Annotated in this window: 97 protein-coding genes, 3 tRNA genes, 3 pseudogenes and 1 riboswitch; of the genes and pseudogenes, 48 read left to right on the top strand and 55 right to left on the bottom strand. The window is 71.5% G+C overall.

Going from position 1 to position 114,381, the window contains the following annotated elements; all coding sequences use genetic code 11:
• From HPY23_RS15685 to HPY23_RS15675, 3 genes and pseudogenes are all read right to left on the bottom strand, one after another.
• Positions 1-591 (bottom strand): annotated as a pseudogene (locus HPY23_RS15685) (hypothetical protein); the annotation flags it as partial.
• 8 nt (positions 592-599) lie between these two features.
• Positions 600-1,034: a PRC-barrel domain-containing protein gene (locus HPY23_RS15680; RefSeq protein ID WP_060848659.1), complete on the bottom strand. Its 435-nt coding sequence runs from the start codon at positions 1,032-1,034 to the stop codon at positions 600-602.
• A gap of 68 nt (positions 1,035-1,102) precedes the next feature.
• Complete coding sequence (locus tag HPY23_RS15675; protein ID WP_091884639.1) at positions 1,103-1,567, bottom strand: DUF2721 domain-containing protein; 465 nt, start codon at positions 1,565-1,567, stop codon at positions 1,103-1,105.
• Between the two features lie 323 nt (positions 1,568-1,890).
• On the opposite strand from HPY23_RS15675, the gene HPY23_RS15670 reads away from it, so the two are divergent.
• Positions 1,891-2,463 carry a PAS domain-containing protein gene (locus HPY23_RS15670; protein WP_139234918.1) on the top strand — a complete coding sequence of 191 codons (573 nt, stop codon included), beginning with the start codon at positions 1,891-1,893 and terminating at the stop codon, positions 2,461-2,463.
• A 68-nt stretch (positions 2,464-2,531) separates the two neighbouring features.
• On the opposite strand, the gene HPY23_RS15665 is transcribed toward HPY23_RS15670, so the two are convergent.
• The 5 genes from HPY23_RS15665 to HPY23_RS15645 are packed head-to-tail and all read right to left on the bottom strand — an operon-like array spanning position 2,532 to position 8,508.
• A complete protein-coding gene (locus tag HPY23_RS15665) occupies positions 2,532-3,320 on the bottom strand; it encodes a VOC family protein (RefSeq protein WP_060848662.1) in 789 nt (262 codons plus the stop codon).
• Between the two features lie 27 nt (positions 3,321-3,347).
• Positions 3,348-4,991: an ABC transporter ATP-binding protein gene (locus tag HPY23_RS15660; RefSeq protein ID WP_091884635.1), complete on the bottom strand. Its 1,644-nt coding sequence runs from the start codon at positions 4,989-4,991 to the stop codon at positions 3,348-3,350.
• Positions 4,988-5,851: an ABC transporter permease gene (locus HPY23_RS15655; protein WP_060848664.1), complete on the bottom strand. Its 864-nt coding sequence runs from the start codon at positions 5,849-5,851 to the stop codon at positions 4,988-4,990. The genes HPY23_RS15660 and HPY23_RS15655 overlap by 4 nt, the downstream gene beginning before the upstream one ends.
• 4 nt (positions 5,852-5,855) lie before the next feature.
• Complete coding sequence (locus HPY23_RS15650) at positions 5,856-6,833, bottom strand: ABC transporter permease (RefSeq protein WP_091884632.1); 978 nt, start codon at positions 6,831-6,833, stop codon at positions 5,856-5,858.
• 43 nt (positions 6,834-6,876) lie between these two features.
• Entirely contained in the window at positions 6,877-8,508 is a 1,632-nt protein-coding gene (locus tag HPY23_RS15645; protein WP_091884630.1) for an ABC transporter substrate-binding protein, read from the bottom strand.
• Positions 8,509-8,838: 330 nt separating this feature from the next.
• On the opposite strand from HPY23_RS15645, the gene HPY23_RS15640 reads away from it, so the two are divergent.
• From HPY23_RS15640 to HPY23_RS15630, 3 genes are all read left to right on the top strand, one after another.
• Positions 8,839-9,291: a cupredoxin domain-containing protein gene (locus tag HPY23_RS15640; RefSeq protein ID WP_060848667.1), complete on the top strand. Its 453-nt coding sequence runs from the start codon at positions 8,839-8,841 to the stop codon at positions 9,289-9,291.
• A 199-nt stretch (positions 9,292-9,490) separates the two neighbouring features.
• Positions 9,491-12,784, top strand: a complete 3,294-nt coding sequence (locus HPY23_RS15635; protein ID WP_091884627.1) for a helicase-related protein — start codon at positions 9,491-9,493, stop codon at positions 12,782-12,784.
• 98 nt (positions 12,785-12,882) lie between these two features.
• Positions 12,883-14,418, top strand: coding sequence for a DUF2252 domain-containing protein (locus HPY23_RS15630; RefSeq protein WP_091884623.1), 1,536 nt, complete (start codon positions 12,883-12,885; stop codon positions 14,416-14,418).
• A 229-nt stretch (positions 14,419-14,647) separates the two neighbouring features.
• Here the strand turns inward: HPY23_RS15630 and HPY23_RS15625 are convergent, their stop codons facing one another.
• On the bottom strand, positions 14,648-15,085 hold the full coding sequence (locus HPY23_RS15625) for a cupin domain-containing protein (protein WP_060848669.1): 438 nt from the start codon (positions 15,083-15,085) through the stop codon (positions 14,648-14,650).
• Positions 15,086-15,090: 5 nt separating this feature from the next.
• Complete coding sequence (gene gloB / locus HPY23_RS15620; protein ID WP_091884697.1) at positions 15,091-15,870, bottom strand: hydroxyacylglutathione hydrolase; 780 nt, start codon at positions 15,868-15,870, stop codon at positions 15,091-15,093.
• Positions 15,871-16,066: 196 nt separating this feature from the next.
• Between gloB and HPY23_RS15615 the strand changes: the two genes are divergently transcribed.
• The gene (locus HPY23_RS15615; RefSeq protein ID WP_091884620.1) at positions 16,067-16,807 is read left to right on the top strand and encodes a class I SAM-dependent methyltransferase; all 741 of its coding nucleotides are present in this window, start codon (positions 16,067-16,069) and stop codon (positions 16,805-16,807) included.
• Positions 16,808-16,810: 3 nt separating this feature from the next.
• A complete protein-coding gene (locus HPY23_RS15610) occupies positions 16,811-17,530 on the top strand; it encodes a MarC family protein (RefSeq protein WP_060848671.1) in 720 nt (239 codons plus the stop codon).
• On the opposite strand, the gene HPY23_RS15605 is transcribed toward HPY23_RS15610, so the two are convergent.
• Positions 17,496-18,527, bottom strand: coding sequence for an alpha/beta fold hydrolase (locus HPY23_RS15605; RefSeq protein WP_091884618.1), 1,032 nt, complete (start codon positions 18,525-18,527; stop codon positions 17,496-17,498). The genes HPY23_RS15610 and HPY23_RS15605 overlap by 35 nt on opposite strands.
• Before the next feature lie 169 nt (positions 18,528-18,696).
• Here HPY23_RS15605 and dapB point away from each other — a divergent pair, with 169 nt between their 5' ends.
• Positions 18,697-19,494 carry a 4-hydroxy-tetrahydrodipicolinate reductase gene (gene dapB / locus HPY23_RS15600; RefSeq protein ID WP_091884615.1) on the top strand — a complete coding sequence of 266 codons (798 nt, stop codon included), beginning with the start codon at positions 18,697-18,699 and terminating at the stop codon, positions 19,492-19,494.
• Between the two features lie 32 nt (positions 19,495-19,526).
• Complete coding sequence (locus HPY23_RS15595) at positions 19,527-20,150, top strand: 2,3-bisphosphoglycerate-dependent phosphoglycerate mutase (RefSeq protein WP_091884612.1); 624 nt, start codon at positions 19,527-19,529, stop codon at positions 20,148-20,150.
• Between the two features lie 74 nt (positions 20,151-20,224).
• Here the strand turns inward: HPY23_RS15595 and HPY23_RS15590 are convergent, their stop codons facing one another.
• The 4 genes from HPY23_RS15590 to HPY23_RS15575 all read right to left on the bottom strand — a co-directional run bounded on the left by HPY23_RS15590 (position 20,225) and on the right by HPY23_RS15575 (position 24,798).
• Positions 20,225-21,031 carry a YfdX family protein gene (locus tag HPY23_RS15590; RefSeq protein ID WP_091884610.1) on the bottom strand — a complete coding sequence of 269 codons (807 nt, stop codon included), beginning with the start codon at positions 21,029-21,031 and terminating at the stop codon, positions 20,225-20,227.
• Between the two features lie 939 nt (positions 21,032-21,970).
• Complete coding sequence (locus HPY23_RS15585; protein ID WP_091884607.1) at positions 21,971-22,756, bottom strand: 3-hydroxybutyrate dehydrogenase; 786 nt, start codon at positions 22,754-22,756, stop codon at positions 21,971-21,973.
• Positions 22,757-22,903: 147 nt separating this feature from the next.
• Complete coding sequence (locus HPY23_RS15580; protein WP_091745551.1) at positions 22,904-23,647, bottom strand: acetoacetate decarboxylase; 744 nt, start codon at positions 23,645-23,647, stop codon at positions 22,904-22,906.
• Positions 23,648-23,670: 23 nt separating this feature from the next.
• Positions 23,671-24,798: a patatin-like phospholipase family protein gene (locus tag HPY23_RS15575; protein ID WP_091884604.1), complete on the bottom strand. Its 1,128-nt coding sequence runs from the start codon at positions 24,796-24,798 to the stop codon at positions 23,671-23,673.
• A gap of 303 nt (positions 24,799-25,101) precedes the next feature.
• Between HPY23_RS15575 and HPY23_RS15570 the strand changes: the two genes are divergently transcribed.
• Entirely contained in the window at positions 25,102-26,055 is a 954-nt protein-coding gene (locus tag HPY23_RS15570; RefSeq protein ID WP_091884602.1) for an acetyl-CoA carboxylase carboxyltransferase subunit alpha, read from the top strand.
• A gap of 332 nt (positions 26,056-26,387) precedes the next feature.
• The gene (locus HPY23_RS15565) at positions 26,388-27,962 is read left to right on the top strand and encodes a L,D-transpeptidase family protein (RefSeq protein ID WP_418888672.1); all 1,575 of its coding nucleotides are present in this window, start codon (positions 26,388-26,390) and stop codon (positions 27,960-27,962) included.
• A 110-nt stretch (positions 27,963-28,072) separates the two neighbouring features.
• On the opposite strand, the pseudogene nhaA reads toward HPY23_RS15565, so the two are convergent.
• Positions 28,073-29,265, bottom strand: a pseudogene (gene nhaA / locus HPY23_RS15560) (Na+/H+ antiporter NhaA).
• A gap of 213 nt (positions 29,266-29,478) precedes the next feature.
• Here nhaA and HPY23_RS15555 point away from each other — a divergent pair.
• Both HPY23_RS15555 and HPY23_RS15550 read left to right on the top strand, forming a co-directional pair.
• Positions 29,479-30,561, top strand: a complete 1,083-nt coding sequence (locus HPY23_RS15555; RefSeq protein ID WP_236012643.1) for a metallopeptidase domain-containing protein — start codon at positions 29,479-29,481, stop codon at positions 30,559-30,561.
• Positions 30,562-30,571: 10 nt separating this feature from the next.
• Positions 30,572-30,883, top strand: coding sequence for a hypothetical protein (locus HPY23_RS15550; protein WP_091884599.1), 312 nt, complete (start codon positions 30,572-30,574; stop codon positions 30,881-30,883).
• A 129-nt stretch (positions 30,884-31,012) separates the two neighbouring features.
• On the opposite strand, the gene tlpA is transcribed toward HPY23_RS15550, so the two are convergent.
• Positions 31,013-31,660 (bottom strand): thiol:disulfide interchange protein TlpA, encoded by a 648-nt coding sequence (tlpA, locus tag HPY23_RS15545; RefSeq protein WP_091884597.1) that lies wholly within the window; start codon positions 31,658-31,660, stop codon positions 31,013-31,015.
• Here tlpA and argH point away from each other — a divergent pair.
• Both argH and HPY23_RS15535 read left to right on the top strand, forming a co-directional pair.
• Positions 31,659-33,050, top strand: coding sequence for an argininosuccinate lyase (gene argH / locus HPY23_RS15540; RefSeq protein WP_091884594.1), 1,392 nt, complete (start codon positions 31,659-31,661; stop codon positions 33,048-33,050). The two genes, tlpA and argH, sit on opposite strands and share 2 nt — an antisense overlap.
• Positions 33,051-33,275: 225 nt before the next feature.
• The gene (locus HPY23_RS15535; protein ID WP_091884591.1) at positions 33,276-34,058 is read left to right on the top strand and encodes an SDR family oxidoreductase; all 783 of its coding nucleotides are present in this window, start codon (positions 33,276-33,278) and stop codon (positions 34,056-34,058) included.
• Positions 34,059-34,221: 163 nt separating this feature from the next.
• On the opposite strand, the gene HPY23_RS15530 is transcribed toward HPY23_RS15535, so the two are convergent.
• The gene (locus HPY23_RS15530; RefSeq protein ID WP_091884588.1) at positions 34,222-35,388 is read right to left on the bottom strand and encodes a complex I NDUFA9 subunit family protein; all 1,167 of its coding nucleotides are present in this window, start codon (positions 35,386-35,388) and stop codon (positions 34,222-34,224) included.
• 164 nt (positions 35,389-35,552) lie between these two features.
• Positions 35,553-37,058, bottom strand: a complete 1,506-nt coding sequence (locus tag HPY23_RS15525) for an NAD(P)/FAD-dependent oxidoreductase (protein WP_060848684.1) — start codon at positions 37,056-37,058, stop codon at positions 35,553-35,555.
• A 177-nt stretch (positions 37,059-37,235) separates the two neighbouring features.
• Here HPY23_RS15525 and HPY23_RS15520 point away from each other — a divergent pair, with 177 nt between their 5' ends.
• The 5 genes from HPY23_RS15520 to HPY23_RS15500 all read left to right on the top strand — a co-directional run bounded on the left by HPY23_RS15520 (position 37,236) and on the right by HPY23_RS15500 (position 43,464).
• Positions 37,236-39,044, top strand: a complete 1,809-nt coding sequence (locus tag HPY23_RS15520; RefSeq protein WP_091884586.1) for a hypothetical protein — start codon at positions 37,236-37,238, stop codon at positions 39,042-39,044.
• A gap of 10 nt (positions 39,045-39,054) precedes the next feature.
• Positions 39,055-39,609 carry a hypothetical protein gene (locus tag HPY23_RS15515; protein ID WP_244537527.1) on the top strand — a complete coding sequence of 185 codons (555 nt, stop codon included), beginning with the start codon at positions 39,055-39,057 and terminating at the stop codon, positions 39,607-39,609.
• A gap of 8 nt (positions 39,610-39,617) precedes the next feature.
• The gene (locus HPY23_RS15510; protein WP_418888673.1) at positions 39,618-40,928 is read left to right on the top strand and encodes a flavin monoamine oxidase family protein; all 1,311 of its coding nucleotides are present in this window, start codon (positions 39,618-39,620) and stop codon (positions 40,926-40,928) included.
• A 40-nt stretch (positions 40,929-40,968) separates the two neighbouring features.
• The gene (locus HPY23_RS15505; protein ID WP_175539905.1) at positions 40,969-41,517 is read left to right on the top strand and encodes a hypothetical protein; all 549 of its coding nucleotides are present in this window, start codon (positions 40,969-40,971) and stop codon (positions 41,515-41,517) included.
• 915 nt (positions 41,518-42,432) lie between these two features.
• Entirely contained in the window at positions 42,433-43,464 is a 1,032-nt protein-coding gene (locus HPY23_RS15500) for an HAD family hydrolase (protein WP_244537526.1), read from the top strand.
• 54 nt (positions 43,465-43,518) lie between these two features.
• Here HPY23_RS15500 and HPY23_RS15495 read toward each other — a convergent pair whose 3' ends face one another.
• The 6 genes from HPY23_RS15495 to HPY23_RS15470 all read right to left on the bottom strand — a co-directional run bounded on the left by HPY23_RS15495 (position 43,519) and on the right by HPY23_RS15470 (position 50,989).
• Positions 43,519-45,873 carry a Tex family protein gene (locus HPY23_RS15495; protein ID WP_091884578.1) on the bottom strand — a complete coding sequence of 785 codons (2,355 nt, stop codon included), beginning with the start codon at positions 45,871-45,873 and terminating at the stop codon, positions 43,519-43,521.
• An 80-nt stretch (positions 45,874-45,953) separates the two neighbouring features.
• Positions 45,954-46,253 carry a hypothetical protein gene (locus tag HPY23_RS15490; protein WP_091884576.1) on the bottom strand — a complete coding sequence of 100 codons (300 nt, stop codon included), beginning with the start codon at positions 46,251-46,253 and terminating at the stop codon, positions 45,954-45,956.
• Between the two features lie 305 nt (positions 46,254-46,558).
• Positions 46,559-47,530, bottom strand: a complete 972-nt coding sequence (locus HPY23_RS15485) for a DMT family transporter (RefSeq protein WP_060848689.1) — start codon at positions 47,528-47,530, stop codon at positions 46,559-46,561.
• Between the two features lie 296 nt (positions 47,531-47,826).
• The gene (locus tag HPY23_RS15480) at positions 47,827-48,045 is read right to left on the bottom strand and encodes a YbdD/YjiX family protein (RefSeq protein WP_091884573.1); all 219 of its coding nucleotides are present in this window, start codon (positions 48,043-48,045) and stop codon (positions 47,827-47,829) included.
• A gap of 5 nt (positions 48,046-48,050) precedes the next feature.
• Positions 48,051-50,114: a carbon starvation CstA family protein gene (locus tag HPY23_RS15475; RefSeq protein WP_091884570.1), complete on the bottom strand. Its 2,064-nt coding sequence runs from the start codon at positions 50,112-50,114 to the stop codon at positions 48,051-48,053.
• A gap of 209 nt (positions 50,115-50,323) precedes the next feature.
• Positions 50,324-50,989, bottom strand: coding sequence for a response regulator (locus HPY23_RS15470; RefSeq protein WP_091745579.1), 666 nt, complete (start codon positions 50,987-50,989; stop codon positions 50,324-50,326).
• Between the two features lie 668 nt (positions 50,990-51,657).
• On the opposite strand from HPY23_RS15470, the gene HPY23_RS15465 reads away from it, so the two are divergent.
• From HPY23_RS15465 to HPY23_RS15450, 4 genes are all read left to right on the top strand, one after another.
• Positions 51,658-52,821 carry an FIST N-terminal domain-containing protein gene (locus HPY23_RS15465; RefSeq protein ID WP_060848693.1) on the top strand — a complete coding sequence of 388 codons (1,164 nt, stop codon included), beginning with the start codon at positions 51,658-51,660 and terminating at the stop codon, positions 52,819-52,821.
• The gene (locus HPY23_RS15460; RefSeq protein WP_407942786.1) at positions 52,818-54,188 is read left to right on the top strand and encodes an ATP-binding response regulator; all 1,371 of its coding nucleotides are present in this window, start codon (positions 52,818-52,820) and stop codon (positions 54,186-54,188) included. Before HPY23_RS15465 ends, HPY23_RS15460 begins: the two co-directional genes overlap by 4 nt.
• Positions 54,189-54,480: 292 nt before the next feature.
• Complete coding sequence (locus tag HPY23_RS15455; protein WP_244537525.1) at positions 54,481-55,641, top strand: SDR family oxidoreductase; 1,161 nt, start codon at positions 54,481-54,483, stop codon at positions 55,639-55,641.
• Complete coding sequence (locus tag HPY23_RS15450; RefSeq protein WP_091745585.1) at positions 55,638-55,964, top strand: DMT family transporter; 327 nt, start codon at positions 55,638-55,640, stop codon at positions 55,962-55,964. Before HPY23_RS15455 ends, HPY23_RS15450 begins: the two co-directional genes overlap by 4 nt.
• Here the strand turns inward: HPY23_RS15450 and HPY23_RS15445 are convergent.
• The 4 genes from HPY23_RS15445 to HPY23_RS15430 all read right to left on the bottom strand — a co-directional run bounded on the left by HPY23_RS15445 (position 55,955) and on the right by HPY23_RS15430 (position 62,686).
• Positions 55,955-56,539: a TetR/AcrR family transcriptional regulator gene (locus HPY23_RS15445; RefSeq protein WP_091884567.1), complete on the bottom strand. Its 585-nt coding sequence runs from the start codon at positions 56,537-56,539 to the stop codon at positions 55,955-55,957. The genes HPY23_RS15450 and HPY23_RS15445 overlap by 10 nt on opposite strands.
• A 114-nt stretch (positions 56,540-56,653) precedes the next feature.
• A complete protein-coding gene (locus HPY23_RS15440; RefSeq protein WP_091884563.1) occupies positions 56,654-57,061 on the bottom strand; it encodes a tautomerase family protein in 408 nt (135 codons plus the stop codon).
• 100 nt (positions 57,062-57,161) lie between these two features.
• Positions 57,162-57,827, bottom strand: coding sequence for a 5,6-dimethylbenzimidazole synthase (bluB, locus tag HPY23_RS15435; protein WP_091884561.1), 666 nt, complete (start codon positions 57,825-57,827; stop codon positions 57,162-57,164).
• Complete coding sequence (locus tag HPY23_RS15430) at positions 57,824-62,686, bottom strand: NAD-glutamate dehydrogenase (protein WP_244537524.1); 4,863 nt, start codon at positions 62,684-62,686, stop codon at positions 57,824-57,826. The genes bluB and HPY23_RS15430 overlap by 4 nt, the downstream gene beginning before the upstream one ends.
• Before the next feature lie 210 nt (positions 62,687-62,896).
• On the opposite strand from HPY23_RS15430, the gene HPY23_RS15425 reads away from it, so the two are divergent.
• Both HPY23_RS15425 and HPY23_RS15420 read left to right on the top strand, forming a co-directional pair.
• Entirely contained in the window at positions 62,897-63,466 is a 570-nt protein-coding gene (locus HPY23_RS15425) for a peroxidase-related enzyme (RefSeq protein ID WP_413231106.1), read from the top strand.
• 105 nt (positions 63,467-63,571) lie between these two features.
• Positions 63,572-64,351, top strand: coding sequence for an ABC transporter permease (locus HPY23_RS15420; RefSeq protein WP_091884556.1), 780 nt, complete (start codon positions 63,572-63,574; stop codon positions 64,349-64,351).
• A gap of 428 nt (positions 64,352-64,779) precedes the next feature.
• Here the strand turns inward: HPY23_RS15420 and HPY23_RS15415 are convergent.
• From HPY23_RS15415 to HPY23_RS15405, 3 genes are all read right to left on the bottom strand, one after another.
• Positions 64,780-64,864: transfer RNA gene (locus HPY23_RS15415), tRNA-Leu, on the bottom strand.
• Positions 64,865-65,052: 188 nt separating this feature from the next.
• Positions 65,053-65,137, bottom strand: a tRNA-Leu gene (locus tag HPY23_RS15410).
• Between the two features lie 122 nt (positions 65,138-65,259).
• The gene (locus HPY23_RS15405; protein WP_048428740.1) at positions 65,260-65,565 is read right to left on the bottom strand and encodes a FliM/FliN family flagellar motor switch protein; all 306 of its coding nucleotides are present in this window, start codon (positions 65,563-65,565) and stop codon (positions 65,260-65,262) included.
• Positions 65,566-65,670: 105 nt separating this feature from the next.
• Here HPY23_RS15405 and lipB point away from each other — a divergent pair, with 105 nt between their 5' ends.
• The 3 genes from lipB (at position 65,671) to HPY23_RS15390 (ending at position 68,816) form a co-directional block, all read left to right on the top strand.
• Positions 65,671-66,375, top strand: a complete 705-nt coding sequence (gene lipB / locus HPY23_RS15400; protein WP_413231105.1) for a lipoyl(octanoyl) transferase LipB — start codon at positions 65,671-65,673, stop codon at positions 66,373-66,375.
• A 126-nt stretch (positions 66,376-66,501) separates the two neighbouring features.
• A complete protein-coding gene (locus HPY23_RS15395) occupies positions 66,502-67,635 on the top strand; it encodes an ATP-binding protein (RefSeq protein WP_244537523.1) in 1,134 nt (377 codons plus the stop codon).
• Positions 67,636-67,838: 203 nt separating this feature from the next.
• Complete coding sequence (locus HPY23_RS15390) at positions 67,839-68,816, top strand: TIM44-like domain-containing protein (RefSeq protein WP_091884549.1); 978 nt, start codon at positions 67,839-67,841, stop codon at positions 68,814-68,816.
• Between the two features lie 158 nt (positions 68,817-68,974).
• Here the strand turns inward: HPY23_RS15390 and rsmA are convergent, their stop codons facing one another.
• The 5 genes from rsmA to lptF form a co-directional block, all read right to left on the bottom strand.
• The gene (gene rsmA / locus HPY23_RS15385) at positions 68,975-69,754 is read right to left on the bottom strand and encodes a 16S rRNA (adenine(1518)-N(6)/adenine(1519)-N(6))-dimethyltransferase RsmA (protein ID WP_236012646.1); all 780 of its coding nucleotides are present in this window, start codon (positions 69,752-69,754) and stop codon (positions 68,975-68,977) included.
• 53 nt (positions 69,755-69,807) lie between these two features.
• A complete protein-coding gene (gene pdxA / locus HPY23_RS15380; RefSeq protein WP_091884681.1) occupies positions 69,808-70,830 on the bottom strand; it encodes a 4-hydroxythreonine-4-phosphate dehydrogenase PdxA in 1,023 nt (340 codons plus the stop codon).
• 165 nt (positions 70,831-70,995) lie between these two features.
• A complete protein-coding gene (locus HPY23_RS15375) occupies positions 70,996-73,608 on the bottom strand; it encodes an LPS-assembly protein LptD (RefSeq protein WP_407942783.1) in 2,613 nt (870 codons plus the stop codon).
• A gap of 56 nt (positions 73,609-73,664) precedes the next feature.
• Positions 73,665-74,753: an LPS export ABC transporter permease LptG gene (lptG, locus tag HPY23_RS15370; RefSeq protein WP_060848706.1), complete on the bottom strand. Its 1,089-nt coding sequence runs from the start codon at positions 74,751-74,753 to the stop codon at positions 73,665-73,667.
• 6 nt (positions 74,754-74,759) lie between these two features.
• On the bottom strand, positions 74,760-75,932 hold the full coding sequence (gene lptF, locus HPY23_RS15365) for an LPS export ABC transporter permease LptF (RefSeq protein ID WP_091884543.1): 1,173 nt from the start codon (positions 75,930-75,932) through the stop codon (positions 74,760-74,762).
• Between the two features lie 231 nt (positions 75,933-76,163).
• On the opposite strand from lptF, the gene HPY23_RS15360 reads away from it, so the two are divergent.
• The 3 genes from HPY23_RS15360 to HPY23_RS15350 are packed head-to-tail and all read left to right on the top strand — an operon-like array spanning position 76,164 to position 80,180.
• Positions 76,164-77,672, top strand: a complete 1,509-nt coding sequence (locus HPY23_RS15360; RefSeq protein ID WP_091884540.1) for a leucyl aminopeptidase — start codon at positions 76,164-76,166, stop codon at positions 77,670-77,672.
• Positions 77,669-78,409 (top strand): hypothetical protein, encoded by a 741-nt coding sequence (locus HPY23_RS15355; protein ID WP_244537522.1) that lies wholly within the window; start codon positions 77,669-77,671, stop codon positions 78,407-78,409. Before HPY23_RS15360 ends, HPY23_RS15355 begins: the two co-directional genes overlap by 4 nt.
• A gap of 55 nt (positions 78,410-78,464) precedes the next feature.
• Positions 78,465-80,180 carry an AMP-binding protein gene (locus tag HPY23_RS15350; protein WP_167543945.1) on the top strand — a complete coding sequence of 572 codons (1,716 nt, stop codon included), beginning with the start codon at positions 78,465-78,467 and terminating at the stop codon, positions 80,178-80,180.
• 58 nt (positions 80,181-80,238) lie between these two features.
• Here HPY23_RS15350 and soxZ read toward each other — a convergent pair whose 3' ends face one another.
• From soxZ to HPY23_RS15315, 7 genes are read right to left on the bottom strand one after another with little or no spacing between them, the layout of a single operon-like run.
• Entirely contained in the window at positions 80,239-80,559 is a 321-nt protein-coding gene (gene soxZ, locus HPY23_RS15345; RefSeq protein ID WP_091884538.1) for a thiosulfate oxidation carrier complex protein SoxZ, read from the bottom strand.
• Positions 80,560-80,561: 2 nt separating this feature from the next.
• On the bottom strand, positions 80,562-81,032 hold the full coding sequence (locus tag HPY23_RS15340; protein ID WP_060848710.1) for a SoxY-related AACIE arm protein: 471 nt from the start codon (positions 81,030-81,032) through the stop codon (positions 80,562-80,564).
• Complete coding sequence (gene soxX, locus HPY23_RS15335; RefSeq protein ID WP_091884535.1) at positions 81,029-81,460, bottom strand: sulfur oxidation c-type cytochrome SoxX; 432 nt, start codon at positions 81,458-81,460, stop codon at positions 81,029-81,031. Before soxX ends, HPY23_RS15340 begins: the two co-directional genes overlap by 4 nt.
• A complete protein-coding gene (locus tag HPY23_RS15330; protein WP_091884533.1) occupies positions 81,457-82,713 on the bottom strand; it encodes an NAD(P)/FAD-dependent oxidoreductase in 1,257 nt (418 codons plus the stop codon). Before HPY23_RS15330 ends, soxX begins: the two co-directional genes overlap by 4 nt.
• Positions 82,710-82,976, bottom strand: a complete 267-nt coding sequence (locus HPY23_RS15325) for a c-type cytochrome (RefSeq protein WP_091884530.1) — start codon at positions 82,974-82,976, stop codon at positions 82,710-82,712. Before HPY23_RS15325 ends, HPY23_RS15330 begins: the two co-directional genes overlap by 4 nt.
• Positions 82,973-85,156, bottom strand: a complete 2,184-nt coding sequence (locus HPY23_RS15320) for a xanthine dehydrogenase family protein molybdopterin-binding subunit (RefSeq protein ID WP_091884526.1) — start codon at positions 85,154-85,156, stop codon at positions 82,973-82,975. Before HPY23_RS15320 ends, HPY23_RS15325 begins: the two co-directional genes overlap by 4 nt.
• 11 nt (positions 85,157-85,167) lie before the next feature.
• Positions 85,168-85,635, bottom strand: coding sequence for a (2Fe-2S)-binding protein (locus HPY23_RS15315; RefSeq protein WP_091884523.1), 468 nt, complete (start codon positions 85,633-85,635; stop codon positions 85,168-85,170).
• 233 nt (positions 85,636-85,868) lie between these two features.
• Here HPY23_RS15315 and HPY23_RS15310 point away from each other — a divergent pair, with 233 nt between their 5' ends.
• Positions 85,869-86,456, top strand: coding sequence for a Uma2 family endonuclease (locus HPY23_RS15310; protein ID WP_091884522.1), 588 nt, complete (start codon positions 85,869-85,871; stop codon positions 86,454-86,456).
• Positions 86,457-86,462: 6 nt separating this feature from the next.
• Here the strand turns inward: HPY23_RS15310 and HPY23_RS15305 are convergent, their stop codons facing one another.
• Both HPY23_RS15305 and scpA read right to left on the bottom strand, forming a co-directional pair.
• Positions 86,463-88,340: a M23 family metallopeptidase gene (locus tag HPY23_RS15305; protein WP_091884519.1), complete on the bottom strand. Its 1,878-nt coding sequence runs from the start codon at positions 88,338-88,340 to the stop codon at positions 86,463-86,465.
• A gap of 79 nt (positions 88,341-88,419) precedes the next feature.
• Complete coding sequence (gene scpA, locus HPY23_RS15300) at positions 88,420-90,582, bottom strand: methylmalonyl-CoA mutase (protein ID WP_060848718.1); 2,163 nt, start codon at positions 90,580-90,582, stop codon at positions 88,420-88,422.
• Positions 90,583-91,103: 521 nt separating this feature from the next.
• On the opposite strand from scpA, the gene HPY23_RS15295 reads away from it, so the two are divergent.
• A complete protein-coding gene (locus HPY23_RS15295) occupies positions 91,104-91,394 on the top strand; it encodes a GIY-YIG nuclease family protein (RefSeq protein ID WP_091884516.1) in 291 nt (96 codons plus the stop codon).
• 266 nt (positions 91,395-91,660) lie between these two features.
• On the opposite strand, the gene HPY23_RS15290 is transcribed toward HPY23_RS15295, so the two are convergent.
• Positions 91,661-92,002 (bottom strand): hypothetical protein, encoded by a 342-nt coding sequence (locus HPY23_RS15290; protein ID WP_060848720.1) that lies wholly within the window; start codon positions 92,000-92,002, stop codon positions 91,661-91,663.
• A 48-nt stretch (positions 92,003-92,050) separates the two neighbouring features.
• On the opposite strand from HPY23_RS15290, the gene HPY23_RS15285 reads away from it, so the two are divergent.
• The 4 genes from HPY23_RS15285 to HPY23_RS15270 all read left to right on the top strand — a co-directional run bounded on the left by HPY23_RS15285 (position 92,051) and on the right by HPY23_RS15270 (position 94,981).
• Complete coding sequence (locus tag HPY23_RS15285; RefSeq protein WP_091884513.1) at positions 92,051-93,052, top strand: DUF817 domain-containing protein; 1,002 nt, start codon at positions 92,051-92,053, stop codon at positions 93,050-93,052.
• An 8-nt stretch (positions 93,053-93,060) separates the two neighbouring features.
• Entirely contained in the window at positions 93,061-94,179 is a 1,119-nt protein-coding gene (locus HPY23_RS15280) for a S1C family serine protease (RefSeq protein WP_060848722.1), read from the top strand.
• 73 nt (positions 94,180-94,252) lie between these two features.
• Positions 94,253-94,534 carry a hypothetical protein gene (locus HPY23_RS15275; RefSeq protein ID WP_244537521.1) on the top strand — a complete coding sequence of 94 codons (282 nt, stop codon included), beginning with the start codon at positions 94,253-94,255 and terminating at the stop codon, positions 94,532-94,534.
• Positions 94,535-94,615: 81 nt separating this feature from the next.
• The gene (locus HPY23_RS15270; protein WP_060848723.1) at positions 94,616-94,981 is read left to right on the top strand and encodes a hypothetical protein; all 366 of its coding nucleotides are present in this window, start codon (positions 94,616-94,618) and stop codon (positions 94,979-94,981) included.
• A 25-nt stretch (positions 94,982-95,006) separates the two neighbouring features.
• Here the strand turns inward: HPY23_RS15270 and HPY23_RS15265 are convergent, their stop codons facing one another.
• A complete protein-coding gene (locus tag HPY23_RS15265; protein ID WP_091884508.1) occupies positions 95,007-96,314 on the bottom strand; it encodes a flavin monoamine oxidase family protein in 1,308 nt (435 codons plus the stop codon).
• Between the two features lie 136 nt (positions 96,315-96,450).
• Here HPY23_RS15265 and HPY23_RS15260 point away from each other — a divergent pair, with 136 nt between their 5' ends.
• Positions 96,451-96,933, top strand: a complete 483-nt coding sequence (locus HPY23_RS15260; protein ID WP_091884504.1) for a GNAT family N-acetyltransferase — start codon at positions 96,451-96,453, stop codon at positions 96,931-96,933.
• A 21-nt stretch (positions 96,934-96,954) separates the two neighbouring features.
• Here HPY23_RS15260 and HPY23_RS15255 read toward each other — a convergent pair whose 3' ends face one another.
• From HPY23_RS15255 to carA, 3 genes are all read right to left on the bottom strand, one after another.
• The gene (locus HPY23_RS15255; RefSeq protein ID WP_091884500.1) at positions 96,955-97,647 is read right to left on the bottom strand and encodes a class I SAM-dependent methyltransferase; all 693 of its coding nucleotides are present in this window, start codon (positions 97,645-97,647) and stop codon (positions 96,955-96,957) included.
• Between the two features lie 33 nt (positions 97,648-97,680).
• Positions 97,681-98,052, bottom strand: a complete 372-nt coding sequence (locus HPY23_RS15250; protein WP_060848727.1) for a hypothetical protein — start codon at positions 98,050-98,052, stop codon at positions 97,681-97,683.
• Positions 98,053-98,193: 141 nt separating this feature from the next.
• The gene (gene carA / locus HPY23_RS15245) at positions 98,194-99,408 is read right to left on the bottom strand and encodes a glutamine-hydrolyzing carbamoyl-phosphate synthase small subunit (RefSeq protein WP_060848728.1); all 1,215 of its coding nucleotides are present in this window, start codon (positions 99,406-99,408) and stop codon (positions 98,194-98,196) included.
• A 184-nt stretch (positions 99,409-99,592) separates the two neighbouring features.
• Here carA and HPY23_RS15240 point away from each other — a divergent pair, with 184 nt between their 5' ends.
• The 4 genes from HPY23_RS15240 to rpoD all read left to right on the top strand — a co-directional run bounded on the left by HPY23_RS15240 (position 99,593) and on the right by rpoD (position 106,575).
• Positions 99,593-100,045: a GatB/YqeY domain-containing protein gene (locus HPY23_RS15240; protein WP_091884497.1), complete on the top strand. Its 453-nt coding sequence runs from the start codon at positions 99,593-99,595 to the stop codon at positions 100,043-100,045.
• 253 nt (positions 100,046-100,298) lie between these two features.
• Positions 100,299-102,392, top strand: coding sequence for a methyl-accepting chemotaxis protein (locus HPY23_RS15235; RefSeq protein ID WP_200601846.1), 2,094 nt, complete (start codon positions 100,299-100,301; stop codon positions 102,390-102,392).
• 88 nt (positions 102,393-102,480) lie between these two features.
• Positions 102,481-104,397 carry a DNA primase gene (gene dnaG / locus HPY23_RS15230; RefSeq protein WP_200601845.1) on the top strand — a complete coding sequence of 639 codons (1,917 nt, stop codon included), beginning with the start codon at positions 102,481-102,483 and terminating at the stop codon, positions 104,395-104,397.
• A 180-nt stretch (positions 104,398-104,577) separates the two neighbouring features.
• Entirely contained in the window at positions 104,578-106,575 is a 1,998-nt protein-coding gene (gene rpoD / locus HPY23_RS15225; RefSeq protein WP_091884488.1) for an RNA polymerase sigma factor RpoD, read from the top strand.
• Between the two features lie 61 nt (positions 106,576-106,636).
• On the opposite strand, the gene HPY23_RS15220 is transcribed toward rpoD, so the two are convergent.
• A complete protein-coding gene (locus tag HPY23_RS15220) occupies positions 106,637-106,888 on the bottom strand; it encodes a DUF2798 domain-containing protein (protein WP_091884486.1) in 252 nt (83 codons plus the stop codon).
• Positions 106,889-107,151: 263 nt separating this feature from the next.
• Here HPY23_RS15220 and HPY23_RS15215 point away from each other — a divergent pair, with 263 nt between their 5' ends.
• The 5 genes from HPY23_RS15215 (at position 107,152) to HPY23_RS15195 (ending at position 111,526) form a co-directional block, all read left to right on the top strand.
• On the top strand, positions 107,152-108,399 hold the full coding sequence (locus HPY23_RS15215) for an adenylate/guanylate cyclase domain-containing protein (RefSeq protein ID WP_091884483.1): 1,248 nt from the start codon (positions 107,152-107,154) through the stop codon (positions 108,397-108,399).
• A 115-nt stretch (positions 108,400-108,514) separates the two neighbouring features.
• A riboswitch (TPP riboswitch) is annotated at positions 108,515-108,648 on the top strand.
• 58 nt (positions 108,649-108,706) lie between these two features.
• The gene (gene thiO, locus HPY23_RS15210) at positions 108,707-109,918 is read left to right on the top strand and encodes a glycine oxidase ThiO (protein ID WP_091884479.1); all 1,212 of its coding nucleotides are present in this window, start codon (positions 108,707-108,709) and stop codon (positions 109,916-109,918) included.
• Positions 109,915-110,127, top strand: a complete 213-nt coding sequence (gene thiS / locus HPY23_RS15205) for a sulfur carrier protein ThiS (RefSeq protein WP_060848735.1) — start codon at positions 109,915-109,917, stop codon at positions 110,125-110,127. Before thiO ends, thiS begins: the two co-directional genes overlap by 4 nt.
• Before the next feature lie 26 nt (positions 110,128-110,153).
• Positions 110,154-110,933: a thiazole synthase gene (thiG, locus tag HPY23_RS15200; protein WP_091884476.1), complete on the top strand. Its 780-nt coding sequence runs from the start codon at positions 110,154-110,156 to the stop codon at positions 110,931-110,933.
• A complete protein-coding gene (locus tag HPY23_RS15195; protein ID WP_091884473.1) occupies positions 110,930-111,526 on the top strand; it encodes a thiamine phosphate synthase in 597 nt (198 codons plus the stop codon). The genes thiG and HPY23_RS15195 overlap by 4 nt, the downstream gene beginning before the upstream one ends.
• 820 nt (positions 111,527-112,346) lie before the next feature.
• Here HPY23_RS15195 and HPY23_RS15190 read toward each other — a convergent pair.
• The 3 genes from HPY23_RS15190 to HPY23_RS15180 form a co-directional block, all read right to left on the bottom strand.
• Positions 112,347-112,432 (bottom strand) — tRNA-Leu (locus HPY23_RS15190).
• 75 nt (positions 112,433-112,507) lie between these two features.
• Complete coding sequence (locus tag HPY23_RS15185; protein WP_236012760.1) at positions 112,508-113,728, bottom strand: FAD-dependent oxidoreductase; 1,221 nt, start codon at positions 113,726-113,728, stop codon at positions 112,508-112,510.
• Between the two features lie 3 nt (positions 113,729-113,731).
• On the bottom strand, positions 113,732-113,989 hold the full coding sequence (locus HPY23_RS15180; protein WP_048428697.1) for a zinc-finger domain-containing protein: 258 nt from the start codon (positions 113,987-113,989) through the stop codon (positions 113,732-113,734).
• Between the two features lie 212 nt (positions 113,990-114,201).
• Between HPY23_RS15180 and HPY23_RS15175 the strand changes: the two are divergent.
• Positions 114,202-114,381: pseudogene (locus tag HPY23_RS15175) on the top strand (DUF456 domain-containing protein); the annotation flags it as partial.

Below are 114,381 nucleotides of genomic sequence, written 5' to 3'. Positions count from 1 at the left end.
CGGCACCGGGTGGCGGCGGCGCCGGCGTTCCGCCGCGGCGGCAGGGTCGCGGGCGGCCTCGCGCCGGGCGCGGCGTGCCTCGGGCTCGTTCGCGGCGGCCGCCTCCTCGATCGCGCCCCAGACCTCCTTCAGCGCCTCGTAGGAACGCCAGGGCACCCGCCAGACCCGGATCTCCGGCGCCCAGGCGGCGAACGGGATGGTGCGCAGGGTGTCCACCACCGTGCGGGAATAGGGTGTGCGGACCACCAGCGCCTCGGGGGCGGCCTCGAGGTAGCGGCTCTCCAGCGGTTCGAACGCGTAGGCGTCCCGGCCCTTGTCGTCGCCGTAGGCATCGAGGGCCGAGATCTCCCGGGCGATCCAGGCATCGGCCCGCTGCTCGGCGGTGGTGCCGGGCACGAACCAGCGCCGCAGCTTGCGCCGCCAGCGGGCGGTCGGGAAGCTCTCCTTGAAGCGGGCGAGGAGCGCGCGGTCGAACGGCATCGCCACCAGCACGCCGGGACGCTTGACCGTGCCCGGCGCCACCGCGAAGCCCGCCCCGCGGGCGACCTCGCCCTCGGGGCCGCCCTCCTCGTCCCGCCCGCCCTCGGACATGAGCGACCTCAGATCGTCGGCGCGCGGCCGCCGTAGTAATCGTCGAGGCGCCCGCCATAGGACGGGTCGGCGAACGGGTCCTCGTCCGGGCCGTGGCGCGGCGCCTCGGCCAGGGTACCGGGATCGATGTCGATGACGTAGCCGCCCAGGCGCACGTCGTAGGTCAGGGCCTTCCAGGGCACCGGGTGGTGGTGCTCGCCGAAGCCCAGGAAGCCGCCGAACGACAGGACCGCGTAGGCGACCTGGCCCGTCACCTTGTCGACCATGAAGTTGTAGACGCTGCCGAGATGCTCGCCCTTGCGGTCGTAGACCGCCGTGCCCTCGACCTTGTTCGAGGCGATCAGCCGGCGGGTCTCGTCGAGGGCGAGGCCGTCGCCGGACGGGTCGAGCTCCATCGTGCCGGGCTCGCGCAGGGCGCGCTCGTTCGGAAGATCGGTCGGCATGGCGGGCTCCGTGACGCAGGCGGGAACTATCCTTTGGGGAACCGTCCGGTCCGGGGAGGGTTCCGCGCTCAGCGGGATCGCTCGCCGTCCTCCTGTCGCTCGGCCACCTCGGTGCGCACCGTGCGGCTCGCCAGCATCATCTCGACCGCGAAGGCGGTGAGCGAGGCCAGGGTGCAGACGATGGCGGCCCCGAACAGGCTGAACAGCAGGCTCGCCACCGCGGCGTCCCGCAACGTGCCGAGAAACAGGGTCAGCACCGCGCCGCAGATCGCCACCCCGCCGAGGGCAGCGACCACCACCGCCACGTCGAGGGCGAGGCTGCGCCGGCGCAGGTCGCGCAACCGCGCCTGGTCGCCGGGCCGCTCGGCGACGCGGTCGGACAGCTTCTCGACCTGGTCGGCGATGCGGGCGTGCCGGGTCGAGAAGACGTTGAGCAGCGTCGCGATGCCCGACAGCAGGAAGACCGGCGTCAGGGCGACCTGGATGATGTGGGCGGTCGAATCGACCTGGGACGGATCGGCGGAGGGAATCATGCAGGTCCGGGGAAGGGGCTGCGGCCGGCCTGGATCGCACGGCGAGGGGAACGGGTGAAGCCTTCGAGCGCAAGCGATCGGGGAGCGTCCGGTTCCGACATGTCGCGGCGGCACGACGACAGTCCGGAAGACCCGCGGCGGGATGCGATTTGTCCGATATCTTACCGAATTGCCCCAGGCACTACAATTTTTCGAGATATATTGTTTTGCCACAGGGACATACCTTGACGCCGGACTGGCAGAACCATAGTTCCGCCCGCAGTGATTGCATCACTCGTTGCGGACAACGACAGTCCACAATCTCGGCGGCGGCGGAGGTCTGGGTGCGGGAACGAGGGACGGGACGGGACGGGCCCCCGCCGGGAGCGCTGGCGGCGGCCTGCGCGGCGCCGGACGCGGTGGCGACCTGGCAGTGGGACATCGGCGCCGACATCCTGTGCGGCGACGCCCGCATGGCGGCCCTCTACGGGGTCGATCCCGCCCACCTGCGCGGCGGCGCGCCGGTCCCGCTCCTCCTCGACCGCATCCACCCCGACGACCGCGGAACGGTGGTGACCCGCATTCGCCGGGCGGCGGAGGAGGGCGGGTCCTACGTCGTGCCCTATCGCCTGCTCGCGCCCGGGGGGCAGATCCGCTGGGTCCTGTCGTGCGGCCGCTGCGCCCACGACGCGGCGGGCCGGCCGACGGAGGGGCGGGGCGTTCTGATCGACCTCACCGGCGCCGAGACGCATCCCCTGGAGCGCGCCGCCGAGCACGGCCTCGCCGTCCGCCGCGCGGTCGACGACTGGCACGATCCGTTCCTGCGCCGCCTCGCCGACATGCTGCTGATGGAGATCGGCCGCCACCTCGCGGCGGGCGGCGCGGAGCAGTCCCCGGAGAACCGCTGGACGAACTGACGCGTGCCCGCGCTCGGACGAGCCGTGCCGGCGCCGCGGAAGCGGCGACCGGCCGGCGCGGGGCGCCCTCAGCCCGCCGTGACGGAGAGATGCGCCCCGTGGGTCAGGCTCGGGTCGAGGTCGCCGGCCGTCGGCCCCCGGAACACGGCGGCTACCGGGCCCTCGCCCCGGCGTGCCAGCGCCTCGGCCAGGGCGCCGTCCGTCCCGGCCGGGCTCGCGAGGGTCACGGTGGTGCGCGGGCCGAGCGGCAGGGTCGCGGCGCGGGCCGGGCTTCCCAGGATCTCGGCCTCGACCACCGGCGCGTCGGCACCGGCGCCGAGCAGCGCGGCGTATCGGGCACGGGACGCCTCGACGTCGCGCACCGCCACGGTGACGGAAGCGACCCCGGTGATCCCGTTGTCGTGCCGGCGCACGTCGCCCTCCTGCACGCGCAAGGACCGGGGCGTGACGTCGCCGCACAGGAACGGCACGTCGGAGCCGGGGGCGCGGGCGGTCTTCCAGTCGAGCCGGGCGCCGTCCGGCCGGAAGCGGCCGCCGGCCACGGGATCGGCGATGTCGAGCCCCCGGGCCTGCGCGGCCTTCACGTCGGCGTCGATGTCGCCCGGCAGGAGCGCGTGGTCGAGGAAGCCCTCGCCGGCGCGGTGGTAGACGTCGGACCAGCGGTTGCCCGGCTCGGGCTTCTTGAACGCGATCAGCTCCAGGTAGGCGCCGTCCTCCAGCACCACCAGCACGTTGTGGGTGACGCCGTTCTGGTGCTCGCCGCCGCGGATCACCGTGAAGCCGAGACGGGAGTAGTCCGCGAAGGCCGCGTCGAGGTCGGCGACCGCGATCACCAGGTGGTCGAGGGTGAGGGACATGAGGTTTCCTCTTCGGGCAGCCGGCATTCAGACGACCGGCATTTCGGGCCGGCCGGGGATCCAGGCGCGGCCGGGCACCGCGTCCAGGAGGGCGCGGGTATAGGCGGCCTGCGGGGCCGAGAAGACCTCCGCGGTCGGGCCGGCCTCGACGACCTGCCCGTCCTTCATCACGGCGATCCGGTCGCAGATCTGGCCGGCCACCCGCAAATCGTGGGTGATGAACAGCATCGACAGGCCGAGACGGTCGCGCAGGCGATCGAGCAGCGCCAGCACCTGGGCCTGGACCGACACGTCGAGGGCCGAGACCGGCTCGTCGGCGACCAGGAGCTCGGGTTCGAGCGCCAGCGCCCGGGCGAGCCCGATCCGCTGGCGCTGCCCGCCGGAGAACTCGTGCGGCAGGCGGTCCATCGCCGCGGGATCGAGCCCGACGAGCCCGAACAGCTCGCGGGCCTTCGCCATGGCATCGGCGCGGGAGACGCCGTGCAGCATCGGCCCCTGCGCCACCAGCTCGCCGGCCCGGCGGCGCGGGTTGAGCGAGGCGAAGGGGTCCTGGAAGACCATCTGCACCCGCCGGGCCTCGGCCCGCATCGCCCGGCGCGAGAGCGAGGCGAGATCGGTGTCGCCGAGCCGGATCGTGCCGGTCTCGGGATCGAGCAGGCGCACGATGCAGCGGGCGAGCGTCGACTTGCCGGAGCCCGATTCGCCGACGATGCCGAGCGTCGTGCCCCGGGGCAGCGACAGGCTCACGTCCCGCACGGCGTGGGTGACCCGGGCGCGGCCCGGCAACAGACCTGCGAGAAGGCCGCCGCCCTTGCGGTAGGTCTTCGAGACGCCCGCGACCGTCAGGATCGGTGCGGCCTCGGTGCCGGGGCGCGGGGCGCGGGGCAGGAGCGGCGGCACCGCGCCGATCAGCGCCCGGGTGTAGGGCGCCTGCGGCCGGTCGAGCACGGCCTCGGCCGGGCCCTCCTCGACGAGGCGTCCGGCCTGCATCACCGCGACCCGGTCGGCGATCTCCGCCACCACCCCGAAATCGTGGGTGATGAACAGGACGCCCATGCCGCGCCGCGCCTGGATCTCGCGGATCAGCGCCAGGATGCGCCCTTGCGTCGTCACGTCGAGGGCGGTGGTCGGCTCGTCGGCGATGAGGAGGGCCGGCTCGAGCGCCAGCGCCATGGCGATCATCACCCGCTGGCGCTGGCCGCCCGAGAGCTCGTGCGGGTAGGCCCGGAGCGCCGCGGCGGGATCGGGCATCCGCACCTCGTCGAGGAGCGCCAGGGTCTTGTCCCGGATCGCCCGGGCCCCGAGCTTCGTGTGGATGCGGAAGGTCTCGGCGATCTGGTCGCCGGCCCGGCGCAGCGGGTTCAGGGCCGTCATCGGCTCCTGGAAGATCATGCCGATCTTCGCGCCCCGCAGCCGCCGCATCTCGGCCTCCGAGGCGCCGACGAGGTCGCGGCCCCGGAACAGCACCGCGCCGCCGTCGGGCCGCACGCCGGGCGGCAGCAGCCGCATCACCGTGTTGGCGAGCACCGACTTGCCCGAGCCCGATTCGCCGACGACGCACAGGATCTCGTTGGCGGCGAGGGTCAGCGAGACGTCGCTGAGCGCGTGGCTGCGGTCGGCCCCCGGCGGCAGGCGGACCGAGAGGTGCTCGATCGCGAGGAGATCGCTCATGCCGCGGCCCCCGATGCAGCCTTCACCGGCGCGGGGCCGCGCAGGCGCGGGTTGAGGGCGTCGTTGAGGCCCTGGCCGACCAGCGAGACGGCGAGCACCGTCACCAGGATGGCGACGCCCGGAATCGCCGAGACGTACCATTGCGTGCGCAGCACGCCGCGCCCGGCGCCGATCAGGTTGCCCCAGGAGGCGACGTTGGGGTCCGAGAGGTTGAGGAAGGCAAGCGCGCTCTCGAGCAGGATCGCCACCGCCATCACCACGCTGGCATAGACGATCACCGGCGGCAGGGCGTTGGGCAGGATCTCACGGGCGATGATCCGGGCGTCGCCCATGCCGAGCACCCGGCAGGCCTGGACGAACTCGCGGTTGCGCAGGGTCAGGAACTCCGCCCGGGTGAGCCGGGCCGGGGCCGGCCAGGAGACGAGGCCGATCGCCACCGTGACGGTGGTGATGTCCGAGCCGAACACCGCGACGAGCACGAGGAGCAGCAGGAAGTTCGGCAGGGTCTGGAACGCCTCTGTGATCCGCATCAGGACGTCGTCGACGATCCCGCCGTAGAAGCCCGCCACCGCGCCGACCGCGATGCCGATCGCGATGGCGATCACGGTCGCGACGAGGCCGATCAGCAGCGAGACCCGGGCGCCGTGGAAGACCTGGGCGGCGATGTCGCGCCCGCTCGCGTCGGTGCCGAGCCAGACCTTCGGGTTGGCGAAGGGCCATTGCAGCGGCCGGCCGGCCAGGCCGAGCGGGTCCTTGGGAAACAGCAGGGGCGCGGTCAGCGCCACCGCGATGACGAGGAGGAGGAGCGCCGCGCCCAGGAGGGCCGCCGGGTTGCGCGCGTAGCGCCGGAGAGCCGCCATCGCGTCAGCGCCCCGCCGCGATGCGCGGATCGAGCCGGCCGTAGATCAGATCGACCAAGAAGTTCACCGTGATGACGAGGAGCGCCGACACGAACACGATGCCCAGCAGGGTGTTGAGGTCGCGCTGCACCACCGATTCGTAGGCGAGCCGCCCGAGGCCGGGGAGCGCGAACACGCTCTCGACCACCACCGAGCCGCCCAGCATCGTGCCGGCCTGAAGGCCCACCAGGGTCACCATGGGCAGGAGCGCGTTGCGCAGGGCGTGGCGCACGATGACCCCGGTCTCGCCCAGCCCCTTGGCGCGGGCGGTGCGGACGTAGTCGAGGCTCATCACCTCCAGCATCGAGGCGCGCATGATCCGCAGGTAGGTGGCGAGGAAGACGAGCGCGAGCGTCAGGGTCGGCAGCACGAGGTGGCGGGCGACGTCGAGGACGTGGGCGAGCCCGGTATAGCCGGCGCCGACCTCCTCGAACCCGCCGGCCGGCAGCCAGCCGAGATGGATCGCGAACAGCACGATCCCCATCAGGCCGAACCAGAACGAGGGCGTGGCGTAGAACATCAGCCCCAGCGTCGAGATCAGGGTGTCTGGCCATTGCCCGATCCGCCTCGCCGCCAGCACGCCGAGGAACGTGCCGCCGAGGAACGCGAGGGTCAGGGAGGCGCCCATCAGCAGGAGCGTCACCGGCAGCCGCTCGGCGATCACGGTGGCGACCGGCTTGCCGTAGATCGCCGACTGGCCGAGGTCGAGCTGCACCAGCCGCCACAGGTAGCGGCCGAGCTGGGCCGCCGCCGGCAGGTCGAGGCCGTAATAGCGGCGCAGCTCGTCCGCGGTCGCCGGGTCGCCGCCGCCCATCTGGGCCATCAGGGCATCCACGGTGTCGCCGGGGGCGAGCTGAAGCAGCAGGAAGAGCCCCGCCAGGATGACGAAGAGCGTCGGCAGGCTGGCGGCGAGGCGGCGCAGCGCCAGGAGGAGGATGGTCATCGGCTGGCCTGGGTCGGGGCGGCGTGCCTCGCGAACGGGGTCGTCACGCCTCGATCCACGCGTCGTGCCAGTCCGCCGAGCCCCAGCGCGGGGTGTTGTGGTCGCCGTGCACGCGCCTGCTCGTCGCCGACAGGAAGGTGCGCTCGGTCATCATCCAGACCGGGAGCGCGTCGTTCACCGCACCCACCCACTGCGCGTAGAGCGCCTTGCGCTTGCCCGGATCGAGCTCGCTCGCCGCCTCGTCGGTGAGGCGGTCGACGAGGTCGGATTGCCAGCCGTACTGGTTGGTCCAGGGCGCGCCCTTCGGCGAGCCGGAGCGGTACCACACCGTCGTCGAGACCGCCGGATCGCCCCGGTACTGGTGCCAGCCGGTGGCGAGGTCGAAGTTCCAGTCGCGGTAGACGGTCGAGAGGGCGCCGGCGGTGTCGAGGTTGACGATCTCGACCTTGATCCCGACCGCCTGGAGCGATTGCTGGATGAAGGTGGCGAGAAGCGGCACGTCCTCGCCGTTCATGATCGGCACGAGCTTCAACGAGAAGCGGGTGCCGCCCGCCCCGCGCTTGAAGCCCGCCTCGTCGAGGAGCGCCGCCGACTTCTTGGGGTCGAACGGGTAGGGGACCGGGGTGTCGGGATAGAACGCCGTCGAGGAGGACGGGATCGGCCCGGTCGCCGGCTTGCCGAGCCCGTAGATGAAGTTCTCGATGAAGAACGGCACGTCGATCGCGTGCGCGATCGCCCGGCGCACCCTGACATCCGCCAGTTCCTTGCGGCGGGTGTTGAACTCGAGGGTGTTGTTGAAGGCGTTGGCCTCCAGCCCCTTGCTCGACACGGTGAATCGCTTGTCCGACTTCAGCCGGTCGAGGTCGGCGAGCGCCAGCGCGTTGTAGGTCGAGAGCTGGACCTGACCGGTCTCGAGCGCGGCCGAGGCCGCCGCCTTGTCGGTGATGAAGCGCCAGACGATCCGGTCGAGGTAGGGGAAGCCCTCGCGCCAGTAGGTCGGGTTGCGCTCTGCGATGACGTGCTGACCGCGCTCGTAGGAGACGAACTTGAACGGCCCGGTGCCGATCGGCGCGGTGTTGGCCGGATTCTCGAGCACGTTGGTGCCCTCGAAGACGTGCCGGGGCGCGACGTAGCCGAGGTCGCAGAGCGCCCGCAGCAGGAGGTCGAGCGGCATCGGCCGGGCATAGCGGAAGACGGCCGTGTGCGGATCGGGCGTGTCGACGGCCTCCAGGTAGAGCTGAAGCTGGGTGCCGTAGTTCAGGTACTTCTTCCACATCTCCATCGCGGTGTACTGGACGTCCGCGGAGGTGAAGGGCTTGCCGTCGTGCCAGGTCACGCCCTGGCGCAACGTGAAGGTCACGGTCTTGCCGTCGGGGGCGGCCTCCCAGGCGGTGGCGAGCACGCCGGCCGGCTTGCCGTCCTGGTCGAGATCGACCAGCGGCTCGACGATCTTCGAGGTGATGACGTAGACGCCGGTCGAGGCGCGGATCGCCGGGTTGAGCACCCGCTGCTCGCCGTTGAGCTGCACCGTCAGCACGCCGCCGCGCCGGGGAGCGGTCCCCTGGGGCGACGTCCCCTGCGCCAGCGCCCGCGTCAGGGCCGCCGGGCTCCAGGCCGCGGTGCCGAGCGCGAGGAGGCCGGCCCGCTTGAGGGCGTCGCGGCGGTCGATGATCATGCGTGGTCCTCGTCGTCGTTCGGGCGCCATCCTTGCTGCAACGCAGCGTCGGCGCAATGGACGAAGCGTGGCAATTTCCGGCGCATCCGGAGCGAATTCGTCTTCCGGCGGCGCGATCCGGAGAATTCGTGTCGTCACTTGGCCGCGGTCGGGGTTTCGGCAAGGGTTTCGGCAAGAGGTCGGTATCGGCGGGAGGTTCGCCGCGAGGGCGTGCGGCGCCCCCGGCCGCCGGGCCGGCATCGGGTCGCAGGCGGGCGCCGGGGTGAAACATCGGGCACCACCTGGCGTTCTGGGCTCGATCCCCTTCAACCCCGCCGAGAGGAACCTCCGATGCCGCTTTCGACCCGCGCGCCCCTGGCTGCCGCCGCCCTCGTCCTCATGACGGGCGGCGCCTTCGCCGCCAACGACCTGCCGCCGCCCAAGACCGACGCGATGCCCCCGGTCGAGGTGACGATCACCGCCGAGAACGGCGCGCCGTCCTGCGCGCCGGCCGAGCTGCGCTTGCCGGCCCAGAGCAACGTCGATCTCCACGTCGTCAACCAGTCGAACCTTCAGGTCTCGCTCACCGCGCCGCAGATCTTCCAGAACAAGAACGTGCTGCACCACGACGGCGACGTCGTCCACGTCGCGAGCAACGACGCCTACCTGGTCAAGGCCAACGGCAAGGGCGAGATCCGCCTGCGCACCATCGCGGCCGGCGAGTACACCTACGGCTGCACCGCCACCTCGAAGCAGGACAAGCCGTTCACCGGCAAGCTGACGCTGATCGACCCGGCGAAGTAGGCGACGGTCCGCGACCGCGGACCGGACCGACGCCCGCATCGTCCCGGGAGCCGCGACAAAGGCTCCGGGACGACGACACGGCCGGGTCCCGGCCGTGTCCCCACGAACACCCCCACGGTATTCCTGTGCATGCGACAGCCCGCACCGGACCCGCTCACGCCTCCGGGCGTTTCCCGCTGCGAACGAGGAGCGGGGCCAGATGGCGAAGCGCAAGGTGGGACGGCGCGCACAGGCGGGAACCGAGGAGAGCGTGGCGCCGCTGGTGCCGCCCGGCGCCCTCGCGGTGGCGCTGCTGGGCCTGCGCGACCGGGGCCGTCCGCTCGTCCACGTCGCCCGCGACACGAGGCGGCTGGAGGAGATCGCCGCCCTGCTGCGGGCGCTGGCGCCGGGGATCGGCGTCGCGGTCTATCCGGAATGGGACTGCCTGCCCTTCGACCGCGCCTCGCCGTCGCGCGGCACGATGGGGGCGCGGGCCGGGGTTCTGCGCTGGCTCACCGACACGGACAACCTGCCCGACATCCTGCTCACCACCGCCCCGGCGCTGATCCAGCGGGTGCCGCCGCCCGGCACCTGGGCCGGGGCCCGGGTCGAGCTGACGGCCGGCGATCCCCTCGATCCCGGGCGGCTGACCGCGGAGTTGCAGCGCCTCGGCTACATCCTCGACGACCGGGTCGACGAGCCCGGCGAGGTCGCGGTGCGGGGCCGCACCGTCGACGTGTTTCCGGCCGCCGCGCCCCGGCCCTGCCGCATCGAGCATGCCGGCGGCAAGGTGACGGCGATCCGCAGCTACGATCCGGTGTCGCAGCGCTCCCTCGACGAGGTCGGAACCCTGGTGGTCGATCCGGCGACCGAGATCGTGCTAGCCCCCGACGCGCCGGTGCGCCTCAAGCCGTTCAGCGGCCAGGAGCACCAGCTGCCGACCCTCTACGGCCGGCTCGCCACCGTGCTCGACTACGTGCCCGAGGCCCGCCTCGTGGTCGAGGCCGGGGCGGAGGCGCGCGCCGACGCCTTCTTCGAGCAGATCGCCGAGGGGCAGGGCGGCGCGACGAGCGCCCGCGGCAAGGCGGCGCCGCTCTATCTGAGCCCCGCGGAGTGGCGGGAGACCCGGGCCGCCCGCGAGGTCGCGGTGGCGACCAAGGAGGAGGCCGACGCGGTCGCGGTGCCGGTCTTCCTGCGCGAGCGCCGGCCGGGCTCGGCCTTCTCGGCCTATCTGCGCGAGCGCCTGAAGGCCGGCGAGCGGGTGGTGCTGGCCGGGGACGCGGCGGCGCTCAAGCGGCTGTCGCGCCAGGCGGCCCGGGCGGCGGAGCGCGGCGTTCGACCGGTCTGCGAGTGGTCGCAGGCGGTGGCCGCCCAGCCCGGCGAGATCGTGGCGCTCGCCGCCCCCCTCGATGCCGGGTTCCGGGTGCCGGAGATGGCCGCGACGGTGATCGCGGCCCCCGACGTCCATGGCGGGTCCTCGGCCAAGCCGCTCGCCGGCCAGCCGGTGATCCTGCCGATGGGCGAGGTCGATCTGCGGGTCGGCGACGTCGCGGTCGACCGCGACCACGGCCTGTGCGTGTTCGAGGGGCTGGAGCGCATCGCCACCGGCGACGGCGGCGCCACCGAGGCCCTGCGCCTGCGCTTCGCCCACGACGCGATCCTGATGGTGCCGGTGGCCCAGGCCGACCGGATCTGGCGCTACGGCTCGGAGGAGGAGGCGGTTGCCCTCGATACGCTCGAGGGCGGCACCTGGGCGAGGCGCCGGCTGACCACGGAGGCCGGCCTCGCCCGGGCCGCCCGCGCCATGCTGGAGGCGGCCGGGATCCGCGCGAAGGCGAAGGCCCCGGCCCTGACGCCGCCCGAGCGCGAGATGGAGCGCTTCGGCGCCGGCTTCGGCTTCCCGCTCACCCCGGACCAGGCGAAGGCCGTCGACGGGGCGCTCGCCGACCTCGCCTCCGAGCGGCCGATGGACCGGCTGGTCTGCGGCGATGTCGGCTTCGGCAAGACCGAGGTGGCGCTGCGCGCCGCCGCCGCCGCGCTGCTGGCCGGCAAGCAGGTGGTGGTGGTCGCGCCCACCACCGTGCTGGTGCGCCAGCACCTGCGCACCTTTGCGCGGCGCTTCGCCCGGTTCGGGATCGAGGTGGCGCAGCTCTCGCGCCTCGTTCCGCCGGCCGAGGCGAAGAAGGTCCGCCAGGGTCTCGCCGACGGGTCGATCCGCCTCGTGATCGGCACCCAGGCGCTCGCCGGGCGCGGCGTGTCCTTCGCCGATCTCGGCCTCGTGGTGATCGACGAGGAGCAGCGCTTCGGCGCCGCCCTCAAGGAGCGCCTGCGCGGCATGGCGGGCGATGCCCACGTGCTGACGCTGACCGCGACGCCGATCCCCCGCACCCTGCAATCGGCGCTGGTCGGCCTGAAGTCGCTCAGCGTCATCGCGACGCCCCCGGCGGTGCGCCAGCCGATCCGCACGATCCTGACCCCGCTCCACGACGACACCGTCCGGGCGGCGCTGATGCGCGAGAAGGGACGGGGCGGCCAGAGCTTCGTCGTCTGCCCGCGCATCGAGGAGATCGGCCCCATGGCCGAGCGGCTCAAGGCGCTGGTGCCGGAACTCGCCACGGTCGTCGCCCACGGCGAGATGAAGCCGGCCGAGCTCGACGAGATCATGGTGCGCTTCGCCGACGGGGAGGGCGACGTTCTCCTCGCCACCTCGATCATCGAGAGCGGCCTCGACGTGCCGCGGGCCAACACCATGCTGGTCCACGACGCCGAGCGCTTCGGCCTCGCCCAGCTGCACCAGCTGCGCGGCCGGGTCGGACGCGGCCAGCGCCGGGGCGTCACCTACCTGTTGACCCGGCCCGACCGAGAGCTGCCCGCGGCCGCCGAGAAGCGCCTGCGGACGCTCGAGGCCCTCGACCGGCTCGGTGCGGGCTTCGCCATCAGCGCCCGCGACCTCGACCTGCGCGGCGCCGGCGACCTCGTCGGCGAGAATCAGGCCGGCCACGCCAAGCTGATCGGGCTCGGCCTCTACCAGCACCTGCTGCACCTGGCGCTGCGCGCCGCCAAGGGCGAGCCGGCGGAGGACTGGGCGCCCGAGATCCATCTCGGCCTCGCGGGCGACGTGCCCGAGGATTACGTGCCCGAGCCGGAGGTGCGCCTCGGCCTCTACACCCGGCTCCTGCGCCTCGGTGTGCCCGAGGAGGTCGAGGCCCTGCGCGGCGAGGTCGAGGACCGGTTCGGGCCGCCGCCCGCCGGCGTGCGGGCGCTGTTCGCGCTGGCGCACCTGCGCGTCGCCTGCCTGCGGCTCGGCATCGCCCGGCTCACCGGCGGGCCGCAGGGGCTGGCGGTCGATTTCCGGCCCGGCTGCGCGCCGGCGGCGATATCGCTTACCGAGGCGATGACCGCCCGCGAGGGCCGGCTGATCCTGCGCCGCCCCTGCGACGATCCCGACCGGCGCGCCGAGCAGGCGGCGGAATTCCTGCACCAGATCCAGGAGGCCCGCGACCACCAGGGCTGAGGATGATACGTTCGGCCTCGGGGTTTCATCCCGAGGCCGGAACGATTGCAAACGGCCAAGGTTGACTCCCCGAACCCCGGGACCGAGGAGCCGCGCCGATGGACAGACAGCACGACATCTCCTCGTCGACCCTGCCTTCGTCCGAGCTGCCGGAGGGCCTGGCGAACGAGAGCGTGGCGGAAACCTGCGAGCGCGTGCCGGGACAGGCCGAGGACGTCGTGCTCGCGCCGCTCGCCGATTTCCCGCATATCGACCTGCGCACCCCCGGCGAGCCGTGGGAGACCCGCCGCGCCGCCGGCAAGTGCCTGCGCGCGAAGGTCCCGCACGACAGCCACGGCGCTGGCCCGCTGCCGGAGGACCGCCCCGATCCGGTGCGGCTGATCGAGGAGGCGCAAGCCGGACGACAGGCCCACCTGATTCCCCTGCGGGTCGCCCGCATGGCGAGCTCGCCCTTCGCGTTCCTGCGCGGGGCCGCCACCGTGATGGCCTGGGACCTCGCCCGGACCCCGACGAGCGGCATCGACGTGGTGATGAACGGCGACGCCCACATCTCGAATTTCGGCCTGTTCGGCACGCCGCAGCGCGACATCGTGCTCGACCTCAACGACTTCGACGAGGTCACGATCGGCCCCTGGGAATGGGACCTGAAGCGGCTCTGCGCCAGCATCGAGGTCGCCGCCCGCGACCTCGACGTGCCGGTGCAGGAGCGGCGCCAGGCGGTGATCGCGGCGGCCTACGGCTACCAGCACACCATGACCGACCTCGCCCCGCAGGGCTCCCTCGACGTCTGGCATCGGGCCGCCAAGGCGGAGGAACTCGATTTCAGCGGCATCGCGATCGACCAGGAATCGCGCGAGGTGGTGCACCGGGCGGTCGAGAAGGCGCGCAAGCGCCACAACAAGAGCCTGCTCGGCCAGCTCGGCGAGCGCCGGGTCGATGGCGGCTGGCGCTTCCGCGACGAGCCGCCGATCCTGACCTGGGTCGACGACGACACCCGCGAGGCGGTGACCGCCGGGCTCGAGCGCTACGCCGAGACCCTGCCGCCGGAGCGCCGGTTCATGCTGAACCGCTACCACGTCGTCGACGTCGCCCACCGGGTGGTCGGCGTCGGCAGCGTCGGCACCCGAGCCTACGTCGCGCTGCTGTGCGGCAACTCGGACCAGGACGTGCTCTTCCTCCAGGTGAAGGAGGCGGTGCGTCCCGCCCACGCGCCCTACGTCGCCGGGATGCCCGAGCCCTATGCCTCGCACGAGGGCGAGCGGGTGATCTACGGCCAGCGCCTGCTCCAGGCGGTCGGGGACCCGCTCCTGGGCTGGACCACGATCGACGACCGTCCGTTCTACGTCCGCCAGATGAAGAACATGAAGGGCGAGATCCCGATCAGCTGCATGCGCGGGCAGCCGCTCGTCTACTTCTCCTGGGCCTACGGTGCCCTGCTCGCCCGGGCGCATGCCCGCACCGGCGACGCCGCCGCCATCGCCGGCTATTGCGGCCGCGACCGCCACGACGACCTCCGCGAGGCCCTGGCCGACTGGGCGCTGGCCTACGGCGATCGGAACGCCGAGGACCACCGGCTCTTCCTCGACGCCATCGCGTCGGGGCGGCTGGAGGCGGCGGAGGATCCGCAGCTTTGAGTTGAGGATTGCTGACCGTGTGACTTTGAGGGTCCCTTCGGTTCCGATGCGAACTTGACGCGAGTGAAAGATTTCCTCTTTCTCTGGACCTCAACTTGAGATGTTCAGTGGGGAACGCGGCCTGGGCATCGGCGTCGAGGTAGCCCGGGACGTGGATCGGGCCGGGGGCGAGTTCGACTGGGGTACGATCCCTGTCTCGGCGCGGCGCCGTCCGGGGTCCACGCGGCCGCTACCCCCGCGGCATCGGCCGCCAGTCCGGCGGCGCCATCTCGAAGCCCTCGAACCGGAAGCCCGGCGCCACGGTGCAGCTCACCAGGGTCCAGGCGCCGAGGCTGGTGGCGGTCTGCCAGTGGCCGGCCGGCACGACGATCTGCGGCCGGTGGCCCCGGGCGAGGTCGGGGCCGAGGTGGCGCGCCTCGGCGTCGTGGCCGTTGGGGCTCGTGGTGATCACCATCGGCGCCCCGGCATGCCAGAGCCAGACCTCCGCGGCGTCGACCCGGTGCCATTCCGAGGTCTCGCCGATGTCGAGGAGGTAGTAGATCGCGGTCGAGGCCGGGCGGCCGTCGATCTCGCGCGGGTCCCGGAAGGTCTCGCGGTAATGCCCGCCCTCCGGATGGGGCTTGAGGTCGAGGAGGCGCACGACCTCCGATGCCGTCAGGTTTTGCATCGTCGTCAGAACCGGTTCTTCCACTCGCGAAGCGCCGTGAACACCGCCGCCGGGTCGGCGCCGGGCTCCATGCCGACCGCGCGGGCGAGCGCCGGCTCGGCGGCGCGCAGGAACGCGTTGGTGGCCTTCTCCTCGCCGAGCGTCGTCGGCACCAGGAAGCGGCCTTCCGCCTTGGCCTTCTCCGCAAGCGCCGCCCGGTCCTTCAGGTTGCGGTTCTCCGGCTCGGCCGCGAGCCCGAAGCGGGCGTTCGACAGGACGTAGTCGTGGCCGGAATAGATCACGGTCTCGTCGGGCAGCGACAGGAAGCGCGACAGCGAGCGCCACAGCACCTGGGGCGGGCCTTCCAGCACCCGGCCGCAGCCGAGGGTGAACAGGGTGTCGCCCGCGAACGCGATCCCCGCCTCCTCGAACCAGTAGGTGACGTGGTCGTCGCAATGCCCGGGCGTCTCCCAGACGGCGGCCGCGAGCGAGCCCACCGTCACCACGTCGCCCTCCCGCACCGTGGCGTCGACCTGCGGCACGGCGCTGCCGGCTTTGGCCGGGGCCGTCACCCGGGCCTTGGTCCGCGCCTTGACCTCCGGGATGCCCTCGACGTGGTCGCCGTGCCGGTGGGTGACCAGGATGTCGGTCAGCGTCCAGCCGGTCTCGTCGAGGGCGCGCAGCACGGCGGCGGCCTCCGGCACGTCGATCGCCGCGCAGGCGCCGGTGGCGGGATCGCGCATCAGCACGCCGATATTGTCGCTCCGGCACGGGAAGGTGCGGATCTGGGGTCGGGTCTCGGGCATGGCGGCGGTTCCCATGGCGACGGCTTCGCGGCGTCTCTCGAAGCGGGAGATAGGGCGCGGGACGCCGCGGGGTGAGCCGGTTCCGGCGAATAGCGGGGAGCGTGAGGGCGGCCGGCGGGTTGACGCCTTGCCGCGGCCTGGGCCACTCCCCATTCATGGCCCCGACGGCGCCCCCCGCCGCACGTCGCGAGAACCGATGAGCCTCGACGTCACCGAACTGCGCGCCTTCTATGCCAGCCCCCTCGGGGAGGTGGCGCAGCGTCTCGTTGGCCGCACGGTCCACCGCATGCTCGGCTCGGTCTCGGGCCTGCGGGTGATGGGCCTCGGCTACGCGGTGCCGTATCTCGGCCCGGTGCGCCACGCCGCCGAGCGCACGCTCGCCTTCATGCCGGCGACGCAGGGGGTGACGAACTGGCCGGTCGCCGGCCGCTCGGCCTCGTGCCTCGTCGACCCGACCATGATGCCGCTGCCCGATTCCGCCGTCGACCGGATGCTCCTGATCCACGCCGTCGAGGCGGTGGAGAGCCCGGCCGAGCTGATGCAGGAGGTCTGGCGTGTCCTCACGCCCGGCGGCCGGCTGATCATGGCGGTGCCCAACCGCCGCGGCCTGTGGGCGCGCCGCGACGCCACGCCCTTCGGCCACGGCCAGCCCTACAGCCGCTCGCAGCTCGGCCGGCTGATGCGCGAGACCCTGTTCTCCCCCGAGGACTGGGCCGAGACCCTCTACGTTCCCCCGGTGGAGGGCTGGCTGACGCTGCGCACCGCCAGCGCCTGGGAGCGGCTCGGCACCGGCCTGTCGCTGCCCTTCGCAGGCCTGCACGTCGTCGAGGCCTGCAAGCAGCTCCACCGCCCGGTGGCGGTCCAGGCCCGCAAGACCGCACGGCTCGGCGCCCGGGTCCTGGTGCCGGTGCCCGCCCCCGTGCCGGGAGGCGCCTGACCGATGCCGTTCCCGGGCGCGGATGCCGCGCTGCAGAGCTTCCTCCTCGCCTTCTCGGCCCTGTTCTCGATCGTCAACCCGCCCGGCGCCGCGCTGATCTTCGCGCAGGTGACGGCCGGGCGCAGCCACGCCGACCGCACCTGGCTGTCGCGCCGCATCGGCGTCTACGCCGCCGCCGTGATGCTGGTCTCGCTCTGGGCCGGGGCCTCGGTGCTGAGCTTCTTCGGCATCTCGCTCTCGGCGCTGCGCATCGCCGGCGGCCTCGTGGTGGCGGCCCAGGCCTGGACCCTCCTCGCCGCGCCCGAGCAGCGCGAGGCGCGCAAGACCGCCCAGGCCGAGCCGGTCCAGGGCAGCGAGGCGCATCCCGAGCCCGCCGCTTTGGCCGAGGTGGCGTTCTTCCCCCTGACGCTGCCCTTCACCACCGGGCCCGGCACCATCGCGGTGGCGATCGCGCTCGGCGCCGGCCGGCCCGATGGCGGTGTCGACCGGATCGCCTATCTCGCCGGAGCGTCCGCCGCCTCCCTGGTCATCGCCCTGATGGTGCTGCTCGCCTACGCCTCCGCCGACCGGCTGGTGGAACGGCTCGGCCACGCCCGGGCCCGGGTGCTCGGGCGGCTCGCCGCCTTCCTGCTGCTGTGCGTCGGCACCCAGATCACGCTGACCGGCGTCACCGACGTCCTAGGGCCGCTCATCGCGAACGCCAGGCCAGGGTCCGTCCCGTAAGGGCCATCTGGGCGTCGACGGCGCGCACGATCCGGGCCTTGGCGGAGTAATGGATCATGTGGCCCTGGCCCGGAAGCAAGGTCAGGGTGCTGCCCGCGACCTCGGCGTGCAGCCGGCACGACTGCTCGCCCGCCTCGACGATCGCGTCGGCATCCCCCGACAGGATCGCGACCGGCAGGCGCAGGGACGCGTAGCGCGGCTGCAGCAGGGCGACCGCGCCGTTCATGCCGGCGGTGTCCTCGGCGCTCGCCCGCGCCTGCGTCGCCGAGAGGGAGAGCGCGACGGGAAAGCGCGCGGTGAAGCGATCCGGCACGGGTTGCGGCCTGAAGACGTGGCGGAAGACCTGGGGCGCCAGCGCCCGACCGACCGCCCCCGGCACCAGGGCGCGGGCGGCGTCGCCGAGGCCCGGCACCGCCAAGGGCGCGATCATCGCCACGTCGGCCCGCCGGCCCGGATAGTAGTAGCCGGAGAGCAGCACCAGCCCGCGCAGGTCGAGGCCTTCTGTAATAGCGAGCGCCAGCGCCACGATGGTGCCCCAGGAATGGCCGACCACCACCGGCCGCTCGGCCTTGAGCGCCGCGAGCGTATGCGCGATCAGCCGCGCCTGCGCGGCCGCGCTCCAGACCCAGTGCCGCGGCCGCTCGGTATGGCCGAAGCCCGGCCGGTCGATCGCGATGACCCGGTAGGACTTGGCCAGCTGCTCCACCAGCCCGCAGATGACGAAGTCCTCCGCCATCGTGCCGTTGCCGTGGATCAGCACCACCGGCCGGCCCCGGCCCTTGACGATGCAGTGCACCCGCACCCCGTCGACCTCGACGATGCGCCCCGGCGGCTTGTGCGTCGGCTCGTCGGGCTTCATGGCCTCCGAGCCCCGCCGCATCAGGGCGCCGGTCTGGCGCGCGGCGGCGGCGTTCGCCTTGGCGGTGGCGCGCAGGATCCGCACGGCGCCGCTGGCGGCACGGCAAGAGGCACGCCCGGGAACGAACCGAAAGGCCATGGGATCTCCGGCGCGATGCTGCAATGCGGGAGAAGATGGGGCATCCGCCGTCCCGCGCATATCCCTTCCGCCGCGCGATATTCCCCGGGCGCCTTGGCAGCACCGGCCCGCCCCTGTACGAGGCCCCGGAAGGGGCGGCCGGGAGCCGCCGGCATCAGGAGCGTGACCCATGCGTCTCGTCGTCGTCGGCGCCTCCGGGCGGATGGGCCGGATGCTGATCCAGGCCGTCGCCGAGGCCGAGGGCTGCACGCTCTCGGGCGCGATCGAGCGCGAGGGCTCGCCGGCGCTCGGTCAGGATGCGGGCGCGCTCGCCGGCCTGCCGCCGCTCGGCGTGCCGGTCACCGACGACCCGCTGCCCGCCTTCGCCGAGGCCGACGGCGTTCTCGATTTCACCGCGCCGGCCGCGACCGTGTTCTACGCCGAGCTCGCCGCCCAGGCCCGCATCGTCCACGTCGTCGGCACCACCGGCCTTTCGCCGAATGATTTCGCCAAGCTCAAGGCGGCGTCGTTCCACGCCCGCATCGTGCAGTCGGGCAACATGTCGCTCGGGGTCAACCTGCTGGCGGGCCTCGTGCGCAAGGTCGCGGCGACGCTCGGCGACGAGTACGACATCGAGATCCTGGAGATGCACCACCGCCACAAGGTGGACGCGCCCTCCGGCACGGCGCTGCTCCTCGGCGAGGCGGCGGCGCAGGGCCGCAACGTCGCGCTCGCCGACCGCAAGGTCGCGGTGCGCGACGGCCATACCGGCGCCCGCGAGCCCGGCACGATCGGCTTTGCCACCCTGCGCGGCGGCAGCGTGGTCGGCGAGCACAGCGTGATCTTCGCCGGGGCCGGCGAGCGCATCGAGCTCACCCACCTGGCGAGCGACCGCGGGCTGTTCGCCGCCGGCGCCGTCAAGGCCGCCCTGTGGGCCCAGTCCCGCGAGCCCGGCTTCTACGGCATGGACGACGTGCTGGGCCTCTGACCCCTTTTTCTCGAAACGGAGCGAATCGCATCATGGAGCGTCTTCTCGTCCTCGCGCGCCACGGCCAGAGCGAGTGGAACCTGAAGAACCTGTTCACCGGCTGGAAGGACCCCGGGCTCACCGAGCTCGGCGTCGAGGAGGCGCGGGCGGCCGGTCGGCGGCTGAAGGCGAAGGGCGTGCAGTTCGACGTCGCCTTCACCTCGGACCTCGGCCGGGCCCAGCGCACCTGCGCGCTGATCCTGGAGGAGCTCGGCCAGTCCGGCCTGACAACCCATTCCGACGCCGCCCTCAACGAGCGCGACTACGGCGACCTGTCGGGCCTCAACAAGGACGACGCCCGCGCCAAGTGGGGCGAGGAGCAGGTCCACGTGTGGCGCCGCTCCTACGACGTGCCTCCGCCCGGCGGCGAGAGCCTGAAGGACACCGTGGCCCGGGTACTGCCCTACACCATGCGGGAGATCCTGCCCCGGGTGATGCGCGGCGAGCGCGTGCTGGTCGCCGCCCACGGCAACTCGCTGCGCGCCCTGGTGATGGTGCTCGACGGGCTCACCACCGAGACGATCCCGGGCCTCGAGCTGCATACCGGCGTGCCGCTGGTCTACCGGCTCAAGGGCGACACCACCGTCGAGACTAAGGACGTCCTCGACCGCGACTGAGTCAGGGGAGGGCGCCCGGTCCCGGGCGCCCTCGTCCATCACTCCCTTACTTGCCCTCCCTTACCTCCGCTCGCTTACTTGGCAGCCTTGCCGTCGGCGTGGGCGGGAGCCGGCGCGGCGGTCTTGGTGCTGCCGGTGGCGGCGGCCTTCTGCGGCAGGCCGACGGCGTCGATCACGTCGAAGCGCATCCCGTCCTCGGCGGTCTTCAGGGCCGCGTTCGCCTCGTAGTACTTGCCCTGGCCGATCAGCGTGGCGGCCTGGTTCACATCGGCGGCGGTCTTGTCGAGGGGCATCACCGCCATGACGAAGTTCACGTCGACATGGGCGAGCTTCAATTTCTCGACCGCCGACTTCTGATCGCCCTTGGCCAGGCTCTTGTTCGCCTCGGTCACCGCCGCGGCCTTCTCGGGCGTCGCCACGAAGTCCTCGCCCAGCGTCATCTGGGCGTCGACCGGCACCCACGCCACCTTGTCGTTGCTCTTGGTGGTCGTGTCCTTGGCGGTCGTGTCCGCGGCCGCCGTCTTGTCGGTCGCGGTCTTGTCCTTCGCGACCGCCATCTCGGCCGGCGTCTTCAGCTCGGCCTCCGCCTTGGTGAACACGGCGTCGTCGGTCTTCGCCTTGGCCAGGGCGGCCTGCGCCTTGCCGATCAGGCTCTTGGCCTGGGCGGGATCGGCGTCGAAGATGGCGATGCGGGCAAGGTGCATGTCACGGAAGGCCTGGGCCCCGTCCTTCGACAGCTTGCCGACATCCTTGTCGACCGCTTTCTGGGCCGCGCTCTCCTGCACCACCGCGGGCTTGGTCGCCTGCTCGGCCGCATAGGCGGCTCCGCCGAGGACCGTGGTGGCGACGAGGGCGGCGGCGAGAGACTTGCGAGAGAACATGATGGTGCCTCCTCTTGAGCTGATGTCGATCTGTATTTGCGACATCAACGCATCGTCTACATCGTGATAATACGCTCTCAGGATCTGGGTTGCCTGTCCGGAACATTAAGAGTCCGTAACGCAACGGAAGAACGCCGCTCGCGCGACGGGCGACTTGCGGTCGAGGCATGAAGGGGGCGGGGGAGGGGCCGGATCGCACGGGGGCGACGCAAGCGATGAACTGTGGTGGGGCGCACAGGCCGGCAGATAGGGCGAGCTGGCCCATGACGTAACGGTTGGGTCGGCGGAGCCGGCCTGCCCGCGTCGCGCAGAGAAATTCGACGGTGGCGCGAGGGCGTATATTCTTTAAATCGATAGATAAATTAGTCCTTTGATTCTTATGTCTGACCACTGATCTCATTCTGAAACGCCGGTTCGTCAATGACGGACTGACAGAGAAGGACGGCTCAGGGATCTCGACGCGACAGCGGCGCCTGATCGAGTGGCCGCACGGCATACGACGCGGCAGGTTATGCGGTGCAGGCGCGACGGCCGAGAGGGGAACCCCTCCCCCCTCCGCGGGGGAGGTTGGCCTGCGGAGCAGGCCGGGAGAGGGGACGCCGCTTCCGGAGAGGTCGCGACCATGATGACGGTCGCCATCTGGATCAGCGTCGCGCTGCCCCTCTCTCGCCCCACTCCGTGGGGCACCCTCCCCCGCAGAGGGGGGAGGGGGGGCGCTCCCGGCCGTCGCGCCTGCATCGTGTACCTTGGCGTTACGGCTGGGAGCTGTTCCAAGTCTATGATTTTACGGCGCTCTCCGACGAAGCGGGACCCGCCGCGTCGGAGAACGCTCGCTCCGATCACCGTCAGGCGGCAAGACGACGGCTGTAGATCCCCGGCGCATGCCGGCGCGATCCCGGCCGAACGGGATGCCCCGATCCGGCCCGAACTGCCGTCCCGCTACTGCGCCGTCCAGCCGCCGTCCACCGGCAGGTTGGCGCCGGTGATCTGGCTCGCGGCATCGGTGCACAGGAAGGCGGCCAGCGCCCCGACCTGCTCGACGGTGACGAACTCCTTGGTCGGCTGGGCCTTCAGCAGCACCTCGTCGATGACCTGGTCCTTGGTCAGGCCGCGGGCCTTCATGGTGTCGGGGATCTGGGCCTCGACCAGCGGCGTCCAGACGTAGCCGGGGGAGATGCAGTTGACGGTGATCTTGTGGGTGGCGAGCTCCAGCGCCGCGGTCTTGGTCAGGCCGGCGATGCCGTGCTTGGCCGCCACGTAGGCCGACTTGTAGGGCGAGGCGACGAGGGAATGCGCCGACGCGGTGTTGATGATCCGACCCCAGCCCTTCTTCTTCATGCCGGGGATCGCCGCCCGCATGGTGTGGAAGGCCGAGGACAGGTTGATCGCGATGATCTGGTCCCACTTCTCGATCGGGAACTCGTCGATCGCCGAGACGAACTGGATGCCGGCATTGTTGACCAGAATGTCGACCGCGCCGAAGGCCTGCTCGGCCTGCGCCACCATCGCGGCGATCTCCTCGGGCTTGGTCATGTCGGCGCCCGAGTAATGCGCCTTCACGCCGAACTCGGATTCGATGCCCGAGCGCGCCGCCTCGATGGCGCCCGGCTTGCCGAAGCCGTTGAGCACCACGTTGGCGCCGGCGCCGGCCAGCGCCTTCGCGATGGCGAGGCCGATGCCGCTGGTCGAGCCGGTGACGAGGGCGGTCTTGGATTGCAGCGACATGGGACACTCTCCGGGGATCGGGGGCTTTCGGGGTGAACGGTCTCATACGCTTTCCGATTGATCGCTTCGCGATGCGGAAAGCGGCTTCGCTCAGGCGCCGCGCTGGCTGGTGATACGAGATCAGGAAGTCATCTTCCGGATCTCGTATCAGGCCAGGTAATCGTGCAGCACGTGGCCGTACGGCAGGGTGAAGTCGACGATCTGGTGGCGCGCCCGCACGATCCGGCGCACCGGCAGGTCGGCGACGCGGCAATTGACGTGGGGGATGAGGTGCAGCCGCGCGTCGCCCTCCCAGGCACCGTGGACCCGGATGTCCTGCAGCCGGTAGCCGACGAGCTGCGCCACCTTCACCCCGCCATCGACGTCGGGGATCAACTTCAGGTTGACGTTGAGCTGGCCGATGCCCTCGCGGACCTTGTCGAGCTGGTCCTCCAGGCTGCGGTGCTTGTAGGTCATCGTGCCCATCGCCACCCGCTCGTCGTCGTAGTGCAGGGTGCCGGTCAGCGTGTCCTTCGTCACCTTGAGCCGGGGCACCCCGTACTTCTTCGGGAAGCCCCAGATCTCGCGGCCGGCGGTGATCGGCGGCTCGTCGTCGAGGTACATCTGGACCGAGTAGTTGCAGGGCTCGCCCTTGTAGCTCGCGACGATGGCCGAGCCGCTCTCCTCGTAATCGCCGAAGCCGGAGGAATCCGGCATCTTCATCCACTCGTAGAAGGCGAGGTTGCCGGGCGCCGGCTCCAGCGGCTCGGGGAGCGCGGCGCGCAAAGCCTCCGGGTCGGTCTCGTAGGTGATGATGAGGTATTCGCGCCGCATGAACCGGTAGGGCCCGTGCGGGTAGCTCGGGCTGAAGGCCGGCATCGAGGGGGCCTTCAGGATCTCGTCGCGGGTCATGCGGCGTCCCTTCCTTCAAAAGCTCAGTCCCGCGCGTCGCGGGTGAGGTCGAACACGGTCACGCCCTGGTCGGGCCGGCAGCGCTCGATCCAGCGCCGGTGGCGCAGCGAGCGGCGCATGTCGTGGCGCCCGGCCTTCCAGTGCTCCAGCATGGTGGCGCGCGAGAACTCGTAGTCCTTGGCGTCGCTCTCGTAGTTCTTGGCGCGGTAGATCAGCTGCAGGATCGTCACCGCGTTCTGGTGGCTGACCTCGGCGAGGAACGCGACGTCCGGGTCCTGGCGCAGCTCCGGCGGCAGCTTGTCGAACAGGCGCCGGAACGCGGTCTTGGCGCGGTGGATCTCGATCTGGTCGTCGGTGTTGAGGCGGGTGCGGCTCGAGAAGCGGATGTCCTTCTCGCGCTCGGCCGCCTCCGCCAGGGTGCGGGGCACCGGCCCGCGGGCGCTGAACAGGTCGACCTGGAACACCGCGAGGTCGCGCGCCCGCTCCTCGTCGAGCACGTATTGCAGCGGCGTGTTCGAGACGATGCCGCCGTCCCAGTACGGCTCGCCGTCGATCTCGACCGGCGGGAAGCCCGGCGGCAGCGCGCCCGAGGCCATGACGTGCTCGGGCCCGATCCGATCGCGGTGGTTGTCGAAATAGACGAAGTTGCCGGTGCGGACGTTGACCGCGCCGACGCTGAGCCGGGTCTCGCGCCGGTTGATCCGGTCGAAGTCGATCAGCTCCTCGAGCGTCTGCCGTAAGGGGGCGGTGTCGTAGTAGCTCAGCGCCTGGGGGGCGCCCGGCGGGTAGAGCGCGGCCGGCGGCCAGCGCGGCGCGAAGAAGCCCGGCACGCCCACCGCCGCCCCGAAGGCGGCGCTCCAGGCGTTGAACACCTCCCGGGCCTGCTCGCCGGGAAACCACGGCGAGACGATGATGCCGGACGACACCTTGTCCCAGAACGCGCGCAGCCGCTCGACGCGCCGCTCCGGCGGGTTGCCGGCGATCAGCGCGGCGTTGATCGCCCCGATCGAGATGCCGGCGACCCATTCGGGCGAGAGCGCCGCCTCCTGCATCGCCTCGGCGATGCCGGCCTGGTAGGCGCCGAGCGCCCCGCCGCCCTGGAGCACCAGCACCCGGCACTCGTCGCGTTCCGCCCGCTCCGGCTCGTCCATGGCGTCTCCAGGGGACCTTCGGCAGGGGGACCTTCGGCCACGGGGGCAGCCGCGTCCGTCCCGGCCGTAAGATGATGGTGCAGTGCCGCAAGACAAGCCTTGCCTTGCGCGGCCCGCCGCCTTTTCGCGCCGCGGCCGGGCGCTGCCTCGGCCGCAGCCTCGCGGGTTGACATGCGCCGGCCCCTCCGCCAACCCTCCGCGCCGCCCGGCCCGGACGTCAGGACCGGGCCGGCCGCCGTGCCAAAGACCCCGCGCCTCGCGCAAAAAGCCACCGCGATGCGGCCCGACACAACACAGGTCCCGATGCGCTCCTACCTCGACTTCGAAAAGCCCGTCGCCGAGCTCGAGGCGAAGCTCGAGGAATTGCGGGCGCTGGGCGACCGCGACGGCGCGGTGGCGATCAGCGAGGACGTGACCCGGCTCGAGGCCAAGGCCGCCGCGGCCCTGGCCGAGCTTTATGCCGGTCTCACCCCCTGGCAGAAGACGCAGGTCGCCCGCCATCCGCAGCGGCCCCACTTCGTCGATTACTGCGCGGGCCTGATCGAGGAATTCCAGCCGCTGGCCGGCGACCGGGTGTTCGGCGAGGACGAGGCGGTGGTCGGCGGCTTCGGCCGCTTCCGCGGCCGGCCGGTCTGCGTCATCGGCCAGGAGAAGGGCGCCAACACCGAGGCGCGCATCCGGCACAATTTCGGCATGGCCAAGCCCGAGGGCTACCGCAAGGCGGTGCGCCTGATGGGGCTCGCCGGCCGCTTCGGCCTGCCGGTCCTCACCTTCGTCGACACCGCCGGCGCCTATCCGGGCATCGAGGCGGAGGAGCGCGGCCAGGCCGAGGCCATCGCCCGCTCGACAGAGGCCTGCCTCGGCCTGCCGACCCCGAACGTCACCGTGGTGATCGGCGAGGGCGGCTCGGGCGGCGCCATCGCGCTCGCCACCGCCAACACGGTGCTCATGCTCGAGCACTCGATCTACAGCGTGATCTCGCCGGAGGGCGCCGCCTCGATCCTTTGGCGCGACGCCGGCCGGGCCCAGGACGCCGCGACCGCGATGAAGATCACCGCCCAGGACCTGTTGCGCCTCGGCGTCATCGACGCGATCGTGCCCGAGCCCACCGGCGGCGCCCACCGCGACGGCCAGGCGGCCATCCGGGCGACCGGCGATGCGATCGCGGGCGCGCTCGAACCGCTTGCCTCCCTCGACGCCGACGCCCTGCGGGACAAGCGGGCCCAGAAGTTCCTGGAGATCGGGCGCAGCCTGTAGCGCCGGCGCTCCCCGCGTCCCGTATCCCTCACCCCGTATCCCCGCGATCCACAGCTCCGCACAACCGGCGCGTGCCAGACACGTCCCGGCCTTGGTTTTGCCGAAGACCCGGCCGATGTCTTCGCGGGTGAACCCCGTGCCGTCATGCGCCGGCGTCTTGCCCGACGCGCCTGTTGAGCGAATCCGCGCAATCTTAACCGTTCTTGCGGTAAGAGGCGGGTAAGTTTAACGAAGCTATGGGGTTGGGGAGAACGGTCCCCGGCGTCAGGGTGCCGGGGTCTGTAGCGGGAAGGCGGGGTTGTCCCATGGTGCGTCTGGCGAGACGTCTGGCGATGCGTCCGGTGCTGGCGGCGAGCGCGTTGGCCGCCGCCCTGTCCCTCGGGGCGTGCCAGGATGCCGGGTTCTCCGCCGCAGGCTCCGCCCGCGCCCGTGAGCCGATCCCGCAGAAGACCGTCGCCCTGATGACGGCCAAGAACATGTCGCCCCGCGACCCGATCCTGATCCGCGCCTTCAAGAAGGAATCGGAGATGGAGGTCTGGAAGCGCGGGCCCGACGGGCAGTACGCGCTCCTCAAGACCTACCCGATCTGCCGCTGGTCGGGCCAGCTCGGGCCGAAGGTGCGGGAGGGCGACCGCCAGGCGCCGGAAGGGTTCTATCCCATCGCCATGGGGCAGATGAACCCGAACTCGTCCTACTACCTGTCGTTCGACACCGGCTACCCGAACGCCTTCGACCGGGCCAACGGCCGCACCGGCAGCTACCTGATGGTGCACGGCACCTGCTCGTCGGCCGGCTGCTTCGCCATGACCGACGAGGCGATCGCCGAGATCTACGCCATCGCCCGCGAGGCCTTCGCGGGCGGGCAGCGGGCGTTCCAGTTCCAGTCCTATCCGTTCCGGATGACGGCGCAGAACCTCGCCAAGTTCCGCAACGACCCGAATATCGGCTTCTGGAGGAACCTGAAGGAGGGCTCGGACTACTTCGAGGCCCTGCACGAGGAGCCGCGGGTCGGGGTGTGCGGCACCCGCTACGTCTTCGGCGGCCAGGACGCCGCGGCCGGCGCCTGCAGCCCGAAGGTCGATCCGGTCGTCGTCGCCAAGCGCCAGAAGGACGAGGTCGAGGTGGCCGAGCTCGTCGCCAAGGGCACGGCGGCGACCCGCCTCGTCTACCAGGACGGCGGCCAGCACCCGTACTTCCGCGAGACCGCGCCGAGCACCCAGCTCTTCGCCGAGCAGGCGCAGCCGCGGCCCAACATGGGCACCATCAGCCGGCCCGAGGCCCTGGCGGCGGCGCCGGAAGAGATCTCGATCGAGCCGAAGGTGAAGCCGGTCCTGCTCGCCAAGATCGACGCCAAGCACGAGAAGGGCAAGTTAGGGGCGGTGAAGCCGACCGCGCTCGCCTTCGCGGCCCCGGCGACCAATCCGGCCCCGATCCCGACCCGCGAGGCGGCCGAGGCCGCGGCGGCTCCATCGGCGCCGGCGGGCCCGATTACCGTGGCGAGCGCCGACGGCGATCCCGCCGCCTACCGCAAGCTCCTCGGCAACCTGTTCGGCGGCGCGCCCGCGGCGCCCCCGGTTGCGCCGGCCGCCCTTCCGGCGGCGGAGGCCACCCCGGTCGCCGCGATCTCGCCGGCCGCGCCCTTGCCCAGGAAGGTGAACGCCCACCTCCACACCGCTCCGACCGCCCATCCGGCGGCGGCGAACGCTAAGGCCGACGTGAAGGTCGAGGGCCTCAATCCGGCGGGCGCCAAGAAGGCCGAGGGCAAGTCGACCGAGAGCAAGCCGGCGGCCAAATCCGGCGAGGTCAAATCGGGTGAAGCGAAGCCGGCCGAGAAGGCGTCGGAGACCGGCAAGCGTACCGAAGGGCACGGCCGCAACCGCGTTGCCGCCTCGCAGCCGGGGAATTGAGGGCGGCTCCCGGGTCGCTCGCCCTGGATGTTTGATCCCGGGGCCGCGAGAGCCGAGCCCGGAATGGACCCCCGTGGCGGGCCGGGCGGCCTGTCCGGATGCGGTGGCGGCTACTCCGTTGCCCGCGGCCCGAGCGACAGCACCAGCGCCCCGGTCAGGGTCGAGAGCACCGAGCCGACGATGACACCCCGAGCTTGATCCCGGTGTCGAATTCCGGCGTATTCGCGAAGGCGAGGCCGCCGATGAACAGGCTCATGGTGAAGCCGATGCCGCACAGCAGCGCCACGCCGTAGACGTGGCGCCAGGAGGCGCCGGCGGGCCTCGCGGCCAGCCCGCTGCGCACCGCGAGCCAGACGCCGCCGAGCCCCCCGACCTGCTTGCCGACAAACAGCCCCGCCGCGACCCCCAGGGTGACCGGGGCGAGCAAGGCCCCCGGCGTCGGCCCGGCGAGCGACACGCCGGCATTGGCGAAACCGAAGACCGGCAGGATCGCGTAGGCGACCCAGGGCTGAAGCGCGTGTTCGAGGGCGTGGAGCGGCGACTCGCGGTCGTCCGGCCGGCCGGGGCTCGCCCGCAGCGGAATCGCCAGCGCCAGGACGACGCCCGCCACGGTGGCGTGCAGCCCCGAGCGCAGCACCAAGAGCCACAGGACGGCGCCGAGGATCAGGTAGGGCCCGAGCCGGCGAAGCCCGACGCGGTTGAGCGAGAACAGCATCGCCGTGACGGCGCCGGCCAGCGCCAGCATCGGCGCCGACAAATCGGCGGTGTAGAACAAGGCGATGATCACCACCGCGCCGAGGTCGTCCAGGATGGCGAGCGCGGTGAGGAAGATCTTGAGCGAGACCGGGGCCCGGGAGCCGAGCAGGGCCAGCACGCCGAGCGCGAAGGCGACGTCGGTCGCCGCGGGGATCGCCCAGCCGCGCAGGGTCTCGGGCGATGACGCATTGACCGCGGCGTAGACGAGGGCCGGCACCGCCATGCCGCCGAGCGCCGCGATCCCCGGCAGCGCCCGGTCGGGCCAGGTGCGCAGGGCTCCGTCGAGGATCTCGCGCTTGATCTCGAGCCCGACGAGCAGGAAGAACACGGCCATCAGGCCGTCGTTGATCCAGCGCAGCACGCTCAGCGGCCCGACCGTCGCGTGGAGCGCGTGGGCGTAGGCCTCGCCGTAGGGCCTGTTGGCGACGACGAGCGCCAGCACCGCGCTCGCCATCAGGACGAGCCCGCCGCCCGCGCCGCTGACCGGCTGGCCGCGCAGGGCCGATAGCGGGCGCGGCAGGCGCCGGGGGGAGGGGGAGGGCTGCATGGCGCCCGGGTGCCAGGAAAGGCGCCCGGGATCAACGCCGGCAACGAACCGTGGTACCCCGGCACCATGCCTGACGGCGAAGGTCGTGGAAAACAGTTTTGCGATAAGTTAGATCTTTTTGTGGGGCGGCATAAATAATATGCCAGTCTTTCCAGTGAAACGATTTTTTGATTATTTGCTGGCACCATCATCGAGAGCGAGGCACTCCCCGCAATGGCCGGCGACGTCAATCTTCCCGAGGCACTCCTGACGCCGATGACCCAGGGCGGTGCGGCTCTGGCCGCGCCGCCGCCTGTGCTCCACGAGTATGGGCCGGCGGTACGGATTGGCTTATCGGCGGCGTCTGCCTTGCACGCTCCCATCAACGAGGCCGGCCTGAATGCGCAGGAACGTCTGGGAATCGAAGCCTTCAAGCTCCGCATGCGCGCATCCTACCTGGATGCGAAGGAAAACCGCCCGCACCGGTCGGCGTCCTGGAGTGGTGACGGCGACCAACCGCAGCAGCATCGCGACCAAGGCCGGTTGGTCCCGCCGGCTCCGCCGATCCCTCCGGCACCGCTCGCCGTGCCGCAGGCCCCGGTCGTCCGTCGGCTGGCCGGCCGGATCGCGGTCGGCCTAGTCATCGTGTCCGGGCCGGGCGACCTGGAGATGACCGCTGCTCAACAGCAGAAGATCGTCGCCGAGGTGCAGAACGGCTTGAGTTTCCTCGGCGGACGGGCGCCGGCGCGGGACGTAACGTTCACCTACGACATACAGGTCGCTTCGATCACCACGCCCGCGGTGGCAGGCCAGAACGCCACCGGCAGCGATCCCTACGAGCAGCTCGAGGCACCGTGGCGGGATGCCGCGCTCGCCGCCATCGGGCAACCGGCGGGACTGTCCGGTATTGCGCGCTACATCAAGACGATCAAGGCCGCCCGGAGCGCCCATGCCGCCTACTGCGCCTTCTTCACGCATTATCAGCTGCAGCATTTCGCCTATTGCCGCGGGGACTATGTCGTCATGCATTACGACAACGACGGGTGGGGAACCGACAATCTGGACCGCGTGTTTGCCCACGAAACCGGGCACGTGTTCGGTGCGCCCGACGAATATGCGTTGAGCGGTTGCAATTGCGCGGGTTCCCACGGGGTATACGGCCGCCCCAACCTCAACTGCGAGAGTTGCGCTGACAAGGGAGGTGTGCCATGTATCATGAAGAGCAACGACTGGGCTATGTGCACTGAAACGCCGTATCATCTCGGCTACACTATGCCCCACCTCGCCGGCCTGTCCCCGGCTGCCGGCACTGTGTAGGAGGTCCGGGATGGAACAGGTCGTGATCGTCGACCCCGACAAGGCGAATGCCGGTACGTGGTCGGCCCTCTTGCAAGCCCGCAAGACCCAGGAATTTTCAGATCGCGTCTTCGTCGTGGAGGCCGAGAAACCCGTGATCGACGCGTTGCGCGCGTTGCCCGGTGTGAAGACGCCGGCGCAGCTCGATCCTGCCTCGACCGCGGGCCTGTCGCTGGTCGAGCGGCTATCGCTGAGCGCCTGGGCGGAGCGGACGGCGGGGATGGACAAGCCCCGAACCGGCAATGGCTTGAACTGGGGACACAAGGGCTTCCAAGCTCCCTGAGCTGAGCCAATTTCCCGATGTGAAGCTTGTATTCCGGCCGCGATTCCAGCGGCCGGAAAGCGTATAACGCGTACGTCACAGTGATGGATCGAGGCGGGAGGCCCCGCCGCGCACGAGTACCGACGGGCGCTACCCCCGCCCGAGCGCCGCCCGGATCAGCCTCAGGGCGTCCGCGCTCGCCCATTCCGCCGGGCCCTTCATCACGCCGATCTCGCAGCCGGCCGGATCGATCAGGAAAGTGGTGGGCAGGCCCACCACGTCGCCGCCCTGCTGCAGCACCGGCAGCGCCCGCCCGCCCGGATCGGAGTAGTAGGCGAGCCGCGCGATGCCGTTCTCCTTCATCCAGAGCGGCGGCCGCTCGGGGTTGCGGGTGTCGAGGTTGAGCGCCACCACCTCGAAATCCTGGCCCCCGAGTTCACCCTGGAGCCGGTCGAGGGCCGGCATCTCCGCCTTGCAGGGCGCGCACCAGGTCGCCCACAGGTTCAGGAGCACCGTGCGGCCCTTCAGGTCGGCGAGGGTCCTCGGTTGCCCGTCCGGGCCGGTGAAGGCGAGGGCGGGCGCGGCCTTCGGGCTCGCGGCGACCTGGAGCGCCGCGACCTCGCCGCGGGCGAGCGGCGCGACCCGGGCGGCCGTGGCCTTGGCGAGCGGGCAGGCGCCGCCGTTGCCCCCGCCCGCAACCCCGTATAGGGCAGCCCCGAGGCCGAGGAGTGCCGCGAGCCCCCCCGCGACCAGGGCGAGGCGGGCTTTTCGCGATGAGGCGAGACGAGGTGAGGACATGAGCAACCGGATGTGGGGCGGGCGCTTCGCGAGCGGCCCCGCCGAGATCATGGAGGAGATCAACGCCTCCATCGGCTTCGACAAGCGCCTCGCCCCCCAGGACATCCGGGGCTCGCTCGCCCACGTCGCGATGCTGGGCAAGGCGGGGATCCTGCCGGCCGAGGATGTGGCGAAGATCGAGGCCGGGCTCAAGTCCGTCCAGTCCGAGATCGAGGCCGGCACCTTCGAGTTCCGCCGCGAGCTCGAGGACATCCACATGAGCGTGGAGAGCCGGTTGCGCGAGATCGTCGGCCCGACGGCCGGGCGCCTCCACACCGCGCGCTCGCGCAACGACCAGGTCGCCACCGACATGAAGTTGTGGGTGCGCGACACCCTCGACGCCCTCGACGGCCAGGCCGCCGACCTGCAGCAGGCGATGGCCGAGCTGGCGCTCAAGCACGCCGGCACGGTGATGCCGGGCTTCACCCACCTGCAATCGGCCCAGCCCGTCACCTTCGGCCACCATCTCCTCGCCTATGTCGAGATGCTGAACCGCGACCGCGGCCGGTTCCGCGACGCCCACGCCCGCCTCAACGAGTGCCCGCTCGGCGCCGCGGCGCTCGCCGGTACCTCGTTCCCGATCGACCGGCACGCCACCGCGAAGAGCCTCGGCTTCGACCGGCCGACGGCGAATTCCCTCGATTCGGTGGCCGACCGCGACTTCGCCCTCGAGGCGCTGTCGGCGGCGGCGATCGCGGCGGTGCACCTGTCGCGGTTCGCGGAAGAGATCGTGGTCTGGACCTCGGCGCAGTTCGGCTTCGTCAAGCTGTCGGACCGGTTCACCACCGGCTCCTCGATCATGCCGCAGAAGCGCAACCCCGACGCCGCCGAGCTGGTGCGGGCGAAGTCGGGCCGGGTCATCGGCGCCCTGTCGGGGCTGCTCATCGTCATGAAGGGCCTGCCGCTCGCCTATTCGAAGGACATGCAGGAGGACAAGGAGGGCACCTTCGACGCGCTCCAGACCCTCTCGCTGTGCCTCGCCGCCATGGCGGGCATGGTCCGGGATCTCGAACCCGTGCCCGAGGTCCTTAAGGTGGCGGCCGGCTCCGGCTACGCCACCGCCACGGATCTCGCCGACTGGCTGGTACGCGAGCTCGGCCTGCCGTTCCGCGATGCCCACCACGTCACCGGCCGCCTCGTCGGCGAGGCCTCGTCCCGCGGCATCGGCCTCGAGGCGCTGCCGCTCGCCGTGATGCAGGCCGAGGAGCCGCGCATCTCCGAGGCCGTCTTCGCGGTGCTCGGCGTCGAGAACTCGGTCGCGAGCCGCACCAGCTACGGCGGCACCGCGCCGGACAACGTGCGGGCGCAGGCCGAGGGCTGGCTCAAGCGCCTGGCCGGCGAGACGGCCTGAGCGGTACAGGTCTGTTAGTCCCACGCACGACCTCATCCTGAGGTGTCAGTCGATCAAAGATCGACTGACCTCGAAGGAGGGCTCCAGGGATCGCGGAGATTTCTGGAGCCCTCCTTCGAGGCTCGCTTCGCTCACACCTCAGGATGAGGTCGTGGGTGGGAGGGCACAGGTGCGTGTGTTAGTCCCTGCCTCGAACAAGCTCGACCCATCACGGGAGGACCCACCATGGATCTCGGTCTCAAGGGCAAGCGCGCCCTCGTCCTGTCGTCCAGCCGCGGCCTCGGCCGCGGCATCGCCGAGGCCCTGGCGGCCGAGGGCGCGGACGTGCTGCTCACCGCCCGCACCGCCGAGCGCCTGGACGAGGCGGTGGCGGCGATCAACGCCCGCGGCCAGGGCCGCGCCCACGCCTTCGCGGGCCCCCTGAAGGACAACGTCGAGGCGATCTTCGCTGCTGCCCAGGAGCATCTCGGCGGGGTCGACATCCTGATCGCCAATACCGGCGGTCCGCCGGCCGGCACCGCCCTCACCGTCCAGCCCGAGGCCTGGACGCCGCAATTCGAGGCGATGGTGACCCCGGTCTTCCGCCTCGCCGGGCTCGTCCTGCCGGGCATGCGCCAGTCCGGCTTCGGCCGCATCGTCGTGGTGGCCTCGAGCGGCGTCGAGCAGCCGATCCCCAACCTCGTGATGTCGAACGCGCTGCGCGCCTCGATCGCCGGCTGGGCCAAGACCCTGTCGGCCGAAGTCGCGGCCGACGGCGTCACCGTCAACATGATCCTGCCCGGCCGCATCGAGACCGACCGCACCGGCGAACTGGATACTGCCAACGCCAAGGCGCAGGGCAAGTCGCGCGACGAGATCGCCGAGGCCGCCCGCGCGGCGATTCCCGCCAAGCGCTACGGCCGTGTCCAGGAATTCGCCGACGTGGCGTGCTTCCTGGCCTCGGAGCGGGCCTCCTACGTCACCGGCAGCATGATCCGGGTCGACGGCGGAGCCGTGCGGTCGATCTGAGGGATCGCCTGCGGCGGGACGATCGTTCGTCCCGCCCGTTTCGAACCCTGTCGCGCGTCGCTTCGGTGCGCGTCGCTCCGGTCGTGCGGGAACGGGTGGCGACCCAAGAAAAAGGGCGGTCCTTCGGGACCGCCCTTTCTTCATCTGCGAACCGGTTGTCGGTTCACTGCCGCTTGCCCCAGCGCACGCCCGGCGCCGGCCCGGCGCCCGCGGCCAGCTGGCCGATCGCCGGGCCGCTCGCGTCGCCCGGGTGGTGCTGCGAGCCCGGGCCCATCGGCTCGGGGGCGATCAGGTCCGGGGTCGCGGCCATCTCGGGGGTGCCGCGGCCGGTGGCGAACTGGCCGGCCTTGCGGAAGCGCCAGAGATAGCCCGGCACCACCGCCTCGATCGCGGTCGGGGCGATGCCGATCCCCTCGATCGTGCGGCCGTCCGCCTTGGCGGCCTCGGACACGACGTTGTCGCTCTGGAGCAGGGTGACCTGGTCGCGGGTGAGCTTCAGGGTGTCGGGCAGGAGGCCGAGCGTCGCGGTGTCGACGAGCTCCATCACCCGGGCCTGGAGGCGGGCGGCGGGGGCCGGCAGCGGCAGCACCACGCGGCTGCGCATCGTCACCTTGAGGGTGTACTCGACGAGCTGCTGCAGGGTCAGGATCTCCGGCCCGCCGAGCTCGTAGACCCGGCCGCCCCGGAGCCCGCCCTCGACCGCCCGGGCGATCGCCTCGGCGACGTCGCCGGCGAAGACCGGCTGCATCCGGGCCTCGGCGCCGGCGAGCGGCAGCACCGGCAGCATCCGGGCGAGGCCCGCGAAGCGGTTGAAGAAGCTGTCGCCCGGCCCGAACACGATCGAGGGCCGGAAGATCACGGCGTCGGGCCGCGCCTCGAGCACCCGGGCCTCGCCGATCGCCTTCGAGCGGGCATAGGCGGATGCGGACGCCTCGTCGGCGCCGAGGGCCGAGACGTGGATCATCGGCGCGCCGACCGCGGCGGCGGCCCGGGCGATCTCGGCGGCGCCGTCGGCCTGGAGGCGCTGGAAGCTCTGGCTGCCGCTCTCCTGCAGGATGCCGACGAGGTTGACCACGATGTCGGCGTGCTCGGTAGCGCGCACGATCGAGGCCGGATTGCGCAGGTTGGCCTGCACGCCGACGATCTGGCCGACGCGGCCGAGAGGCTGGAGGAACTGCGCGAGGTCGGGCCGGCGCACCGCCACCCGGATCCGGTAGCCGCGCTTGGCCAGCGCCCGCACGACGTGACGGCCGAGGAAACCCGATCCCCCGAACACGGTCACGAGCTGCGAGGCGGGCCGGGTGAGGCCGACGGTGTCGAAGCCGGTCATGGTCGTGGGGTCCTTCCGCGGGTCTTCATCGGGCCGAGGGTGCGGGGGCTCGTGCCGGCTCCTTAGTCGAGGGGCGAGGTCCTGTGAAGCTCCGCCGCCGTCGCGGGGGCCCGGAACCGGCGAGGGTGCGTCCCGTTCGCCGCGCCCCGGCGCCCCCGTCCGGCTCACGCCACCTTGCGGGGCACCATCCGCTCGCTGCCCAGGGCCTCCTGCGCCCCCGAGAGCCCGGCCTCGCCGTACTCGGCATCCTCGTTGACGTTCCACACGTCGTAGCGCCGCTCGCCCAGGATGATGTTTTGCGCCGTCAGCATGGCGGTCATCATCGCGTGGTCCTGGTTGTTGTACTTGTGCATCCCGTTGCGGCCGACGAGGTGGAGCGACGGGTAGCTGCCTTCGAGGTCCCGGCGGATCGTCGCGACGTGGGCCCGGTAGGCGTCGTCGTAGACCGGGTAGGCCTTGGGCTGGCGCACCACGCAGGCATCGACGACGCTCGACGGATCGACGAGGCCGATCTGGCCGATCTCGCGGCGGGCGAGTGCGATCAGCTCGGAATCCGGCGCGGTCCACAGCCCGTCGCCCTCGAAGCAGAAATATTCGAGGCCGAGGCAGGTATAGGCGTCGTCCGGCACCATCTCGGGCGACCAGGAGCGGAAGTTCTGCACCCGGCCGACCTTCACCGCCGGGTCGTGGACGTAGATCCAGTTGTCCGGGAAGCTGTCCTTGGCGCGCGCGATCAGCGCCACGGTGACGAAGTCGCGGTAGCGGAGGCTGCGCGCCTGGAAGGTGCTCAACGGGGCCGGGCGGATGGCGCCCACGAGCTCGCGGATCGGCGCCGAGGAGACGACGTTGCGGGCCGTGAAGGTCTCGCGGCTGCCGTCCTCGCGCCGGGCGCTCACGGTCCAGAGCTTGGTCGCGGCGTCGTACGACAGGCCGTCGACCCGCCGGTCGAGCAGGACCCGGCCGCCGTTCTTGCGGATCGCGGCCGCGGCGGCGTCCCACATCATGCCGGGGCCGCGGCGGGGGTAGCGGAACGACTCGATCAGGGTCTTGATGACGGTGCCGTCGCCGGAGGCGGCCGGCCGGTGCAGGCCGAGCGAGCGCTTGAGCCCGTCGCGGATCGCCGCGCCGAGGTCGAGCCCCTTGATGCGCTGCGCCGCCCAGTCGGCCGAGATGTCGTCGCAGGACATGCCCCACACCTTCTCGGTGTAGGTCTTGAAGAAGATCGAGAACAGCCGCTCGCCGAACTGGTTGCGGACCCACTCGTGGAAGCTCTTCGGCTCCTTGATCGGCCGGGCGCGGGCCCAGAGATAGGAGGCGACGCAAAGGCCGCTCTCGACGATGCCGAGGTTGCGCAGGGCCTCGAAGGCCTTGAGCGGATAGGCGTAGGTCTTGCCCTTGTAGTAGATCCGCGACAGGCGCGGCCGCTCGATGAAGTCGTCGGGCAGGATCTCGTTCCAGAGGTCGACCACCTCCTTCGCCTTCGAGAAGAAGCGGTGGCCGCCGATGTCGAACAGGTAGCCCTTGTACTCCACCGTGCGGCTGATGCCGCCGACCTGGGTCGCGTCGCGTTCCAGAACCACGACGTCGCGGCCGGCCTTGGCCAGCATGTAGCCGGTGGTCAGGCCCGCCGGTCCTCCGCCGATCACCAGCGTCTCGGTGTGAAGGCTCATCGCTCGGGCAACTCCGGGGGCCGGCACGGCCGCTACGCGTGAAGGCGGGTCTCGCTCTCCCCATGCTTTAGCGGCCGGATGGTAAAGAACCGCTCAACCGCACCCGCTAACCGGAGGGTAAGGCCGGCATGCGACCCCGGTCCGACCGGATGTCCGAGGCTCGTCAAGGATCCCGCCATGCTCGCCGCCCCGCTGACCCAGGCCCGGCCCGGACCGGAGGCGGCCGAGCGCTCGCCCTTCGAGCGTCCGGCGGTGGTGTGGCTCATCGTGGCGGCGAGCGTCGCCGGGATCCTGTCCTGGCCCGATCTCGTGGCGGTCCTGCGCGAGCTGCGCCTGCCCGACACCGACGACGCGATGCGGCTGGTGCAGGTGCGCGACCTTCTCGCCGGCCAGGGCTGGTTCGATCTGTCCCAGCACCGCCATGCCGGCGCGCCGCCGATGCACTGGTCGCGCCTCGTCGACGCGCCGATCGCCGCCCTGATCCTGCTGGTCCGGCCCCTCGCCGGGCCGGCGGCCGACGGGATCGTCGCGGCCGCCTGGCCGCTCCTCCTGCTCGGGCTCTACGCCCTCATCCTCCATCGCGGGGTGGCGCGCGCCTTCGGCTGGCGCGCGGCGGCCTTCGCGCTGTTCGCCGCCGGGCAGGCGGTGTTCGTCACCGGCATGTTCGCGCCCGGGCGCATCGACCACCACAACGTCCAGATCTGCGCGGTCCTCGCGCTGGCACTGTGCCTCGCCCGGCCGGCCCCGACGGCGAGGGACGGCGCGGCGGCGGGGGCGCTCGCGGCGTTCTCGCTCGCGGTCGGGCTCGAGGCGCTGCCCTTCATCGCCGCCGCCGGGCTGCTGCTCGCCGGCCTGTGGTGGCGCGACGGGCGCGCGGCCCTGGCGCCGTTCCGCGGCTTCGGCCTCGGCCTCGGGCTCGTCGCCCCGGTCCTGTTCGCCGTCCAGACCGGTCCGGCCGCCTGGGCCGTCCCCGCCTGCGACGCTCTCTCCCCGCCCTGGCTCTGGCTCTCGGCGGCGGCGCTCGCCACGGCCTGCGGGGCCGCTCTCGTGCCCGGCGGGCGCCTCGCGCGGGCCGGGTTCCTCGTCGCCTGCGGGGCGGTAGCGGTCGGCGGATTCGTCCTCATGTTCCCGGCCTGCGCCGCCGGGCCGTTCACCGGCATGCCGGCCCTTGTCCACGACGAGTGGCTGGTGAAGGTGCGCGAGATGCGGCCGGTCTGGCAGCTCGCCGTCCTGGCACCCGACGCGGTGCTCGCCGGCCACGTCCCGGTGCTGGTCGGCGCGCTCGTGGCGAGCCTGTGGGCCTGGCGCGACGGGGCGCCGGCGCCGCGCCGCCTGATGGCGGTGGCGGCCGGGACGCTCTGGCTCGGCGTGGCGCTCGGCGTGCCGCAGTTCCGGGGCCTCTACGTCGCCGGGGCCTTCGTGCCGCTGGTCGCCGGCCCGGTCCTCGACCGGGCGGTGGCGCTGCTGCGCGATTCCCGCGCATCCTCGCGCCGGCGCCTCGCCGCCATCGGGCTCGGGCTCGCGCTCTGCGGCAAGGTCTGGCTCCTCGTCGCCTCGGTGCCGCAGGCCTTCGGCAACACCGAGAAGGCTTTCGCGACCGAGCACGCCGCCTGGCAGGAATGCGGGGCCCGCCGGTCGATCGCCGCCCTCGACGCCCTGCCGCCGGGGGTGATCCTCGCCGAGATCGACCTCGGCCCCAGCCTCCTGCTGCACAGCCACCATTCCGTCGTGGCGGCGCCGTATCACCGGGCGTTGCCCGGCCTCGTCGCCTCGCTCGAAGGGTTTCGCGATCTCGAGGCCCTGCCGCGCGTGGCCGCCCGTGCGGGGGCGGACTACATCGTGGCGTGCGCCCCGCCGGAGAAACCCGGCGAGACGCCGAGCGTCGCGGTCCGCCTCGGGCGCGGCGAGGTCTCCCCGCCCGGGCTGGAGCCGGTCCCGGTGCGGGATACGCCGTTGCGGGTCTGGCGCCTCCGGCCGGCGCCCTGAGAGACACGTCGTGATCTGGCGTCCGGCTGCGCTCGTCGTCGTCGCCCTCCTCCTCGCGGTCCTGGCCGCCGGGGGGCTGGCGGTCGCCCGCGGCGAGGAGCCCGGCGGCATCGAGGAGGTGTGGATCGCGCTGCTCGGACCACCGGATCTCGGCCCGGTCGAGTTCGCGCGCCTAGCCCGCACGCCGTCCCGGTCCGACGCGCTCGCCTGCGCGCCCGACATCTGCCCCCGGGCGCAGGCCGACGCGGTGCCGCCGGACTTCGCCATCCCGGGCGCGCGCCTGCGCGAGATCGTCAAGCGGGTCGCCGAGGACCAGCCTCGCACCGCCCTGGTCTTCACCGATCGCTGGGGCGAGCAGGACCGCTACGTCGCCCGCACGGCCTGGCTGCGATGCCCCGACACGATCGCGGTCGAGATCGTCGGCCGGGGGGAGGGCCGTGCCAGCCTCGCGCTCTACATCCGCAGCCAGGCCGGCTGCCCGGTCCCGGCGACGAGCCGCGCCCGGCTCGACGCCTGGCTCGCCGCGATCGCGGTGGCGGCCGGCCTCGAATCGACGAAGGGGTGATGACCCGGATGCCGCGCGCCGCCCACCAGCACCTGCCGCCGACCAGCGTCCCGCCGCTGGCGGACCTGCCCACCTCGCCCGACGTGGCGGTGATCGGCGCGGGCGCCGCCGGCATCGGCGCGGCGCGGCGGCTTCGCGCGCTCGGCCTGTCGGTCGCGGTGCTGGAGGCCCGGCCGCGGCTCGGCGGGCGCACCGTCACCACCGCCTTGCGGGGCCATCCGGTCGATCTCGGCGCGCACTGGCTCCATGCCGGACCGATCAACCCGCTGGTGGGCCTGGGTCTCGCCCGCGGCGAGCCCCTGCGCCGGGCCGCCCAGGAGAGCCACCTCTGGGTCGGGCGCCGCCCGGGCCGGCCGGCCGAGGAGGCCGCCTTCGGCCGCGCCTGGTCGGTCGCCGACCGGGCGATGACCGACGGCGCGCGCCTCCCCGGCGCGGACCGTCCGGCCGCCGCCGCCCTGCCGCCGGGCCTCGGGCCCTGGGGCAAGCGGGTCTCCCTGGTGCACGGCCTCGTCTCGGGCCGGCCGCTCTCCGAGATCAGCCTGCACGACTTCCCCAGCATGGAGTACGGCGACAACTTCTTCATCGCCGGCGGCTACGGCGCCTACCTCGCCCGCCTCGCCGCAGGGCTGCCGGTGGCGCTCGGGACCCCGGTGGCCGCCCTCGACTGGGCCGGGGAGGGGGTGAGCCTCGATCTCGGAGCCCGCGGCACCCTGCGGGCCCGGGCGGCGCTCGTCACCGCGCCCATGATGGTGCTGCAGGAGCCGGCCCCGGCCTTGCGGTTCGCCCCCGACCTGCCGGCGCCGGTGCGCGCGGCGATCGACGGGTTCGCCACCGGCATCTACGAGCACGTCGTGCTGCACTGGCCGTCCTCGCCGTTCCGCGGCCGCGACCGGCTGGCGAGCCTGATCGGCGGACGGCTCCAGCCGCCGGGCCTGCTGACGCGCGTCGACGGCACGCCGTTCCACTATTTCGAGCTCGACGTGCCGATGGCCGCGCGCCTCGACGCGGCCCGGTCCGGCGCCGACGGCGCGCGCCGGCTGGTGCGAGAGACCCTGGCCGAGCAGGTTGGCCGCGGGTCGTTGCGCGACCTCGCGGTGCCGGCGGTGACCGAGTGGCGTCACGATCCCTGGTCGCGCGGCTCCTGGGCGGTGGTGCCGCCGGGCCATACCGGCGCCCGCGACCTCCTCAAGCAAGCGGTGGGCGAGCGGATCTGGTTTGCCGGCGAGGCCCTGTCGCGCGAGCAATGGGGCACCGCGGGCGGCGCCTTCGCGGAGGGCGAGCGGGCGGCCGAGGCGATGGCCGCCACGCTCGGCCATTGAGCCACGTTGGTTTCCCGCGGCGGACGCCTACATTCCATCCATGCTGACCCGTCTCCTCACCGTCCTCGTGCTCCTCGGCCTGTCCTGCGCCGCCGGGGTCCACGCCCAGCCCATGACCCGCAACGTGCTCAAGGGCACCTGCGACAAGCTCGTCGTCGCCGGGAAGGACGTCACCCCGACCTGCGGCGACGGTCTCGCCAACCTGGTCCAGGGCCGGCGCACCTCGTTCGACTTCACCTCCAGCGACGGAACGACGATCAGCTTCAGCGGCACCGGCATGCCGCAGGACCGGCAGGAGGAAGTCGGCGTCGACGCGCTCCAGCCGGTCAGCGCCGTGATCCTGACCGTGAAGGGCAGCGACGGCGGCATCACCCGCGACACGCTGATGACCGTCGGCTCCTGCCGCTTCCCCGCTTCCCCGCCCGGCCGCTCGATCGTCGCCTGCTCGGCGGACACCCAGCGGGGCCGCTTCGAGGGGACCTTCACGACGGTGAGCGACGGGGCTGCCAAGGATGCGGGGCCCAAGGATGCGGCGCCCAAGGATGCCGCCCCCAAGGATACGGGTGCGAAGGAGCCGGCGGCGAAGTAGGACGCTCCGGCTTCGGCCAAGCCTGTTCCCGCGACGAGGGCCGAGCTGTCCGGTGCTGCCGGGCGGCGCCTTCCGATTCATCACCGGGCCGCAGGGCATGCCCGTTGCGCTCGGCTGGCGAAGCCACGCCCGCGTCCATGCCGCGATGTCCGATCGACGCCACCCAGTACCGTTGGTCTTCGGATCATCGCTGCCGTAACGAAGCCGGATCTACCGCCCTGCGTGTCTTGCACTCTGCAGGTCTTGCCTCAAGGCAAGATCAGTCCTGCTGTCTCGGCCGTAGGATCTCTCTCGATCTATCGAAATCGCGAATGCTCGCTGAAACTCCATCTGTCATCAGAATGAAGCATTTCGTCGCTAAAGCCCAGGTCCGAAGGGCGTTGGCCGGAAACAACGTCGTCTAGAGATTAGGAGTGCGCAAAAAGAATCATTTTATGTACCTATTTTGTTTTGAGATGTTTTTGTACGGGGGATTGCGACTCAAAATACAAAAATGGATCATTATCATATAAATATTGAATGATGTATAACGGCATGATATTAAGATTTTTATTTATCTTTGCTCAAAGTTTGCTGCAGATTATTGTAAATTATGCGATTTGTTGTATATAAGTAACTAAATTGCAACACCTCCTAAAGTTATTGCCCACTGCTTGCTGAACGCGTGACCAAGGGTTTCATTGCCCGGACATTCGTGGGGCTGAAACCCCGGCGATGATCTCGGCACCGCCTCTCCTCGACGAAGGGCCGTACAGGCCATTCGCATGACACACCGCGTGACCGGACCAGACACGCACGAACACGAGATCTGTTTCGTCCTCCGGTGTCGCCGTCCGCTCGCGCGTGTCGAATCTTCCCGAAGACCTGCAATCCCGAACCAGGGAGCGTCCCATGTTGCGCGCATCGAGGTGGCTCGTGAGTTGTCTGTTGCTCGGTCTGGCCAGCCAGGCCTCGGCCGCCGGGCTCGATCACTGGCCGAAGGAGGCGGCGCAGCAGATCGATGCGATGATCGCCGCGAACGCGAACAAGGGCGCGTACGCCGTGTTCGACATGGACAACACCAGCTATCGCTACGACCTGACCGAGTCGCTGCTGCCCTTCCTCGAGATGAAGGGCGTGCTGACGCGCGAGAAGCTCGATCCATCCTTGAAGCTGATACCGTTCAAGGACAAGGGCGACGTCAAGGAGAGCCTCAACAGCTACTATTACCGGCTGTGCGAGATCGACGACATGGTGTGCTATCCGTGGATCGCGCAGTCGTTCTCCGGGCTCACCGTCCAGGAGCTGAAGGGCTACGTCGACGAGCTGATGAGCTACGGGAAGACCATCCCGTCGACCTACTACGAGGGTGACACGCTCAAGACGATCGAGGTCCAGCCGCCCAGGATCTTCACCGGCATCAAGGAGCTGTACGCCAAGCTGCGCGAGAACGGCATCGAGGTCTACGTGGTGAGCGCGGCGCACGAGGAAATCGTGCGCATGGTCGCCTCCGATCCGCGCTACGGCTACAACGTCAAGCCCGAGAACGTCATCGGCGTGACGACGCTGCTCAAGGACCGCAAGACCGGCGAGCTGACGACGACACGCAAGCAGGTCGCGGCCGGCCGCTACGACGAGAAGGCCAACCTGCCCCTCGAGGTCACGCCGTACCTGTGGACCCCGGCGACCTGGTACGCCGGCAAGTACGCGGCGATCATGACCTACATCGATCCGTGGAAGAAGGCGGTGCTGGTCGCCGGCGACACGCCGGTGAGCGACGGGCCGATGCTGTTCCACGACGTCGACATCGCCAAGGGCGGCGTCCGGGTCTGGGTCGATCGCAAGGCGAAGTACCGCACCCAGATCGAGGAGATGAAGAAGACCAGCGCGACCGCGCAGGCCGCGAACGGCCTGCCCGTCACCGCCGACAAGAACTGGATCGTCGTGAAGCCCGAGGACATCCAGTAGAGCGCCGAGACGCCGCCGGGATCCCCGGCGGCCTCCCTTCGCGGCCCATCGCCGTTACCGCCGCGGCCCCCGGTCGAGCCCGGCCTTGCGCAGGGCATCGGCCAGCGCGCCGCCGCCCGCCGCCTCCTCGCGGCGGCCTTGCGGCCGCGAGGAGCGTTGCGGCCGGGCTGCGTCCTGTCTGGCGTCGCGACGGGCCCCGTCGCGGTGCTGGCCGCCGGGCTCGCGGGGCGGACGGGCGCCGACCTCGTCGTCGAGCCGCAGGGTGAGCGAGATGCGCTTGCGCGGCACGTCCACCTCCAGCACCTTCGCCCGCACCACGTCGCCGGGCTTCACCACCGCGCGGGGGTCCTTCACGAAGGTCTTGGACAGGGCCGAGATGTGGACGAGCCCGTCCTGGTGCACGCCGATATCCACGAAGGCGCCGAAGGCCGCGACGTTGGTCACCACGCCCTCCAGCACCATGCCGGGCGTGAGGTCGCCGATCTTCTCCACGCCCTCCTGGAAGGTCGCGGTCTTGAAGGTCGGGCGCGGGTCGCGGCCGGGCTTCTCGAGTTCCGCGATGATGTCGGTGACGGTCGGCAGCCCGAAAGTCTCGTCGGTGAAGGTTTTGGGGTTCAGGCCCTTCAGCACGCCGCCGTTGCCGATCACCGCCTTGATGTCGCTCTTCGTCGCCTGGAGGATGCGGCGCACCACCGGATAGGCCTCCGGGTGGACGCCCGAGGCGTCGAGCGGGTCGTCTCCGTCCTGGATGCGCAGGAAGCCCGCCGACAATTCGAACGCCTTCGGTCCCAGCCCCGCGACCTTCTTCAGCCCCGAGCGGCTGCGGAACGGCCCGTTGGCGTCGCGGTGGCTGACGATGTTCTGCGCCACCCGCTCGGTGAGGCCTGAAACCCGCGACAGCAACGGCCCGGAGGCGGTGTTCACGTCGACCCCGACGCCGTTCACGCAATCCTCCACCACCGCGTCGAGGGAGCGCGACAGCTTCCCCTCCGCGAGGTCGTGCTGGTACTGGCCGACGCCGATCGCCTTCGGCTCGATCTTCACGAGTTCGGCGAGCGGGTCCTGCAAGCGTCGGGCGATCGAGACCGCGCCGCGCAACGACACGTCGAGCCCCGGCAGTTCCGCGCTGGCATAGGCGGAGGCCGAGTAGACCGAGGCGCCGGCCTCCGACACCATCACCTTGGTGAGCTTCAGCTCAGGCTGCTTTGCGATCAGCTCGGCGGCGAGCTTGTCGGTCTCCCGCGAGGCGGTGCCGTTGCCGATCGCCAAAAGCTCGACCTTGTGGGTCCGGCAGAGCTTGGCCAGCGTCATCAGCGCGCCGGTCCAGTCCCGGCGCGGCTCGTGCGGGTAGATCGTGTCGGTCGCCACCACCTTGCCGGTCGCGTCCACCACCGCGACCTTCACGCCGGTGCGGTAGCCCGGATCGAGGCCGAGCGTCGGCCGGGCGCCGGCCGGCGCGGCGAGCAGGAGGTCGCGCAGGTTTCCGGCGAAGACCCGCACGCCCTCGGTCTCCGCCGCGTCCCACAGGCGGGCGCGCAGGTCGAGTTCGATCGAGAGCTTCAGCTTGGTGCGCCAGGCGAAGCGCACCGCCTCCATCAGCCAGCGGTCGCCGGGCCGGCCGCGGTCCTGGATGCCGGCCGAGAGAGCGATGCGGCCATCGTAGAGGCTCTGGGCGTCGACGCCCTCGGGTGCCTCGTCGAGGCGCAGATCCAGCACCTCCTCCTTCTCGCCGCGAAACAGCGCCAGCACCCGGTGGGAGGGCAGGCGGGTCAGGGGCTCGGAGAAGTCGAAATAGTCGGAGAACTTGGCGCCGGCCTGCGCCTGGCCGTCCCGCATCCGCGAGACGAGGCGCCCGCGGGTCCAGAACGCCTCGCGCAATTGCCCCACCAGCTCGGCATTCTCGGCGAAGCGCTCGACCAGGATGGAACGTGCGCCCTCCAGCGCCGCCTCGGGCGTCGCCACGCCCTTCGCTTCGTCGACGAACGGCGCGGCGGCGGCGAGCGGCACCTGGTCGGGGCGGGCGAGCAACACCTCGGCCAGGGGCAAGAGGCCGGCCTCGCGGGCGATCTGCGCCTTGGTGCGGCGCTTGGGCTTGAACGGCAGGTAGAGGTCCTCCAGCCGCGCCTTGGTGTCGGCGGCGAGGAGCTGGCCCTTCAGCGCGTCGTCGAGCTTGCCCTGGGACTGGACGCTCTCGAGGATCGCGGCACGCCGGGCCTCCAGCTCGCGCAGGTAGCGCAGGCGCTCCTCCAGGGTGCGCAGCTGCGCGTCGTCGAGGGTACCCGTCACCTCCTTGCGGTAGCGGGCGATGAACGGCACCGTCGAGCCGCCGTCCAGGAGTTCCACCGCCGCCTTGACCTGCCATTCCTGCGCGCCGAGCTCGGTGGCGATGCGCTGGGTGATGCTGGACATGGCGACTCCGCGATTCCGGGGCGACGGGGAGGCGTGTCCTTACGGGGGTTGGGGACGAGTGGGAAGGGCTGGGAGAGGGGTCAGGCGGGTGGAGCCCTTCGCGCCTGGGCGACCTGTCCGTTCCGGCTGCCGCGCTTGATTGCGGCGTCCATCTCCGCCCGCGTAAAGAGGGAGCGGGCCGCCACCAGGGTCACGGCGACCATCGGAATGGATAGCAGGACGACGAGCACGAGATCGCCGTGGCCGCCCGGCAGGCGCAAGAACGGGAGACCGTCACGGATCGCCAGGGGCGGGCCCGCCTGCGCGCAGACGAGCCAGCCGAAGCGCGGACCGGCCGCGACGTGCGTCTCGACGGGCGGCAAGACGAGCGGGACGACCATGCGGCCGGTCCTGCCGCCAGGGGAACGATGGCGGGAGCCAAACCGCCGGACAGCATCGCACGGAAGGCCTCGAACAGGCCGACGGACGTGAAGGACGTTGCAGGCAGGGCGATGACGTACTTCACGCCGCCCCTCCGCCGAGGAGAGCCGATCCGCTCTCCGCCGGCGATTGTCCGGCTGCATTGCCCTCCCGTCGATCGGAGAGCGGAGCGGCATGCCGATGGAAAGCCCCGGTAAAATTCAGGCGGCCGATGCGATCGGCCGCCTGATGGATTCCAGGTTGGAGCGAGTTCGACGGAGTGGCGTCAGCGCACCCCGCCCGCCGGCAGCACCCCGGTCGGGGCCGGGACGCGGCGCATCCGCTCGCGGTGGGCGGTGTAGAGGCCGCTGCCGCAGATCACCAGGACGCCGAGGCCCATCCAGGCGGTCGGGACGGTGCCGAAGAACGTGAAGCCGAGAAGGCCGGCCCAGATGATCTGGCTGTAGGAGAACGGCACCAGGGTCGAAGCCGGGGCGTGGCGGTACGCGATGGTGACGATCCAGTGCCCGGCGGTCGAGATGAAGCCGATGGCGGCGCCGATCGCGACCTGGTTGAGGTTCGGCGTCTCCCAGACGAAGGGCACGAGCGCCGACAGGATCACGAAGCCGACGACCGCCGACCAGGTCATGGTCGTCTGGGGCGCGTCGTAGCCGTTGATCTTGCGGGTGACGACGAGGGCGGCGGCCCAGAACAGGGCCGAGACGATCGGAAGCAGGGCCGCGGCCTGGAAGGCGCTGGTGCCCGGCCGCACGATGATCAGCACGCCGAGCAGCCCCACGAAGGCGGCGGCCCAGCGCCGGGCGCCGACCTTCTCGCCGAGCACCGGGATCGACAGGGCGGTGACGAAGATCGGCGAGACGAAGGCGATGGCGGTGGTCTCGGCCACCGGCAGGATGCGCAGGCCGGCGAGGAACAGCAGCGACGAGCCGACGAGGGCGACGCCGCGCACCACCTGCAGGCCCGGCCGGGCGCTGCGGAACGGCGAGGCGCCGCGCTTGAGGTGCGCCCGCACCACGGCCGCCGCCAGCATGACGGCGAGGAAGCCGACGTAGCGCAGCCACGCCACCTCGATCCCGGAGAGCTGTCCGGTGAGGTACTTCGCCGTGGCGTCGGAGCTCGACAGGAAGACGGTGGAGAGCACCACCAGCACGATGCCGCGCAGCGGCTGGTCGCCGAGCAGGGCCGGCAGGGCCGGGCGGGCGGAGGGGACGGCGACGGGAAGGCTGAGGGTGGCCACGGGCGTGTACGGCGGTGTCGGGAAGGGACCTTCTGATTACCACCGCCCCGTCGAACCAAGCCGTGCCGATTGCGCGCTACGGCCATGCTGTCGGGTCAGCCCTAGTTAAGGCGTGCTTTACCCGATCGTGTCGCGGCGGCGGCGACTTGCGAGGTCGCCGCCATCATCCTGCCGCAAGGCCTAAGGGTGTCTCCTGAAAGAAACATGAACGGGTTTCGTCTTCGCCGGAACCCGATCCGCAATTGCGTGTTGTTTCGCCCGCGCAGGGTTAACCTGCCCCGCGCGGGCGAGAGGCGTCAGCAGCAGCGGAAGCCGCCGCGGCCGCCGACGCCGAAGCGGGCGTTCTGCCGCTCGCGGAAGAACTCCGTCGCGGTCATCGGCTGCTGGTCGGGGTGGGTCTTGCGGATATGGGCGACGTAGGTGTCGTAGTTGCCCTGTCCGACCATCAGGCGCGCACCGTCGCAGACGCAGCGCGTCAGGGTCGCCCAGCGATCCCGTAAGGTCTCGGCGTCCATCGGGTTCACTCCGCCGCCGCCGGCATCGCCCGCGGGTCCGCCTCGACGGCGGTCCAGCGGTCGGTGCGGTAGGCCTTCAGGCAGGCCTGGACGCCGAAGGCGATGATCGCCACCACGACCCCGACGAAGACCAGCGCCAGCACGGCGTCGATCCGGTCGTTGAGGACGATCTGGCGCATCTGGTCGGCGGTCTTAGCCGGCGCCAGCACCCTGCCCTCGGCCAGCGCGGTCGCGTAGCGCTCGGCATGGGCCAGGAAGCCCACCCGCGGATCGGCGGAAAAAACCTTCTGGAGGCCGGCCGTCAGGGTGCAGGCGACGAGCCAGAGCGTCGGCACGATGGTGACGAGGGCGTAGCGCTCCCGCTTCATCTTGAAGATGACGACGGTGCAGAGCGTCAGCGCGATCGCCGCCAGCATCTGGTTGGAGATGCCGAAGAGCGGCCACAGGGTGTTCACGCCCCCGAGCGGGTCGGTCACGCCCTGGTAGAGGAAGAAGCCCCAGGCCGCGACGCACAGGCCCGTCGCCACGATGCTCGGGCCCCAGGACGCGGTGTCCTTGAAGGCCGGCACCGCGACGCCGATCAGGTCCTGGAGCATGAAGCGCCCGGCCCTGGTGCCCGCGTCGACGGCGGTGAGGATGAACAGGGCCTCGAACAGGATGGCGAAGTGGTACCAGAACGCCATCATCGCCTTGCCGCCGACGACGCTCGAGATGATGTGGGCCATGCCGACCGCGAGCGTCGGCGCGCCGCCGGCCCGCGAGATCACGGTGTGCTCGCCGACGTCGGAAGCCGTCTGCTTGATGGTCTCGGCCGAGATCGGGAAGCCCATGGCGGTGACCGCCGCCGACGCGCTCTCCGGCGTGGTGCCGACGACCGCCGCCGGCGAGTTCATGGTGAAGTAGACGCCCGGATCGATCACCGTGGCGGCGACGAGCGCCATCACGGCGACGAAGGACTCCATCAGCATGCCGCCGTAGCCGATGAAGCGGGCGTTGACCTCGTTGTCGATCAGCTTCGGGGTGGTGCCCGACGAGATCAGGCTGTGGAAGCCCGAGACCGCGCCGCAGGCGATGGTGATGAACAGGAACGGGAACAGCGAGCCCGACCAGACCGGCCCGGTGCCGTCGACGAACTTCGTCACCGCGGGCATCTGCAGGTGGGGCGCCAGCACCAGGATGCCGAGCGCCAGGCCCACGATGGTGCCGATCTTGAGGAAGGTCGAGAGGTAGTCGCGCGGCGCCAGCAGCAGCCAGACCGGTAGGATCGAGGCGACGAAACCGTAGCCGATCAGCATCCAGCACAGCTGCGTGCCGGTGAAGGTGAACATCGCGGCGAGCGCCGGGTCCTCGGCGACGTTCTGGCCGAAGATGATCGCGGCCATCAGCAGCACGAAGCCGAGGATCGAGACCTCGCCGATGCGGCCCGGGCGGATCCAGCGCGAATAGACGCCCATCAGGAGCGCGATCGGGATCGTCGCCATCACCGTGAAGGTGCCCCAGGGGCTCTCGGTCAGCGCCTTGACGACGATCAGCGCCAGCACCGCCAGGATGATGACCATGATGAGGAAGGCGCCGAACAGCGCGACGACACCCGGAATCGTGCCGAGTTCGGCCCGGATCAGCTCGCCGAGCGAGCGGCCGTCGCGGCGCATCGAGACGAACAGCACCATGAAGTCCTGCACGGCTCCGGCCAGCACCACGCCGGACAGGATCCACAGCAGGCCCGGCAGGTAGCCCATCTGGGCGGCCAGCACCGGGCCAACCAGCGGGCCGGCACCCGCGATCGCCGCGAAATGGTGGCCGAACAGGACGTACTTGTCGGTCGGGACGTAATCGAGCCCGTCGTTGTGCCGGACCGCCGGGGTCCGGCGGGTCGGGTCGAGCCGCATGATGCGGTCGGCGATGTAGAGCGAGTAGTAGCGGTAGGCGATCAGGTAGACCGACACCGCCGCCACGACGATCCAGAGGGCGTTGATGCTCTCGCCGCGCTGCGTGGCGACGACCGCGAGCGCGGCCGCCCCCAGCGCGCCCACGAGGGCCCAGGGTCCGTGCTTCCGGACGGCAGTCATGGGGTGTTCCTCCCGGCTATGCCGCCGGGCTGAAACGGGCGTCGGCGGCGTCCTTCGACTTTCGGGTAAAGGAAACCTTACGCACTGCCAATGCGGCCGCGGAGCGGGCCGCCCGCGCCGGAATGAGACTTTCGTCGTAGGTTTTTCGGCAGGGCCGGGCGCCGCCGGACGGATGGAGACCCGCAGGCGAAATCCCGCCCGCCGGCTCCTCAGTTCGACGGCAGCGTCGACATGATGTTGTCGTAGTCGAGGTTCGCGGTCTCGATGACGATCTGGGTCCGGCTGATCACGCCGAGCTTGCGCAGGATCTCGGAGACGTGGGCCTTGACGGTGGAATCGCCGACGCCGAGCTCGTGGGCGATCTGCTTGTTGAGCTTGCCCTGGCGGATCATCAGCAGAACGCGGACCTGCTGCGGGGTCAGCTCGGCGATGCGCTCGGCGATCGGCGGCTTGCCGGCCTTGCGGCCGGGGGCCTCGGCGGGGCCGGACAGGCCCTCGGGCACGAAGACCGCGCCGTTGAGCACGTCGGTGATGGCCCGGATCAGCACCGGCTTGCCGGCGGCCTTGGGCACGAAGCCGGCGGCGCCGTGCGACAGGGCCTCGCGCACGATGCGGGGGTCGTCGAGGCCGGAGACGACGAGGACCGGGATGCGCGGGAAACGGGTGCGGATCGCGATCAGCCCGTCGAACCCGTTCACCCCCTGCATGGTGAGGTCGAGCAGCGTCAGGTCGATCGAGCGGCCGCGGGAGAGGGCTGCGCAGGCGCTCTCGATGCCGTCGGCCTCCTCGACATCGGCGGCCGGGAAGGCGAGGCGGACCGCGCTGCTCAGCGCGTCGCGAAACAGCGGGTGGTCGTCCACGATGATCAGGTGCATGTCCGACCCTTCCGCGACGGGCGTCGGTGCCCCGTCCGGCCGCGGAAGAGACACCTCGGGGGCCCGGCCGGTCAATCCCACCATCGCAGCGGATCATCCTCTCGCAAGCGCACCACCGCACGGCGCACGCACTCGTAGATGCGGTGCAGCATTTCCGCCGCATCCGCAAGTCGAGAAAAGAGTTACCATCCACCCACCGGAGCAGCCACCGTGCTTTGGTATGGAGCCTCGGCAAAGAGGTGGTTCCCAACAGGCGATCCCTGCACCTTGGTCCTATGGTGGCTGACGGCGGCCCGGTCCTATCCTCCGGCAACCTCGGCGGCCGAAGGACATCCTCACCGCGGAGTGGGCGGGGGCGAGCGGGGCATCTGGCGGCAGCGTCGCGTGGGGCGGCGCGGCCGCCGATCGCGGGGGCGATCGCCCTTCCGCTCCCGACGCGCAGGCGCGGCCGCCGCACCGGCCGCGCCTGCGCACCCGGTTTCGTCCCGGCGCGGCACGCGGGGCGGGGCCCTGGAGGCGATTTCCGTAAGGGTTAAATCCCGACGCCGCGGGTGACCGCCGTTGCCAGCCGTCCGCCCTGGTCGCATACTCTAAAAACGAACAAAGCCGGGCCGGATCCGGCAAGAGCGGGAGGGGGGCTTTTGGCGCGGGGAAGTTCTGCGCGGCCAGTGTCGGGCGAGGATACGCGCACCCGGTCGCATCGCTGCGGCATCCAGACCGCCTGGACCGACGCGGCCGGGGCCGAGGCTGCCGTTGCGGCGATCGCCGCCTCCCTCGACGTCAGCCGCATCGCCCATCTGGTGATCTTCTTCTCGCCGGTCTACGGCGTGGCCGCGCTCAACGCCGCGCTCGCCCGCGCCTTCCCGGGCGTGCGGATCGCCGGCTGCACCTCCTCGGGCGAGATCAGCCCGATGGCCGGGCTCGACCGCGGCCTCGTGGTGATCGCCTTCCCGCACGAGGGGTTCCGCATCGCCTCCGCGGTGCTGGAGAAGGTCGACAACCTCGACGCCGAGCGCGCCGCCGCCTCGATCCGCGCCCTGCGCGCCGACCTCGACCGGATCGCCCGCGGCGGGCAGCGCTTCGCCATCTCGCTCATCGACGGGCTCGCCAACGCCGAGGAATCGGTGATCGCCGCGGTCGGGTACGGCCTCGACGGGGTGCCGCTGGTCGGCGGCTCGGCCGGGGACGAGCTGACCTTCTCCGAGACCGCGCTGATCCACGACGGCCAGGTGCATCGCCGCGCCGCGGTGCTGCTGCTGATCGAGACCGACTTCCCGGTCGAGATCTTCAAGAACGACAATTTCGAGCCGACCGGCGTCAAGTTCGTGGTCACCGAGACCGACCAGGAGCAGCGCACCGTGCGCGAGCTCAACGCCGAGCCGGCGGCGGTCGAGTACGCCAACGCGCTCGGCCTCGACCCCGACGCCCTGACGCCGACGAGCTTTGCCGCGCATCCCCTCGTGGTGCGGGTCGGCGGCGACTATTTCTGCCGCTCGATCCGCCACCTCAACCCCGACCGGTCGCTGAGCTTCCACTGCGCGATCGAGAGCGGCGTGGTGCTGACGCTCGCGCGCCAGAAGGACCTGGTCGAGGCGACCCGCGAGGAGCTGGCCCGTCTCGACGCGCGGCTCGGCGGCGTCGACCTGGTGATCGGCTTCGAATGCGTGCTGCGCCGCCTCGACGCCGAGATCCACCAGGCGCGCCACAGCATCGCCGAGCTCTACCGGCACTACAACGTCGTCGGCTTCGAGACCTACGGCGAGCAGTACCGCTCGATGCACCTGAACCAGACCTTCACGGGCATCGCCATCGGCCGGCCGGCGGGCCCGTGACCCGGGACGACGCACCCCCGCGCCCGGCCGCGGAGGCGGAGGCGGAGGCCGCCGCCCTGCGCGTCCGCGTCGCCAAGCTCGAGCGCATCAACGCCGCGCTGATGTCCCAGGTCGAGCGCCGGATGGACCAGCGCGGCAGCGCCTACTCGCTGTTCCAGACCGCCATCACCCTCGAGGGCCAGGTCCGCACCCGCACCGAGGAGCTGACCGCCCTGATGCGCAGCCTCGAGCGCTCGAACCAGGCGCTCACCGCCGCCAAGGAGGAGGCCGAGCGCGCCAACAGCTCGAAGACCCGCTTCCTCACCGCCGCGAGCCACGACCTGCTCCAGCCGCTCAACGCCGCCCGGCTGTCGCTCTCGGCGCTCGCCGACATGCCGGTGGGGCCCGAGGCCCGCGGCATCGTCGGCCAGGTCGAGCGCGGTCTGCAGACCATCGAGGACCTGATCAAGACGCTCCTCGACATCTCTAAGCTCGATGCCGGCCTGATCCAGCCGGTGGTGCGCCCGGTCCTGGTCGCCGACGTGCTGGAGAGCCTGGAGGCGAGCTTCGGCCCGCTCGCCGCCCGCAAGGGCCTGCGCTTCTCGGTGCGCGGCGGCCGGACCTGGGTGAAGAGCGACCTCGTGCTGCTCCAGCGCATCCTGCAGAACCTGGCCTCGAACGCGATCCGCTACACCGCGGCCGGCGGCGTGCTGGTGGCGGCGAGGAAGCGCGGCGACACGGTGCGGATCGACGTGGTCGATTCGGGCTCCGGCATCCCGGAGAGCGACCAGGAACTGATCTTCGAGGAATTCCACCGCGGCGGGCGCGAGAGCGTCGACGGCGAGATCGCGCTGGGCCTCGGCCTGTCGATTGTGCGCCGCTCGGCCCAGGCGCTCGGCCACGGCCTGAGCCTCGAATCGCGGGTCGGGCACGGCTCGCGCTTCAGCCTCCACCTCACCCCCTGCGCCGCCGAGCCGCCCCGGCCGGCCCCCTCGCTGGTGCCGCCGACGAGCCTCACCGGCGCCCGCATCGCGCTGATCGAGAACGACAAGCCGGCGCTCGAGGCCCTGGCGCGGCTCTTCCACGGCTGGGACGCCAACGCCTTCGCGGCCCGCGATCACCTGAGCCTGGTGCGGCTCCTCGGCACGACCTGGAGCCCCGACGTCGTCGTCGCCGACTTCCACCTCGACGGCGGCGCCTGCGGGCTCGACACCGTGGCCTGGCTGCGCGCCGTCCACGGCCACGACATCCCGGCCGTCATCACCACCGCCGACCACTCGGCCGAGGTCGAGGCACGGGTCCGGGCGGCTCGCTGCGAGCTGGTCCACAAGCCGCTGAAGCCGGCCCAGCTGCGTGCGCTGCTGGCTCATCTGCTCAGCCGCGCCTGAATCGCGCGCCCGCGCGTCCCGGAAATGTTTCCAAAAGATGTCTGTCGCGGCCGGCCCTGCCGGCTCGCAGTCGATTGCCGGCGGTGCATGTCGCTTCATAGGCCGAACGGACTATGCCTTATTGTATCTATTGCATTTCTGGAGCGGCTTTTCAGCGAATGGTCTAAGCTCAAGGAGAAATAGACGGTTGCGCCCGGGCAACATACTGCATGAACACGAGTTCGGTGCCGCAGAAGTGGGTTATTTGTCCGCTGGCATGTGGCACCTCTCCATGGATGCGGGGAGGTCCAGCGTGGCACGGATATTACTGACGGGCGCAACCGGCTTTCTGGGCGGTGCCGTTCTTCACCAGGCCCTGAGCCGGCGCGACGGCACCGAGTGGGTCTGCCTCGTGCGCTGCGCCAGCGCCGAGCAGGGCCGCCAGCGCATCGCCGCGCGGCTGTCGCGCTTCACCGACCCGTTCACCGCCCAGCGCCTCGCCCGCGCGGTCGAGGTGGTGCCGGGCGACTTCACCCGCGCCGACCTCGACGCCGACCCGCGGCTCGATTCCTGCACCCACGTCCTGCACCTGGCCGCCGACACCTCGTGGTGGGGCGAGGAGCGGGTCAGCCGCACCAACCACGACGGCACCCTGGCGCTCGCCCGCCGGGCGCGGGGCATGCCGGGCCTCGTGCGCTTCCTGCACGTCAGCACCGCGATGATCTGCGGCGCGGAAGCGCCGTCCCTGGTCGAGGAAGCGAACTACCCGTCCCGCGACGCCCGGCACCTCGTCGCCTACACGGTCTCGAAGGCCGCAGCCGAGACCTCGCTCGCCGGCAGCTTCTCCGACCTGCCGATCGTCGTGGCCCGTCCCTCGATCGTCGTCGGCCACTCGACGCTGGGCGCCGCGCCGAGCTCCAGCATCCTGTGGGTGATCCGCGCCGCCGACCGCCTGCGCCTCGTGCCCTGCGCGCCCGAGAGCGCCGTCGACATCGTCCCGGTCGACTGGGTCGCCGAGAGCTTCGTCGGGCTCCTGCGCAAGCCGACGCTCGCCCACAACCTCTACCACATCTCGGCCGGGGCCGGCGCCCGCTCGCGCTGGGACGACCTGATGCAGGCCTTCGCGGCGGCCGATCCGGCGGGCGGCCCGCGCGACGACTTCAGCCGCTTCGACCTCGCCGCCGACCGGGCGCTGCTGCGCCGGCGCTTCGCCGAGACCTTCGGCCTCGACGGTGCCATGAAGCAGGCGATGCTGCGGGCGGTGCGGGCCTACTACGCCTTCTGCTCCCTCGACCTGACCTTCTCAAACGAGCGGCTGCTCGCGGAGGGCCTGGCGCCGCCGCCGGCCTTCACCGACTACCTCAAGGTCTGCCTGGAGAACGCTCCCGAGATCGCCGAGCAGTTCGCCGACGACCTCGAGATGTTCGTCGCGCCGGCCCCGTCCCCGGACCTGCCGCTGACGGCGAGCGCATGAACCCGTTCCTGATCCTCGCGGTGGCGATCGGCGCCGAGATCACCGCGACCCTCGCCCTCAAGGCCGCCGACGGGCTCACCCGTCCGGGGCCGACCGTCCTGGTGGCGCTGGGCTACGGCACCGCGCTCTGGCTGATGTCGAGCAGCATGGACATGCTGCCGATCGGGATCGTCTACGCGATCTGGGCCGGCGTCGGCATGGTCGGCGCGGCGCTCGGCGGCGCGATCCTGTTCGGCGAGCCGGTGACGCCGCTGATGATCCTCGGCATCGGCGTCATCGCGGTCGGCGTCGGCATCCTGGCGGCGGCCCAGGCTCACGCCTGAGGGCGGCTCACGGCGGCGAGCAGCTGCACGCCGCCGTCGATCGCCGCGCGCATCGCCGCCGCATCCCAGTGCACGCGGGCGAGCACGTAGCCGCCCTCGACGATCGCCAGCAGGGCGGCGGCCAGGTTGGCGGGCTCGATCCCGGGCAGGAGGTCGGCCGCCGCCTTCGCCTCCTCCAGGCTCGCCCGCAACGACGCCTCGATATGGCCGAGATAGGCCGCGACCGGCTCGCGCAGGGCCGGTTCCTCCATCGCCGCCTCGTTGGCCAGACGCGCCAGCCGGCAGCCGCGCAGGGCCTGCCGCTCGCGGGTCAGGTAGGCCCCGACGCGGTCGAGGGGCGGGGTATCGGGCGAGAACAAAGCGTCGATCACCGCGATCTCCTCCTCGGCCATCTCGGCGAGCGCGGCCGCCGCCACCTCCCGCTTGCCGGAAAAATGGTGGTAGAGGCTGCCCTGGCCGGCGCCGCTGCGGTCGAGCACGTCGCGCGGGCTCGTCGCCTCGTAGCCCCGCTCCCACAGCAGCGCCTTCGCTGCCGCGACGATCGCCTCGCGCTTCGATGATCCTGGCCGTGCCATCTCGTGTCTCTTGCCGCCGGCCGGGTTGTTCGGGTGAAAACCCGCGCTTCGTCTCGTCCCGAACGGCCCTCCGGCGGACACGATATGCCGCGCCGGGGGCCGCCCGGCCAGCCGTCAGGCCGCACCCGCCAAGTGCGGCGGCGGGAGGTCGGCGTAGGTGGCGAGGCCGTGACCGAACGACCAGTTCTCCCGGGCCATCTCGACCAGGGTGACGAGCACGTCCTCGGGCCGGATGCCCAGCGCGCCGAGATTTGCCGCGATGGCGGCGAACAGCGCCTTCTTCTGCGCGACGCTTCGCCCGGTCGAGAGATGGACCTGGACCATTACCAGGTCGTCGGTGCGGGAGATGCCGAGATAGGCCGGGTCGTAGATCACGTCGTCGAACCCGCTCGAGACGACCTGGAACCGGTCATCCGCCGGAATGCCGATGCTGTCGACGAGGGCGGCGTGGACGGCATCCGCGATGGCGCGGCGCTCCTCCGCGGGGCGGTTCCGCTTCAGGGTGACGGTGACCAGGGGCATGGGAGAGATCTCCGCGGCTGCGGGAGCGGCCTCGATCCTTCTATCGTACCTACTGGTATGTACGCGAATGCGAAGAATGCAGCCCCGGCTTGCGCCCGGCTCACCTCTCGAGAAGCGCGCCGTCTGCCTCGCGCGCCTGCCAGCCGTGCCGCACCAGTTCCGGGTCGGCATGCTCCTCGGCCGGGTAGCCGACGCACAGATAGGCGACGAGCCGCCAGCTCGGCGGCACGTCGAGGGCGTCCGTCACCTCTTCGGGGCACAGGATCGAGACCCAGCCGACGCCGAGCCCGTGGCTGCGGGCGGCGAGCCAGAGAGTGTGGACCGCCGTCACGACCGAGTAGCGCAGCATCTCCGGCATGGTGGCGCGGCCGAGCCCGTGGCCGGACGCCGTCGCCTCGTCGCAGAACACCGCGAGGTGCACCGGCGCCTCGCGCAGGCCGGCGAGCTTGAGACGGCGATAGGCGGCGGCGCGCTCGTCGTCGTAGGCGCCCGCCGCTGATTCGTTGCACCGCGAAAAGCTCGCCGCGACGGCCGCGCGGCGCTCCGGCCGGGAGACCCGTACGAAGCGCCAGGGCTGGCTGTTGCCGACCGAGGGGCTGAGGCGCGCGAGCGCCAGGCAGTCCCTCAGCACGTCGTCCGGCACCGGGTCGGTGCGGAAGCGCCGCACGTCGCGGCGCCAGGCGACCAGGTCGGCGAAGCGGGCCCGGAACTCGGTACCGAATTCCGGGCCGCCGACTGATCGGCCCGTGGTCGCCGGGTCGGTCACGGCCGTGCCGGCTCGCGCTTCGCCAGGTCCCCCAGCAGGCTCGCCGCCACCGACACCTTCGACACCGTGAGGCCCGAGGCGGCGATGGCCCCGACCGCGGTGCGGATGCGGGCGAGCGCCGCGCCGCGGTCCTGGCTCCAGGCCTCGACCGCGGCCGGGCCCTCGGACTCGAACGCCGCGGCCTCGGCGGTGAGCGCCCGATGGGCGGCGGCGATGCCGGCAACCGCCCGCTCCAGGGCGATGCGGTCGAAGGTGTCGGCCACCGGCACCGCCCGGGCGGCGGCCGCGAGGGCGTTGAGGCGCATCAGGTCGGCGAGCGCGAAGTGGGTCGCGGCGATGGAGGCCGGCGGGCGTCCGGTCGCCTCGGCGACCTCGACGATGTCGGGCGCGGCGCCCAGCTCGCCGAGTGCGGCGAGGCGCGTGGCCAGCTCCTCCGGCACGCCGTGGTCCACGAGCGAGCGGATGCGCCGGGTCAGGGCCTCGGCCGCCGCCGGGGGCAGGGCGCCCGGGAGGGCGGCCGAGACCGCCGCGATGCCGTCGCGGTAGCGCTGCACCGCGGCCTCGATGCCGCCGGCGGCGGTCTCGCCATTGCGGATGAACCAGACCATGCGCTGGCGCAGCAGATCCTGCAGCTCGGCATAGAGCGCGAGCTGCTGGTCGCCCGAGATCGTACCGTCGAGGGCGTCGACCGCCTTGTTGAGGTCGACCAGCCCGAAGGCGTCGCGGGTGACCGCATAGGCTGCCGCGATGGCCGGGGCCTCGGCGCCGGTCTCGTCGGCGAGCCGGCTGACGATGGTCGGCCCGCCGCGGTTGACGATGGCGTTGGCAAGACTCGTGGCGATGATCTCCCGTCGCAGCCGGTGGCCCTGCACCGCGTCGGGGTAGCGCGCCACCAGCACCGGCGGGAAGGAGCGCTCAAGCTCGCGGGCGAGGTAGGGATCGTCCGGCACAGCGCTGTCGAGGAGGGCATCCTTCAGCGACAGCTTGGCGTAGGCGAGCAGCACCGCGAGCTCGGGCCGGGTCAGGCCCTCGCCGCCTTGCGCCCGCTCCGCCAGGGTCGCGTCGGAGGGCAGGAACTCGACGCCGCGGTCGAGACGGCCGTCGGCCTCCAGCGTCTGCATCAGCCGGGAGGCGAAGCCCGTCTCGGCCGCCGCCGAGCGCTGGGCGAGGGACAGGGCCAGCGTCTGGAGCTGGTTGTTGCGCAGAACGAGGTCGGCCACCGCCTCGGTCATGCCGGAGAGGAGTGCGTTGCGGCTCTCCGGGCTCAGGCGGCCGTCGCGCTCCGGCGTGGCCAGCGCGATCTTGATGTTGACCTCGACGTCCGAGGTGTTGACGCCGGCCGAGTTGTCGATCGCGTCGGTGTTGAGGCGCACCCCGCGCCGCGCCGCCTCGATGCGGCCGCGCTGGGTGAGGCCGAGATTGGCGCCCTCGCCCACCACCCGGGCGCGCAGCTCCGCGCCGGTGATGCGGATGGCGTCGTTCGCGCGGTCGCCGGCCTCGTCGTCGCTCTCGGAGGTGGCGCGCACGTAGGTGCCGATGCCGCCGAACCACAGGAGGTCGACGGGCGCGCGCAGGATCGCCTGCATCACGTCCGCCGGGGTCGCCTCGGCCTGGTCGAGCCCGAGGCGGGCGCGCATCTGGGGCGAGAGCGGCACGGTCTTGGCCTGGCGCGAGAAGACCCCGCCGCCGGCCGAGATTTTCTGCCGGTCGTAATCGGCCCAGGACGAGCGCGGCAGATCGAACAGGCGCTGCCGCTCGGCGAAGGCCACGGCCGGGTCCGGATCGGGGTCAAGGAAGATGTCGCGATGGTCGAAGGCCGCCACCAGTTTCAGGCAGCGCGACAGCAGCATGCCGTTGCCGAACACGTCGCCCGACATGTCGCCGACGCCCGCCACCGTGACCGGCTCGGCCTGGATGTCGATGTCGACCTCGCGGAAGTGGCGCTTCACCGCCTCCCAGGCGCCCCGTGCGGTGATGCCCATCACCTTGTGGTCGTAGCCCTGGCTGCCGCCGGACGCGAAGGCGTCGCCGAGCCAGTGGCGCGCCTCGAGCGACAGCGCGTTGGCGACGTCCGAGAAGGTGGCGGTGCCCTTGTCGGCGGCCACCACCAGGTAGGCGTCGTCCGCGTCGTGCCGCACGGTGGCGGGCGGGGGCACGATCGCCCCGTCGACGATGTTGTCGGTCAGCGAGAGCAGGGTGCGGATGAAGATCCGGTAGCTCTCGGTGCCCTCCTGCATCCAGGCCTGGCGGTCGGAGGCCGGGGGCAGCCGCTTGGGGAAGAACCCGCCCTTGGCGCCGACCGGCACGATCACGGCGTTCTTGACCTGCTGCGCCTTGACGAGGCCCAGCACCTCGGTCCGGAAGTCCTCCGGCCGGTCCGACCAGCGCAGGCCGCCGCGGGCGATGTAGCCGAAGCGCAGGTGCACGCCCTCGACGCGGGGCGAGTAGACGAACACCTCGAAGAGCGGCCGCGGCAGCGGCATCCCGTCGACCTTGGCGCAGCGGAACTTGAACGCGATGGTCTCAGGGGGCAGGCCGTTGCGCCCGATCTGGAAGAAGTTCGTGCGCTGCGCCGCCTCCACCAGGTTGACGAAGCGGCGCAGGATCCGGTCCTCGTCGAGGCTCGTCACTCCGGCCAGATCCGCCTCGATCTCGCCCCGTACGGCCTCCTGCGCGTTCGCCCGATCGCCGTCGCGGCGGGGGTCGAAGCGGGCGTAGAACAGCGCGACCAGCCGCCGGGCGAGGGCGGGATGCCGCGCGAGCGTCGCCGCGAGGTAGCCCTGGCCGTAGCGGATGCGCAGCTGGCGCAGGTAGCGGCCGAGCGCCCGGATGAGCGCGACGTCGCGCCAGCCGAGCCCGGCCTCCAGCACCAGGCGGTTGTAGGCGTCCGACTCGGCGAGGTCGCGGGCGAGCGCCAGCAGCGCCGCCTCGACCGGGCCCTCGACCGACGCGACGTCGACCGGCCCGCCGCCGGCGCGCTCCAGCAGCATGTCGTGCAGCCACACCCGGGCGCCGGCGCCCTCCGGCTTGAGCCGGTAGGAGCGCTCGTCGATGACCCGGAAGCCGAGATTCTCCAGAACCGGGACCCGCTCCGAGAGCGGCAGCGCCGCGCCGCGGGAGAACACCTTGAGGCCGATGCGGGTCTCGGGATCGCCGGGGCGCCGGAAGAGGTCGACCGCCCGGGGCTGGCCCTCCGAGATCCGCTCCAGGATGGCGATGTCGGGCAGTGCCTGCGCGCCGGCATACATCTCGCGGTAGCCGGCCGGGAAGGCATCGGCGTAGACCGCGGCGAGGCCGCGGGCGTCGCCCCCGCGGGATTCGGACAGGGCGTCGCGCAGCGAGTCGGCCCAGGTGCGGGCGAGTTCCGCGATGCCGGCCTCGAGCCGGCCGGCGTTGATCTCGTCGGGCGGCGCGTCCGGCGTCGCCACGATGACGTGGAATCGCGCGAGCGGACCCTCGGGATAGTCGGGCGCGATGGTCGAGAGGCGACCGCCCAGGCCCTCGGCCAGGTAGGCGCCGATCCGGGCCTGCAGCCGGGCGTCGGTGCGGTCCTTAGGCAGGTAGGCGATCAGCGAGACGAAGCGGCCGAACTTGTCGGGCCGCGCCAGCACCCGCACCCGCGGCCGGTCGGCGAGCGACACGATGGCGAGCGCGAAGCGCAGGAGCAGGCCGGGCTCGATCTGGAACAGGTCGTCGCGCGGGTAGGTCTCGAGGACGTGGACGAGGGAGCGCCCGGCATGGCTCGTCGGGTCGAGGCCGGCCTTGCGCAGCACCGCCGCGACCTTGCGGCGCAGGAACGGCACTTCCTCGGCCCGGCTCGCATAGGCGCTGCCGGTGAACAGGCCGACGAGGCGCAACTCGCCCGCCAGGCCGCCCTCGGCGGTGAACAGCTTGATCGCCACCATGTCGAGATGCGCCTGCCGGCGCACCCGCGAGCGCAGGCTCGCCTTGGTGACCATCAGCGCCTCGGGCCCTTCCAAGAAGGCGCGGATCTCGGGCGTCACCGCCACCATGGCGTCGCCGCGCCGCAGCACCTCGACGGCGGGGTCGCGCAGGAGGCCGAGCCCGCTGCCGGGCACGCCGGCATGGTCGGCGCCGTCCGCGTCGCGGTACTCGCGCAGGCCTAGCAGCACGAAATGCCCGTCGCGCAGCCAGTCGAGGAAGGCGCGGGCCTCGGCCCGTTCCTCGGGCGCCAGGGGGGAGGGCGCGTCCGTGTAGGCAGCGGCCGCCTCGGCCAGGTGCTCGACCATCGCGGTGTGGTCGGCCGCCGTCACGGCGACGTCGGCATAGACCCGGGTCAGGCTGGCATGGAGCGCGGCGCGGGCCGCCTCGTCGTCGATGCGGTCGAGATGGACGTGGATGAAGCTCTCGCGGGCGAGCCCGCCGGCCTCGCCGCCTGTCTCCTGCGCGGTGGTCTCGCCGACGACCCGCACCAGGGCGCCCTCGGCGTCGCGCTCGACGCCGAGGATCGGGTGGGCGACGAGGCGGGGGCGGTAGCCGCGGGCGACGATCTCCGCGAGGGTCGAATCGAGCAGGAACGGCCGGTTGGCGTTGACCGCCTCGATCACCGTGAGGTCGCGCCGGCGCCCGCCCTGCTCGACCTCGGCGTCGGAGAGCCGCACCGCGCTCGTCGTGCGGCCGGGCCGCGCGGCGGCCAGGTGCGCCCGGGCGGCGAGCGCCAGATCGGCCAGGGCCTCGGGCGTGTAGGCGGTCAGATCCTCCGGCGCGACGCGGCCGAAGAGGTCGCGGACGAAGCCGCCGGGGCCGCCCCGGTCGTCCGCCAGCGCCGCGGCGGCGGCGATCAGATCGGTCCGGCTGGCTTTCGCCTCGGCGGTGGCGGTCGCGGTCGATGGTTCCACGTCTGCTCGTCCTCTGTCGAGGGTGACGGCGCGAGCGGTGGCACAGCGCTTCCGGCCCGGCAAGGCCGACCTCGCCATCATGAGGCAAACTGCCTATAGGTGAGGCATGCCGATCGGGAGGGCACTGGGATGTCGAACGGTAAGAAGCAGCCGGGCGCGAAGCCGAAAGTCGGAGAGCGGCCGTTGCCGCAGGAGACCGAAGGACGGGTGATGGCCCTCGACCTTCCAACCTCGCCCGAACTCTCGCCCGAGATGCAAGTCTACTTCGACAAGTGTCGGGAAAAGATTGGATTTGTGCCGAATGTCCTGCTGGCCTACGCCCATGACGGCGCCAAGCTCGAGGCGTTCGCGGCGCTCTACAATGATCTGATGCCCGCACCCTCCGGCCTGTCCAAGCTGGAGCGCGAGATGATCGCGGTCGCGGTCTCGAGTGTGAACCGCTGCTACTACTGCCTCACCGCCCACGGCGCTGCCGTGCGCAGCCTCTCGGGCGACCCGGTGCTGGCCGAGATGCTGGTGATGAACTACCGCGCCGCCGACCTCTCGCCCCGCCACCGAGCCATGCTCGACTTCGCGGTGGCGCTGACCGAGGCGCCCTGGACGATCGAGGAGGAGGACCGCGACGCGCTTCGCGACGCCGGCTTCTCCGAGCGCGACCTGTGGGACATCTCCGCTGTGGCGAGCTTCTTCAACATGTCGAACCGCATGGCCTCGGCCGTCGACATGCGACCGAACCGCTCCTACCACGGCGAGGCGAGAGGCCTTCCCGAGGCCGGCTGAGCCCGCAGGCGGTCACCCGGCTGCCGTATTGTCGGCTTAGGCGCAGCAAGAGAACGGGCAACCGGTCGAGGGCGCGTCGCGCCCCTCGCCCGACGGGAGTGGTGGATGGCGTACCAGGCAAAATCGGCGCTCGAGGTCCAGCTGGATGTGCTCGGTGCCCTCATGCTGCGCGATATCCGGACCCGCTTCGGCGGGACGATGTGGGGCTACAGCGTCGCGGTCTTATGGCCCTGCGCCCACATCCTCGTCATCACCGCCGCCTATGTCGTCATGAAAAAGCCGACGCCGATCGGTGACAGCATCGTGCTGTTTGCCGTTTCGGGTCTATCCCCTTATATTATTTTCAATTACATGTCTAAAAAGATGATGGAAGGGCCGTTATCAAATAGACAGCTCGTTTATTTTCCTCAGGTAAAGTTCTTCGACGTTGTCATGTCGCGCGCGATCGTTGAAGTCTGTACTAGTAGCCTGAGTATTTTTATGACATTTTTTATCGCGGCGTGTTTTGGTGCGCACGTTGTCCCTAGGGATTCATTTGCATTCTGTGAGGCTATGCTGCTTGCGTTGTTTTTTGCAACAGGCGCAGGATTTTTTAACGTATTTATTTCACAAATGCTCATTCAATGGCAGTTTATTGTCATAGTTCCTGTTCTAATCGTCTATTTTACTAGTGGAACGGTCATTGTAGTTGAGGCAATGCCGGCAGTCATTTATGATTATGTGCAGTGGAACCCGCTCATGCACATCGTAAAGGTATGTCGATCAGCATTCTATCCAGGTTATGGAGCAGATGCCGACGTTATGTACGTGCTTATCGTCAGTGGCACGATGGCGCTGATCGGTCTCCTGGGTATTCGCTTCGTGGTGCCGCGCTTCCTCAACTGAGGGCGGGTGTTGGCTCCGTGCTCGGCGCCGAAAGGGAAGGGGGTTGGCGGGCCGGCCGCGCGAACGTGGCCGTCCATTTGCACCGCCGGGATCGGCCTGTCGCACCGCTCATCGATATTGTCCGGGTGCGAACGCCACCTTTTCCCAGGGGTTGGCGAGTGCGCCGGCGGACAGCGCGGTCACGTTTCCCGCAAGACGGATCAATCCAGTCCGAAGTGGTGGAATCCTGCGTCACGGCGCAGGTGCGTGCCGTCTTGATGCACGACGCGCGCGTCGCCCGACCGCTATCACCGCTATACGGACACGATGTGAGGAGCGGCACGCTCAGCAAGCGAAGTTTAATGATCTTAGGGTTTTGGCTCCGCGCGCAACAGCCATCCGCGAAGCTAGATCCGACTGAACGGATCCCACCATCCCTTGAAGCGGGATGGTGCGGCCGAGAGGACTCGAACCTCCACTGGTTGCCCAACTAGCACCTCAAGCTAGCGCGTCTACCAATTCCGCCACGGCCGCGGAGTTCGCCGGACATCCAAAAAGCGGTCCAGCTCGTCTTGAAACCATCAGTCAATATCTGCATCACTGCCGGGAAGACAGCGCGCTCATCGGCGACTTCGTCCTACGCACAGCCCGACCTGGTCGAACCTATTGCACGGACTTCCGTCTCCATCCCCTGCCGCCGGTCGAAGACCTCGTGAGAGAGATGGTGCGGCCGAGAGGACTCGAACCTCCACTGGTTGCCCAACTAGCACCTCAAGCTAGCGCGTCTACCAATTCCGCCACGGCCGCGGATTGCTTCATCTCGCCGGAAGCGGCGGGGCGGGGCTGAAACCCGTCCGAAGCGAGGCTGCGAATACCAGTCCCCCCCGGGGGACGCAAGCGCCCCGATGCGGAACTGGCAAACATTCTCGTCAGAGCGCGTCCGACAGGGCGCCCAGGAAGGCGGCGCCGCCGTCGCCGATGCGGATGCCCGGCTCGCGCACCACCTCGGCCTTGCGGATCAGCTCGGTCACCTCCACGGAGATGCGGTTGCCCGTGACCACGATCTGCCCGCGGGCGATCGGGTGGTTGTTCGCGAGGATCTCGACCATATCGCTGTCGGTCGAATCGAGCTCGATCACCGCGCCGCGGCCCATGCGCAGCAGCATGTGGATCGGCATCCGGGTCCGCCCGAGCACCACCGCGAGGTCAACCTTGAGAATGTCGAGAACCGCCAACGGACAGACCCACCCTGACCACGAACCGATGCCCCGACAATCCGATCTTATGGTGAAGCCTTGGTAAACGACCGGCTCGGAACCGCCCCGGGGAGCCTCCTGCCGGTGCCCGGCAGCCCTCCCGTCGAATGGGTCGTGCGCGACGCGCTCCTCGACTACCGCGAGGCGGAGGCCGCCATGGAGGCGCGGGCGGCGGCGATCGCCGAGGGCCGCGCCCTCGAGCGCGTCTGGCTGATCGAGCATCCGCCGCTCTACACCGCCGGCACCTCGGCCCGGGAGGCCGACCTCGTGGCGCCCGAGCGGTTCCCGGTCCACCGCACGGGGCGGGGCGGGCAATACACCTATCATGGCCCCGGGCAGCGGGTGGCCTACGTGATGCTCGACCTCAACCGGCGGCGGCCGGACCTGCGCGCCTACGTGGCCGCGCTGGAGGCCTGGCTGATCGCGACGCTCGACGCGTTCACGGTGCGGGGCGAGCGCCGGGAGGACCGGGTCGGCGTCTGGGTGCGCCGACCGGAGAAGGGGCCGGGAGTCGAGGACAAGATCGCGGCGATCGGCATCCGGGTACGGCGCTGGGCGACCTTCCACGGCATCAGCCTGAACGTCGAGCCGGACCTGTCGCACTTCTCCGGCATCGTGCCCTGCGGCGTTCGCGAGCACGGGGTGACGAGCCTCGTCGATCTCGGACGGCCGGTCACCCTGCCGGAGGTCGACGCCGTGCTGCGCGGGCGCTTCGAGGCGATCTTCGGGCCCACCGTCCTGGTCGAGGACGATGGTCGGGGCGAGGTCGCCCCGCCGACGGATCCATGACGGTTACCCCACCGTCCCCCGGTTTTCAGCTTGCCCGGACTTGCTCTAGAGTGATGGTCCAGAACGCGTGGACGATGCGGCTGCCGGGCGGGCGGCCCCTGCCGCGCCATGATGGAGGCCCCGCCCGTGCCGGCTGAGACCCCCGAGGTCACAGGCTCCGAGGTCTCAGGCTCCGGCGCCTTCCGGCCCCTGCGAGCGGCGCTCGCGGCGGCGCCGCTGCCCTCCGTCGTGGTCGCGGCCGGCGCCGAGGACGCGATCCTGTTCGCTAATTCCGCGGCCGAGACCCTGCTGGGCGCGGTTCCCGGCAGGATCACCGCGCTCGCCGCCGATTCGGAGGCCGAGGATGCCCTGCGGACCCTCCTCGCCGGGCGTGGCCCGGCCAGCGCCGAGGTGCTGGTGCGCCGCCGCGACGGCGCGACCCTGTGGGCCGCGCTCCATGTCTCCCCGGTGGGCGGGGAGGACGGCGCCCGCCTGATTCAGCTCGTCGACACCTCCCGCTGCCGCGACCTCGAGGCGGCCCTCGGCCTGGCGCAGCGCCGCGAGGCGCTCGGCCAGCTCACCAACGGCGTCGCGCACGAGTTCAACAACCTGCTGCAGATCCTCGTCGGCTACGTCGACGGCCTGCGCCGGCGCCTCGGCGAGCACCCGGACGCCTTCGTGCAGCGGGCGCTGACCCGCTCGACCGACGCGGCCGAGCGCGCCTCGGCGCTCACCCGCCACCTCCTGGCCTTCTCGCGAAGACACCGGCCGGAGCCGCGGCCGGTCGACCTCAACGGGCTGCTGCGCGATCACCGCGGGCGGGCCGAGGCGGTGCTCGGCGGGAGCGTCGCCCTCGATCTCGACCTCGCCGGCGACCTGTGGATCGCCTGCGTCGATCCGGTCCAGACCGAGTTGATCCTGCAGATCCTGTTGCGCAATGCCGTCGAGGCGATGCCGGCGGGCGGGCGCGTGACGATCCAGACCCGCAACCACGGCGGCGAGGGCGTGGCGGCGGACGGGTCGGCCGGGCGCCACGTCGCCCTGACGGTGGCCGATACCGGATCCGGCATGGCCCCGGAGGTGCTGGGCCGGGCGCTGGAGCCGTTCTTCACCACGCGCGAACCCGGCCGCGGCACCGGCCTCGCCATCCTCAACGCGGTGGTGAAGCGCCAGAACGGCGCCGTGGCGCTCCGCAGCACCCCCGGCGAGGGGACGTCGATCCGCCTGACCTTCCCGGCGGCAGAGGAACGGCGCCCGCAACGAAGTGCCGCTATGCGCTAATCCCCGTCAGATCAAAAATTTATCGCTTGGCAGATCTGGCGCCGATCGGTGACTTTTCATCCTGTGTAGTGATGACCAGGACGGCATCCGGGGCGAGTCCTCCCTTCTACTGCGTCGCCCGCATCCCCATATGCGTGGCGGGGGCAGGACCCCGCCCCCTGGACGGCGCCCCAACTGGTGATGGCACGAGGCGAGACGAACCGATGATGACCACCTTCACCCGCGGCCGCCGGACGGTTGCAGCCTTCGGCCTCGCGGCCCTGATGGCCGTGGCGGCGACGGCCGGCGAGGCGCGTCCCGGCAGCGGCTCCTCGATGGGATCGCGCGGCTCCCGCACCTATTCGGCGCCGGCCCCGACCACGACCGCCCCCGGTGCCCCCGCGCCGATGCAGCGCTCGATGACCCAGCCCGGCTCGCCGATGGGCGCCCCCGCCGCCCCGGCGCGGCGCTTCGGCGGCGGCTTCTTCGCCGGCCTGCTCGGCGCCGGCCTGCTCGGTGCGCTGATCGGCGGCGGCTTCTTTGGCGGCCTCGGCGGCATCGCGTCCTTCCTCGGCCTGCTGATCCAGGTCGGCCTGCTCGTCGGCGCGGTCGTGCTGGTGATGCGCTTCCTGCGCCGCCGCCGGGCCGAGCCGGCCATGGCGGGTGCTTACAACCGCAGCGGACCGGCCTCCGGTGGCCCGCTCGGCGGCATGGGCGGCAACACGGGCGGCCTCGGTGGCGGTCTGGGCGGCATGCTCGGCGGTGGCGCCGCGGCCCAGCAGGCCCGTCCGCCCAAGCGCGACGAGGTCGGCATCGGCCCGCAGGATTTCGACGCCTTCGAGCGCACCCTCACCCAGGTCCAGCTCGCCTATGGCGCCGAGGACGCCGCCACCCTGCGGCGCCTGACGACGCCGGAGATGTTCGGCTACTTCGGTGAGGAGATCCGTGCCAACACCGCCCGCGGCGTGGTCAACAAGATCGCCGACGTGAAGCTGCAGCAGGGCGACCTTGCCGAGGCCTGGCGCGAGGGCCCGGTCGACTATGCCACCGTGGCGATGCGCTACACCCTGCGCGATGCGCTGATCGAGCGCGCCAGCGGCAAGGTCGTCGAGACCAACCCGCCCGAGGCGACCGAGGTCTGGACGTTCCTGCGCGAGCGCGGCGGCCAATGGGTGGTTTCGGCCATCCAGCAGACGCGATAACGGTCGATCGTGCGGGGAGCCACGCTCCCCGCTACCTTCGCGAAGCCCTCGATCCGGCCTGGATCGGGGGCTTTTTCGCGTTCGGTCGCATCTCGAAGGTTTGGCGTTCCCGAAGGCTTGGCGTTTCCGAAGGCTTGGCGTTTCCGAAGGCTCGGGCGTCAGAGCGCCTGGGCCATCGCCACGAATCCCGCCACCGGCACCTCCTCGGCCCGGGCCGTCTCCGGGATGCCGGCGGCGGCGAGCAGGGGGGCGGGGTCGGGGGTCGCGCCCTTCAGGCTCTGGCGCAGCATCTTGCGGCGCTGGCCGAAGGCGGCGCCGGTCACGGTTTCGAGGGCCCGGACCCGGCAGGGCAGGGGCTCGGGTCTCGGCACCAGCCGCACCACGCTCGAGGTCACCTTCGGCGGCGGCACGAAGGCGGCAGGCGGCACGTCGAACAGGATCTGTCCTCGCGTACGCCAACCGCACAGGACGCCGAGCCGGCCGTAATTCGCCCGGTCGCTCTCGTCGGCGACGATGCGCTCGGCGACCTCGCGCTGGAACATCAGGGTCAGCGAGTCCCACCAGGGCGGCCAGGCCTCCTGGGTCAGCCAGCCGGTGAGGAGCTGCGTGCCGACGTTGTAGGGGAGGTTCGCGACGATCCGGGCCGGTCCCTCGCCGATCAGCGGGCGGGGGTCGAATTCCAGCGCGTCGGCCTCCACCACCTCGAGGCGGCCGGGATAATGCGCGGCGATCTCGGCGAGCGCCGGCAGGGCGCGGGGGTCGCGCTCGACCGCGATCACCTTGGCGGCGCCGTGCATCAGGAGCGCCCGGGTCAGGCCGCCGGGGCCGGGGCCGACCTCGACCACCGTCACCCCGTCGAGCGGCCCCGACGAGCGGGCGATCCGGCCGGTGAGGTTCAGGTCGAACAGGAAATTCTGGCCGAGCGAGCGGCGCGGCATCAGGTCGTGCGCCTGTACCACCTCTCGCAGGGGCGGCAGGCCGTCCGGGGCGCTCACGCGGCAACTCCATCCTGGGCTCGCGTCAGTCGGCCCGCGAGCTTCAGCGCCGCGATCAGGCTGTCGGGCATGGCGAGCCCCTTGCCGGCGATGTCGAAGGCGGTGCCGTGGTCCGGCGAGGTGCGCAGGAACGGCAGCCCGAGGGTGACGTTCACGCCCTCGTCGAAGGCCAGCGTCTTGATCGGGATCAGGGCCTGGTCGTGGGTCGGGGCGAGCGCGACGTCGTAGGTCGCGCGCGCCCGGGCGTGGAACAGCGTGTCGGCCGGGTGCGGCCCGGTGATCGCGATGCCCTCCGCCCGCAGCCGCTCGACCGCGGGAGCGAGCACGTCGCGGTCCTCGGTGCCCATGGTGCCGGCCTCGCCGGCATGCGGGTTGAGCCCGGCGAGCACGAGGCGCGGAGCGGCCAAGCCGAAGCGGCTCCGCAGGTCGCGGTCGACGATGCGGGCGGTCTCGACCACGAGGTCGGCGGTCAGTAGGTCCGGCACCCGGCGCAGCGCGACGTGGATCGTCACCGGCACCACCGCCAGGTCCTCCGACCACAGCAGCATCACGGCCGTCGGCGGGGCCGCGCCGGGCGCGGCGGCGAGCGCCGCGAGGTATTCGGTATGGCCCGGATGGCGGAAGCCCGCCTCGTACAGGACGTGCTTGGCGATCGGGTTGGTGACGAGGGCGGGCGCCCGGCCGGCCTGGACCAGCCGCACCGCCTCGTCGATCGACGCGAGGGTGCCGGCGGCGCTCGCCGGATCGGGCTGTCCCGGCTCCGCCGCGACGGTGAGCCCGCCCGGCAGCCGCACCACCGGCAGGGCCCGGGCGAAGGCGGCCGCCGCCTCTTCGGGCTCGACCGCGACGAGCGGCACGGCGAAGCCGAGGCGGGCCGCGATCGATCCGAGGAACTCCGGGTCGCCGATGACGAAGAACGGCGCCAGGCCGTGCTCCTCGCGGGCGAGCCAGGCCCGCAGGGTGATCTCGGGCCCGATCCCGGCCGGATCGCCCTGTGTCAGCGCGAGGGCTGTGGTCATCGCGGGGATCCCCGTCCGTGGCGGCGCGCCGTGGCGCAGGTTCGTCCAGCGCGCCATCGCATCCCGGCTCCCGTCGGGCAAGCGCTCTTGCCGGCTAACCGCTCCTGCCGGCCAAGCGCTCCCGCCGGGCGAGCGCCCGCCGGAAGGGCAGGCGCCGGCAACCCGTCACCGCGCCGTGGCGATGCCGTCCGCCGTCGTGGAGGTGCTGAGGTTCTGCCGGAAGTTCGCCTCGCCGAGGGTGCGCAGCTCGATCCTGAGCAGGAAGGTCTGGTTGCGCTCGCGCAGGCCCGCCGCCGTCTCGATCGGAGAAGACAGGTAGTTGAGCGAGATCGTCGTGCACTCGTCGCGGTAGCCGAAGCCGAAGCCCGACGAGGAGACGTAGAACTTGTCGGACTTGTCGTAGATCGGTGCCGTGCCGACCGGGTTGAGGAAGTAGGACTGCGCGGCAGTGGCGTAGAACTCGCGCACCTGGAGGTAGTGCGATAGGTCGAACAGCACCGAGCCGGTGACGAACCAGTTCGGGGTGATGTTGTAGAGCGCCGAGGCCTGCAGGCCTTCGCGACGGCGATCGAAGCCGAGCTCGGGCTGCGCCGCGTAGCGGGCGTAGATCAGCGAGCCCTCGAGCGGCAGGAACGGCGCGAACTTGGCGGTGATGCCGGCTTCGAGGCGCTTCATCGCGAAAGTGTCGTTGTCGAACCGCGCCCGGGTGATGAAGCTGATGTTCTGGTTCGGCGAGACCTGGAAGCGGGTGACGAAGTCCGAGCGGGTCTGCTCGAGGCCCGAATCGCGGCCGACATTGGCGATGTCGCCGCGGCGGAACGAGTTCACGCCCGCGATCGCGATCGACTCGCCGGCCATCGCGTTCAGGTAGAAGCCGTTGCGGCCGGTGATCGAGTACTCGGCGCCCAGGTTGGCGCGCACGCCGCCCTCGACCCGGTCGTAGCCGGAGAACTTGTCCCAGGCGAACAGCGAGGTGTCGTCGAAGACGAGGCTCTGGGCGTCCTCGTTGGGGAGCCGCCCGATATGGGTCTCGCTCGGCCGCGCGATGACCTGGGCCACCGGCGAGATGGTGTGCACGCCGAGCGGCCCGAAATCGGCGACGAACGGATAGCGGTACTCGAGCCCGACCGCCGGCATCACCCGGCCGGAGAAGTTCGAGTCGGGCGAGAACAGGTTGCTGACTTCCGGGTTCTGGAAGCCGGTCGTGTTCGGGTTCACGAAGAAGGCGTCGCCGCGCAGGTAGGCGAAGGGCTGCCAGCGCTGGCCGAACTCGTCCGTGAAGGTGCGCCGCCACGACACCTGGGCGGTCGCCCGGGTGGTGTCGCCGGCAAGCCCGCTCACCAGGCACTGCCCGCGCTCGAACACCGAGCAGGTGCTGTAGAGCGGGAAGGTGATCCCGTTGACGCTCGGGCTGAGCAGGTAGGTGCCGGTGCGCGGGATCTGGGTGTACTGGGTCGCGTCCCGCGACAGGTGGGTGAAGTTCGCCTGGAACCGCACCTCGCCGCCGATCGGATCGGGCCCGTCCCGGCGCTTGTCGTAGTCGATCACCGGGGCGACGATCGGCTGCTGCTTCTGCCAGTCGAAGGTCGACAGGCCCTTGAAGTAGTAGCCCCGCGCCTCGAACCACGAACGGTCGCCCTGGCCGATCAGGAAGGCGGTCGAGACCGCCTCGCGGAAGTAGTCCGTGCTGATCGTCTGGTTGCGGATGCGGTAGTTGTCGAGGAACCACTTGTCGGTGACGCCGACGACGTCCCATCCCGCACGCCAGTTCGGGGCGAGGTAGAACTGGCCGGCCGATTCGATCGAGCCGCGGAAGTCGCGGTCGCCCGAGCCGAGGGGGCCGGGCAGGAACGCGCTCGGGGTCGACTGGAAGATGCCGCTGACGCGGACGTTGTAGAAGCCGTTGGCCAGCCGCTGGCGCCACTCGGCCTGGCCGAGCACACCTTGCTTCGACAGGAAGGTCGGCTCGATCGTAAGGTCGTAATCGGGCGCAATGTTCCAGAAGAACGGCGTGCCGATGCCGTAGCCGAGCACGTTCGAGGAGACGAAGTGCGGCGCCAGGAAGCCGGTGTCGCGCCGCACCGTCGGGTCGGGCGAGTAGAAGTAGGGCAGGTAGGCGATCGGGATCCCGGCCACTTCGAGGTAGGAATCCTCGTAGTAGATCCGGCGCTCCTCGTTGTTGTGGATGATCCGCGCCGCCTTGACCTGCCACAGCGGCGGGCGCTCGGGGTGGTCCTTGCACGGCTCGCAGGCCGTGTAGGTGCCGTACTCGAAGGTCGTGGTCTCGCCCGCGATCCGTTCCGCCCGCGGGGCGGAGAACCGCACCCGGGCCGGGCGGCCGCGCTGCTCGATGGTCTGCTGGACGCGCAGCGAGTCGATGAAGCCGGACTTGAAGTCGTCGGTCAGCTCCATCTTGTCGCCGGTCACGACCGAGCCGGTCTCGTCGGTGAGGCGGACGTTGCCCTCGGCGAAGACCCGGCCGGTGTTGCGGTCGTAGCGGACGCGGTCGGCGAGCAGCGTGCGCGGCCCGTAATGCAGCTCGGCATTGCCGACCGCCGAGACCGTGTTCTTGTCGTTGTCGTAGACGAGCTCCTTGGCCTCGACGAGCAGGCGCTCGCCTCCGGCCCCGGGCTTGTCCTGATTCTTGGCGGTGCGCGCCGCCAGGCGGTCGTTCAGCGTGCCCTGCGCACGCGCGGGCTCGCTCGCGCCCACCGTCACGGCGGCCGCTAGCAGAACCGTCAGGGATCCCGTGACCGCGGCACCCGCGGCCTTACGCACGACTCGACCCATCCCTGCACCCGCTATGCCCGTGCCGCCTTGCCGGAGGGTGGGCATCAGCCGTCCTCCAGGTGCAGAAGCGCGAGCGTTCCGAGAAGACTCCCTACCACGGCCGGGAACCACGCCGCCACCGGCGCGGCGACCAATCCAGAGGCTCCTAGGCCCTCCATCACCTGCCGTGCCACGTAGAGCACGAAGCCCGCCGCGACGCCGCCGAGCACCATCTTGCCGATGCCACCAAAGCGGAAGAACCTTAAAGAAACCGATGCCGCGACCAGCACCATCGCCAGGAACAGCACCGGCCGCGCCAGGAGCACGTCGTACTGCAGGCGGTAGCGCGTGGCGTCGAGTCCCGCCCGCTCGGTCCGGGCGATCGTCTCGGTGAGTTGCCAGAAAGGCACGGATTCCGGCGGGGTGAAGCGCTGGCGCACCTGCGAGGGGTCGAGCGTCGAGGCGATCAGGTAGGTGTCGTAGCTCTGCGGCTCCTGGTCCGGCCCCTGCACGCGCACGTCCTGCAATTCCCAGTAGCCGTCGTGCAGGGTGGCGCGGGCCGCCTGCATCTGCTGGGTGAAGGCGCCGCTGTCGTCGAAAGTGAAGACCATGACGCCCGCGAGCGTCGCCGTGCCCTCGACCGCGGTCTCGGCCCGGATGATCGCCTGGCCGTCGATGCCGCGCTGGCGGATCCACAACTCCTTGCCGGAGGCGGCCTTGCCCGAGCGGGCGAAGATCTTGGCCTCGATCTCGGTCGAGCGCTGCTTCAGCTCGGCCGAGACCGGGTTGTAGACCCCGACCGTGAAGGCGCCGATGCCGAGCGCCACCAGCGCGCCGGGCTGCAGGAACTGCCACGCCGAGATGCCGGCGGCGCGGGCCACCACCAGTTCGAGCTTCCGGCTGAGCTGAAGCAGGGCCGCCATCGCGCCGAACAGGATCGCGAAGGGCAGGACCTGCTCGGCCACCGCCGGGGTGCGGTACAGCGCGAGCCGCGCCATCACGGCGGCCGAGGCGCCCTCGGCGTCGCCGGCCCGGCGCATCAGCTCGACGAAGTCGAGGGTGTAGACGAGGGCGAAGACCGTGAGGAAGACCCCCAGGATCATCCGCAGGAAGCGGGCCGCCAGGTAGCGGCCGAGCGTGACGCCGATCAGCATGGCGGCTCAGCCCGCCCGCATCCGCAGGCGCCGTGCCGGCAGCGCCGCCGAGAGCCGGCGCAGCCGCGCCGCCACGACGGCGTTGAAGGCCCGCACCCGGTTGCCCTGGGTGGCGACGACGAGCGAGAGCACGATCGCGAGCAGCGGCACGAGATAGACCGCCGCGACGGCGCCCTGGCTGCGCACCGCCGCGCTCGAGGCGGCGAAGCCCGCGATGCGAAGGGCCACCACGGCGGTGATCGCGCCCGCCACTGCCAGACCGCGCCCCTGGCGGGTGGTGCGGGGATCGCCGAGCGCCGCGAAGGCGATCAGGCCGAGGGCCAGGGGATAGAGCCAGGACGACAGCCTGTCGTGCAGCTCGGCCCGGAAGCGGCCCTTGGTGAGCTTGTAGTAGGTCTCGTTCGGGTTCGGGAACAGCAGCTGCACGGTTGAGCGCTCGCGCGGCTTGTAGATCGTGTCGGCGTCCGGCGGCGTGAAGGCCGCGAGGTCGACGGCGTAGCGCTGGAAGGTGATGATCGAGGAATCCCGGCTGTTGGGCTGCTGGCGGTGGATGCTGCCCTTCTCCAGCACCAGGTAGGTCTGCCCGTCGAGGTCGACCGCCTGGCCGCGCTCGGCGAGGTAGACCACCGTCTTACCCACCTCGCGCCGGTCCTGCATGAAGATGCCGAGCAGCGCCCCGTTCGGCGCCCGCTCGCGGAAATGGAAGGTGATCCCGCTGTCGAGGCTGGTGAACTGCCCCTCCTTGACCACGTTGGCGATGAAGTCGCCGCGCACCCGGGTGAGCACGTCGCGCAGCTCCTGGAAGCTCGACGGCATCACCTGGATGGTCAGGAAGCCGATCGCCGCGCTGACGATCAGCGCCAGCGTCAGGAACGGCCGCATCAGGTGGCGCGGCGACATGCCGGCCGCGCTCATCACGATCAGCTCGGAATCGCCGTTGAGCTTGTTGAGCGCGTAGACCACCGCGATGAACAGCGCGACCGGCGCGATCACGGTGATCAGGGTCGGCAGCGACAGCCCGGTGATCAGGAAGAAGATCAGCAGGGTCTGGCCCTTGGCGGTGATCAGGTCGAGCTCGCGCAGGGCCTGCGTCACCCAGATCACGCCGGTGAGGCCGATCAGGCACGATAGGAACGCCCCGAGGGCGATGCGGAAGATGTATCGCTCGATCTGCTTCATCGGCCGGCTGCGGTCGGGCCCCCTCCCGCGTCGATGCTGGTTAGGCGCCGCCCGCCGGCCGCACAAGCACCGGCTGCCCTCAAGCGCCCGAAGTGCGGCCTTTTGCGGGCGGGCGCGGTCGGCCCGCCACACCCGGCCGCGTTGCGCTCGCGGGCGTCCCCCCGCTACACAGGACCGGCGCGGCGCCCCTCGAGAGGCGCGCGATCCAGAAGACGGGACGAAAGCAACGCCATGGCGGACGGCATCAGCATCGAGATCGAATCCCTCGCGACGGCCAAGCCCGGCGGGGCCGGCGGCGACCTCGTGCTGTTCGTGGGCGAGGACCTCGCCCTGTCGCCGCGGGCGGCCGAGATCGCCGGTCCCGGAGCCGCCGACCTCGTGGCGCGGGCCGCCGCCGCCGAGCGCTTCAAGGGCAAGGCCGCGAGCGCCCTCGTGATCGCCGCCCCGGCCGGCCTGTCGGCCGAGCGCCTGGTGGTGGTCGGCACCGGCAGCGAGGAGCAGGCCGCCCGCGACTGGGCGACCCTCGGCGGCTTCACGGCGGGCAAGATCGGCAGCCGTTCGGCCTCGGTGGTGCTCGAATGGCCCGGCACCGCCCCGGGCTCGGACGAGGTCGCGGCGTTCTCGCTGGGCGCGCGCCTGCGCACCTACAAGTTCGACCGCTACAAGAGCAAGAAGACGCCCGAGGGCGAGGAGGCCGGCGGGGCCGGGCGCCTGACCCTGCTGGTGCCGGAGAATGCGGGTCTCAAGAAGGCGTTGCGCGGGGCCGAGGGGCTGGCCGAGGGCGTGATCCTCGCCCGCGAGCTCGTCAACGAGCCGCCGAACGTCCTCGACCCGGAAGAGTTCGCCCGCCGCGCCGAGGCGCTGGAGAAGCTCGGCGTCGAGATCGAGATCCTCGACGAGAAGGACATGAAGAAGCTCGGCATGCGGGCGCTGCTCGCGGTCGCGCAGGGCTCGGCCAAGGAGGCCCGGGTCGTCATCATGCGCTGGAACGGGGCCGAGGACGCCGACGAGGCGCCGGTGGCCTTCATCGGCAAGGGCGTGACCTTCGATTCCGGCGGCATCTCCATCAAGGGGAGCGGCGGCATGGAGGACATGAAGGGCGACATGGCGGGCGCCGCCTGCGTGGTCGGCCTGATGCACGCGCTCGCCAGCCGCAAGGCCAAGGTGAACGCGCTCGGCGCCATCGGCCTCGTCGAGAACATGCCCGACGGCAAGGCGCAGCGCCCGGGCGACATCGTCACCTCGATGTCGGGCCAGACGATCGAGATCATCAACACCGACGCGGAAGGGCGCCTGGTGCTCGCCGACGTGCTCTGGCACGTCCAGCAGACCTACAAGCCCCGCTTCATGGTCGACCTCGCGACCCTGACCGGCGCGATCCTGGTGGCGCTCGGCCAGGAATTCGCCGGCATGTTCTCCAACAACGACGAGCTGGCCCAGCGCCTCTCGGCGGCCGGCGAGGCCACCGGCGAGAAGGTGTGGCGGATGCCGCTGGCGCCGGGCTTCGACAAGCTGATCGAGTCGAAGTTCGCCGACATGAAGAACACCGGCGGCCGCCACGGCGGCTCGGCCACGGCAGCGCAGTTCCTCAAGCGCTACGTCAACGACGTGCCGTGGATCCATCTCGACATCGCCGGCGTCGGGATGGGCTCGCCGGCCTCCGAGATCAACCGCTCCTGGGGCTCGGGCTGGGGCGTGCGCCTGCTCGACCGGCTCGTGCGCGACCACTACGAGGCGTGAGCACCGCCTCCGGTGCCCTTCCGGGCACCGCTCCCGCGACCTCCGGCGGCGGGCGCTTCGTGGCGCTCGTCCCGCTCGCCGCAGCCCTGGCGGCGGTGGCGCTCGCCGCCGCCGCGGGAGTGACACAACGCGGCCTCGACGCGGCGGGGTTCGGCCAATGGGCCTACGGCTTCTTCGCCGACCGCTACCCGCTGTTCTTTTCCGCCGTCGCGTACGGCGCGGCGCGGGTCGCGCTGCTGCCCGTCGCTGCGCCAGGGTGGCGCGGCTGGCTCGGCGCGCTCCTCGGCCTCGTCCTGGTCCTCGGCCTGTCGCTCCACCCGACCTATGGCGGGCTGGTGCTGCGGGCCGGTTTCTCTGTCGGCGGCGTCGCCTTCCTGTCGGGCCAGACGATGACCGTGTCCCACATCCTCGGGGCCGCGGTTGCCGCGATCGTGCTCGGCAGCGCGCTGGCCGTCGCCGCGCTCGTCGCCCGCGGCCTGCCGCGGCGCGGCACCCGGCTTCGCGCCCTCGGACGGGGAGCCCTGCGCGTCCTCGCCTTCGCCTGGGCCCTGTGGCTGCTGGCTTCGGCCCGGGATCTCGGCCTGTCGGGTTTCCCGCGCCTGCCGCTCGGGGGGCAGGCACCGCTGGCGCTGGGCCTCGTCCTGGCGGCGTTCCTGCCCCACGCCGCCCTGAGCGTGCTCGCCCCGGGGTCGGCCGGAACCCGGCGCTCGGTTGAAACGACCCCGGGGAGGCGCTAACCCGGAGCCAAGCCGGGGCCCGTCGAGGCATCCGGCATCGGGGAGGGTGGAGTTCATGGGCAAGGGGCCGAGCGCGATGGAACCGAACACCCCGCCGCGGCCCTGGCTCGCCGCCTATCCGGCCGGCGTCCCGGCGGAGATCGAGGCCGACCGTCTCGGCACCCTGGTCGAGCTGATCGAGACCAGCGCGCAGCGTTTCGCCGACCGCCCGGCGGTTACCTGCTTCGGCGCCTCCCTGACCTATGCCGCCCTGCGGCGCGAGGGCGCGGCGGTGGCGGCCTGGCTGCAGGCGCAAGGCATCGGCAAGGGCGACCGGGTCGCCATCATGATGCCGAACGTGCCGGCCTTCCCGGTCGCGCTCGTCGGCGCGCTCCTCGCCGGCGCCACGGTCGTCAACGTCAACCCACTCTACACCCCGCGCGAACTGACCCACCAGCTGCGCGATGCCGGCGCGCGGGTGCTCTTCGTCCTGGAGAACTTCTGCCACACCGTCGCCGAGGCGCTGCCGGAGCTGCCCGGTCTGGAGCGGGTGGTGGTGGCGGGCGCCGGCGACGGGCTCGGGCTGAAGGGGGCGCTCGTCACGCTGGTGGCGCGCCACGTCAAGAAGGCGGTGCCGCCCTTCGAGCTGCCGGCCTCGCGCCGCACGGCCTTCAAGGCGGTGCTCGCCACCGGTCGCAAGGCGAGCTTCCGGCCGGTCGCGGTCGGGCCCGACGACCTCGCCTTCCTGCAATATACCGGCGGCACGACCGGCGTGTCGAAGGGGGCGATGCTCACGCACCGCAACGTCGCCGCCAACGTCGAGCAGAGCCGGGTGTGGTTCGGCATGCGCGACGACGAGGGTCCGGGCCGGGTCATGGTCACGGCGCTGCCGCTCTACCACATCTTCGCGCTGACCTGCTGCTGCTTCTTCATGATGCGGCTCGGCGCCTGCTGCCTGCTGGTGCCGAACCCGCGCGACATCCCGGGCTTCGTGACGCTCCTGCGCAAGAGCCGCTTCACCAACCTGTCGGGCGTCAACACCCTGTTCAACGCCCTGCTCAACCACCCCGACATCGACAAGGTCGACTGGTCGCGGCTCGAATATTCGATCGCGGGCGGCATGGCGATGCAGGCGCCGGTGGCCCGGCGCTGGAAGACGACGACCGGCAAGCCGGTGATCGAGGGCTACGGCCTGTCGGAGACCTCGCCGGTGGTCTCGATCAACCCGCCGGCCCTGCACGACTGGTCGGGCACGATCGGCTACCCGGTGCCCTCGACGGAGGTCTGCATCCGTGACGCCGCCGGCACCACCCTGCCGGTCGGCCAGCCCGGCGAGCTCTGCGTGCGCGGGCCGCAGGTGATGGCCGGCTACTGGGGCCGGTCCGACGAGACCGCCCGGGCGATGACCCCGGACGGCTTCTTCCGCACCGGCGACGTCGCCCTGATCGAGCCCGACGGGCAGGTCCGCATCGTCGACCGGATGAAGGACATGATCCTGGTCTCCGGATTCAACGTCTATCCGAACGAGGTCGAGGACGTGCTCGCCGCCCATCCGGGCGTGGTCGAGGTGGCGGTGGTGGGCGAGCCCTCGGCCGAGACCGGCGAGAGCGTCGTCGCCCACGTGGTACGCCGCGATCCCGACCTGACGGCGGAGGCCCTGCGCCTCCACGCCCGCGAGAGCCTGACCGCCTACAAGGTGCCCCGCCGCTTCGTCTTCCGCGACAGCCTGCCGAAGACCAATGTCGGCAAGGTGCTGCGGCGCGCCCTGCGGGACGGGGAGGCGGTGGGGTAGCGCGGCCCTCCGAGCCCTCCTTCCCCCGCTGCGGGGGAGGGGTCGGCGTCGCGCCCTCTTACGTCACCGTGATCGGCATCTCTTCGGTCTGCGAGAACCCGTTGTCCCCCGTCCAGGTGAAGCGCAGCGTGCCGGTCTTCGTCGCCACGGTGGTGAAGGTCAGGTAGGGGTTCGCCGCGCTCGCCGGGGACAGCTCGGCGCGAAACACTTCGTCGCCGTCGTAGGTACAGACGAACTCCGTGATGATGTTGCGCGGGATCAGGCGGCCGTCCGGGCCGGGGCGGTAGCCGGTCTCCATCGGGTGCGAGATCAGGGTCTTGATCTCGATCACCGCGCCGGCCCCGGCGGTCTTCGGCAGGTTGATGAGGGCGCGGGCCATCGTCACGATCCTTCCACGCAGGCCGCCAGCGTCACGATCGCGTCCGCGGTGGCCGACCAGTAGGTGCCGTCCCGCATCTCGGCGATGGCCGTGATGGTCTGGGAATCGGCCAGGCGAATCCGGGTATTGACCGCGGCGCGGCCGGCGCGCGGTCCCAGATGCAGCGTGACGACGTGCGGCTGCGGGTTCTTGTCGTTGAACACCGCGATGCGGTGGACGAAGTCGGTCTCGCTCATCGGGCTCTCGACGGTGACGGCGAGCGGCACGGTGTTGCCGTTCTCGACCAGCGGCGGCATGTCGAGGTGGATCCGCCCGGTCCGGATCGCCGCGCCTCCGGTGAAGCGGCGGATCGCCTCCACGGTCGCCTCCCGGGTCGGCCGGATGATCGCGGCTTTGCCAGGGCGCACCAGCGCAACGGTGAGCAGGCCGGCGCCCCCGGCGAGGATCGTGCGGCGGTCGAGCACGGCCGTCATGGCGTCGCGGATCCTCCCTTCAGGGTGACGAGGTAGGCGATCACGTCCTCGATCTCGCCCGCCTCCAGCACCGGCCGGTCGCGCCACGCGGCCGCGACCCGAATGCCGTCGGTCCGGTAATAGGAGGGCATCAGGGTCGCGGGGTTCAAGACGCGTCCGTCGACGAGACGCAGCCGCAACTGGCCTTCGGAGAGCCGCGCGCCGACCTCCGCGAGATCGGGCCCGAGATCGCCGGCCGGCGCCGTGCCGCCGAGGCCGGTATGGCAGAGCGGGCACAGGCCCTTGCGGGTGTCGGTGGCGATGGCCCGCCCGCGCGCGGCGTCGCCGGTGCGGCCCCCGAGCGGGTCGGGGATCGCGTCGCCGACGATGGTCGCGGGCGCGAGCGCCGTCTGGGACAGGGCGAGGAGCACGGCCAGCCCCCGCCTCACCCGAACACCGCGGCGGTGATGGTGCGGTACCACTCCTCGGCGTAGACCGCCTCCTTCTCGCGCACGGCGTCCGGCGCGTCGACCGGGCTGGTGCCCCCGGCGCCCTCGACGTCAGCCAGCACGCCGTTCGCCGGATGGTAGACCCCGGCGACCGAGATGCCGTAGCCGGGCGCGACCAGGCTGTAGCAGGTGTTGATCAGCTTCGGCGGCTCCGGCGTCCGCCCGGCCAGAAGATCGATCACCGCCTCGGCGCAGACCTTGGCCTGCGCGTTCGCCGCGAAGGCGGATTTCGGCATCGCCCCGGCGATGGCGGCGTCGCCGACGACGTGGATGCCCGCCACCAGCCGCGATTCGAAGGTGACGGGGTCGATCGGGCACCAGCCCGAGCGGTCGGCGACGCCGGCCGCGCTCGCGATGGGGGCTGCCCGCTGGGGCGGGATGATGCAGGCGACGTCGGCCTTGTACGTCTCGAAGTCGGTGGCGACCGTCATCGCCTTCACGTCGACCGAGGAGACCTGTCCTCCGGCGGCGAGCGGCACGTAGTCCAGGATGCCCGGATAGAGCGCCGCCCAGGCCTGCTGAAACAGCTTCTGCTTCGAAAAGGTGTCCTTGGCGTCGAGCACGATCAGCTTGGCGCGCGGTTTGCGGGTCTTGAGGTAGTGGGCGATCAGGCTCGCCCGCTCGTAGGGCCCGGGCGGGCAGCGATAGGGGTTGCCCGGCACCGCCAGCACCACCGTGCCGTTCTCGGGCATCGCGGCGAGCTTTCGGGCCAGCAATTCGGTCTGCGCGCCCGCCTTCCAGGCATGCGGCATCACCTCGGCGGCGGCCGCGTCGTAGCCCGATAGCGCGTCGAAGCGGAGCGCGATGCCGGGCGAGAGGATCAGCCGATCGTAATCGAGGCTGGTGCCGTCGGCGAGCCGGACCCGGCGCGCCGCCCCGTCGATCGCCTCGGCGCTGGTGCGGGCGAGCGTCACCCCGCTCGCCCGCAAGGCGTCGTAGCCGAAGGCCTGCGCCGACATCGGCCGCAGGCCCGCGATCACCTCGTTGCTGAACGGGCAGGCCCAGTAGGTCTCCGCCGGCTCGATGAGCGTGACGGCGTGGCCGGCCCGGTGCAGGACCCGCGCCGCGGTGGCGCCGCCGAAGCCGCCGCCGACCACGACGACGCGCCCGCGCGCGCCCTGCGCCAGGGCGGGACGGGGCAGGGCGGCGGCGGCGAGCCCCGCCAGCACCGCGCGACGGCCGAGTTTCGTCACTGGCCGCCTCCCGCGATCCAGGCGGCGATCGCCCGGCTCTCGTCGTCGGAAAAGCCCTTGGCGATGCGGTTCATCACCGTGGCCGGGCGGGCGCCCGACCGGAAGGCGGAAAGCGACGCCGCGATGTCCTCGGCCGAGTGGCCGGCAAGGCTCGGCACCGCCCCGCCGGGGGCGCCGTGGCAGCCCGAACAGGACGAGGCGCCCGGCGGCGAGGCCGCCGCCGGGGTGGTGGCGAGAAGGACGAGGAGGAGCGAGGCCCTCACGCGCGCTTCAGGTCCGTGTGGCGCGCCGGGATCTGGCGCACCCGCTTGCCGGTGGCGGCGAAGACCGCGTTGAGCACGGCGGGGGCCGCCACCGCGATCGTCGGCTCGCCGACGCCGCCGATGAAGCCGCCGGACGGCATCAGGATCGCCTCGACCTTCGGCATCTCGTCGAGGCGCAGGACGGGATAGGAATCGAAGTTGGTCTGCTCGATCCGCCCGTCCTTCACCGTGCACTCGCCGTAGAGCGCCGCCGACAGGCCGTACACGAAGGAGCCGGCGACCTGCGCCTCGATCTGCTGCGGGTTGATCGCCACGCCCGGATCGGTGGCGGCGACGATGCGGTGGACCTTGATCTTGCCGTCGTCGGCGACCGAGACCTCCGCGGCGGCGGCCACGTAGCTGCCGAAGCCCATGATCTGGGCGAGGCCCCGGTGCACGCCCGCGGCCGGCTTGGTGTCCCAGCCGATCCGCTCGGCCACCGCGTTCAGCACGGCGAGGTGCTTGGGGTGCTTCTCCATCAGCTTGCGCCGGAAGGCGAGCGGGTCCTTTCCTGCCGCGTGCGCCACCTCGTCGAGGAAGCATTCGAGGTAGATCGCGTTCGGGTTGGTGTTCACCCCGCGCCAGAAGCCCGGGATGATCGGCGGGTTGCGCATCGCGTGGTCGATGAGGAGGTTCGGGATCGTGTAGCCGATCGCGGCCTCCGCCCCGCCCGGGTTGAGCCCCTGGAACACCACCGGGTCCTTGCCGTCCGGCGCCAGCCGCCCCGGGATGATCCCGGCCAGGATCGACTGGCCGGAGATCCGCATGTGCAGGCCGGTGAGGTTGCCGGATTCGTCCAGCGCCGCGCGCATCCGGCATTGGGTGACCGGGTGGTAGCGGCCGTGGGTCATGTCCTCCTCGCGGGTCCAGATCAGCTTGACCGGGGTCCCGGGGAGTTCCTTCGCGATCAGGACCGCCTGTCGCACCCAGTCGTGGGTGGCGCCGCGCCGGCCGAAGCCGCCGCCGAGATGGATCTTGGTGACGTCGCATTGCCGCGCCGAGAGGCCGGCCGCCTCGGCCGTCGCGGCGAGCGCGGCCTCGCCGTTCTGGGTCGGGGTCCAGACCTCGCAGCGTTCCGGCGTCCAGCGCGCCGTGGCGTTCATCGGCTCCATCGTGGCGTGGTTCTGGAACGGGTAGGCGTAGGTCGCCTCGACCACCTTGGCCGCGCCCTTCAGCGCGGCGCCCGCGTCGCCGGCCTTGTTGCCGACGAAGGCCTCGGAGGCATCGAGCCCCTCCTTCAGCGTCTCGGCGATCGTCTCGCTCGACACCTTGGCGTTCGGGCCCTCGTCCCAGACGATCTGGAGCGCCTCGACGGCCTGCTTGGCGCGCCAGAACGTGTCGGCCACTACCGCCACCGCGCTGTCGCCGACCCGCACGACCTTGCGCACGCCGGGCATCTTTTCGACCGCCGCGGCGTCGACGCTCTTCACCGTGCCGCCGACGACTGGGCAGTCGCGGATCGCGGCGTTGAGCATGTCCGGCAGCTTGAGATCGATGCCGTAGACCTGCGAGCCGTCGGTCTTCTCCAGCGTGTCGAGGCGCTTCACCGGGTGGCCGGCGATGGTCCAGTCCTTCGGGTCCTTGAGCGGCACGTCCTTGGGCACCTCCATCCGTCCGGCGGCGGCCGCCACCTTGCCGAAGGTGGTGGAGCGGCCGGACGCCGGATGGTGGATCACGCCCTTCTCGACCCGACACTCGCCGGGCGAAACCTTCCACTCCGCGGCGGCGGCCGCGACCAGCATGGTGCGGGCGGCCGCGCCCCCCTGGCGCACGGCGACGTAGGATTCGCGGATGCCGCGGCTGCCGCCGGTGGAGAAATCGCCCCAGGCGCGGTTGCGGGCGAGGTTCTGGCCCGGGGTCGGGTATTCGGTGGTGACGCGGGCCCAGTCGCAGCCGAGCTCTTCGGCCACCAACTGGGCGAGGCCGGTGAGCGTGCCCTGGCCCATTTCCGAGCGGGCGATGCGGATCACCACGGTCTCGTCCGGGCGCACCACCACCCAGGCGTTGATCTCCGGGGTGGCGGTATCGGGTGCCGCGGCGGCGCCGGGCAGGTCGAAGCCGAGCGCGAGGCCGCCGGCCGCGGCGGCGGAGCCGGCGAGGAAGAAGCGGCGGGACAGGGCGGGGAAGGCGGTGTCGGTCATCAATGCCTCCCTCAGCCGCGGCCGGTCTCGCCGCCCTCGGCGGCGAGGGTGATGCCGGCGAGCACCCGGCTGTAGGTGCCGCAGCGACAGATATTGGTGATCTCCTGGCGGATCTCGGCCTCGCTGGGCTTACGGTTCTGCGCCAGCAGGGCGGCGGCCGCCATGATCATGCCCGACTGGCAGAAGCCGCATTGCGGTACGTCGAGCGCGGCCCAGGCCTTCTGCACCGGATGTGAACGATCGGGGCTCAAGCCCTCGATGGTGACGATCTTCTGTCCCGGCTCGACGCCGGAGACCGGCAGCGAGCAGGACCGCACCGCCTGCCCGTCGATATGGACCGTGCAGGCGCCGCACTGCGCGATGCCGCAGCCGTACTTGGTGCCGGTGAGACCGACCTGCTCGCGGATCACCCAGAGTAGCGGCGTGTCGGGCTCGGCCTCGACCTCGCGCACGGAGCCGTTCACGGTCAGGCGTATCATGGGCGCTTCCGTTCGGGTTGTCCGGCGCCGAGCGACGCCGTGGGGAGAGGGCAGCCGCGTGGGGCGCAGCCGGGGGCGTTGTCTCGCACCTTTTAGCGATAACAACTTCGCGGCGGCCGGCTGTGTCTGTCAATTGACGGATGCGCGAGCGGGGTGCGGTCAACCGTGGATCGCGTGCCTTCGCGGGCCGGGCCTGATAGTGTGGCAGGATCGTTTCACGCCGCGAGCAGCGTTTGACCCTCCACGTCACGCCCGACAGCCCGCTCCCCCGCCGCTTCACGGCCGGCGACCTGCGGCTGATGCTGGAATCCGGGATCCTGCGCGAGGACGAGCGGATCGAACTCCTGGACGGCGAGCTGGTCGAGATGGCGGCGAAGGGCTTCGCGCATGACGTCGTGAAGAACGCGCTGGTGCGCCGTCTCGTCCCGGCGCTCCCGGACACGATCTATCTCGGCATCGAAAGCACGCTCCAGCTTCGGCCGAACCTGCTGCTGGAGCCGGATCTTCTGCTCGCGCCGATGAGCGCCCTCAGCGCCTCGCCCGAGGGGTTCTGCACCATCCCGGGTTCCGAGATCCTGCTGGTGATCGAGGTGGCGGCCTCCAGCCTCGCCTACGATCGGGGCCGCAAGGCGGCGCTCTACGCGCGGCACGGGGTGCGGGAATACTGGGTGATCGACGCGCAGGAGCGGACGGCGAGCGTCCATCGCGAACCGGCGTCAGGGGGCTACCGGGACGTGGCGGAGCTGCCCCGGGACGCGATCCTGCAGCCGCGGGCGGACGGGCTCGCGGCGCTCAGCGTGCCGCTCGCGGCACTCGGCTGACGCGCCTCACGTCCGCTCCGCCACCGTCTTGCCGCCGTGCTTCTGGCGCAGGGCGTCGATCTGCTCCTCGGCCTGGCGGAAGGCGGCGAGGCTCGGGCCGGTCAGCTCGCGGGCGCTCGGCAGGCGGATCTTCATCGGGTCGACGAAACGGCCGTTGATCGCGACCTCGTAATGGACGTGCGGGCCGGTCGAGAGGCCGGTGGTGCCGACCGCGCCGATCACCTGGCCGAGGCGCACCCGGGCGCCGGGGGCGATGCCGCGGGCGATCCGGGCCATGTGGTTGTAGGCGGTGGTGTAGCCGTTGGCGTGCTGGATCTCGACCCGGTTGCCGTAGCCCGACCGGGCCCCGGCCGACACGATGGTGCCGTCGCCGGTCGCCATGATCGGGGTGCCGCGGGTCGCCGCCCAGTCGACGCCGTTATGGGGCCGCGAATAACCGAGGATCGGGTGCAGGCGCAGGCCGAAGGGCGAGGAGATCCGCCCCTCGGCGACCGGCCGGCGCATCAGGAATTTCTGGCTCGAGCGGCCGTTCGGGTCGAGGTAGTCGACCTCGGACGTGCCCGGCACCCGGTAGCGGTACAGGCCGTAGATCTCGTCGTGGACGCGCAGGCCCACGTAGAGCAGCTCGGGCCGGGCATCCTCGTCCTCGGTGAAGAACAGCTCGGCCCGGTCGCCCGCGCCGGTGCGCTGCTGGAGGTCGGTGGAGGTGGCGAGCGCCATCACCATCTCCTCGATGATCGGGCGCGGCACGCCGTTCTTGAGCGCGGTGCCGTAGAGGCTCTCGTACAGGGTGACGCCGGATTCCTCGTCGTCGTCCTGCGCGGCGCCCGGCCGGGGCGGGGCCACCGAGACGAAGCCGCCGCGGTCGTTGGCCGCCACGATCTCCTGGATGCCGTCCTCGCCGTAGAGGGTGACCCGGGCGATGCCGCGGCTCTCGCCGTTCCCGGCCTTCGCCACGTGGTCGCCCTCCGGCGCGATCAGGAGGCGGACGTGCTGACCCTCGGACAAATCGGTCCGCGCCCGCTCGCTCAGGGCCGCCGTCAGGGCGGCGAGCCGGGCCGGGCCGGCGCCGTTGCGCTTGAGGAGGTCGGCGAGGCTCTGGTCCTTGGCCAGCACCAGGTCGCGCTCCTCGAACAGGCGACGGCCGGCCTCCTCGCCCGCGGTCGCCGTCTCGGCGATCTCGGTTAGGTTCTCGGGCAGGATCCGCACCTCGATGTTGCGGAACCGCGCCTCCGGCCCGGCCTCGTCCGGGACGGCCGCCGGCCGCAGGGCGCGGGAGAGCAGGCCCTCGGCCGGGAAGGCCGGCGGCAGCGCGCCGTTGGCGAGGGTCTGGGTCTCGGCCACCATCGCGTCGACCTCGGCGTCCGACAGGGCCGGGGCATCCGCCTCCAGCGGCGCCTCGGCGAGCGGGCTGCGCACCAGGGTCACGGCGGTCTCGGCCGGGTCGGAATCGCCCTCCTGGGCCGGAGGCGCCTCGATCCGGGCGCCGCGCAGGGGATCGAAGGGCGGCACCGGCACGTCGGGCGCGCGCAAGGGGAGCTCGGTGGCGATCTGTACGTAGGAGTGGACGCGGATCACCTCGCGCTCGCCGGCGCGCTCGCTCATCGGCGCCTTGAAGGCGGTCTTGGCCGCCACGATCATCTCGTCGCGCACCAGCCGGTCGCCCTTGCGGGCCGCGTCGCCCGCGCCGCCGTCGCCGTGGGACGGCACCGCACGCTCCGGCGGCACCGGCACGATGCCGTCGACGGAGGCGAGCGATAGGGCGAGGCCGATGAGGCCGGCGCCGGCGACGGCGGTGAGCAGGCTGCCGGCGAGCCAGCGCAGGTTCAGCGCCTGGCGGGGGGGCGAGGCGGGACCGGAGAGGGAAGGGGCGTCGGCGAACACGGAGGACGAATCGGGCCTTGGCGGTGGGACCCGCCCTTGGCGCCGAAACCGTGACCGTTTTGAGACCCGGCCCGCGACCCTACTCGGCCGCCGCCCGGGGCGCGTAGCCCAGCCGCCCGTTCAGCTCGGCGATGAGCTCCGCCGCGGCTTCAGCGATCACGGTGCCGGGCGGGAAGATCGCCGAGGCGCCGGCCTGGCGGAGCGCCGCGAAGTCGCCCGGCGGGATCACGCCGCCGACCACGATCATCACGTCGGGGCGCCCCGCCTCGTCGAGGGCGCGCTTGAGTTCCGGCACCAGCGTCAGGTGGCCGGCGGCGAGCGACGAGACGCCGACGATGTGGACGTCGTTCTCCACCGCCTGGCGCGCCGCCTCCTCGGGGGTGGCGAAGAGCGGCCCGATATCGACGTCAAAGCCGAGATCGGCAAAGGCCGACGCGATGACCTTCTGGCCGCGATCGTGCCCGTCCTGGCCCATCTTGGCGACGAGGATGCGGGGACGGCGCCCGTCCGACTCCTCGAAGGCCTCGACCAGCCCGCGCACCCGCTCGACCGCCGCCGACATGCCGCCCATCTCCCGCTTGTAGACGCCCGAGATCGCCCGGATCTCGGCCCGGTGCCGGCCCCAGGCCCGCTCCAGGGCCTCCGAGATCTCGCCGACCGTGGCCTTGGCCCGCGCCGCCTCGACGGCGAGCGCGAGCAGGTTGCCGGAGCCCTTGGCCGCCTCGGTGAGCGCGGCGAGCCGCGCCTCGACCGCCTGCGCGTCGCGCTCGCCGCGCAGGCGCTTCAGCTTGTCGATCTGGAGCGTGCGGACGTTGCCGTTGTCGACGCGCAGGAGGTCGATCGCCCGGTCGCCGTCGGGCTTGAAACGGTTGACGCCGACGATGACCTGCTGGCCCGAATCGATCCGCGCCTGGGTGCGGGCCGCAGCCTCCTCGATGCGCAGCTTCGGGATGCCGGCCTCGATGGCCTTCGCCATGCCACCTAACGCTTCGACCTCGCGGATATGGGCCGAGGCCCGGGCGACGAGGTCCTGGGTCAGCCGCTCGACGTAGTAGGAGCCGCCCCACGGATCGATGATTCGGGTGGTGCCGCTCTCCTGCTGCAGGAAGAGCTGGGTGTTGCGGGCGATGCGGGCCGAGAAGTCGGTCGGCAGCGCCAGCGCCTCGTCGAGCGCGTTGGTGTGGAGCGACTGGGTGCCCCCTTGCGTCGCCGCCATCGCCTCCACGCAGGTCCGGGTGACGTTGTTGAACACGTCCTGGGCGGTGAGCGACCAGCCGCTCGTCTGCGAGTGGGTGCGCAAAGCCAGCGACTTGTCGGATTTCGGCGAGAAGTCCTTGACCAGGGAGGCCCAGAGCAGGCGTGCCGCCCGCATCTTGGCCACCTCCATGAAGAAGTTCATCCCGATCGCCCAGAAGAACGACAGGCGCGGGGCGAACTTGTCGATGTCGAGTCCCGCCGCCAGCCCGGCGCGGATGTACTCGACGCCGTCGGCGAGCGTGTAGGCGAGCTCGAGGTCCTGCGTCGCCCCTGCCTCCTGCATGTGGTAGCCGGAGATCGAGATCGAGTTGAACTTCGGCATGTTGGCCGAGGTGTAGGCGAAGATGTCCGAGATGATCCGCATCGACCCGGCCGGCGGGTAGATGTAGGTGTTGCGGACCATGAACTCCTTGAGGATGTCGTTCTGGATCGTGCCGGCGAGCTTTTCCGGGGCTACGCCCTGCTCCTCGGCGGCGACGATGTAGAGCGCCAGCACCGGCAGCACCGCGCCGTTCATCGTCATCGACACGGTCATCTCGTCGAGGGGGATCCCCGAGAAGAGCGTCCGCATGTCGTAGATCGAATCGATCGCGACGCCCGCCATGCCGACATCGCCCGAGACCCGCGGATGATCGGAATCGTAGCCGCGGTGGGTCGCGAGGTCGAAGGCGACCGACAGGCCCTTCTGCCCGGCCGCCAGGTTGCGGCGGTAGAAGGCGTTCGAATCCTCGGCCGTGGAGAAGCCGGCATATTGCCGGATCGTCCACGGCTGGGTCGCGTACATCGTCGGATAGGGCCCGCGCAGGAACGGCGCGATGCCCGGATAGGAGCCCGCGAGATCGAGGCCCTCCCGGTCCTGCGGGCCGTACGCCGCCTTCACCGGGATGCCCTCGGGCGTCATCCACGGCTCGGCGACCGACGCGGCGGCGCTCGCGGCCGCGGCCGGCGCGAAGGCGATTTCCGAGAAATCCGGGATGCGGGTCATCGGCCTGCGGCTCTCGTTGCTGGCGTTCCTTGACCGGGACTTATAGGCGCGGGTCCGCCCGCGGCCAATGGGCGGAAGGTCGAGGGACGACGCGCCTCAGCGCGCGTTTGGCGTGCGATCCTGGCGTCCCGTCACGCAGATCACCGCGAAAGCCGTCGTCAGCACGGCGACTGGCGCGAGGAACAGGAGCCAGGTGGTTTCGGGGGCTCATGAAGGTTCCGTAGGGGGACCGAGCATACCCTCGAAGTACGTTGCTGGTGCGGTGTCTGGACGACATTACACCCTCCACGTCTTCCTGGTTCCACGTCATCCCGGGGCTCGCGAAGCGAGAGCCCGGGATCCATAACCGCCAACATATCCAAACGAGGCGACCAGGGTTCCGCTTCATCCAGCATCGTCAGCGGTTATGGATCCCGGGTTCCGCTTCGCGGACCCAGGATGACGTAGAGGGATGTCACTGTCAGTGTCGATCGCGTACGGTCCTGCCGAAACCCGGATCGTCGCGCGGCAAGGCTGATAGAATGGCGTATTTCGTCTACATGATGTTGAGCCGGCGTCACGGGACCCTGTATATCGGTGTCACGAACAACCTTGCCAGACGGGTCTACGAGCACCGGACGAAGGCGCAAGACGGTTTCACGGCACGATACGATGTTGCGCGGCTGGTCTGGTACGAGGCCTACGAGAGCATCAACGAGGCGATCGCACGCGAGAAAGACTTGAAGCGGTGGCGCCGGGACTGGAAGCTCAAGTTGGTCGAGGATTTCAATCCGGGCTGGAGCGATCTGTATTCGACGTTGGCTGGCTTCTGAGATTGATCGGGTACCATGGCGGACGAGCCACGGCTCGTCTCACACCTTCCACGTCATCCTGGGGCTCGCGAAGCGAGAACCCGGGATCCATAACCGCCAACCTGTCCAAATGAGACGAACAGGGTTCCGCGTCATCCAGTATCGCCGGCGGTCATGGATCCCGGGTTCCGCTTCGCGGCCCCAGGATGACGCGGAGGGTGTCAGAGCGTCGGTCCGTCAACGGGACATCGACGCGGAATACTCCGCACGGCGTGTCTCAGCACACCTCACTCACTCACCCCCATCTTCTCGCGGGCCCGTGCCCGGGCCCAGTCCCGGCGCCGCTGGTCGGCCTTCGCGTCGGCGGCTTCCCGCTCCGCCGGGACGGTGGCGTAGAAGTCCGCGACCGCCGCGCCGCCATGGATGCGCTGGCCGCGCCCCGCCTCGTGCCGCAACCGCCAGCAGCCGAGCGCCTGGCGCTCGCCGTCGCTGCGGGCGCGGGTGCAGGCCTCCGCCCGGTTCTGGCGGGGAGACGCTTCGGTCGCGCTCGCGGGGACGATCGGCGAGAGCGGCGCTGCGAGGGCAAGGAGGGCGAGGAGGCAATGGGACAGCGACGGCTTGCGGAGCATTCCGGACCTTTCGTATGGGGAAGGCCTCGAGCCTAGAGACCCCGCCCCATGCCTGCAACCTTGCCGGGTCCTCCAGTCCCGGCGCCACTCGACGGTGACGCAAGGGCACCGGACAGCGCGGCGCGGCTCTGGGCGCCGCTCGCGCGCCTGTCCGCCCGGGATGCGTGCCTGGGAGAATGGGCGCGGGCGCGCGGCCCGGTGGCGGCGGGCGTCTACGAATTCCTGCGCTTCGGCGTGAAGCAGGGCTGGGCCTGCCTGTTCGGCGGGGCGCTGTGCGGGCTCCTGATCCTCACCCACTTGCTCTACCCGGCCGGCGCGCCGCTCGCCCGCTACGATTTTCTGACGCTCGCGGCGGTCGCCATCCAGGTCGCGATGCTGGCCTTCCGACTCGAGACCTGGGATGAGGCCAAGGTCATCCTGGTCTTCCACGTCGTCGGCACCGCCATGGAGCTGTTCAAGACCAGGATGGGCTCGTGGATCTATCCCGAGCCGAGCCTCCTGCGCCTGGGCGGCGTGCCGCTCTTCACGGGCTTCCTGTATGGCAGCGTCGGCTCCTACCTCGCCCGGGTCTGGCGCCTGTTCGACTTCCGCTTCACCCGCCACCCGCCGCTCTGGACGCTCGCGATCCTGTCGCTGGCGATCTACGCCAACTTCTTCACCCAGCACGTCGTCGCCGACCTGCGCCCCGTCCTGTTCGCGGCGGCCGCCCTCCTGTTCGGCCCGGCGGTGATCCACTTCAAGGTGTGGCGGGTCCACCGGCGGATGCCGCTCCTGCTGGGCCTCCTCCTCGTGACGCTGTTCATCTGGTTTGCCGAGAATATCGGCACGGCGACGCGGGGCTGGATCTACCCGCACCAGGCCGCCGGCTGGGCCGCGGTGTCGCCGCAGAAATTCGGCTCGTGGTTCCTCCTGATGATCATTTCCTACACCCTGGTCGCCGTCGTCAGCCGGCCCAGGCCCGTCGCGGCCGGCAGGGCGATTGACGCCGTGCCGGCCCGGCCCACTTGCCCTAGGGCAGGCCCCGCCCCGGCGAGGTCCATTACGGAGTGAGACAACCGGTGCCCGATCGCTTCCTGAGGATCGCCGTCGCGGCGGCCCTGGTGCTGCTCGCCCTCTTCGTGGCGCAGCCCTACGTGACGAGCCTCATGTTCTCGGCCGAGGCGCCGCGGGCGGTGACGGCGCGGGGCGACCTCGCCCCCGCTGAGGCCTCGACCGTGGCACTGTTCGAGCGTGCCGCCCCCTCGGTGGTCTACGTCTTCGCCAAGCCGCGCCAGGGCATGATCTCCTTCGATCCCGAGACCGGCGAGCGCCGGCAGGGCGGGGGCGAGCAGACCGGGTCGGGCTTCGTCTGGGACGCGGCCGGCCACGTCGTGACCAACAACCACGTCATCCAGGGCGGCGGCGAGATCCAGGTGCGGCTGTCGACCGGCGAGGTCGTGCCCGCGACGCTCGCCGGCACCGATCCGAACTACGACCTCGCGGTGCTCAAGCTCGGCCGGGTGACCGCCGCGCCGCCGCCGATCGCCATCGGCACCTCCGCCGACCTCAAGGTCGGGCAGTTCACCTACGCGATCGGCAACCCGTTCGGCCTCGACCACACCCTGACGACCGGCGTGGTCAGCGCCCTGCAGCGCCGGCTGCCGACCGCGGAGGGCCGCGAGCTCTCGGGCGTGATCCAGACCGACGCGGCGATCAACCCGGGCAATTCCGGCGGGCCGCTGCTCGATTCCGCCGGACGCCTGATCGGCGTCAACACGGCGATTTTCTCGCCCTCGGGCGCCAGCGCCGGCATCGGCTTCGCGATTCCCGTCGACGTGGTCAACCGCGTGGTGCCGAACCTGATCCGCACCGGCCGTACCCCGAGCCCGGGCATCGGCATCGTGGCGGCGAGCGAGGACGCGGCGGCGCGCCTCGGCATCGACGGCATCGTGGTAGTGCGGGTGCTGCCGGGCTCGCCCGCCGCCCAGGCCGGCCTGCAGGGCGTCGATTCGTCGAGCGGGGAGCTCGGCGACATCATCATGGGGGTGAACGGCCGCCCGGTGCGGCGCCTTGCCGACCTGACCGCGGCCCTCGAAGCGAGCGGCGTCGGCCGCGGCGTCGCGCTCCAGGTTGAGCGCGACGGGCGCGCGATCACCGTCACGGTCACCCCGGCCGACATGGGGCGGGGCCGGCGCTGAGCGGCCGTCCCCGCTCGCCTCGCGCGGGGCGGGGCGCTATCCTGGCGCCGACCCGTCGCCGAGCCTCGATCCCGTGACCGCACGTCTCCCCGCCGCCTTTGTGCTGGCTGCCCTCGTCATCGCCCCGGGCGTCCTCGCGCAGCCCGCCCTGGCCGGCGAGCGTGGCGCCCGCCCGGCGCGCCTGTGCCCGCAGGACGCGCCGCCCGGCGTGCGCCTGCCCGACCGGCCCGAATGCCGCGAGGCGCTCGACGCCGTGCGCGCCGGCGGCGCGCGGGGTTTCATCGATCTCGGCAACGGCACCTCGCTGCGCGTCAGCGGTCGCGCGGCCTACGAGTTCGGGGCGCGCACACGGTAGGCGGCCCCTGCGACCCGGGCGCGCCGGAACCCTCCGGGCCGCCCCGCATTCGCTCCTGGACCGAGACGGAGGGCGCGGGTGATGGGCGCGACGATCCTTGCGGCCTGCGAAGGCCGCCATTGGCGCTACGAGATCGCCGAGCACGCCGACGGCTACGTCGTGCGCATGCGCGACCTCGATACGGGCGACGTCGAGACCGAGGGCGTCACGGTGTTTCGCACCATGCCGGTGGCCTTCGCCTTCGCGGAGATGTCCGCCGCCTACGACCGGTTCACCGCCTCGACCGAGGACGAGCCCGACGACTTCGAGACCGCGACCGACTTCGCGGTGAGCGAGCGCGCCTTCTGCGACCTCAGCACGCTTTTGTGCGACGGCGGCGTCTCCGGCAGCCTGGTCCAGGCCTGGGAGCGCCGGCCGGCCGGGGGGCCGCGCCAGACGCTGCACTGACCCGTCCAGACCCGAGCCCGACCTGTCAGGACCCGAGCCGCGCCAGCACCGCGCGGGCCGCCCGCTCCCCGTCGAGCGTCGCGCCGCCCACCGTCATGGCGCCCCCGCCCGCCGCGGCCTCGCCGGCGAAGAACACCCGCTCGGCGAGGGGGACCTGCAGGGCCTCGCGGGCGGCAAGCCGGCCCGGCCGCGCGACGGAGTAGCTGCCCCGGCTGAACGGATCGGTCCACCACGCGGCGAGCCGCCCGCCCGACACGGCGCCCCGGATCTCGGCCCCGAACACGCTCGTCAGATGGTCTGTCGCCGCTGCGAGCGCGGCCGGCTCGCCGGCCTCGCACAGGGCGCGGGCGCCGTCGCCGCCGCAATGCAGCACCGCCAGCGGCCTGTCGAAGGGCCGCATCTCCAGGTAGGCGGTGAAGCCCGGCGTGCCGCTCGTCAGGATCACGGCGTCGCGAAGATCCTTCGCCTTGGCCGGGTCGAGGGCGAGGCCGATCTTGGTGTAGGCGCCCATCCCCAGCCCCGCCACGGCCGCGGCGGTCGACGCCGGCAGGTCCGGGGTGAAGCGCACGCTGCCCGCCGCCAGCACGCCGACCGGCACGGTGACGATCGCGCAGGCCGCCCGCAGGGTGCCGCCCGGCGTCTCGACCGCCACGCCCGGGCCGCGCCAGTCGATCCCCGTCGCCGGCATGCCGACGCGCACCGGCAGCTCGGCATAGTGGCGGGCGACGAGGGCGCCGTACCCGTCGACCCAGATGTCGTCGCCGGACCAGAGCTGGTCGTAATCCGCGGACGACACGCGGTCCGGCTCCTCGCCGAGGGTGAGGCGGGTGAGCCCGGTCGCGGCGGCCCGCACCGCCTCGTCCTCGCCCGCCACGGCCTGCGCCACCGCGCGGTCCGGCCCGGCCGGATGGTCGAGGAGGCCGCTGACCCGCCCGAAGCCGGCCCGGCGACGCCGCCGCTCGTCCTCGCTCGCGCGCACGCCGTCCTTGACCAGCACCGGCCAGGACCCGGTGGACTCGTCGCTCGTGCGCACGCCCGACGCCCGGACGATCTCCCGCCAGGGGTTGCGCTCGGCCCAGTGGACGTATTGCGCGCCGGCATCGAAGCTCCGCCCCGCGCCGAGGGCGGTCTCGGTGAAGGCGCGCCCGCCGATGCGCTCGCGCGCCTCCAGCACCACCACGCCGTGGCCGCTCCGGCGGATCGCCGCCGCCGCGGCGAGGCCGGCGGCACCGGCACCGATCACCACGACCTCCACCTCCGCGGCGGCGCGGGCCCTGGCGGAGGCGGCCAGCACGGCCGCGCCGGCCAGGAGGGAGCGACGCGACAGCGTCATCCCGGTTCTCCGAGTTCGTTCCTGTAAGAGTTTACCTCGGCGCGGCCGAAGCGCCGGCAAGCCTCTCGCGGCGAAATACCGCCCGGCCGGGCCGCAGCGCTTCCGCGTCCGGCCCCGTGCCGCTATGAGCGGCGCCATGCCGATCCGTCCCGCCCGCCCCGACGACGCCCCCGCCATCTGGTCGATCCTCGCGCCGGTGATCCGCGCCGGCGAGACCTACACGCTCGACCCGGAGATGGGCGAGGGGGAGGCCCTCGCCTACTGGATGGGGCCGGACAAGGAGACCTTCGTCGCTGAGGAGGCGGGCGAGGTCGTCGGCACCTACTACATGCGGGCCAACCAGGCCGGCGGCGGACGCCACGTCTGCAATTGCGGGTACATGACGCGGACGGGCGCGACGGGGCGCGGGATCGCCCGCCGGATGGCCGAGCATTCCCTCAGGCATGCCCGCGCCCGCGGCTACCGCGGCATGCAGTTCAACTTCGTCGTCAGCACCAACGAGCGGGCGGTGCGGCTGTGGCACTCACTTGGCTTCGAGACGGTCGGGCGTCTGCCTCTGGCGTTCCGGCACCCGATCCACGGGGATGTGGATGCGTTGGTGATGTTCCAGGCGCTGTGAGCGCGGTCTGGCCTCGATCCCTCACGCCCGCGCCGTGAAGGCCATCCGCCCCTGGTTGTGCCCGAGATTCCGCGGCATCCGTTCGGCGGTGAAGCCGGCCTCGTGCAGCCGGGCCAGCATCGCGGCCTCGTCGTAGCGCGTGAGCCCGAGCCGCCGACGCAAGCTCCGGTAATCCGATAGGACGGTGCGGACGAGGCCCAGCAGGGCCGCTGCCAAAAACCCCTCGCGCCGCGCGAAGGCGAGGAGGGCGGTCGCGTCGGCGGCGGCGCCGAGCTGCGGCGGGATCACGTCGGCGAGGACGAGGCGGCCGCCGGGCTTGAGCGCGCGGCGCCAGTCGCGCAGGCAGGCGGCGAGTTCCGCGTCGGTGAGGTACTGCGCCAGGGAGTTCGCCACCACGAGGTCGAGGCTCGCCGCGGGCAGGGCGGCGACGTCCTCGGGCGCCAGCACGGCGATCCGGGGTGAGCCGGCGAAGCGTCGGGCCAGGGCGTCGCGCCGGCGCGGGGAAGCGTCGCAGAGAAGGAGCCGGCCGCAGGCCTCGGCGATCCGATCGGCGAAAAGAGCCTCGCCGCAACCGTGGTCGAGGACGACGGCGCCCGGGTGCGGCACCATGGCGGCGATCTCGTCCGCGAGCCCGGCATAGTGCCGGGCCTTGTGGCGGGCGCTGACGTAGATCGGGGTGTCGCGGTCCCAGAACTCGCGCCAGGAGGAGACCACGCCGATCCTCCCGTTCCCGGCGCGACGCGGGTTTTAGCCGCCGATGAGCAGGACCGAGATCGCCCGGTCGATCGAGAGGTAGAACACCGCGAAGGCAACGACGGCGGCGAGCGCGAACTCGGCGGCGTCGTTGGGGAGCGCGCGCAGCTCGCGCAGGGTCTCGCGGCCGTAGACCGCGCCGAGCCAGGCCAGCGTCAGCACCACCGGCATCGCGAACAGGAACGACCAAGTGCTCTCGACGCGGGTCGCCATCGGGTCCATCAGCGCCCGGATGTTGCGCACCCACGGCGCCTGGATTGCGGCCGCGAGGGTCGTCACCCAGGCCAGGCCCACGGCGATGCCGAGATGGGTGGTGAAGGTGCGGTGCAGGCGCGAGAAGCTGTCGGTCGCGGCGTGGTCGATCACTGGGCAGGCCCCCGAATTCGCGGCCCCGCGACGATCGTTGGATCGTCGTCGCTCGAAGGCCCCGTGGACGGCCGGGAGAATCGGCCGCGAGTTCGGGTTTTTTGTGGCTGCGGCCGAAGCCGGCCGCAACCTTTTTCGAAGTTACGCGTTGCTACCCTTCGTGTCGCGCATGAGGCTGACGAACCGGTCGAACAGGTAGTGGCTGTCCTGCGGGCCCGGCGATGCCTCGGGGTGATGCTGCACCGAGAAGGCCGGACGGTCGGTGAGGGACAGGCCGCAATTCGAGCCGTCGAACAGCGAGACGTGGGTCTCGACGGCGTTCGAAGGCAGGCTCGACGGATCGACCGCGAAGCCGTGGTTCATCGAGACGATCTCGACCTTGCCGGTGGTGTGGTCCTTCACCGGGTGGTTCGCGCCGTGATGGCCCTGGCTCATCTTCACGGTGCGGCCGCCGAGCGCGAGGCCCATCAGCTGGTGCCCGAGGCAGATGCCGAAGGTCGGCACCTTCCGGTCGAGGAGGGCGCGGATCACCGGCACGGCGTACTCGCCGGTCGCCGCCGGGTCGCCCGGGCCGTTCGACAGGAAGACGCCGTCGGGCTTGAGCGCCAGCACCTCGTCGGCGGTGGCGGTGGCCGGCACCACGGTGACGTCGCAGCCGGCCTTGGCCAAGAGGCGCAGGATGTTGCGCTTCACGCCGTAATCGATCGCCACGACCTTCAGGCCCTCGCCCGCCGCCCGGTTGCCGTAGCCGGCCGGGTGCTGCCAGGAGGTCTCGCCCCAGGCCGTCGAGGCCTTGCTCGTCACCGGCGGCACGAGGTCGAGGCCCTCCATCGGCGGGAGCGCGGCGGCCTTGGCGGTCAAGGCCTCGCGGTCGAAGCGGCCGTCCGGGGCGTTGGCCAGGATGGCGTTCGGCATGCCGCGGTCGCGGATCAGCGCGGTCAGCGCCCGGGTGTCGACCCCGGTGATGCCGACGATGCCGCGGGCCTTCAGCCAGCCGTCGAGGTGGCTGGACGACCGCCAGTTCGACGGGTTGGTGACGGCGGATGCGATCACCGCGCCGCGCACGCCGGAGGCCGGCGCCGCGTCGAGGCTCTCGAGGTCCTCGTCGTTGGTGCCGACGTTGCCGATGTGGGGGAAGGTGAAGGTGACGATCTGCCCGGCATAGGACGGATCGGTCAGGATCTCCTGGTAGCCGGTCATCGCGGTGTTGAAGCAGACCTCGCCGGCGGCCTCGCCGGTGGCGCCGATGCCGAAACCCTCCAGGATCGTGCCGTCGGCGAGCACCAGGAGGGCGGTCGCGACGGGCTCGGCCCAGCCTTCGGGTTGCGCGGGGGCGGCCGCGTCGTCTTGCAGCATGATGTTGATCTCGCTTATGTCGCGGCCGGGTCCGGCCGACGGGCGCGGCCGGCTGTTTACGAGGCCGGCGGCGGCCCGGTCAATCTGGGGATGCTCCGGTATCCCCTCAAGCGCCTCGACTTTCAAGAGCCTTGCAGGAATCGTGCAAGTGCCTCGCCCCCCACGAGAACACCAGGAGACCGGCATGCTGCGCCAGCGCCTCACCGCCGAGATGAAGGACGCCATGAAGGGCGGCGACAAGGCGAAGCTCGCCACCGTCCGGCTGATCCAGGCCGCCTTGAAGGACAAGGACATCGAGGCCCGCGGCCTCGGCAAGGAGCCGCTGGCCGACGAGGAGATCTTCTCCCTGCTCCAGAAGATGATCAAGCAGCGCAACGAATCGGCGACGGTCTACGACCAGGGCGGTCGCCCCGAGCTCGCCGAGGGCGAGCGCGCCGAGGCCGCGATCATCGCCCAGTTCCTGCCCCAGCAGATGGACGAGGACGAGACCCGCGCGGCGATCCAGGCCGCCATCGCCGAGACCGGCGCCGCCTCGCAGAAGGACATGGGCAAGGTCATCGCCGCCCTGAAAGCCGCCTATGCCGGCCGGATGGACTTCGCCAAGGCGAGCGCCCTGGTGAAGGGGATGCTGTCCTGACACGGTCCGGGCCCCCGGCGAAGGGGGCCCTTCCCGGACGGGCCGGTATGTCGGCCACCGGGCAACCGTTGCGCGACATCCCGGCGGCAACGCACCGTTCGGTCGCGTCCCGACGCTTCTCAAGGTTCTCACAATTCAAGCTATAACATTGGAGTATGACCCTGCGATATTTAGAGCTTTATTAGGGAAGTTCGCGTCATCTTCGGTCTTGTCGACGTGAAGCCCGGCGGCTTCCGGCATTCAGGAGGTCGCGGTGCGTTCGTTGTTGTCCATCCGGGCCCAGGTGCTCGGGATCGCCCTGGCCCTCGGTGCGATCGTCGGCGCGATGACGCTCGACGGGGTGCTCCAGGCCTGGAGCGGCTACCGCAACGCCCATACCGTCGCCGCCGCGGCGAAGCTCGACCAGCGCATCCTCGAGGCGATGCAGGCGTTCCGCTCGGAGCGCGGCGACACCGCCGCCACCCTTGGCCTGTCGGGCGAGCAGGTCGGGGCGATGCGCAAGGTCATCGACGGCCATCGCGGCCGTGTCGACGCCGCGATCGGGACGCTCCTCGCCGCGCCGGCCGACCTCGCCGTGCCGGGCCTCGCCGGGGCGCTGAAGGACCTCGAATCCGGCTACAACGACCAGCTCGCCGTGCGGCGCATGGCCGACGAGGCCTACGGCCTCGACGCGGGCGCCCGCGACAAGGCCCTGGCCCCGCGGGTGCTGCAGACCGGCGACGCGGTGCTGGCCCGGCTCGAGCGGGTCTCCGCCGCGCTGGAGCGCCAGATGGCCCACCTCGACCCCGCGACCCGGGGGCTGACCACTGCCAAGAACAACGCCTGGTCGACCCGGGCCACCGCCGGATCGCTCGCCGTGATGGTCAACACCGTCCTGTCGAGCCAGAAGCCGATGACGAGCGAGCAGGGCGATGCCGCACAGGTCCTGCGCGGCCGCTACGAGGCGACGTGGAGGCTCGTCGAGGCCGCGACCGGCGAGATGCCGCCGCGTATCGCCGCCGCCGTCGCGACGGCGCAGGCGGTCTACTTCACGCCCGAGGTGACGGCGGCGCTCCAGCGCAACCTGCGCGCCTTCACGCCGGGCGCCGAGCCCGCCATGTCCCTGCCCGAGTGGCAGAAATTCGTCACCCCGAAGCTCAACACCATCGTCGCGGTGGCGAACGAGGCCCTGGCCCTCGGGGTCGAGGCGGCCGATGCCTCGGCCGAGGCGGCGCAACGCCGGCTGTTCGTCAACGCGGCCCTGTTCGGGGCGGCGCTCCTGCTCGTGGCCCTGAGCTGCGCGGTGGCGCAGTTCGGCATCGTCAAGCCGATCCGCCGCATGACGCAGGCGATGCAGTCCCTGGCGGACGGCGACGCCGCCGTGACGGTGCCGGCGCTGGGACGCCGCGACGAGATCGGCGCGATGGCCGCCACCGTGCAGGTGTTCCGCGACAACCTGATCCGGACCCGGGCCCTGGAGGAGGAGACGGCGCTCGCCCGCGCCTCGGCAGAGGAGCAGCGCCGGGCCGGCATGCGCCAGATGGCCGATGCCTTCGAGCACGCCGTCGGCGGCATCGTCGGCCAGGTCGCGGCCTCCGCAACCGAGCTCCAGGCCACCGCCGCGGTGATGACCGAGGGCGCCACCCGGACCGCCGGACGCTCCACCGCCGTCGCGACCGCCGCCGGCCAGACCGCCGAGAATGTCGGCACGGTGGCGACCGCCGCCGAGGAGCTGGGCGCCTCGGTCGGCGAGATCAGCCGTCAGGTCTCGGGCTCGGCCGCGCTCGCCCGCACTGCCGTCGACGAGGCCGCGGGCACCGCCGGGCACATGCGCGAGCTGAGCGAGGCGGTGTCGCGGATCGGCGACGTGGTCGGGCTGATCTCCTCGATCGCCGCCCAGACCAACCTGCTGGCGCTCAACGCCACCATCGAGGCGGCACGCGCAGGCGCGGCCGGCCGCGGTTTCGCCGTGGTGGCGGCGGAGGTGAAGGAACTCGCCGGCCAGACCGCGAAGGCCACCGAGGAGATCACCGGCCAGATCGGCCGCATCCAGGGCAAGACCGGCGACGCGGTGACGGCGATCGACGCGATCACCGGCCGGATCGCCGAGATCGACCGGGTGTCGGTCGGGATCGCCACGGCGGTCGACCAGCAGGGGGCGGCGACCCGCGAGATCGTCCGCAACGTGGCGGAGGCCGCCACCGGCACCCACGCCGTCACGGACACGATCACCGCGGTGGCGAGCGCGGCCGAGGAGACCGGCGCCGCGGCGTCCCAGGTACTCGCGGCCTCCTCCGAACTGTCGCGGCAATCCGAGCAGCTCTCGGCCGAGGTTGCCCGCTTCCTCGCCACGGTCCGGGCGGCCTGACGGCCGCGCCGGGCGGCCGGTCCGCCCCCCGTTAGGACTCCGCTGACCAAGACGCGCTACAAGGCAGGTCCCTCAACCGGAATCCATCGTGCGCTATCCGCCTCACCTGCTCGAAGAGATCCGCTCGCGCCTGCCGGCCTCCGATGTCGTCGGCCGGCGCGTGCGCCTCAAGAAGGCGGGGCGGGAATGGCGCGGGCTGTCGCCGTTCAACGCCGAGAAGTCGCCCTCGTTCTACGTCAACGACCAGAAACAGTTCTATCACTGCTTCTCCTCCGGCAAGCACGGCGACATCTTCACCTTCCTGATGGAGACGGAGGGCGTCTCGTTCCCCGAGGCGGTGGAGCGCCTGGCCTCCGAGGCCGGGGTGGCCCTGCCGGCGCCGAGCGAGGCCTCGCGCGAGAGCGAGACCCGGCGGCGCGGCGCCCTCGAGGTGATGGAGCTCGCCTGCGCCTTCTTCGAGGAGCAGCTCGCAGGCCGGGCCGGCGCGCGGGCCCGCGACTACCTCGCCGGGCGCGGGCTCGACGGCGAGATCCGCCGCACCTTCCGCCTCGGCTACGCGCCGCCCGAGCGCTACGCGCTGCGCGACCACCTCGCGGCCCGGGACGTGCCGGCCGAGCTGATGGTGGAGCTGAACCTTCTCACCACCGGCGACGACATCAAGGTCCCGTTCGACCGTTTTCGCGACCGGGTGATCTTCCCGATCCGCGACGTGCGCGGCCGCGTCGTCGCCTTCGGCGGCCGCGGCATGAGCCCGGACGCCAAGCCGAAATACCTGAACTCCTCCGAGACGCCGCTCTTCCACAAGGGGCGGATGCTCTACAACCATCATGCCGCCCGCAAGAGCGCCCACGACACCGGCCGGGTGATCGCGGTCGAGGGCTACGTCGACGCCATCGCGATGACGCTCGCCGGCCATCCGGAGGTGGTGGCCTCCCTCGGCACCGCGCTCACCGAGGACCAGCTCGCCCTGCTGTGGCGCATGGCCGACGAGCCGATCCTGTGCTTCGACGGCGACGGCGCGGGCCGGCGCGCCGCCTACCGCGCCCTCGACGTCGCCCTGCCGGCGCTGGCGCCCGGGAAATCCCTGCGCTTCGCCCTGATGCCCGAGGGCCAGGACCCGGACGACCTCCTGCGCTCGGGCGGCCCGGGCGCCATCGACCGGGTGCTCGACGGCGCCAAGCCCCTCGTCGACGTGCTGTGGTCGCGCGAGACCGAGATGAGCCCGGTCGACACGCCGGAGCGCCGGGCCGGCCTCGCCCAGCGCCTGCGCGAGATCGTCGGCGGCATCCGCGACGAGACCCTGAAGCGCTACTACCGCGACGAGATCGAGGCGCGCCTGCGCTCCTTGAGCCCCAACAACGCCAATCGCCAGCCGGGCGGCGGCGGGGACCGCCCCTACGGCCGCGAGCGCGCGCCGTTCGTGCCGCGGGCCCGCGGAGCGCCGCCGGCGCCGGTCTCGCCGCGGCTCACCGCCCGGGCGAGCCCGCTGCTCGCCCGCTCATCGCTGTTCTCCGGCGGCTCGTCCTCGCGCGAGGCCCTGATCGTCGCGGCCCTCCTGGTCCATCCCGAACTCCTGGCGCGCGAGGCCGAGGAGCTGGCCGAGGTCGCGTTCGAGGGCGCGGATGCGCGGGCGCTGCGCAGCGTGCTCCTCGACTTCGCGGCGGAGGGGGGGGCGAGCGACGCCGCCCTCCTCGACGCGCGGCTCGAACGGGCCGGGCTCACGGCGGCTGCGGGCCGAATCGCCGGCTTGGTGCGCCCCGGCGACCGCTGGTTGCTGGATCCGCACGCCGATCCGGTGCGGCTGGAGGACGCGTTCCAGCAGGCCGTGATCTTGCACCGCAAGGCGGGAACGCTACATAGCGAACTTCGGGCGGCCGAGCGTGCGTTCGCGGAGGCGGAGACCGAAGCCAACCAAGCCTGGCTTTTCGACTTGAGGAACCAGCTCTCGGCGGTCGAGGCGGCCGAGGTCGGTTCGGAGGCAAACGGGGTGACGGAAACGCCGTAACGCCACGCACGACTTGCGGCTTGCGCCCCGACTGGTTTACGGCAAGCCGATAGAATGGCTTGCAATTCTGCGTGAGATCCTGGGACGGCACCCGCGCCGTCCGACGCGACATCACGGTGCCGGCACGGCGGGAGCCTCCCCCGCCCGGGCACTGCCGACACCGGGAAGCATAGGCTGAGCATGGCGACGAAGGCAACGGAACGAGACGAGACCGAAGCGGCCCCCGAGCAGCAGACCGACGGCCCGCTCCTCGACCTGACGGATGCCTCCGTCAAGCGGATGATCAAGCTCGCCAAGAAGCGCGGCTACGTCACCTACGACGAGCTGAACGAGGTGCTGCCCCAGGAGGAGTTCACCTCCGAGCAGATCGAGGACGTGCTCGGTCAGCTGTCCGAGCTCGGCGTGAACGTGGTCGAGGCCGAGGAGGCCGACGAGCAGCAGGGCGAGGCCCCGGCCCAGGAGGGTGCCGAGGAGGAGGAGGCGAGCGAGGGCGGCGAAGTCGCCGAGGTCGCCGCCGCCCGCCCGGTCGCGCTTCGCGCCGAGACCACCAAGGAGCCGACCGACCGCACCGACGATCCGGTGCGGATGTACCTGCGCGAGATGGGCTCGGTCGAGCTTCTCTCCCGCGAGGGCGAGATCGCGATCGCCAAGCGGATCGAGGCCGGGCGCGAGGCGATGATCGCCGGCCTGTGCGAGAGCCCGCTGACCTTCCAGGCCATCATCATCTGGCGCGACGAGCTCGTCGACGGCCGGGTGCTTCTGCGCGACATCATCGACCTCGAGGCGACCTATGCCGGCCCCGACGGCCGCGGCGGTCCCGCCGAGGGCGAGGCCGAGTCCGAGGAGGAGGGCGACGCCGAGGGCGAGACCCCGCCGGACGGCGAGGGCGACGAGGACGACCTCGAGAACAACGTGTCGCTCTCGGCCATGGAGGCCGAGCTGAAGCCGCGCGTGCTCGAGACCTTCGACGCGATCGCCGATAACTACCGCAAACTGCGCAAGGTGCAGGCCGAGCAGGCCGAGACCCGGCTCAAGGGCGCGGCGGCCTCGGAATCGCAAGGCCAGCGCTACTCCGAGCTGAAGAACACCGTCGTCGCCGACGTGAAGTCGCTGTCGCTCAACGCCAACCGCATCGAGGCGCTGGTCGAGCAGCTCTACGACATCAACAAGCGGCTGATCTCGCACGAGGGCCGCCTGATGCGGCTCGCCGAGAACCACGGCGTCGCCCGCGACGAGTTCCTGCGCCACTACCAGGGCTACGAGCTCGATCCGCACTGGGTCGAGCGGGTGGCCAAGCTCGGCGGCAAGGGCTGGAAGAACTTCACCGAGCGCGGCGCGGTCAACATCCTGACGCTGCGCGAGCAGATCATCTCGCTCGCCTCCGAGACCGGCCTGGAGATCCAGGAATACCGGAAGATCGTCCACATGGTCCAGAAGGGCGAGCGCGAAGCCCGCCAGGCCAAGAAGGAGATGATCGAGGCGAACCTGCGGCTGGTGATCTCGATCGCCAAGAAGTACACCAACCGCGGCCTGCAGTTCCTGGACCTGATCCAGGAGGGCAACATCGGCCTGATGAAGGCGGTCGACAAGTTCGAGTACCGCCGCGGCTACAAGTTCTCGACCTACGCGACCTGGTGGATCCGGCAGGCGATCACCCGCTCGATCGCCGACCAGGCCCGCACGATCCGCATCCCGGTGCACATGATCGAGACGATCAACAAGATCGTCCGGACGTCGCGCCAGATGCTGCACGAGATCGGCCGCGAGCCGACCCCGGAGGAGCTGGCCGAGAAGCTGGCGATGCCGCTGGAGAAGGTCCGCAAGGTCCTCAAGATCGCCAAGGAGCCGATCTCGCTCGAGACCCCGATCGGCGACGAGGAGGATTCCCACCTCGGCGACTTCATCGAGGACAAGAACGTCGTCCTGCCGATCGACGCGGCGATCCAGTCGAACCTGCGCGAGACCACCACCCGGGTGCTCGCCTCGCTCACCCCCCGCGAGGAGCGGGTGCTGCGCATGCGCTTCGGCATCGGCATGAACACCGACCACACCCTCGAGGAGGTCGGCCAGCAGTTCTCGGTGACCCGCGAGCGTATCCGCCAGATCGAGGCCAAGGCCCTGCGCAAGCTCAAGCACCCGAGCCGGTCGCGCAAGCTGCGCAGCTTCCTCGACAACTGATCCCGGACATCCGCACGGACCGAGAAGGCCCGGGAGGCAGCCGCCTCCCGGGCCTTCTCCGTTACAGCGGCGCCACGATCCGCGCCACGGCGCGGCGCACCAGCGGCAGGACGAGCAGCAGCGTCGGGAAGGCGACGAGCCAGGAGAGGCCCCAGGCGCGGGGCCAGTGCCACAGCGCGTCGGGCGTGGGCCCGAGGCTGAGCAGGGTGGCGATGCCCGAGACGACGCAGGTCATCAGGATCGAGAGCAGGAAGGCGGTCACAAGCGGCGCGGTACGGGCCGGAAGGCGGCGCGGAACGATGAGGGAGGGCATGACGCGTCTTTCGAAGCGGACGGATCCGCCCGGAGCGAGGCGACGCGGCCCGCCCGGTGGAACCACCCAGGGAGCGCGTTGCTTGACGTGAGACGCTTACGGCCGGGCGGGACGTTGTCCCGGGGGCGTCTCGATCGCTACCAGATTCGGGTCCCACCGCCAAGGTTCCGTCCGGCCCGACCATGCCGGAACGGTCGGCCGGCCCATTCGATCACCCCCTCCCAAGCCTTGCCGTTCCGTACGGCGAAGCCCATGTCAGAGCCATGCACGACCAGCCTCGCCTCAACTCCGTTCCGACGCCCACGGCCGCGGCGGACGGGTCGGAGGCGAGCGACATTCCGATCGGCCTGTTTCGCGAATGCGTGGCCTTGCGCGACTGGCTCCTCAGCGAGGGCGCGCGGCTGCCGGAATCCGGCGATCTCCTGGCCGGCATGGCCGAGCGGCTGAACGACCTCGGCGTGCCGGTCGACCGGGCGACCACCGCCATCGACGCCCTGCACTCCGACTATTCCGGCGTCGGCCGGTTCTGGACTCGGGAGGACGGCGTCAGCTTCCGCCTCTTTCCCCACGGCGAGGCGACCGAGAAGGCGCTCTCGCGCAGCCCGTTCGCGCATGTCTACGCCACCGGGCAGTGGCTCATCCTCGATCTGCGCCAGACGCCCGACGACCGGTTCAGCATCGTCCCGGAGCTGAAGGCGGCGGGCTACACCCACTACATCACCGTGCCGCTGTTCTTCACCAACGGCACCAAGAACGGCGTCACCTTCGCGACGCGCGACCCCCGCGGCTTTCGCGACGACGACCTCGCCATCCTGCGCTTCATCGTGCCGACCCTGTCGGCCGTGATGGAGATGCGCGGCCTCAACGCCCGGCTCGACCACGTGCTGCGGGTCTATGTCGGCGACGGGCCGCACCAGGCGATCCTCGCCGGCTTCATCCGCCGAGGCCAGGTCGAGCGGATCCGCTCGGCGATCCTGTTCGCCGACATGCGCGGCTACACCCACCTCACCGACGCGCTCACGCCCGAAGCCTCGGTGGAATTGCTGAACACCTATTTCGACTGCCTGGTGCCGCCGATCGAGAGCGAGGGCGGCGAGGTACTGAAATACATGGGCGACGGGCTGCTCGCGATCTTCCGCGAGAGCGGCGACGACCTCGGCGGCGCGGCGCAGGGCGCGCTCTCGGCCGCGCAGGCCGCGTTGCGGCGCGTCGAGGAGGCCAACCGCGCCGCGCGCTTTCCCACCCGCATCGAGATCGGCATCGCGCTCCATCACGGCGAGGCGGCCTACGGCAATGTCGGCTCCGGCGCCCGGCTCGATTTCACCGTGATCGGCCGCGACGTGAATCTGGCGAGCCGGCTCGCCAAGCTCAACAAGATCCTGTCCGAGCCGCTCTTGATGTCGAAGCCCTTCGTCGACTTCCTGTGGGGCGATCCCGAACTCCTCGGCACCCACCCCCTCGACGGCATCGCCGAGGAGATGGCGATCTACCGGCCCGGCAAGGGTTGCTGATTCGAGGGTTGTTGAGATTCTCGGGTTGCCGATTCGAGGGCTGCCGATTTCGCTCCGTCGGGCACGGCGGGCGGTCGCAGGCGGTTGACGAACCGGCTCCCGCTCGCCAAATTCCGGCCGTTCCAGGGAGATCCCCGGCAAGGGGCTGAGACACCGCTGGACTGCAGGCCCTTCGGCCTCGGTCGGCGCGGAAATCCTTCGAACCTGATCCGGCTCATACCGGCGTAGGGATTGGACAGGCCGTCTCAGGCCCCGCGCATCATCCGGCCACCGGGCGCTGTCCAACTCTCTTCGGGCCACCGTGGAGATGAGGGTGCACGCGACCAGGGCGCAGACGATAGGACGGCGGAGCGGGCCGGCCACCTCCGAAGGAACCGACCGCCTGCCGGAGCGCGCCGACGTCGCGGTGATCGGCGCCGGGCTGATCGGCCTCTCGATCGCCTGGCGGCTGGCGCGCGCCGGCCTCGCCGTCGCGGTGGTCGAGCGCGGCACGGCCGGGGACGGGGCGAGCCTTGCCGCCACCGGCATGCTGGCGGCCGCCGCCGAGCACGAGCCCGGCGGCGAGGGCCTGTCGCCGCTCTGCGTCGAGAGCCAGCGCCTCTGGCACCCGTTTCGCGACGAGCTGGAGGCCGAATCCGGCCTCGCCATCGATTACCGCCGCGAGGGCACGCTCGTGATCGCGCTCGGCCGCGACGAGGTCGAGCGCCTGCGCTTCCGCCACGAGCTGCAGCGGCGCGACGGCCTCGCCGCCGAGTGGCTGTCGGGCCCGGCGGTGCGCGCCCGCGAGCCGGGCCTGCGCCCCACCGTCACCGCCGGCCTCTTCTGCCCCGACGACCACCAGGTCGATCCCGCCCGGGTGATGGCGGCCCTGCGCCGAGCGCTGCGGGCGGCCGGCGGGCGGCTCGTCGAGGAGACGACCGTCACGGCGCTCACCCGCGAGGGCGGGCGGATCACCGGCATCGAGACCTCGGCCGGCGCGCTACGGGCCGGCACCACGGTGCTGGCCTCCGGCGCCTGGGCCGGGGAGGGGGGGCTGATCCCCGATCTCGCCCTGCCGGTGCGCCCGCTCAAAGGCCAGTCGATGGCGCTGCAGATGACGCCGCGCAGCGGTCACCTCTCCCACGTCGTCTGGACCGAGCAGGTCCACATGGCCCCGAAGGCCGACGGCACGCTGATCGTCGGCGCCACCGTGGAGGAGACCGGCTTCGACCCCCACCTCACCGCCGGCGGGCTCTACGCCCTGCTGGAGGGCGCCCGCCGGGCGCTTCCGGGCGTCGAGGAGATGCGGGTGGCCGGCGTCTGGAGCGGCTTTCGCCCGACCTCCGACGACGACGCCCCGATCCTCGGCGAGGCGCGGCCGGGCCTCGTGCTCGCCGCCGGCCACCACCGCAACGGCTACCTGCTCGCCCCCGTCACCGCCGAGGCGGTCGCCGCCCTGATCCTGCGCGGCGAGACGCTGCCGGTCGCCGCGCCCTTCGGCCTTGCCCGCTTCACCCCGTCGTCCCGCGAGACCCCATGAAGATCCTCGTCAACGGCGAGCCCCGCGACAGCGCGGCCGCCACCCTCGATGCCCTGTGGCGCGAGGAGACCGCCGACCTCGACCTCTCCGGCCCGCAGGGCTTCGCCATCGCCCTCAACGGCGCCGTGGTGCGCCAGCGCGCCTGGGCCGAGACGCCGCTCGGCGAGGGCGACCGCGTCGAGATCGTGCGCGCCATGCAGGGCGGCTAGACATTCGAAGCTTCGGAGACACCCCCATGACCGACTCCCACGACGACCCGTTCGTCATCGCCGGCACGACGCTGTCCTCGCGCCTCCTCATCGGCACCGCCGGCTACCCGACGCAAGCCATCATGAGCGAGGCGGTGCGGGCGAGCGGGGCCGAGGTGGTGACGGTCTCGATCCGCCGCATCTCGCTCCACGGCCACGGCTCGGACACGGTGGCGCGGCTGAAGGGCGCGCGCTTCCTGCCCAACACCGCCGGCTGCGAGACCGCCCGCGACGCGGTGATGACCGCGGAGCTCGCCCGCGAGGCGCTCGGTACCAACTGGATCAAGGTCGAGGTGATCGGCGACCGCGAGACGCTCTACCCGGACGTCGCCGAGACGATCGAGGCCACCCGCCAGCTGGTCGATTCTGGCTTCGTCGTGCTGCCCTATTGCAACGACGATCCGGTGGTGTGCAGCCGGCTCGCCGATCTCGGGGCCGCCGCCGTGATGCCGATGGGTTCGCTCATCGGCTCCGGCATGGGGGTCGCCAATCCGGCGAACCTCGAACTGATCTGCCGCCGCTCCCCGGTGCCGGTGATCGTCGATGCCGGCATCGGCACCGCTTCGGACGCGGTGGTGGCGATGGAGCTGGGGGCCGCCGCCGTCCTCCTCAACACCGCCGTCGCCAAGGCCGACGATCCGGTGCGGATGGCCGCCGCGATGCGCCACGCCGTCGAGGCCGGCCGCCTCGCGCACCGGGCCGGCCGCATCCCGCGCCGCGCCCGGGCCGAGCCGTCGAGCCCGCAACTCGGCCTCGTCGGCTCGTGAGCCTGCCCGCCCGCCTCCTGATCGTCACCGACCGGCACGGCTGCCCCGAGCCGCTGGAGACCCGCGTCGCCGCCTGCCTCGCGGCCGGCGCCCGCTGGATCTGGCTGCGCGACCGCGATCTGCCGGCGCCGGAGCGGGCGGCCCTCGCAGAAAATCTCGCGGCCCAGCTAGCCCGGGTTGGCGGGTCGCTGACCATCGGGCGCGACGTGGAGCTGGCGGCGCAGGTGGGGGCGGCCGGCGTCCAGCTCGGCGACGCGGCGGCGGTCGCCCCGGCCCGGGCGCGGCTGGGGCGGGGGGCGCTGCTCGGCGTCTCGGCCCATTCGCTGGCCGAGGTGCGGGCGGCGCGGGAGGCGGGGGCGGATTACGTGACCCTGAGCCCGATTTTTTTGACTGCCAGCAAGCCGGGATATGGGCCAGCTTTGGGGCTTGCCGCGCTCGGCGAGGCGGCCGCGCTGATGCCTGTCGTGGCACTCGGAGGCCTCGATCCGACGACGGCGCCGTCCTGCCGCGCGGTGGGGGCTGCCGCTGTGGCGGTGATGGGGGCAGTAATGCGGGCGCCGGAGGTCGGGGGGCCGATCCAGGCGTTGGCCTGACCCAGTGACCCGTTCCACTTCAATCACCGCCCCGCAAGAGGCGCTGGTTTTCCCCTCTCGCCAACCGCGGGGCGCGGGGAGAGGGGGAAATGCCGAATGTGGCTGCTCCGGCCCCCCTCACCTCCGCTTCGGCTTTCGCTTGCGCTCACTTCATCGACCTTGTCGTCGATGAAGTCCTCTCCCCGCCTGCGGGGAGAGGCGAAACCCCGCGCCTGACCCAGGCCGCATCCTGGCACTAATCTGCCACCGGCCCTGTCCGGTCGACGAGCAGTAGTGCTAAGCCGCGCTCTTCTACAAATATTCATTCTCTGGATTCTTGGAGTATGCCTGCATCACCACGTTGGTGAGTGCATCGATCGTGGCGCCCGGGAAACCATGCGGTGAAGGGGAGGTTCTTCGACCAGCCTACCGCCGTGGTCGATGGCGACGGGGAATAAACCTGTAGCCACAATCGCAAATTCGTCGCCTACCCAAAGCCAAACGACCATTGCTGGAAGTGAACAAATTTAATTCAGAATTTACTGCATATGAAGCGATTAAAAGACATAAAACGAATGAAGGAATTGCAAATAGTTGTCTTTGCCTGGTGCGGACAGGCCACGACAGTGGCGTGAATCCGGGATGACTATCTCTCCCGCCCGCTACCTCATCCTGAGGTGTTAGTCGATCGAAGATCGACTGACCTCGAAGGAGACATCCAGATGTCGCTACGATTACTGGAGCCCGCCTTCGAGGCTCACTGCGTTCGCGCCTCAGGATGAGGTTGTGTATGGGAAAGTCTTGACGCAGACAGGCTTCACGCCCTGTCGTGTACCGTGGGTGGTGCGGACGGCGGGACTCGAACCCGCACGACCAGAGGTCGCAAGATTTTAAGTCTCGTGCGTCTACCGATTCCGCCACGTCCGCGCGGGGCTTGCCCGATCCGTCCGAGTTAGCCGGGGGCGGGGCGCAGATCAAGGCCCCGTCGCGGTCTCACAACCCTCAGGTCGGGCGCCAGCCGTAGAGCCAGGCGTAGCGCTCGGTCATCTTCTCGGGCCGCAGGCGTCCCATCACGAGGTCGCGGGCGGCCGCGACGAGGGGGCCGGCGTGGTAGACGCGGCCGTTGCGGCGGGCGTGGCTCTGGATCAGGCGCACCCGCTCGATCCGGGCCGCCGCGTAGGCGGACAACGCCGCCGGCACCGGCCGGTCGGCCTCGAGGCTGTGGGCCAGCACCGCGGCATCCTCGATCGCCATGGCGGCGCCCTGGGCCAGGAAAGGCAGTACCGGATGGGCGGCGTCGCCCAGGAGTGCGATCCGGCCGCGGGCCATCGGGCGGGCGGCGGCGCGGTCGGTCAGCGGCCAGACCAGCCAGGATTCGGGACGGGCGAGCAGGTCGGCGAGCGGCGGGGCGGCATCCGCGAAGGCGGCGCGCAGGCGCGCGGGGTCGCCCGCCCCGGCCCAGTCCTCGCCGCCGGGCTGGTCGGGCATCACCGCCACGAGGTTGAGCCGGCGCCCGGCATTGATCGGGTAATGCACGACGTGGCGGCGCGGGCCGAGCCACAGGCCGGTCTCGTCGGCGAGAAAAACCTCGGGCACCGCCTCGCGCGGCAGGGTGGCGCGCCAGGCCGATTCGCCGCGGGGGCGCAAGGGCCGCCGGTCGAGGGCGGCGCGCAGGCCCGAGCGCACGCCGTCGGCCGCCACCACGAGGTCGGCTTCGAGCGTCTCGCTGCGGCCGCCGTCGCTGGTGAGCGTCAGGGTGGCCTGGTCGGGAGCGTCGCGCACGCCCGCGACGGTGCGGCCGACGAGCAGGCGGATGCCGGGGCGGCCGCGGGCGGCGTCGAGCAGGATGGTCTGGAGGTCGGCGCGGTGGACGACCCAGTAGGGCGCGCCGAACCGCTCGCGCATCGCGGCGCCGAGCGCGATCGCGCCGATCTCCCGCCCGTGCGCGATGCCGCGGATGCGCACCCGCTCCGGCTCGCCGGCGACGCGGCGCAGCGGCAGGCCGAGGCCGAGATCGGTGAGCACCCGGCTGGCATTGGGGGAGAGCTGCAGGCCCGCGCCGACCTCGCTGAAGGCGATGCGGCGCTCGACGAGGGTGACCGCGTGGCCGCGGGCGGCGAGCGCCAGGGCGGCGGTCAGCCCGCCGATGCCGGCCCCGACGATCGCGACGCGCAGGCCCGGCCGGTCGGCGACCGGCCGTCCCGGCGCGGCAGGGAGCGCCAAGGCCTACTCGGCCGCGAGGCGGGCGCGGTCGTCCCAGACGCTGGAGGCCGGCGCCGCGGTCCCGGCCTTCAGGCTCGGGTTGTAGCGGTACAGCGTCGAGCAGTACTGGCAGATGATCTCGGAATCGGCGCCCATGTCCAGGAAGACATGGGGATGGTCGAACGGCGGCAGCGCGCCGATGCACATGAACTCCTTCGAGCCCACCTGGATGACCTGGACGCCGTCCTGGTTGTGGAAGTGCGGGACCGCCTTGTCTGCCATCGCGTCCGGGTTCCTGACTGCGCGGGGCGTGAGCCCCCGATTCTCGCGGGGCGCGCGCGGGCCCCGATCCTCGCGCTCTCCTAGCCCCTCGGGGGCGCCGCGCCTAGGGGTGCGGGCGCAGGCCCGTGCCCCACCTGCGGCCCGCCGCCGTTTGGTCACGGTCCTGCGGCATCGGGGCCCCGACAAGGCTTCATCGTACGAGAGGATCGCCCGTGACCCGTTTCCCGCCGAGGCTCGCCCTCCTCGCCGCCGCCCTCGGCGCCTCCCTGCTGGCCGCGCCGGCCGCGCAGGCGCAGAGCCGCACCGTCGTCGGCGCCGGGGCCGGCGCGGTGGCGGGCGCCCTCGTCGCCGGGCCGATCGGCGCGGTGGTGGGCGGGGTCGTCGGTGCCGCC

Origin of the sequence: Methylobacterium ajmalii (assembly GCF_016613415.1) — a bacterium.
Classification (GTDB): domain Bacteria; phylum Pseudomonadota; class Alphaproteobacteria; order Rhizobiales; family Beijerinckiaceae; genus Methylobacterium; species Methylobacterium ajmalii.
The sequence above is the reverse complement of the archived record's forward strand: the minus strand, read 5'-3'. Positions and strand labels throughout refer to the sequence as shown.

Coding starts and splice junctions, on each gene's coding strand:
- HPY23_RS15445 (WP_091884567.1), bottom strand. CDS start 56,539: ATGGCACGGCCAGGATCATCGAAGCGCGAGGCGATCGTCGCGGCAGCG.
- HPY23_RS15575 (WP_091884604.1), bottom strand. CDS start 24,798: ATGGACGAGCCGGAGCGGGCGGAACGCGACGAGTGCCGGGTGCTGGTG.
- thiG (WP_091884476.1), top strand. CDS start 110,154: ATGACCGACTCCCACGACGACCCGTTCGTCATCGCCGGCACGACGCTG.
- rsmA (WP_236012646.1), bottom strand. CDS start 69,754: ATGCCGCGCCGCTCGCTCGGCCAGAATTTCCTGTTCGACCTGAACCTC.
- dapB (WP_091884615.1), top strand. CDS start 18,697: ATGCGTCTCGTCGTCGTCGGCGCCTCCGGGCGGATGGGCCGGATGCTG.
- HPY23_RS15180 (WP_048428697.1), bottom strand. CDS start 113,989: ATGGCAGACAAGGCGGTCCCGCACTTCCACAACCAGGACGGCGTCCAG.
- HPY23_RS15295 (WP_091884516.1), top strand. CDS start 91,104: ATGGCGTATTTCGTCTACATGATGTTGAGCCGGCGTCACGGGACCCTG.
- HPY23_RS15320 (WP_091884526.1), bottom strand. CDS start 85,156: ATGACCGACACCGCCTTCCCCGCCCTGTCCCGCCGCTTCTTCCTCGCC.
- tlpA (WP_091884597.1), bottom strand. CDS start 31,660: ATGTCCTCACCTCGTCTCGCCTCATCGCGAAAAGCCCGCCTCGCCCTG.
- HPY23_RS15505 (WP_175539905.1), top strand. CDS start 40,969: ATGCTGACCCGTCTCCTCACCGTCCTCGTGCTCCTCGGCCTGTCCTGC.
- HPY23_RS15285 (WP_091884513.1), top strand. CDS start 92,051: ATGCCTGCAACCTTGCCGGGTCCTCCAGTCCCGGCGCCACTCGACGGT.
- HPY23_RS15265 (WP_091884508.1), bottom strand. CDS start 96,314: ATGACGCTGTCGCGTCGCTCCCTCCTGGCCGGCGCGGCCGTGCTGGCC.
- HPY23_RS15665 (WP_060848662.1), bottom strand. CDS start 3,320: ATGTCCCTCACCCTCGACCACCTGGTGATCGCGGTCGCCGACCTCGAC.
- HPY23_RS15650 (WP_091884632.1), bottom strand. CDS start 6,833: ATGACCATCCTCCTCCTGGCGCTGCGCCGCCTCGCCGCCAGCCTGCCG.
- HPY23_RS15520 (WP_091884586.1), top strand. CDS start 37,236: ATGCTCGCCGCCCCGCTGACCCAGGCCCGGCCCGGACCGGAGGCGGCC.
- HPY23_RS15340 (WP_060848710.1), bottom strand. CDS start 81,032: ATGACGGCCGTGCTCGACCGCCGCACGATCCTCGCCGGGGGCGCCGGC.
- HPY23_RS15675 (WP_091884639.1), bottom strand. CDS start 1,567: ATGATTCCCTCCGCCGATCCGTCCCAGGTCGATTCGACCGCCCACATC.
- HPY23_RS15270 (WP_060848723.1), top strand. CDS start 94,616: ATGGGCGCGACGATCCTTGCGGCCTGCGAAGGCCGCCATTGGCGCTAC.
- HPY23_RS15590 (WP_091884610.1), bottom strand. CDS start 21,031: ATGTTCTCTCGCAAGTCTCTCGCCGCCGCCCTCGTCGCCACCACGGTC.
- thiS (WP_060848735.1), top strand. CDS start 109,915: ATGAAGATCCTCGTCAACGGCGAGCCCCGCGACAGCGCGGCCGCCACC.
- HPY23_RS15215 (WP_091884483.1), top strand. CDS start 107,152: ATGCACGACCAGCCTCGCCTCAACTCCGTTCCGACGCCCACGGCCGCG.
- HPY23_RS15640 (WP_060848667.1), top strand. CDS start 8,839: ATGCCGCTTTCGACCCGCGCGCCCCTGGCTGCCGCCGCCCTCGTCCTC.
- HPY23_RS15635 (WP_091884627.1), top strand. CDS start 9,491: ATGGCGAAGCGCAAGGTGGGACGGCGCGCACAGGCGGGAACCGAGGAG.
- HPY23_RS15390 (WP_091884549.1), top strand. CDS start 67,839: ATGATGACCACCTTCACCCGCGGCCGCCGGACGGTTGCAGCCTTCGGC.
- thiO (WP_091884479.1), top strand. CDS start 108,707: ATGAGGGTGCACGCGACCAGGGCGCAGACGATAGGACGGCGGAGCGGG.
- HPY23_RS15585 (WP_091884607.1), bottom strand. CDS start 22,756: ATGTCGCTGCAATCCAAGACCGCCCTCGTCACCGGCTCGACCAGCGGC.
- lptF (WP_091884543.1), bottom strand. CDS start 75,932: ATGAAGCAGATCGAGCGATACATCTTCCGCATCGCCCTCGGGGCGTTC.
- HPY23_RS15550 (WP_091884599.1), top strand. CDS start 30,572: ATGGAACAGGTCGTGATCGTCGACCCCGACAAGGCGAATGCCGGTACG.
- lptG (WP_060848706.1), bottom strand. CDS start 74,753: ATGCTGATCGGCGTCACGCTCGGCCGCTACCTGGCGGCCCGCTTCCTG.
- HPY23_RS15655 (WP_060848664.1), bottom strand. CDS start 5,851: ATGGCGGCTCTCCGGCGCTACGCGCGCAACCCGGCGGCCCTCCTGGGC.
- carA (WP_060848728.1), bottom strand. CDS start 99,408: ATGCTGCAAGACGACGCGGCCGCCCCCGCGCAACCCGAAGGCTGGGCC.
- HPY23_RS15260 (WP_091884504.1), top strand. CDS start 96,451: ATGCCGATCCGTCCCGCCCGCCCCGACGACGCCCCCGCCATCTGGTCG.
- HPY23_RS15645 (WP_091884630.1), bottom strand. CDS start 8,508: ATGATCATCGACCGCCGCGACGCCCTCAAGCGGGCCGGCCTCCTCGCG.
- rpoD (WP_091884488.1), top strand. CDS start 104,578: ATGGCGACGAAGGCAACGGAACGAGACGAGACCGAAGCGGCCCCCGAG.
- HPY23_RS15625 (WP_060848669.1), bottom strand. CDS start 15,085: ATGCAAAACCTGACGGCATCGGAGGTCGTGCGCCTCCTCGACCTCAAG.
- HPY23_RS15220 (WP_091884486.1), bottom strand. CDS start 106,888: ATGCCCTCCCTCATCGTTCCGCGCCGCCTTCCGGCCCGTACCGCGCCG.
- HPY23_RS15525 (WP_060848684.1), bottom strand. CDS start 37,058: ATGAGCCTTCACACCGAGACGCTGGTGATCGGCGGAGGACCGGCGGGC.
- HPY23_RS15360 (WP_091884540.1), top strand. CDS start 76,164: ATGGCGGACGGCATCAGCATCGAGATCGAATCCCTCGCGACGGCCAAG.
- pdxA (WP_091884681.1), bottom strand. CDS start 70,830: ATGACCACAGCCCTCGCGCTGACACAGGGCGATCCGGCCGGGATCGGG.
- HPY23_RS15535 (WP_091884591.1), top strand. CDS start 33,276: ATGGATCTCGGTCTCAAGGGCAAGCGCGCCCTCGTCCTGTCGTCCAGC.
- HPY23_RS15565 (WP_418888672.1), top strand. CDS start 26,388: ATGCGTCCGGTGCTGGCGGCGAGCGCGTTGGCCGCCGCCCTGTCCCTC.
- HPY23_RS15240 (WP_091884497.1), top strand. CDS start 99,593: ATGCTGCGCCAGCGCCTCACCGCCGAGATGAAGGACGCCATGAAGGGC.
- HPY23_RS15610 (WP_060848671.1), top strand. CDS start 16,811: ATGCCGTTCCCGGGCGCGGATGCCGCGCTGCAGAGCTTCCTCCTCGCC.
- argH (WP_091884594.1), top strand. CDS start 31,659: ATGAGCAACCGGATGTGGGGCGGGCGCTTCGCGAGCGGCCCCGCCGAG.
- HPY23_RS15580 (WP_091745551.1), bottom strand. CDS start 23,647: ATGACCCGCGACGAGATCCTGAAGGCCCCCTCGATGCCGGCCTTCAGC.
- gloB (WP_091884697.1), bottom strand. CDS start 15,870: ATGCCCGAGACCCGACCCCAGATCCGCACCTTCCCGTGCCGGAGCGAC.
- HPY23_RS15470 (WP_091745579.1), bottom strand. CDS start 50,989: ATGCACCTGATCATCGTGGACGACCACCCGCTGTTTCGCGACGCGCTG.
- HPY23_RS15480 (WP_091884573.1), bottom strand. CDS start 48,045: ATGGACGCCGAGACCTTACGGGATCGCTGGGCGACCCTGACGCGCTGC.
- HPY23_RS15420 (WP_091884556.1), top strand. CDS start 63,572: ATGGCGTACCAGGCAAAATCGGCGCTCGAGGTCCAGCTGGATGTGCTC.
- HPY23_RS15495 (WP_091884578.1), bottom strand. CDS start 45,873: ATGTCCAGCATCACCCAGCGCATCGCCACCGAGCTCGGCGCGCAGGAA.
- HPY23_RS15660 (WP_091884635.1), bottom strand. CDS start 4,991: ATGAGCGATCTCCTCGCGATCGAGCACCTCTCGGTCCGCCTGCCGCCG.
- HPY23_RS15290 (WP_060848720.1), bottom strand. CDS start 92,002: ATGCTCCGCAAGCCGTCGCTGTCCCATTGCCTCCTCGCCCTCCTTGCC.
- HPY23_RS15315 (WP_091884523.1), bottom strand. CDS start 85,635: ATGATACGCCTGACCGTGAACGGCTCCGTGCGCGAGGTCGAGGCCGAG.
- HPY23_RS15350 (WP_167543945.1), top strand. CDS start 78,465: ATGGGCAAGGGGCCGAGCGCGATGGAACCGAACACCCCGCCGCGGCCC.
- HPY23_RS15680 (WP_060848659.1), bottom strand. CDS start 1,034: ATGCCGACCGATCTTCCGAACGAGCGCGCCCTGCGCGAGCCCGGCACG.
- HPY23_RS15615 (WP_091884620.1), top strand. CDS start 16,067: ATGAGCCTCGACGTCACCGAACTGCGCGCCTTCTATGCCAGCCCCCTC.
- HPY23_RS15605 (WP_091884618.1), bottom strand. CDS start 18,527: ATGGCCTTTCGGTTCGTTCCCGGGCGTGCCTCTTGCCGTGCCGCCAGC.
- HPY23_RS15425 (WP_413231106.1), top strand. CDS start 62,897: ATGGCCCTCGACCTTCCAACCTCGCCCGAACTCTCGCCCGAGATGCAA.
- HPY23_RS15630 (WP_091884623.1), top strand. CDS start 12,883: ATGGACAGACAGCACGACATCTCCTCGTCGACCCTGCCTTCGTCCGAG.
- HPY23_RS15570 (WP_091884602.1), top strand. CDS start 25,102: ATGCGCTCCTACCTCGACTTCGAAAAGCCCGTCGCCGAGCTCGAGGCG.
- scpA (WP_060848718.1), bottom strand. CDS start 90,582: ATGACCCGCATCCCGGATTTCTCGGAAATCGCCTTCGCGCCGGCCGCG.
- HPY23_RS15490 (WP_091884576.1), bottom strand. CDS start 46,253: ATGGTCGTCCCGCTCGTCTTGCCGCCCGTCGAGACGCACGTCGCGGCC.
- HPY23_RS15440 (WP_091884563.1), bottom strand. CDS start 57,061: ATGCCCCTGGTCACCGTCACCCTGAAGCGGAACCGCCCCGCGGAGGAG.
- HPY23_RS15510 (WP_418888673.1), top strand. CDS start 39,618: ATGCCGCGCGCCGCCCACCAGCACCTGCCGCCGACCAGCGTCCCGCCG.
- HPY23_RS15555 (WP_236012643.1), top strand. CDS start 29,479: ATGGCCGGCGACGTCAATCTTCCCGAGGCACTCCTGACGCCGATGACC.
- HPY23_RS15475 (WP_091884570.1), bottom strand. CDS start 50,114: ATGACTGCCGTCCGGAAGCACGGACCCTGGGCCCTCGTGGGCGCGCTG.
- HPY23_RS15530 (WP_091884588.1), bottom strand. CDS start 35,388: ATGACCGGCTTCGACACCGTCGGCCTCACCCGGCCCGCCTCGCAGCTC.
- HPY23_RS15450 (WP_091745585.1), top strand. CDS start 55,638: ATGAACCCGTTCCTGATCCTCGCGGTGGCGATCGGCGCCGAGATCACC.
- HPY23_RS15595 (WP_091884612.1), top strand. CDS start 19,527: ATGGAGCGTCTTCTCGTCCTCGCGCGCCACGGCCAGAGCGAGTGGAAC.
- soxZ (WP_091884538.1), bottom strand. CDS start 80,559: ATGGCCCGCGCCCTCATCAACCTGCCGAAGACCGCCGGGGCCGGCGCG.